Origin of the sequence: Vibrio sp. YYF0003 (genome assembly GCF_036350715.1) — a bacterium.
Classification (GTDB): Bacteria; Pseudomonadota; Gammaproteobacteria; order Enterobacterales; family Vibrionaceae; genus Vibrio; species Vibrio natriegens.
The window spans coordinates 57,205-172,547 of record NZ_JAZDWA010000002.1 but is presented as its reverse complement, the minus strand read 5'-3'; the positions used below and the strand labels follow the sequence as shown (position 1 = coordinate 172,547).

The following is a 115,343-nucleotide window of genomic DNA, read 5'->3' as shown; positions in this document are numbered from 1 at the left end:
GAGAACCCAACCTTTGGGTCCAATGCCTACCCCAGCGGAGCTAGGTAGTGAATATCCTATTACGGATGACGTTGCAGACCGTATTGCTCAATCTCGACGTCAGATTGAAAAAATCTTAACGGGTGAAGATAAGCGTCTTCTTGCGATCGTTGGCCCTTGCTCTGTCCATGACACAGAAGCCGCGATCGACTACGCTACGCGCCTGAGCGCAATCCAGGATAAGTACAAAGACGAGCTATTTATTGTCATGCGTACTTACTTTGAAAAACCGCGTACAGTTGTGGGTTGGAAAGGCTTAATTACCGATCCAAACCTTGACGGTTCTTATGCGTTAGAAGCTGGCCTTCATAAAGCGCGTAAACTGCTACTGGATATCAACAAGCTTGGTCTTGCCACCGCTACTGAGTTTCTTGATATGATTACCGGTCAATACATTGCGGATCTGATCACTTGGGGCGCTATCGGTGCACGTACCACTGAGTCTCAAATTCACCGAGAAATGGCATCTGCACTCTCATGCCCGGTAGGCTTTAAAAATGGTACCAACGGTAATGTAAAAATCGCGATTGATGCGATTCGTGCTTCTAAAGCGTCACACTACTTCTACTCTCCAGATAAACACGGTCGTATGACGGTTTATCGCACAAGTGGTAACCCATTCGGTCATATTATTTTACGTGGCGGCGAAAAAGGTCCAAACTTTGACGAAGCTTCAGTTAAACAAGCTTGTGACGCACTGGCCGAGTTTGACTTACCGCAACGCCTAATCGTCGATTTCAGCCATGCTAACTGCCAAAAGCAACACAGAAAGCAGCTTGATGTCGCGAAAGATATCTGCCAACAGATTAAGTCTGGCAGCACACGCGTTGCAGGTATTATGGCAGAGAGCTTCATCATTGAAGGCAATCAGCCAATGACAGACATCAATAACCTGACATACGGTCAATCAATTACCGACCCTTGTCTGAGTTGGGAAGATACAGTGACAATGCTAGATATGCTGGCTGACGCTGTAAAATCCACTAAGTAATTAATAACAAGATAATCAAGGAATCTTCATGCCATCGTTTGATATTATTTCAGAAATCGATACGGTTGAACTACGTAACGCCGTTGATAACGCTAACCGTGAACTATCTACTCGTTTCGATTTCCGCAATGTTAATGCGAGCTTTGAGCTAGTAGAAGAAAATGTAAAAATGTCTGCTGAAGGCGAATTTCAGCTGAAACAAATGCGCGACATTTTACGTGGTCACCTAGCAAAACGTAATGTCGATGCAAATGCTATGGACTCTCAAACACCAGAAGTGACTGGCAAAAACTGGCATCAGAACATCGTATTCCGCCAGGGTATTGATACGCCGACGGCTAAAAAGGTGGTTAAGCTAATTAAAGATGCGAAGCTGAAAGTACAAGCTTCAATCCAAGGTGATAAAGTGCGCGTCACGGGTAAAAAGCGTGATGACCTACAAGCGACCATGGCAGCTATTCGTGAAGCAGAACTAGGACTACCTTTCCAGTTCAATAACTTCCGCGATTAATCATTAGCGCAATAAACGAAAAACGCCGACGAATCATCGTCGGCGTTTTTGTATATTCTAGGTCGAGTTCTAGATCACGAGATCTTGTCCCTGCAGCAACATGAATTCACTGGTTCCTTCAGGAATAAATACACAGACGCGTAAGTTGTCTTGTTTTGCCTTCGCAAGCATGTCAGATAACTGTGCGGCGTTTGAAAACGATTCTCTCTCGGCGTCTCTTCTCACCAGCTCCATCGCGTCTGATTTACACTTCGTCGAGTATAACGCCAGTTCAGCTTGCTGCATGTAACGAACTGCTTTAATTGGCAACATTTCAACGTCTTTACCCACATGAATCCAAGTGCAGTTGCCCTTTTCATCAAGAGGCGATGCCATAGTCGCTTTGTAAATGGTTTCTAAATCTCTATTGTCACGCGCATTTTCAACGTCAGGATTCGAAAAGAATTGCTCCCAAAATTTACGACGTAAATCGACACTTGGTAACGCCTCTTTAATCGAGTTGCGCTTTGAGTTTGCAAAGTCAGCCATCAGCCCCATGTTCTGTGGAAGAATCATTTCTAACTTTTCACGAATATTACGAATCAAAACGGGTGACGCCCCACCACTCGAAATGGCTATCTGAATACGCCCACGATTGATCATCGAAGGGGTAATGAAGTCGCAGTATGGTTTGTCATCGACCACATTCACTAAGATACCCAATGCTTTAGCATCTTTGTAAACCTGATGATTCAAATCTGGATTGTCCGTTGTCGCCCAAACCTGAATAAAGCCTTTTGTGACAAGGTCACTTGAATAGAAACGCTGAATCCAATGTAGTTGATTCTCCTTCGCCAACTTAGCGAGATAGTCAACTAAGGTAGGCGAAACTACTGTGATATCCGCCCCTGCCTTTATTAAGGCCTCAACTTTTCGGCTCGCGACTTCACCGCCGCCAACAACGAGAACTGGTTTACTGATTAAGTCTAAGAACAGAGGAAAATATCGCATCTCAACCTTTGATTACACTAATTAACTATTAAAAACCATGCTACCAAAAATGGGGCATGGTCATCACCTTGTTTCGTTGACACAAATAATTTTTGTTCGAATTTTAACTGAACATAGCTGAGGTCAGCTAATGACAGTTTTAATAACGACGTTTTATTCTCTATTTGCGCCCGCTTGTTCGTTGAATGTTCTGATGCACCATCTTGAATACCAGTTGCACTATTTACAAACAATTAACATTTCGTCATTCTAAAACCTGAGGAATTTTGTAGGTTCTCTTAAAATTCCATTTAAATTATATATTTGAGAATTCACAGATCCTTTTCTACGCTTATATTTGATTGGTTGCTCGAATACCGTTTCTTCGAAAATCAATCACGTAGGACATAACACAACACAAAATTGGACACGCTAATTTTAAGTCACATTGATTTAACATGGATCATACAGGAAGGACACAAATGGCAAATAAACTAACAATTCTTGCTTCCGTCGTAGCGGCTTCTACTGCAATGATGGCAACATCAGCACAAGCTGCAGACTCTACTTTGGACAAAGTAACAAAACAAGGTTTTCTTACTTGTGGTGTAAGTACTGGTCTTCCGGGCTTCTCAAACCCTAACTCAAAAGGTGAATGGGAAGGTATCGACGTAGAATATTGCCAAGCACTGGCTGCTGCCGTTCTTGGGGACAAAACGAAAGTGAAGTACGTTCCTCTAACTGCAAAAGAGCGTTTCACTGCACTCCAATCTGGTGAAATCGATGTTCTTTCGCGTAACACCACCTGGACACTACACCGTGATACAGCTCTTGGCCTGAACTTCGTTGGCGTAAACTACTACGATGGTCAAGGTTTCATGGTGAAGAAAGATCTTGGCCTATCAAGTGCTAAGGAGCTTGATGGCGCATCTGTTTGTGTTCAATCAGGTACTACTACCGAGCTAAACCTTGCGGATTACTTCCGTAATAACGGCATGAGCTACAAGCCTGTGGTATTTGATACAGCAGCTCAAACGTCGAAAGGTTTCGATTCTGGTCGATGTGACGTGTTAACAACGGACCAATCTGGTCTGTACGCGCTGCGTTTAAACCTTCAAGACCCTTCATCAGCAGCAGTTCTTCCTGAAATCATTTCAAAAGAGCCTCTAGGTCCTGTTGTACGTCAGGGTGATGACCAGTGGTTTAATATTGCCAAGTGGACCCTATCTGCGATGATTAACGCGGAAGAGTACGGCATCACTTCTAAGAATGCGGATGAGATGTTGAAATCTGAAGATCCAAACGTCAAGCGTATCCTTGGTGTAGACGGTCCTCAGGGTAAAGGTCTGGGTATCCGTGACGACTGGGGCTACCAAATCGTTAAGCAAGTAGGTAACTATGGTGAGAGCTTCGAGCGCACTGTTGGTAAAGGTTCACCTCTTGATATTTCTCGTGGTGTGAACGCACTATGGAACGACGGTGGCTTCATGTACGCATCACCTATCCGATAGAAACGATTATTTAGGGCGGTTAATCCGCCCTTTTTCGTTGTCTATTAATCTGGATGAGTAAGGAATCTCACCTCTGGTGATAGCTGAGCCCAGTAATAAATAGGATTGATAGCGTTCAACCAACGCTTATGGTCTGTCATTGCCGGTGCACCAGATTTAACGGCCAGTAACAAGCCCTTACTCCTGCAGAGTGATATCTATAACTAAGGTTTGAGGTTAACGCTGTATGGAACCGACTAAAGATGCATCGCTAAGTACGATGTCCAAACCAAGTGGAAATAAAAGCCTATTTTATAATCCCGCTTTTCGTTCCGCTCTTTTTCAGATCATTGCTGTAGCTGCATTGGTATTTTTCTTTTATACCATCATAAACAACGCGCTAAATAACTTAGATGCTCGAGGCATTGCTACGGGTTTTGATTTTCTTAATCAGGAAGCAGGCTTCGGTATTGGGCTTACGCTGATTGAATATAACGAAACCTATTCTTATGGCAGAACTTTTGTCATTGGTTTACTAAACACCGCGCTGGTTTCAGTGTTGGGTATTATCCTGGCAACTGTGATTGGTTTTACCATGGGTATTGCTCGTCTTTCTTCTAACTGGTTAGTTAGCCGCTTAGCAGCGGTATATATTGAGACATTTCGAAATATCCCTCTTCTTCTACAAATCTTCTTTTGGTATTTCGCCGTTTTGCAGGCATTGCCTTCAGCAAGACAAAGTATCAGCCTTGGCGAAGCTATCTTCTTAAACGTTCGAGGACTCTACCTCCCTGCTCCAATATTGGAAAACGGCAGTAGTGTTGTTATCGCCGCGTTTATTATCGGACTCGTTGCGACTATCTCCATCTCTATTTGGGCGAAGAACAAACAGCGCCTGACTGGCCAGCAAACCCCAATGGGACGAATTGCTTTAGGATTGGTAGTTGGTTTACCTTTGGTCGTTTATTTCCTCGTTGGTATGCCTATCTCTCTGGAATACCCGGCCCTAAAAGGCTTTAACTTCCAAGGCGGCATCAGCATTATTCCTGAGCTTGCGGCTCTGTTGGTCGCGCTGAGTGTTTATACCGCAACATTTATCGCAGAAATCGTGCGTTCTGGTATTAACGCTGTGAGCCATGGTCAAACTGAAGCGGCTATGTCTCTTGGTCTACCACGAACCAAAACGCTAAAACTTGTGGTCATTCCTCAAGCTCTGCGAATCATTATTCCTCCATTAACCAGTCAATATTTGAACTTAACCAAAAACTCGTCATTGGCAATGGCTATCGGCTATCCGGATCTTGTGTCTGTGTTTGCGGGCACGACCCTAAACCAGACAGGCCAAGCCATTGAGATCATCGCGATGACAATGGGCGTTTACTTAGCGTTAAGTTTGATTACTTCCGCGTTAATGAACCTGTACAACCGTAAAGTAGCACTGGTGGAGAGATAATATGAGTACACATCAATTTCAGCCTGATCTCCCACCGCCATCAAACACGGTCGGTGCGGTAGGTTGGATGCGTAAAAACCTGTTTAATGGACCAGTAAACTCTATTGTTACCATTATTCTCGCCTACTTAGCATTTACTGCTTTGTGGAACATCGTCGATTGGGCGTTCATCAATGCGGATTGGGTAGGAACAACACGTGATGCATGTAGCCGAGAAGGCGCGTGCTGGGTATTCATCAGCGTACGCTGGGATCAGTTCATGTACGGCTTCTACCCTGAGGCTGAACTATGGCGCCCTCGCCTGTTTTATATCTCGCTAGCTATCCTGACTGCGCTTGTTGCTTATGAAAAAACACCAAAGCGCATGTGGATTTGGCTATTTTTAGTCAATGTTTATCCATTCCTGGTTGCCGGTCTACTGTACGGCGGTGTGTTTGGACTTGAGGTGGTCGACACTCATAAATGGGGTGGATTACTTGTTACCTTAATCATCGCGCTTGTGGGTATCGTTGTCTCGTTACCGATTGGTATTGTCTTAGCTCTGGGCCGTCGCTCTGATATGCCAATTATTCGCAGCATGTGTACTGTCTACATCGAAGTATGGCGTGGTGTACCGCTAATCACCGTCTTATTCATGGCGTCGGTAATGTTGCCACTGTTTATGTCGGAAGGTTCAGAGACAGATAAACTCATCCGTGCACTTATCGGTGTGGTGATGTTTGCCGCAGCCTATATGGCAGAGGTGATTCGAGGTGGTTTACAAGCGATTCCAAAAGGGCAATACGAAGCAGCAGATGCTCTTGGTTTAAGCTACTGGAAGAAAACAGGGTTAATTATTTTACCTCAGGCTCTGAAGATCACGATTCCTTCTATTGTGAATACCTTCATCGGCCTGTTTAAAGATACCAGTCTGGTACTGATCATCGGTATGTTTGACGTACTGGGCATTGGGCAAGCAGCAAACACCGACCCTGAGTGGCTCGGATTTGCGACGGAAAGTTATGTATTTGTCGCGTTAGTGTTTTGGGTATTTTGTTTCGGCATGTCTCGCTATTCGATATGGCTCGAAAACAAACTTCATACCGGTCACAAACGATAACTCATTAAGATCAAGGACGTATTATGACGCAACAACAAAACTATATGATCCAGTTGAAGGACATGAACAAGTGGTACGGTGAGTTTCACGTACTGAAAAACATCAACTTAAACGTGAAAAAAGGTGAAAAGATCGTTATTTGTGGGCCTTCTGGTTCAGGAAAATCGACCATGATTCGCTGTATTAACCGATTGGAAGAGCATCAGGCAGGTGAAATCTTTGTTTCGGGAACCGAACTGACGGAAGACTTGAAAAACATCGAAGCGGTTCGTCGTGAAGTTGGCATGTGTTTTCAGCACTTCAACCTCTTCCCTCACCTGACCGTGTTGGAAAACTGCACGCTTGCGCCTATTTGGGTTAAAAAAATGCCGAAAGACGAAGCAGAAGCCATTGCGATGAAGTATCTTCAGCGCGTTAAGATCCCTGACCAAGCGGATAAATACCCGGGTCAGCTCTCTGGTGGCCAGCAACAACGTGTGGCAATCGCTCGTTCTTTGTGCATGAATCCAAAAGTGATGTTGTTTGACGAACCAACATCCGCACTCGACCCAGAAATGGTGCGTGAGGTGCTGGATGTTATGGTTGAGCTGGCAGAAGAAGGCATGACCATGTTGTGTGTAACGCACGAGATGGGTTTTGCGAAAGAAGTGGCTGACCGAGTGATCTTTATGGATGCCGGTGAAATCATCGAAGAAAATAATCCGAAAGATTTCTTCGAGAACCCGCAATCGGATCGTACTCAAAACTTCCTATCGCAAATTTTACACCATTAATATTTTGCGCTAGAGACACTCTAAAAAGGCACTGATTTCAATAGGAACAGTGCCTTTTTCAATACGTCGTCAGTTATGGTAACGTTATCTACGTTCGCTATATCTGGCAGTAATATTGTGTTACAAGTTATCACATACATAACGTCTTATTTCTATTATTATTTTGTCATAGCGATACATGGTTAGGGCTTGATTTTTTGAACTTTCAACCCCATAAATGTACTTATAAGAAAGTCTCTTATCGAGGAAGAATATGAACAGTCCAATGTTTACCCGCACTTCAACACAAGAAAGTGCTCTACAAACGAACAAAGTATTGCGTAATACATACGCCCTACTGTCGATGACGCTTCTATGGTCAGCTGTGGTTGCTGGCGTATCAATGGCGTTTAACCTACCACGTCCGGGCATCATCCTTATGTTGGTTGGTTTCTATGGTCTGCTTTTCCTAACAGAAAAGAACCGTAACAACAGCCTTGGATTGGTTTTCACCTTCCTGTTCACAGGTTTCTTGGGTTACACAATTGGTCCAATCCTAAACATGTACATCGGTGCAGGTATGGGTGACGTTGTACTAACCGCTCTAGGTGGTACGGCTATATCGTTTATGGCAGCCTCAGCATACGCGCTAACAACTAAGCGTGACCTATCTATGATGGGCGGCCTGATGTTGTCTCTGTTTGTGGTACTTGTGGTTGGTATGATTGCAAGCATCTTCATTCAGTCAACGATTCTACACTTGGCAATGAGCAGCTTGTTCATCGTGTTCTCAACCATGGCGATTCTGATGACGACTCAAGGCATCATCCGTGGCGGTGAGACGAACTACATCTCTGCGACAGTGACGCTATACGTATCAATCTACAACATCTTCATCAGCCTACTAAGCATTCTAGGCATCATGAACGACGACTAATCAGTCAGATTGAATAGAATTAAAAAAGCCCGAGGGTACACACCTCGGGCTTTTTGTTTGTTCATATATTGCTTTTACACTTGCTCGAGCTCGAGATCGACGACTTCATCCGCTTGAGGGTTCTGCCTAAAGCGCCTTACTTGAATAGTCTGCTCACCCATCATGATCTTTTTAGCGATTCGGTGCATACCATCAAACACTCTATAATCGCTGGTCAATATGACTGGATACGACAAATCCGCTTCGTTTATGCGCTTACAATGCAAGGCAATTTCACGACACGTCGGTAATGGCCCGTTAACATTGAACCATGTCACTTCATCTGGCCCATTGATTTGGTCGATTGGAATCTCTTCTATTGGCAATGATTCTGCTAGCTGCCAAATTCTTTCTATAAACCAAGTTGATTTCACGCTGTCATTAATTTCAACGTACCTTTGTTTCGACATGACTGACTCCCTGTCACCATTATTCAATTAAGCTCATCAAAGATAATACTCAATCAGAGTCAGTACAACGCTATAACTCACTCAATTTCAAAAGAAATCGCTAGTATCCTCGTCTTCACAAATGTAAGAGTAGCTGTAAAAACGATCAATTGGCGCATGTTTATGCAAAGTCAGCTGTATTTAACCCGAAGATTTTCTAACACAGTGAATGAATACCTAAATTTTTGAATAAACAAATAAAAAGCAACCTACGCCATAATTTGGTTGCTTTTACTGCGCTTGAACGCATGGTGTGATTATTTAGTTGAGAAGTTCCACGCCTGTACGCTAATCTATAAACATCAAAGATTACTTAACGGATAGAACGTTATGTTCGTTTACAACGGCAAAGAAATTGAAACCGATGCTCAGGGTTACTTGTTGGACCATACTCAATGGGAAGAAGGTATGATTGAGTTATTGGCAGAAGAAGAAGGCATTGAGCTAACCGAAGCGCACTTAGAAGTCGTCCACTTTGTTCGCGACTTTTATGAAGAGTTCAACACCTCCCCAGCAGTAAGAATGTTGGTTAAGGCGATGGAAAAAGCGCACGGACCAGAAAAAGGCAACAGCAAATACCTGTTTAAGCTATTCAAAAAAGGCCCTGCAAAGCAGGCGACCAAACTGGCTGGACTCCCGAAACCAGCGAAATGCCTTTAATCATAAAATTTTGAAGCCGCGGTATGGTTTATATGAAGCGTTTTCATGCGATACGCTTTCGACAGTTGCCGTCCGTGGCCCCTCTTTCAACCACTCAGTAAACTCATCAATTTGCGTTTCAGTGCCGCAGGCAACCACTTCCACATCGCCATTGTTTAGGTTTTTAGCGTAGCCAGTCAAACCTAGCTTCAATCCCTGATGTGAGGTTTGATACCGAAACCCAACCCCTTGAACAAGACCTTTTACTACATACTTTTCACACTTCAGATTCATCGTTATTTCGCTTCTTATAATGGTTATTGCAGACCCATCGAGCCCTTCAATAAGCGTAGCGGGTTCTAAATCAATTATGGAAGAAAATCCGACAGGCGGGATTGATAAGTCTCTCATTCACCTAAATTTCAAATAAAGTGGGCTTGATTTTAAGCAACAACTCCAAAAGTGACACCGTAACTCGCAATAAAACCAACTGATTCCCAATGGTTATTGCTTTTACCAGCAACATCCCGGACAATACGCCCCTTTCAAAATTCAACAAGAGCTAAAGAAATGACAGCTGCTATCTATTTGGTTAAAGGTCGTGAGAAATCGGTTAAGCGTAAGCACCCATGGATCTTCTCTCGAGGCATCAATAAAGTTGAGGGCGAACCTGCGCTTGGCGAAACGGTTGATGTATTCACTCACGACGGTAAATGGTTAGCAAAAGCGGCATATTCACCGGAATCTCAAATCCGTGCTCGTATTTGGAGCTTTGAAAAAGAGGACATTAACAAAGCGTTTTTCGTCAAACGTTTTAAAGATGCACAGCTTCTACGTGAAGACGTTATCGAACGTGATGGACTAAGCGGCTACCGCTTAGTTGCGGCAGAGTCTGACGGCTTACCAGGCGTGACTATCGACCGTTACCAGAACTTCTTCGTCTGTCAGTTATTAAGTGCTGGCGCAGAGTACAACAAACAGGCAATCGTAGACGCGCTTGTTGAGTGCTTCCCAGACTGTAACGTTTACGAACGTTCTGATGTGGCGGTACGTAAAAAAGAAGGCTTGAAAGAAACCACAGGCGTTTTACATGGTGAAGAGCCACCAAAATCTGTGGTAATCGAAGAGAACGGCGTCAAAATCAGTGTCGATATCGTTGGTGGCCATAAAACCGGTTTCTACCTGGACCAACGTGACAGTCGTCAACAAGCGATGAAATACATGAAGGATAAAGAAGTCCTAAACTGCTTCTCTTATACCGGCGGCTTTGGTCTTTATGCACTTAAAGGCGGAGCAAAGCGTGTTATCAACGCGGACGTTTCTCAACCAGCTCTGGACACGGCAAAATTTAACGCCGAACTGAACGAGTTCGACATTTCTAAGAAGCGTGCTGTTTTCCTAAACGCAGACGTGTTTAAGTTGCTACGCGAGTACCGCGATCAAGGTACTCAATTTGATGTGGTGATTATGGACCCACCAAAGTTTGCCGAGAGCAAAGCGCAGCTGAATGGCGCATGTCGCGGTTATAAAGACATCAACATGCTGGCGATGCAAATCCTAAAGCCTGGTGGCACTCTGCTTACTTACTCTTGCTCTGGCTTAATGGACCAAGTCCTGTTCCAAAAAATCATCGCGGATGCAGCAGTAGATGCGAATCGCCAAGTTAAGTTTGTTGAGCGTTTTGAACAAGCGGCAGACCACCCAACTGACACGGCCTACCCAGAAGGTTTTTATCTGAAAGGCTTTGCTTGTAAAGTGCTTTAGACCTCATTCAAGTATCAAATAAAAAACGGAGCTTTCGCTCCGTTTTTGTACTTAAAGGCATCTATTCTCGTAAATGTTCCAGATTACTAATCAAGCTATTCGCAATATCTGCCGCAGAAGCACCGTCAAAATTAACCTCTAAATCCATACCACCTTTATGAATCATCAAGGTTGAATTAGGGCCTCTTTCCGTCACGGTGATACTAATATCGTCAACTTGTCCGCTGTAATCGCCAGAACCCAAGTCATCAAGCAATAGCGAGATGTCACTCTGACTCACATCTTCAAACAAATCAGCAAAATCAAGCTGATCACCAGTTTCGAAGTCAGTAACGGTGTCTGTAGCAGACTTCATTTCTGTCCATTTGAAGACGTCGTCACCTTCACCGCCCGTCAAGATATCATCGCCTAAACCACCGATTAAAATATCATTACCGCTGGTGCCGATTAACTCATTGTCTTGCTCGTCACCCATAATGACGTTGGACTCGGCATCTGCCGCCGCGGTCAATGTGAGCGATTGAGTATTGTAGTCAGCCGTTGCGACAGACTCAGCAGTGACGTTATTGAAGTCAACAGATACGGTTGCTTCGTTACTTAGCGCACCATCAGTATCGATTGCCTGATAAGTAAAGTCATCGTTCACATCAGTAAAGCTGGTAATTTCAGTCCCAACTAAGGTGAAGCCCGCTTTATCACTTGAACTGTTGGTTTCTGGAGTAAGTCGAATTTCATCAAAGCTACCATTCGCCATATCAACTGTGATAAAACCTTCATGGTTACTTGTATAAGTAATATCAGTTGAGTAAAACTGCTGCACATCAACAAGAGCACCATTTAGGAAGATGTACGCCGTTAACCATGCAGCACCACTATTGAAACGGTCATTCAGACTGGCTAAATTCAGTTTCGCTTCATTTGCTGATAAATCCTCATCCAACTCTAGCGTAATATACTCACCAGTACTGATTTCATCACCCTGACCCGTTTCACTAGGAGAAATAACAACTAACCCGACCTGTTGATTTGCAAAATCGACTGAGATCTGAGCGTCGGAATCAAAGATGATGCTGTTACCAATGGTGATTATCTGACCTCCAGTGAACGTTAAGTTCGAGTTAGGTGGTGTATAAGAACCAACCAAGATATCTTTCCCTTGATCTTCAAGAAGATCAGCCGAATCAAAGCTCTGCTCATCAAAGAAGTCATCAGTCAGACGGTACTTAATATCTGTATTTTCATACAACTTGTTATTCGGATCATTTAAAAAGTCCTGATCAATGATGACTTCTACACCATTGTCCAGATAATAAAGCTCTCCATGTTCAGGTAATGAAGTTATAACAATTTCAAGATCGGCATCATTTGCACCATTGGCATCATCTTCGAGGTCTTCAACTCGCTGTTCATTGGCGCTTGTTAGACCATCAAAATCTACATCCTGAACAGGGAACATACCTTCTTCAACATTGAGAGAGATGATGAAATCACGGGCTGTTGGAGGTGAGTTGTCCACGATAGTCGCTAGACCTGTGTCACTGCCTTGTACTGGGCCTAAGCCAGTTACGGTTACGCTGAAATCTTCCGGACCTTCGTATACACCGTCATCGATAGACTCGATACGTAGGTCAAATTCAGTCATGCCCGCTGGCACCGTCACGACACCACCGACAGGCACGGCAACCCAACCTGAACCGGTATTGTATTCTAGCGTGCCAAGGTCACCTGCTACTGTTTCATCCGGGTTTAGTGTCAACTGAACCTGCACCGCCGCTTCTGAAGCATTACTCAATGACACGGTAAATGTAGCGAAATTACCTTCATCAATGGTACCTGCATCCGAGATAGACACAGTTGGACGATCGTCGTCCGTTTTAGTGCCATCATCCACGATGGTCGCCAGACCAGTATCGGTGCCCTGCACTGCGCCCAAACCATTCACGGTAACACTGAAGCCTTCTGGTCCTTCGTATACTTCATCATCGATGGTCGCAATACGCACATCAAATTCCGTCATCCCCGCCGGTACGGTCACGATGCCATCCCCAGGTACTTCCTCCCAGCTCGAACCGGTGTAGTATTCAAGCGTGCCAAGGTCACCCACTTCTGTTTCGTCTAGGTTTAATACCAACTGCACTTGAACTGCACCTTCCGAAGGATTGCTCAATGACACAGTAAAGGTCGCTGTGGCCCCCTCATCTACGGTACCAGCATCTGAGATAGAGACGCTTGGACGATCATCGTCAGGGTTAGGACCAGGGCCGTTACCACCGTCGTAAATAATACCCAGTGCAGTGTCGGTACCAAGTACTCCTGTAGCACCTTGGACTGCAACCGTGAAGGTTTCATCACCTTCATACACATCGTCGTCCGTGGTTGGTACAAACAATTTGAGATCGGTTTGACCCGCTGGAATGGTGTACGTACCATCACTGTTGGCGGTCACTACTGTTCCATCCAACAATGTAACCTTAACAGCGCCGATGTCGCCAGGTTCAGCAGTATTAGCTCCTCCTGTTGACGTGTTCAATCTTACCGTCACGTCGATGTCTGCCGCTGCCGATAACCTGACCGTATAAACAGCGTCAGTGCCTTCATTTACACCCACGCTATTTTCTACGATATAAACACTTGGACGGTCGTCATCCGGGTTAGGACCAGGACCGTTACCACCGTCGTAAATAATGCCCAGCGCACTGTCACTGCCGACAACGCCCGTGTCGCCTTGTACCGCCACGGTGAAGGTTTCATCCCCTTCGTAAACATCATCGTCTGTGGTTGGTACCGTCACTTTCAGTTCGGTTTCACCGGCTGGAATGGTGTATGTGCCGTCAGGATTCGCGGCGGCGACCGTCACGCCATCAGCCAGAGTCACCACAAAGCTACCAATGTCGTCCGCTTCCGCCGTGTTGCTGCCGTCGGTTGAGGTGTTCAACCTGACGGTCACATCGATATCGGCCGCCGCGGATAACTTAACGGTATACACCGCGTCGGTACCTTCATTCACACCCACGCTATCTTCAACGATAGAGACACTTGGACGGTCATCATCCGGATCGGGATCCGGGCCGTTACCACCATCGTAAATAATGCCCAACGCGCTGTCACTGCCGACAACGCCCGTGTCACCTTGTACCGCCACGGTGAAGGTTTCATCCCCTTCGTAAACATCATCGTCTGTGGTTGGCACCGTCACTTTCAGCTCGGTTTGACCCGCTGGAATGGTGTAGGTACCGTCACTGTTGGCATTCACTACGGTCACGCCATCGGCCAGGGTCACCACAAAGCTACCAATGTCGTCCGCTTCCGCCGTATTGCTGCCGTCGGTTGAGGTGTTCAACCTGACGGTCACATCGATATCGGCCGCTGCGGATAACTTCACGGTATACACCGCGTCGGTACCTTCGTTCACACCCACGCTGTCTTCAACGATAGAGACACTTGGACGGTCGTCATCCGGTTCGGGATCCGGGCCGTTACCACCGTCGTAAATAATGCCCAACGCACTGTCACTGCCGAGCACACCCGTGTCACCTTGTACCGCCACGGTGAAGGTTTCATCCCCTTCATAAACGTCATCGTCTGTGGTTGGCACCGTTACTTTCAGCTCGGTTTGACCTGCAGGAATGGTGTAGGTACCGTCACTGTTGGCATTCACTACGGTCACGCCATCGGCTAAGGTCACTACAAAGCTACCAATGTCGTCCGCTTCCGCTGTGTTGCTACCGTCGGTTGAGGTGTTCAACCTGACGGTCACATCGATATCGGCCGCCGCAGATAACTTAACGGTATACACCGCGTCGGTACCTTCATTCACACCCACGCTGTCTTCAACGATAGAGACACTTGGACGGTCATCATCCGGATCGGGATCCGGGCCGTTACCACCGTCGTAAATAATGCCCAACGCGCTGTCACTGCCAAGAACGCCCGTGTCGCCTTGTACCGCCACGGTGAAGGTTTCATCCCCTTCGTAAACATCATCGTCTGTGGTTGGTACGGTCACTTTCAGCTCGGTTTGACCCGCTGGAATGGTGTACGTACCGTCACTGTTGGCACTCACCACGGTCACGCCATCGGCTAAGGTCACTACAAAGCCACCAATGTCGTCCGCTTCCGCTGTGTTGCTACCGTCGGTTGAGGTGTTCAACCTGACGGTCACATCGATATCGGCCACCGCGGATAACTTCACGGTATACACCGCATCGGTGCCTTCGTTCACACCCACGCTGTCTTCAACGATAGAGACACTTGGACGGTCATCATCGATTAAGGTGCCATCGTCTACAATGGTCGCGGTTCCTGTGTCTTGCCCCTGAACGACTCCTATGCCAGTCACAGTCACACTGAAGTCTTCAGGTCCCTCATACACATCATCTGACGTAGTGCCAATGCGCACATCAAATTCCGTCATGCCCGCCGGTACGGTGACTAGTCCACCTACTGGCACTTCTACCCATCCTGAACCAGTGTTGTATTCCAGGATACCCAAATCGCCGACTTCGGTCTCATCTGGGTTTAATGCCAACTGAACCTGGACCGCATCTTCAGACGCATTGCTTAACGTCACGGTAAAGGTCGCAGTGCTACCTTCGTCAATCGTACCTGCATCGGAGATCGATACGCTTGGACGGTCATCGTCTGGATCCGGCTCAGGGCCACTGCCATCATCGACGATGGTTGCCAGGCCAGTGTCGCTGCCCTGAACAGCATCAACGCCAGTCACGGTCACGCTGAAATCTTCCGCGCCCTCGTAAACCTCATCCTGAACGGAGGCAACACGCACATCAAACTCGGTCATGCCGGCTGGTACGATCACCATGCCATCGACAGGCACACTCACCCAGCCAGAGCCGGTATTGTATTCGAAGGTACCCAAATCGCCCGCTTCGGTTTCCCCTGGATTTAGAGTGAGTTGAACCTGTACTGCGGCTTCCGAAGCATTACTCAAGGACACTGTAAAGGAAGCGATATCGCCTTCATCGACAATACCCGCATCTGAAATCGATACGCTTGGACGATCATCATCTGGATCCGGCTCAGGACCACTGCCATCATCGACGATGGTTGCCAGGCCAGTGTCGCTGCCCTGAACGGCACCAATGCCGGTTACGGTAACGCTGAAGTCTTCCGCGCCCTCGTAAACCTCATCCTGAACGGAGGCAACACGCACATCGAACTCGGTCATGCCGGCTGGTACGGTCACCATGCCATCGACAGGCACACTCACCCAGCCAGAGCCGGTATTGTATTCTAAGGTACCCAAATCGCCCGCTTCGGTTTCCCCTGGATTTAGAGTGAGTTGAACCTGTGCCGCGGCTTCCGACGCATTACTCAAGGACACCGTAAAGGAAGCGATATCGCCTTCATCGACAATACCCGCATCTGAAATCGACACGCTTGGACGGTCATCGTCTGGATCCGGCTCAGGGCCACTACCATCATCGACAATGGTCGCAAGACCGGTATCGCTGCCCTGAACGACATCAATGCCAGTCACGGTCACGCTGAAATCTTCCGCGCCTTCGTAAACCTCATCTTGAGTTGACGCAACACGCACATCAAACTCGGTCATGCCTGCTGGTACGGTCACCAAGCCATCGACGGGCACAGTCACCCAGCCAGAGCCGGTATTGTATTCTAAGGTACCCAAATCGCCCGCTTCGGTTTCCCCTGGATTTAGAGTGAGTTGAACCTGTACTGCGGCTTCCGAAGCATTACTCAAGGACACCGTAAAGGAAGCGATATCGCCTTCATCGACAATACCCGCATCTGAAATCGATACGCTTGGACGGTCATCGTCTGGATCCGGCTCAGGGCCACTGCCATCATCGACGATGGTTGCCAGGCCAGTGTCGCTGCCCTGAACGGCACCAATGCCGGTTACGGTCACACTGAAGTCTTCCGCGCCCTCGTAAACCTCATCTTGAGTTGACGCAACACGCACATCAAACTCGGTCATGCCTGCTGGTACAGTGACCATGCCATCGACGGGCACAGTCACCCAGCCAGAGCCGGTATTGTATTCTAAGGTACCCAAATCGCCCGCTTCGGTTTCCCCTGGATTTAGAGTGAGTTGAACCTGTACCGCGTCTTCCGAGGCATTACTCAAGGACACTGTGAAGGAAGCGATATCGCCTTCATCGACAATACCCGCATCTGAAATCGACACGCTTGGACGGTCATCATCCGGATCAGTTCCCGGACCGGTTCCGTCATCTAAAACAGTTGCAGTACCAGAAACAGGCGTCGTTTGGTCTACGGTTGTGCCAGTCAAGGTAAAGGTTTCTGGACCTTCATAAATATCGTCATCAACCGTATCTAAACTGACCGTGAAAGACTGCTCTCCAATTGGGAGAGAAACTGTGAACGTCCCGTCTTCATTCACTTGGATTTCTTGAGTCGTACCATCTGATAATGTGACGATAACGGTGGTATTTACGTAGTCAGTTCCCTCTTCGCCAGCAGAGCCGCCGACTGCTGAGCCATCACCCAAAGTCATTTCAATATCCGTTATGACTTCGGTTGCCTGATCTAAAGTGACGTCAAAAACGACTTGGTCACCTTCATTGACTGTTGGGCTGGATATTTCTTGAACGACGACCTCTGCAGGCAGTGGTGTGACTTGAGGAGCAGGAGCTTGCGGTTGGAAAATATCCAACAGTGTCTGAACTTGAGTACTAGAAAATCCTGTTCCATTTATGCCAACTGTCTCAAAATTAGTACTAGCTAGTACTTCAGTACCAGTTCGGTTAATCGCCCCTGTAGTTTGAGGGCTCGAACCGTTTACTCCACCAGCAGCTGTCTCAAAGTCTTCACCAAGCTGTGTAGGGTCCTGTCCCTGACCGATAGCTTCAATCAGGGCGGTAATGTCATCCGTCACATTGATCGAGCTGCCTTGCGGTGTAACTTGCTCAACAACTAGCTCCGAAGTATCTGAAACCTCTTCGATTATTAATTCACCAGGCTTTGGAGACTCTCCTTTTGCAAGGGTTCTTATATTCCCATCAAGCCCGATCACGACTATGTTGCCCATTAAAGAGCTCAAAGTTACTCGATCCATACCTACCTCGCCCCAATTCAAACTAATCCAAAAGTTTGTCACCTTTTAATTTACGACTATAGTTTAGACAAAATCATCATATTTTTCGTTGTATGTTTGGTGCTTACGAAGCTTTTCAACTCAAGGGGCGGGGTTTTCTAAAAGCGGGTAAATGCACAGTCTGCGGACCGTTATGATGTTCAAAATTCAAGCTTTTTTCCTGTTTTGGCCTATTGGTTGGTTAAGCAACTATTGACCTATGCGCCACGGTTTATACAGGTAAATCCGTGGGTTTTCTAATCAAAAGCCTTGGTTTAACAGTAGGTTGATCTATTCCTAACTCAAACACTGTTAATTGTGGTGTTCTGTCTCACCAATGAGATAAAACAACAAAAAGAATCACGATTTTTAGGAGAATTACCGTGAAATGGAACCGACTCAAATACGCCTGTTGTTGCAGCTTAATGGTGTCTATACCCGTTTTCGGTCAAACGTTAGAGCAAGCAGTGACATTGACGTTACAAAACAACCCAGATATTAAAAGTGCATTCAACGAATTTACGAGTAAGCGGTACGTAAATGATGCTTCTACAGGTGCTTACCTACCATCTATTGATTTGGATGCGGGGATTGGTTACGAAGGTCTGGACCCGTCTGACGAGGTAGCTCGCGGCGACACAGACTACACCAGAAAAGAAGCGTCGATCACGTTGACCCAATTGATTTGGGACGGCAGTGCGACGCTGAATGACATTGACCGAACAGCTGCCGATGCAGAATCGGTAAGGTTCCAACTCTTAGCTGATGCGTCAGACAAGGCACTTGAGGTCGCAAAAGTTTACTTAGATGCCGTAAAAGCCTATGAAGTATTGAAACTATCAGAAGACAACCTTGCGGTTCACAAAGATATCTATTCAGACATTTCAAAGCGCGTCACGTCTGGCATTGGGTCAACCGCTGATTTAACCCAAGTGGAAGCTCGTATCGCTAAAGCACACGGTAACCTTGCCGCAGCACAAAATAACCTGTACGACACCCATACGATGTTTACACGCTTAGTCGGACAATCACCTCAAGGGTTAATCTTTCCTAGAGCTGATGAAAACTTCCTCCCTTACACGGTGGATGAGGCGGTAAGTACGGCATACGAACTCCATCCTGTGATTCAAGTAGCTCTTGCAGATGTCGACTCAGCGAAGTTCCAGTACAAACAATCAAAAGGTGTGTACTACCCAACAATTTCGATAGAGGCATCGCAAACATGGCGAGATGATGCGGATGGTCTTAAAGGCCGAAGTGATGAAACCTTAGCTATGCTTCGACTTCGTTATAACTTGTTTAACGGCGGCAGTGATGTCGCTAACGCAGACAGTTTCGCTTACCAACTTAACAAAGCGAAAGATTTACGAGAAAGCGCGTACCGAAATGTGGAGGAAGGGTTAAAACTTTCTTGGACAGCGCTGGATTTAACACTCCAACAAAAAGAATTTTTGTCGGATCACGTAGACTCTGCTTCTGAAACGGTGATTGCCTACGAAAAGCAATACAAGATAGGTCAACGAACCCTTCTTGATGTTTTGAACACACAAAATGAACTGTTTGAAGCGCGTAAAGACTACCTTGACGCAAAATATGCAGAGCAGTTTGCAAAATATCGAGTAATGAACGCAACAGGTCAGCTTCTCAGTGCATTGAGAGTCGAAGTTCCACAAGAATGGCTAGATAAGGTGGAGTACTAATTATGAAATACATAACTATTATTGCACTATCATTCGCAGTGGCTGCGTGTAGTTCTTCACCAGATGAAAACGGTGACGAATATGAATACATGGATACACCTGTCGCTGAGCAGAGTGCCGATCACCTTGATGATGATAGTGACGGTGTGATCAACGAAAGGGATTTGTGCCCGGGTACACCAGAAGGTTCTGACATAGACAACGATGGTTGTGGTGAATATGAAAACTCATCAGAGAAAATGCAGCTCCGAGTTCTGTTTGCCAATGATTCAGATGTCATCAACCCTGTGTTTTCGCAGCAGATATACGAGTTGTCTAATTTTTTGAAAGAGTATCCTGAAACCTCTATTGAAATTCAGGGTTACGCGAGCCGTACAGGTACGCCAGAACACAACCTGGACCTTTCTAAACGACGCGCGAATAACGTTAGAAATAAGCTGCTGAGTAACGGAATAAGCCCGGAAAGAGTGACTATCGTCGGGTACGGAGATACTGTTCTGGCAACATCAGGAACCGATGAAGTAAGTCATGCTCAAAACCGACGAGTGACGGCAACCGTGATCGGGTATAAAGGCGAAGTAAAAAAAGAGTGGACAGTCTTTACGACGCTACCAAAGAATTAACCTGAATATTGCCACCATTAAATTAAACAAAGGAGCTTCGGCTCCTTTCCTTTTAGCAACGATGCAAACCGTATTATGCTTTAGGAATCCGCCCTTTAATGTTAACCTAGCTACGTCATAACAATGAGAGTTTTGAAATGAGCAAACTTACATCAGATATCCAAGAAAACCTTGACCTTTTCGTGTCCGAAACTAAAGAAAACCAGTTAGTTTGGGGTCTGCGTAACGAAGAAGGTTGGCTATCCTGCGATTCGACTGAATTCGAAAATAGTGAAGTTATGCCTTTCTGGTCATCGAAAGAAGATGCAGAAGCACATAACGTTGAAGAGTGGGCTGATTTCGATGTCCTGGAAATTCCTTTGGATATTTTTGTAGAAGATTGGCTTCTTACTCTTGCTGAAGATGGTGTTCTTGTTGGCACTAACTGGAACGCGCAGTTAGAAGGCAAAGAAATGGAACCACAAGATCTAGCAAAACTTTATGTAGACTAATTGATGAGACCTCAGCCCACAAAGCTGGGGTCTTTTAATTTAGTATTTTTATAACTTTCACTCCAAATATCGACAAAGCGCATAGTTTTTGTCACTCTTTTCGCCTTTACATACTTCACTGATTCATACAACTCAGTAGATAATGAGTAATCTATCCATACAAAAGTAATATCGATAACATCATAATATGCGCACGCTGTATCTCCTGCTCTGCCTCTTGCTTTTTTGTCGTCCGGCCTATAGTCACCCTCACTACAGCCAACAAAATCAGAACGTTACTCAATGGCATTCAGTTTATCAGGCTACATTAAAAACCAATGCCAAGTCAGCGCTCAGCCTGCTTCAAAGCCGCTATCACACCGCAAAATATGAAAGTGAGAAGCTGTATGTAAGTGGTTTGATTTATGAATACATGTCTAACATGAAACAGCCCTATTATGGCAATAGCCAAGGGCGAAACAATGCGTTTGCCACGCTCGAAGCCGAATACATTCTCGCTTTAAATGAGCGAAGACAAGGCAGCTATGATGCGTCGGTAAAGAGCTTTATCTCGCTAAGAAATAAGATGAAACAAAGTGCTAGCATCGAGGGTGAAGCCCTGATGAATTACCAACTTTGTTACACCTTGAATCAACAAGGGCGTTACCACAAAGCGCATTTTTTCTGCTCATCGTTAGAAAGCCATTTTGATAATAAGCATCAGGAGAACTTCCCGAAAGATCTCTCGCTTCGCGTCATCGCCAATAACTACAATTTTCGTGGCGACTATGAAAAATCGATAAGCGTATACCGTCGACTTCTTGCAAATATGCCCTATCAGAGCGACCCGTCTGGAGTCTATAACGATGTTGGTAATTTATTGGCAGAGCTCGGGCAGTTTGAGCAATCTGAACAATATCTAATACAGGCCCTGCTTGCTCGTCAACAAGATGGAACACCAGTCGAAGTAGCACAGGTCGAGCACAGCCTTGCTGCCATGTATGCCAAAGCCAAAGACTTTGATAAAGCCATTACACACTATAAAAACTCACTCACTATTCTAGAGCAGTTTGAGTATCCATACGGTCAGGGTTTAGTCTATCTTGGCCTTTCATCAGCTGAAGCCGAATCTGGCAATGTGGAAGAGGCGCTCAAGTATGTGAATCAAGCCTTGGGACTTGGTGAACGGTACGAAAATAACCATCTTCAAACCGAAGCGCACTTAGCCGCAGGTTTTGCATACCTGAAAAGCTTGGATGCCAAGACTGCGATTGAGCACGCTAATTCTGCGCTAAGATTATCGACGGACAATTCACGGCCATTACTACAAGCCAAGGCTCAACTGCTGCTTTCTAAGGCTTATCAGGCCCTGAATAACTTTCAAGCCGCTTTGTTACATTACGAAGCGTATTCAACATTAGAGTTGGCAAATCGTGATTCAAAAAACATGAAAGCGATGGAAGCTCTGGACCTCACAAAAAATGAGTATGAGTACGATCTTAATCTTGCTCGCTTAAACATTGAGCGCAATCTAAAACAAACTGAATTTGAGAAACTTACAGAACAAAAAACCATCTATAACTTTATTGTTTTCTGTTTGGTGGTTTTACTCATACTGACAGTTGTCGTGCAGCGACAGGCTAGGAAAAAGGCGCGTTTAGATAGTTTGACCAGCGCTTTGAATCGTTCCACCAGTATTGAAACGATAAAGAGACAGGCAACAAAAACAGACGGAGAATTACGCTATGTCCTCGCGTTGGTCGATTTAGATAACTTTAAGTCAATTAATGATGCTTACGGACATCCGGCAGGAGACTTGGTACTCAAGCAGGTTTGTCAGAAAATCAGCACGAAGTTGAACAAAGATGACTTTATTGGGCGCTTAAGTGGTGAAGAGTTTGTTCTACTACTTAAGAATGTTGATGAAATCGATGTCCCATTCCGACTTCAGAGCCTACACAAAACGATTTCAGAACTAAGCATCAAAACAGAAAAGAATGAAGAAGTCGTTGTAACAGCAAGCTTGGCCTACCTCGCGACATCAAATCCATTAACTCATTTTGATGAACTTTATTCGATTTTAGACCAAGCGCTATCTCAGGCAAAAAGCAGCGGCAGTAATGTGTTTGTCGATGCTTACGACCAGCCTGTTAACCTGAGTAAGGGATAATACCAGTCTCACTGGAGTTATCCCTTATGTATCAAGCTTCGGAATTTTGTTTTTCAACCAATGACTGCATAACCGCGTCTTTGTTATTCAGGTAGTCCTCTAAACCTGCTTTACGCAGATCACAGGATGGACAATCACCACAACCATCGCCGATGATGCCGTTGTAACAAGTAAGCGTATTTTCGCGAACCAGTTGCAGCGCATCATACTGGTCAGCTAGCGCCCAGGTTTCCGCTTTGTTCAGCCACATCAATGGAGTTTTAATCGTCAACTCACGATCCATACCTTTTACCAAAGCGGCATTCATTGCTTTCACGAAGTCATCACGACAGTCAGGGTAGCCACTAAAGTCGGTTTCACAAACGCCAGTGATAACTGTCTCTGCACCAATCTGATAGGCATAAATGCCCGCTAGTGTTAAAAATAGAATGTTGCGCCCAGGAACGAACGAGTTCGGCAGGCCATTTTCTTGCAGTTCATGCGAGACAGGAATGTCATCACGAGTAAGAGAGCTGATAGCCAGTTCGTTTAACAAGCCCACATCCATCACTTTATGCGCTGCAACACCCAAATCTTTCGCTACCTGTTGAGCTACCTCGATCTCGAGTTTGTGACGCTGACCATAGTCAAAAGTGATCGCGTGTACTTCATCAAATTCTTTCAGTGCCTGAACAAGACAGGTAGTTGAATCCTGCCCTCCACTAAAAACAACGACGGCTTTTTTCATGTTACTCTCCGAGCTTAAGCAATACTTAGGTATTTATGAGTTTGAATCGACAAGCGCCAATTGCGAGCAACACAGGTATCAATACACAATTGAGTTGCGCGAGGCTTCTGGCTTATCGGCTGCAGAGCAATGATCGTCTGCGGTGTAATTTCAGCAGACGCTAATAGCTCATCAAGATGGTCGATATCTTTCTGAGTCCCTACCGGATGCTTGATTTCATTCGCTCTTTCCAATGCGCTTTTCAGCACGGGTAATTTGCCTTTCATTGCCACTTTTGGTGACACTGTCACCCAGGTTTTCTCTGTCGTCACGACTTCTGACGTACCACTGGTCTCAATCTGGCACTGGCAACCCATGTCTTCAAACGCTTGTGCCAACGGGCGTAAATCATAAATACACGGCTCACCGCCAGTAATAACGATATGCTTTGCGTTGAAACCTTGCTTCTTATATTGCTCTACGATGTCTTCTGCCGTTGCAACACACCACGTCGGTGAATCTTCCGTCTTAATCAGAATATCACCAATCGAACGTTGGTCCTCTTCTGCCGCTTCCCACGTCTGTTTCGTGTCACACCATGAACACCCAACCGGGCATTCTTGAAGACGAACAAAAACAGCAGGAACGCCAGTAAAGACCCCTTCTCCTTGGATGGTTTCAAACATCTCATTTAGCTTATACAACGTAGAACTCACTCACTCATAATACTTCGAGGCGAAGACCTTAATGGAGAGCTGTGTCTAGGTCAATTCAAACCAAAAATTAATTGTTAAAATAGACCATTTTGTAGTTTCATAGGCAGGACGCATTTTTAGTGGTTGTTAATAAAAGGTTGTTAATAAAATCACGCCGCAATTTTGAATTTTAAGGTAAGTAACATGTATAAACTGATCGCCCTAGACATGGACGGCACGTTGTTAAACAGCGAAAAAGTAATTTCAGATGAGAACAAACAAGCGATCGCCAAAGCTCGAGAGGCTGGCGTAACCGTTGTTTTGGCCTCTGGTCGTCCAATCGATGGCATGCAAGATAAGTTAGATGAGCTGGACATTCGTTCAGACAAAGATTTCGTTCTCTACTACAACGGCTCAATGGTGAAAAACATTGGCACAAATGAAATCATCCACCAGCAAATCATCGACGGTAAAGCAGCAAAATTGGTCGCTCAAAAAGCAAAAGAACTCGGCGCTTATGTACATGCGTTTAGTCAGGTTCACGGATTGATCACTAACGAAAACAACCCTTACACCGATATTGAAGCAAAAATTAACGGCCTTAATGTCACCGAAATGTGCTTTGAATCTCTGGAAGATGACCACCCAATTATCAAAGCGATGATGGTTGCAGAGCCAAGCAAGCTAACCGAAGTCATTGCTGCATTGCCTTCGGAAATGCGTGACAAATTTACCGTCGTTCAGAGCGCGGCATACTTCCTGGAATTTCTTAACCCATTAAGCAATAAAGGCATTGGTATTGCTGCGATTGCTGAGCACTTATCTATTAAACCGGAAGAAGTGATTTGTATGGGTGATGCAGAAAACGATCATCATATGTTGGAATTTGCGGGCTTAGGCATCGCGATGGAAAACGCCATGGAAGAAACCAAAAAGATCGCCGACTACATCACGGCAAGTAACGATGACCATGGTGTGGCAAGAGCTATCGAAAAGTTTGTTCTGAACGCTTAATAAACTCAGCTTTAACATTTCAGTCCAAATAACAAACGGCACTCAATCTAAGGGTGCCGTTTTTGAATCTTGTTATACCGAGCGTCGGATAACTGTACGTGATAATTTATCGAGCGGCTTTACTCTGGTGGCTGTGGCCATTGAATATATGGTGGATTCGGTTCCTCTTCAGGAGGCACAAACGATGGAACCGTATTTTCTACACTGCCTAAACTCTTAACGTATTGGTAGACAGCGCGTAAGTCATCTTCTGTCATGGTGTTTAAAATCCACCAAGGCATCGGAGGCCTGGTTTTGAGCTCTTTTGCTGTGGCTACCCATTCTGATTCACTCAAATTACCAATGTACTCTCGCAAGTTTATAGGGTAAGTGGTTCCCCATGGCCCTCGAAAACCGAGCTGTTCGCCAAGTAGCCATTGAGACTCAGGTATGGCTCCACCACTCGGTGCATAACCAGCGGTATGACAATCGTTACAACCACCTATTGTTACCAAGTACTTTCCTTTCGCCTTGTTGTCATCTCCCATATCACTTGACGTAGCCACAGGAGAGATAAAGATAGTCATCAATAGAATTACGGAATGTATCCTTCGAATTGCCATAATAGCCATACCTATACTGTTTTATATTGGCTAATTATAGTTCTATTGATAAGAAGCGCGATTATTAACTGTTGAACACGCTAATTATTCTCTTTCTGAAATAAACTTACTCGCCTCTTCTTGATTATTACCCCTTTTAAATGAGCGAAATGCTACATATTTACAGCCATTTAGTTCATGTCTGAGTTCTAAAGCCTTCTCTATACTGTCTTAAATAATTTATCAGGAGGCTATGTGAATGACGGACTACGAAAAAATGGTGGCTGGGGAGCCGTACTTAATTAACGACCCTGAACTAGTAGAAATACGCTATCAAACCAGAGATAAAACGGATCACTTCAACCAGCTAAGTTCTCGTCAGACGGAAGAAAAAACACAGGTTATCAAAAGTATTTTTAAGCACGTGGGAGAAAACGTGCATATAGAGAAAGGCGTAAGAATTGACTACGGCATCAACACAACGCTTGGGAATAACGTTTTTATTAACTATAACTTTGTGCTGTTAGATTGTTGTCCAACGACGATTGGTGACAACGTTTTTATTGCACCCAATGTGCAAATTTATACGGCCATTCACCCACTAGACCCTCGCGAACGTAAAAAACATATTGGACAAGCAAAACCCATTACCATAGAAGATGACGTCTGGATTGGTGGAGGCTGCATTATTCTGCCTGGAGTAACGATAGGAAAAGGCAGCACAATTGGTGCTGGAAGCGTTGTAAATAAGTCTATCCCAGCAAACAGTGTGGCCGTAGGTAATCCGTGTAAAGTGGTTCGCTCGCTCGAATTTGTATAATCAAGGCTAACTGGTTTAAACAATTATTTAGGAAGCCTCGGATTACCATACGAGGCTTTGCTTCACCTATGCGCTCATCAGCCTTGCGACTCATTTAAATTCCTTCAGTCGCTTTCAGGTCTGCTCAAAGGCTGACTTAAATGGTGAGTTGAAACTGGCCATTTTGATTATTGAAACCCAGCTTCTTAAACAACGCCTGAGAACGAAAGTTACCATCATCTATATCTGCATATAACTTTGTAATTCCCAGCGATTTGGCATGTAAAAACAATACACTGAGTGCTTCAGACATATAGCCTTGCCGCCAGTAATCCGAATTAAGTAAACAACCTACCTCACATGCTTGACCACAATCACTAAAAGTGTGTAAGCCGCAAGTACCAATCACTTTATTGGTGCTTTTATCGGCAATTGCCCATTCTAATGATTCACCTGACTTCTCTAAACGGGCGACGCTCTCCAACATTTGCTGAATCATGTCTTGCGATGTAAAAACAGCATCGGAAGCAAACTCCATTGTTTGAGAATCACCATATATTTCAAACAGATCGTCTGCATCGTGCGCTGTGATCGCCCTTAACGTCACCCTACTTCCCAATAACTCAGGATTCATGCTTAGCCCTGATTGTTATGGTCTGAGCCATTTGTACATAACTAAACTGTCCACATACCCCAAACGACCATGTCTGTAGGCTTTAGGTATCGTACCAATTATACTGAAGCCAAGTTTTTGCCACAGGTTAACCGCGACTTCATTCGTCGAGACAACGCTATTGAATTGCATCGCTTCAAAACCAAGTTCTTCGGCTAGCTGTTGCGAATGCTCACACATCTTGCGAGCGATACCTTTCCCTCTCGCTTCGCTTGCAACCATATAGCCGCAATTACAAATATGATTGCTTGGGCCCATAGCATTAGGCTTCAGGTAGTAGGAACCTAAAATCACGTCATTTTCTACATAAACGTACGACTTCAACGGAACTTCACACCAGATGCGGTAAGCCTCTTCCAACGTCATTTCTGGGTCAAACGCGTAGGTTTCCTGAGCGCGAATAACGGCTGAAAAGGTTGGCCAAAATAACTCAAAATCAGCCTTCGTTGTTTCCCTGAACATTCAAATTCCTCTCGAACACAATACTTTGCGAAGACGTGAGCAACGCAAACTCTAACCTTTGTATACCTTTTGGTAGAGTGAGTAACCAGCTAGCAATAAACATGGAGTATACCAAGACATTGAGGTTACACTATATTTATTCGCCAACCTGTAAATCATATTGATCACCAAAGTCACCTCACAGGTTATATAGGCAATAAAAAAGGTTTTTATCCATTCAGCACATTTGTAAGTGCCTGATTGCAGCCAGGTCATTTCGTCAAGAATAAACGTGCATGAAACGAGAAATGAAACCCACAAGCACGAGGTTCTCGCACTTTCCAGCTCAAACCAATCTATAGACAAATTCAATAAAAAACTACTAACGAGAATAATGTTGAGAACGGACATCTCGGATACCATGCAGATAAATTCTGCAACAATAACAGACCATTATTTCTAGAAGCATACTTTTGGTACTACTGTTTGCGAGCAAGCTAACACCATTTAAAATTGAAGATACCAAGCGTTAGAAATCATCTTAAACGCCTGACATAGTGCGTTACTCGTAGTTTCGCTTACACCAGTTTTCCCAGTTATTTTCACCCAAACTCTTTCTAGCCTTGATAATTCTAAATATGGTGATAAATCCCATTAAAATACCAAACAAGGCGAAGCCAATAAGATAGAACCTCCAATGTTCAGGCTCTTTATGCCAAGAGAATGCCCACATGAACGCTCCCCATAATGGCCCCAAAAGTAAGCTATCCATTAAAAACACTTTTACTAGCGACTGGAATACTAGTGGCTTTTTCGAGAGGTCTTTGTATTTTGGCCAAACAAATATTGTTGGTTTAGTTAAGTCCACGGGAACACCTTTTTCAATCAAGTGCAACCGGATGAATTCTGCCTTTTCCATAAAAACCCCACTAAATATATGTCATTGGAATTTTAAGGCCATCAAGTCATTCGCCTGAAAGGATAAGCTAGATGTTGCGACAGATTTCAAAACTTAATTATTTAGTCGCTGGACCTAACGCGAGCAACGCAGGGATAAAAATGTGGGCTTTCCTGAACCACGGAGCCAATAACAGCAATTCTCTTCATGGTGCTCATCTCGTCTTCATCCTGACCTATCAACTCGTGTAGGGTGAACTCGTCCACGAAAGGAAAGATTCGCTAGCTTGCTTTTGGGGGTCTTGGCAATACGAGAGCATTTCTTGATACGATACGGGCTTGCTGTAAAGATAGCCTTGGTAAAAATCAATGTCGTTTTGTGCTATAGAATTTAGCTGCTCTTGTGATTCAATACCCTCTGCGATCACCTTAGTACCGATCGTATGAGCCATCTTAGTCACCGCAGAGACTATGCTTTGTTCTTTTTCATGCAGACAAATGTTATCAATGTATGATTTGTCGATTTTTATATAATCTATTTTTAAATTTCTAAGCACGGAAATAGAAGAGAAACCCGTTCCAAAGTCATCGACTGAAATCATCACACCGATCTCTTTTGCACTCAAAATACTTTGAGTTAGCTTCTCAATATTCGTAATCATTGCAGTTTCTGTGATTTCCAAATGAACATTGTTTGGGTTTACCGAATACTGAGAAATGAACAGTTTTAAACTATCCAAGAAGGTTTCATCTTCGAACTGAATAACCGAAACATTGATTGATATGGAAATGTACGGATGCATCTTGTTAACAGCAGCTAACGCTTCAATAGCCATTTTTAACACTAACCGCCCAAGATCTATTATCAATCCATACTCTTCAGCCACCTTTATAAATTCGTCAGGCGAGACTCGTTGCCCTTTTAAATCCCACCTAACTAATGCTTCAAAAGAGTGTATCTTATCGTCTCTGACGCTTGCTATTGGCTGATATTGCATATAAAAACTATTATCGTTAATCGCTTTTTTTATAGCTTCACATAGATACTCTTTTCGTTCATAACTCTCTTGTATATTCTTGCCAAAACAACTAACACGTAAGTTATTTCTTTTGCCATGACTAACAGCCAAATACGCATTTCTGATTGCAGTATTGATTGGGACGCTATCATCACAAATATAATAGCCAATATGATAGTCCGGCTTAACACGAATACTTCCTGACTGAAAATACACGGTTATCTGTTTCTTTAAATTACTAATAAATTGTTCTAGTTCTACTTTTGAAAAAACGTAAGTGTGTATAATAAATTCATCACTCCCATACCGGGCAGAAATTGAACCGTGAAGTTTATCATTATTTAATAATATCTCACCAACTTCCGAAATAATAAAGTCACCATACTCATGACCATAGTTATCGTTAATAAGATGCAGATTTTCTATATCAACATGTATAAAGCTATTGAGTAGTGCAGGATTGTTTTTATTAATGCGTTTTATAGCAATCGCTGGGGCGAAATTATTTCGGTTATATAACCCGGAAAGCATATCACGACGTTCTAATGTAAGTATTCTACTGGTCCTAGAGTCAACCTCATTTTCAAGGCTTGATACTAAGCTTTCAATTTTAGTTTGATTATCGATTGATGCGTAAACAAAATTGGCACTTCTTATGGCTGTCAAACATAGTGCAATTCCATAAACGATCCCCATTACCCCAAAGTTTCTTAGCGTAACATCGTTTCCAGTAAGTAATATAAAGCTGTATGGAAAGATGGTAATTGCTACGTACACCAGAGCGGAACGCCGATCAACAGAGAGTAATGTGACGCTACCACCCGACATCCCACAAAAAATGACTAGCGTGAACATGACTTCTTCTAACGTCATTGTTTGATGAAATATATAAGGGTATGCAGCCCATGCAATTGCTGAGATAGTGACACCAATAAAATGAAAGTCTAATTTATATTGGTTGTCGTTAGAAATACCATAATGAACCCAATAACGTACACCGGTAATTGCATAGATCAACAGCAACCAATAAATTTTCTCATTAGTAGCATGAGGCCCATATACATTAGTCATTACTAAAATTGACGCAATGCAAACATTGATCGCCAGTAAGGTGACAATATTAGAGGAAAAGACTAATAAATGGCTGCGTTTGTTCATATAAAACACTAAGCAATTGGTTGCACTATTCTATTTAAACTAGCTTGTCTAACCAAATAAGTCTATATATTTACTCGATTTAATTGCACAAATAATATTTGATAAGAAAATTACTATATTGAGAATGATACCTTACTAAGTTTACAGTAATCTTAACACTCTCAGGTAAAAGTTCGCCGACTCAAACGACGGACAGAAGCGTGTCTGAGTTTCCTAACACGCTTAATTACCAATAGTCACACGAGATGCATGGACAAAGTCACTTCGTTTGATCATCAACACGTTCGAGAGCAGTATCTAGAACCCATTAATCCTTTCTATCAGGCTGAAGAAAATCGCTCGTCCGACAGGGGTCAGCTCATCAGGAAAATCATAATCAGGGTTATGCAACTGCGGACTCTCCCGACCTGAACCTAATACAAACATGGCGCCCTGTTTCGCGACTTGGGTAAACTGACCGAAATCTTCTGACCAACGCATTGGTTCATCAAGCAAAGTATACGCCGTCCCAGTATCGCGGCAAGCCTGCACGACGAGCTCACAACCCTGCTTCGAGTTCACGCTGGACTGAAATACATCCTGCCATTCCAGTGACCAATTTAATCCATAGCTGTCTGCATTTTGCTCGGCCAATGCGCTTGCTGCTTCGACTAAGGCTTGCATCGTCTGATTACTTTCACTACGCAGTGTGGCCATCACGACCGCTTCCCCAGGAGCCGTGCCAAACGCGACTTCCCCTAATTTTGCGTGAATCACTGTTACCCAGCAGCGCTCGCTAAGAGATTCGGGCAGAGTATTCAGTTGCGAGATAATATTACACATCGCCATAGCCGGACTTACACCATTTTCCGGGTGTGCCGCGTGTGAAGTTTTGCCCTGCAAACGAATGATCATTCCCCGCGAGGCGCAGTTAAACGGGCCGGATTTTACGGCGACGTGTCCGAGAGGCAGACCGGGGTAGTTGTGCAGAGCAAACGCATAGTCGGGCATCATATCGGTAAACTTCGGGTCATTCACCATGTTGATCGCCCCTTCTCCCGTTTCTTCCGCAGGTTGAAAAGCAAGAATCACTCTTCCACTGGCAGGACGGTTTTGACTGAGCATCTCCCCCAACGAGGATACAATCGCCATATGCCCATCGTGCCCACATTTATGAGAAACACCGTGGTGAACAGAGCGATGATCGAAGGTATTCGTTTCATCAATCGGTAGCGCATCCAGTTCGCAACGAATCAGTGTCGTCGGTCCCGGTTTATAGCCTTGGTAAATAAACGCCAAACCACTTCCGCCAAGGCCGGTGACGACTTTATCCGGTGCAAAATGGCGGAATTGTTCCATAATGCGCTGCGCGGTTTCGGTTTCCTGATTGGATAACTCTGGAAATTGATGAAGCGTGTGGCGAAACTGGGTCCAACAAATATCAGCCATAAAACAATGTCCTCCGTGACCATGGCATAAGATTGAGTAAAACCAGAGAGTAGCGTAACTCAACCTACTATATCATTCCGCACATTTCACCTGTCGTTACGTGTAACGTTGAGTATTCCTATGCCACAGGTCGGAATAACGATAATGTTCAGTTCACTATTCTCGTCGTCTCACAGCTTTTAAGCTTTGTATTTATGCTGCGAAAACACAATTTATAGCAATCAAATGCGTTTGTGTTTACCATGAAGACAAATGTACCAACCGCGTTTTCACTCTATGGGCACGACAGCAATCACACGACTCCAACAAGACTTATTATTCAAAGTTATCGCAAAACTAAAGGCAGACAATGCGCTGGCTGGTTGTAGTTTGAATGAATCGTCTTTAGCGTTGCAGTTCGACGTATCAAGAACACCAATCCGCGCCGTGCTTAAATATATGGCCGATCAAGGCATCACTAAAGCGGTTCCTAACAAAGGTTTTGTGCTACTCATCGACGCTGAAAATATTGCGGAAATGGGACAAAACACCAATCAGCAATCCCGTGAAGAGAAACTTTATCTTCGAGTACTTATGGATCTGTTTTTTGGTGAGCTGGAGTGCCCTATATCAGAGAAAGAGCTTCAAGTGCGTTATGACGCCAACCGAGGTGAGATACAAAATGTTCTGCGACTGCTGGAAAGTGACGCGATCCTCCACCGAAGTCCAGGCTACAAGTGGCAACTTGAAGGTGTGCTGAATACACTCGACAGGCATACAGAAAGCTATCGATGCCGCCTTATATTCGAACCCGCAGGTCTGCTCGAACCAAGCTGGAAGCTGGATCGTGCCACACTTGAAACTCTACTAGACCGTCACCTACAAGCCATTGCCGAACCACAAACCATAACGGCAAGCCAGCTATTTAATTTAAGCGCTGAATTTCACGAAGTACTCGCGTTTTGCTCGGGTAATCGTTTTTTGTTGGGCATCATGCAGCAACACAACCGTCTGCGAAAAGCCACCGATCTGGTATCCATGCATATTCAATCCTCTGTGACGACCTCTTGCCAACGACGCGTCGAGATCATTGAACTGTTGTTAAAGGGAAATAACACTCAAGCCGCAACAAAGCTCGCTCAATTGCTGGAAAATGACATTCGCGTTATGAAACGAACCTATCAAGATGTGATGAATGTACCTCGTGCGCAGCGAGAGAGCCTATTAAACAACATTGCCCACAAACTCATTTAGCTGGACTTCGAGTTCTACACCTGGGTCCTACTCGCTCCAACCTTCCATTTTTCCACTAGCTCAACATTCCGAGAGCCTGACTAACTGTGTACAGGCTCTTTTACTCATCCCATAGCTTTGCTTGTTCATTCCTATTTTTTTCAACGCTTCGCACTGAAAACACTCAACCAACGCTGGCGTAAACAAAAGTTGCACTTGCATATTGTATTTTTGCATCAAAAATACAATAATAATGATTCTTATTTAGAATAAAGGGTTGTCGCAGTGAAATTCCGCGGTTTGACGACGTTCAATGAACCGCTAACACCACATCGAATCTGCCCGACTTGTAGCAATCTAAGTTGTTTTGTCTTTCATTTACCAGTGACAGACGAAGGCTTATTTAATTAAAACAAAATCAAAGGTCAGCGACCCTATCAGAGGATTTAAGAGTCCTTTTGTTGATAAACATAGAGAAGAAAATGAACAATAAAAAAGGAAGTTTAAAGATTTCCACTGTTGCACTTGCCGTAACCGCTGCAAGTACAGTGTTGGCAGCCCAAGCAGAAGAATACGTCACTGATGAAAAAGTGGTTATTGTTTCAAGCCGCACCCCTAAAGCGATCAGTGATATTCCGGGCACAGTTTGGTATATCGACTCCGAACAGATCGAACAAGAATATCGTGGAGGGAAATCGCTTGGTGAGATCCTGGCGTCAACCATTCCATCGTTAGATGTAAGCAGCGGTGCAAGAACCAATTACGGCCAAAACCTGCGTGGACGTAAGATGCTCGTCATGATTGACGGTGTCTCTTTGCAATCATCCCGACAAATCAGTCGATATTTAGATTCCATTGATCCATTTAATATTGATCGCATTGAAGTTCTTTCGGGGGCAACCTCTTTGTATGGTGCTGGCGCTTCAGGTGGCGTGATTAACATCATAACGAAAAAAGCCCAGAGCGAAGATATTGAGTTTGAATCCTTTATTGGTGGGTCTTCAGGCTTTAACTCCGGCGAAGATTTTGATTATAAAGTAGGTCAAGCCATCTCTGGTGGCAGTGAAAAGATTCAAGCCCGCGCTTCTGTTATGTACAGTGAAACACAAGGCTACTTTGATGCTAATGGCGACATTGTGACTCCGGACATTTCGCAGGGCTCGTTACAGTTTAATAAAACCGTTGATTTTCTAACAACCGCTGGCGTTAATATTTCTGAGACAAAGAAACTGAATCTTTTGGCACAATACTATGACAGCCAACAAGATTCGCCTTATGGTCTGTACATTGTCGGTGGCGATTTTGTTGATGTGCGAAAAGGCTTTGATTCAGACCGCGAACATGGAACCGAGCGTATGATGCTCAGTGCTTCTTACGTCGACGAGCAGTTTCTCGGACATCATCTGATTGCAGAAGCTTCGTACCGTAAAGAAGACCAAACTTACACACCTTATTATCAGTCTTCTGGTCAACAAATTACCGATGTTGTTTCGTTAAAAGCGGCGCTGGCGAAAAGCTTTGACCGACTAAACATCGTTTATGGCATCGACGCTTATCAGGATAAACTCGACAGCAATCAAGCGCTCTACGATCCAACCATCGCTAACAATTCGGGCAATCTGATCAACAAAACTTACGCGAAAGTTGGCCGATATCCTGGTATCGAAGTCAGTTCCATTGCCGGATTTGTGCAAACTGATTATGCAATCACTGATGACTGGACCGTTGAAGGCGGTATTCGTTACCAATACATATCAAACGAGATTGACGATTTTATTGGCTACAGCCAACAGAAGAAAATAGCAGCAGGCAATGGTACTTCCGCTGATGCCGTTCCGGGCGGTGAAACCGACTACAGTGTTAGCCTATTTAACTTGGGTACGGTTTATCATTTAGATAGCGATTCGCAAATTTGGGCGAACTTCTCTCAAGGCTTCGACCTAGCAGACCCGGCTAAGTACTATGGACAAGGAGACTACACCCTTGTTGGCGATCACTGGCAGCTTAACGATAGCATCAACGTAAATAAATCTAAGATGTCGGGCATTAAAACCAACAGCTTTGAACTTGGTTACCGCCTGGATACTGGCGATCTGAATGTACAAACCGCCGCTTATTATTCACAGTCTGATAAGTCAGTGACATATAACAAGACAACCATGCTCATCGATGAAATTGATGACAAGAAGCGTGTCTACGGCCTGGAAGCGATGGCGTCTTACTGGATGAATGACAATATTCAGCTCGGAGCATCGGGTCATTACGTCATCTCAGAAGTCAAAGGCGACGGCGGCTGGCAAGACTTTACCGCGGGTGAAGCGAGTACCTCAAAAGCGAACGCGTGGGCGGGTTGGGTTGACTCGGAGCTATCAGTAAAAGTCCAAAGCCAAACCATGTTTGACTACAAAGATGACGATAAAAATGAACTCAATGGCTACACCGTGTTTGATCTCGTCGGTAACTATCAACTTCCCGTTGGTAGCCTAGGCTTTGGTATTCAAAACCTGTTCGATAAAGATTACACCACCATCTGGGGTCAGCGCGCTCAAATTGTGTATTCGTCTCATTACGAATCAGCAGCCTACGATTACAAAGGCCGCGGAAGAACGTTTGTTCTGAACTATCAAGTCAAGTACTAATCCGTACAACTTGAAAAACCATTCAAATAGAACAACGAAAAAGCCTCACAAAGATGTGAGGCTTAATTGTATCTGGTTACAAGTGAGTCCTATTCGACGTCCAGTACTCTGCTTTTCAAACGCTTGCCTTGAGTCAATTTTCTTACCAGAAGCGTGAATAACAGCATCAACATTGGGTATTGCAGCGTGATAAATACCAGAGACCAAAAGCCGCTGTACGATACGCTCGTTGCTGAATACAGGTACAACTGCTGTGCTAATATCAAAGCCAAAATAACAAAAACAGCCTGTCTGACACTTAACTGCACTTGGGATTTATCAAACGTCAAAACGATCACAGAGGCCGCCATCAGAATAGCGAGCCAGTTGCCAAATACTGGTAACGGCCAAACAACACAAATCACCGCCGTAAATACCGTCATAGCCAACCACACTCCTTTCGAAGTGAGTAACTGATCAACGTGTATCTCCGGGTTTACTTCCAAACGCAGAATATGCCAAGCGACCAAAATACCCAACAACGCCCCCAGCAACATATCCAAGATAAAAGCCGTACCAAGGAAGAATTTAGCCAGCACAACCAGCAACGTCATACCAATAATCAGCCCCGTTGAGCCATTTACGCCAAAGTTACCGATTTTGTGGAATAGAAAAGTGAGCACACAGCACCACACTGCGATAGGCAAGCTTGGAAAACTGAAACCGAAGCTGTGTGTAAGCTCGACCACTGGCATATAAACATGCGGTCTTGGCAATGAAAATCCCTGCTGCGCGACAAGTATCATCACTGACGTTACTGAAATTGCGAAAAATAGTCGAAAAACAAACCGGCTACCAAATCGCATCATCACGAACGGGAACAAAAACAGTAAAATGGTTGGTGCCGTGAGCTCTAAAATCATTTCGGCAGCCTGAGAAGCCGTCTGAAAACTGGTTGCTGACAATGAGCCGACCCAGTTTTGTAACTCCATCATCCAATCCAGTTCGATTTGACGAAACGATGGTGCAGACTCAATCAAATGATTAATGTAATGCACTGGTTGATGCGTCGCATCGTTGAAATAATCAACGACCGTTTGCCACTGTGCGGGATAACGATAAGTAGAAACGGGAAGCTGTTCTGGTGTTAGCAACATTGCTGACGCGATTTCGACACCATAATGTGGCGCAAACCAAATTGGTAGCTCATTTCCCCCCATCGAATTGATCATTGAGTAAGAAATGATCTCCGAATCTGACACACAGTCAAAGAACACGGCCGTCTCAGTGCGGCCTAACTCTTTGCCCACCGTAACGACTAATCCGGTTTCTTCCCAAGTTTCCCTTTGAGCAGCGGCTCTTGGTTGTTCGCCTTCAATTATTGTGCCTCCGGGCAAAGAAATTCGATTGGTTAGGATCTCGTGAATCAATACCAATTTATCATCTGCTCGCACAACACAAAGTGCGCCTTTTACTGACTCTGAAGACGACGACGCAGCAATAGCGGGGGAACTACCCAGTAATACGCAGTAAAGAGTGAGGAAAAATAACTGTCTCAACACAAAATGTAACCTTTAATAATAACCGACGTGTGAAGGCAGCAATACTGATAGATTTTGGAAAAACTTAGTGATGCCTTATGCGTATGATACATAAGACCGGGGAAGTTAGAGATAAAAAATTAATCTAACGCTGACATTACCCGGACATAATGCGTAATTGCGATGGCAATTCTGACAGTTATATGGGTTCATGTCAGGAAAATTTCTGCTCCATGTTTAAATTCTCAGTTCTGCAACTGAGATTAGGCGCATTTGTTTAAAATGAATAATTTCTAGCAATGTTTTGGGAATGCTCCATCCTCCATGAAAATGCAACTAAATGCATTTATATATTATTCTCCGAAATAAGGCTGTTCGGATTTAATCAGAATCACCAGGCATGATCAGCGGTGTTCTTAAGCAATGGGTTTTCTTAAGCAATGAATGTGGTGACCAAATCCCTGCTTTTCATAGAGCGCTAACGCTTGTTGATTAAAGTTCCATACTTCGACAAACATCTGCTTCGCGCCATAATTAATAAAAGTGGATTCAATTCTATCAAGCAGTGCTTTTGCGACCCCTTGCTTTCTGAACTCAGGCAACACGTACAGTTCATCAACACTGCCCATCATCACTGGCTTACTGACGACAGAAATTAGCTCACAGAAGTGACCAGAAACAAACCCTATAATTTCATCGTCCTTTGCAGCGACATAAACCAGACATTCTGGGTTATCTATATAGCGTCCGATGCTTTTCTCTTCTTCAATTTCTTCTGCCGTTTTAAACAGTTCCGGTGATTGAACATGATGCTCATCATGCAAGTCGAACATAAGGTCATTGAGAATAGAGATGTCGTCAAAACACGCCGATTTAATTACAAATGCACTCATAAAAAAGCTTACTAAAATTTGAACCTTTGTAGTTTGTGACCAAAGTACAGGGATAGCAAGTCACTAGGATCAATAAAGTCGTTATTTGGTTATTCTTACTGCGACCATATTGAAATTACCACTCGCCGGAAAGAAAAAAGCCCCTGCAGGGATTGCAGGGGCAAAACATTAAACGTGGAATAGATTAAATGCTATCGACGAAGAACACGTTCGATTTCACTCAGACTGGTTGGATCGTCAATGGTTGATGGAACCGTGTATTTCTCACCATCAGCAATTTGGCGAATGGTTCGACGTAAGATTTTCCCTGAACGCGTTTTCGGTAAGCGATCAACGACCAGCGCATGCTTAAAGCAGGCAACCGCACCGATCTCACTACGTACTTTTCCGACCAACTCGCCTTCCAGATCCAACTCGTCAACTTTAACGCCGTCTTTCAGTACCACAAAGCCAAGTGGAAGCTGCCCTTTCAGATCATCGTGAATGCCAACTACAGCACATTCTGCGATGGCCGGGTGACCACCAACGATTTCCTCCATCTCACCAGTAGAGAGGCGGTGACCAGCGACGTTAATCACATCATCAATACGTCCCATGATGAATAGGTAGCCGTCTTCGTCGAGATAACCACCGTCACCCGACACATAGTAGCCTGGGAACTGGCTCAGATAACCTGTCTCAAAACGATCATGGTTACGCCATACGGTTGGTAAACAGCTTGGCGGTAACGGACGTTTTAGCGCAACGAAACCTTGCTGATTGGCTTTCACTGGCTCACCAAGTTCATCAAGAATTTCAACTTGATAACCCGGAATTGGCTTTGTCGAAGATCCGGCTTTAACTGGCATCATTTCAATACCTGTTGGGTTACCCGCGATAGCCCAACCCGTTTCGGTTTGCCACCAGTGATCGATAACCGGTTTGTCGGCTTTGCTTTGCACCCATTCAAGAGTTGGAGGGTCCAAACGCTCACCAGCCATAAAGATGGTTTTTAAGTTAGACAAATCGTAATGTTTTAAAAACTCACCTTCTGGGTCTTCTTTCTTAATCGCGCGGAATGCGGTAGGTGCAGAGAACAACGCATCCACCTTGTACTCATCACATACCCGCCAGAAAGCTCCCGGATTAGGCGTTCTAACCGGTTTGCCTTCAAACAGTATCGTTGTACAGCCATGAATCAATGGTGCGTAAACAATGTAAGAGTGCCCTACTACCCAGCCAACATCAGATGCAGCCCAGAACACGCCACCCTGTGGAATATTGTAAATGGCACTCATTGAGTACTTCAGCGCTACCGCATGGCCACCGTTGTCACGAACCACGCCTTTCGGTTTACCCGTCGTACCTGATGTGTAAAGGATGTAGAGCGGATCTGTCGCCAGTACTGGTACACAAGCGTGTGGAAGTGCTTGGCTGTACTCTTGCTGCCAATCCAGATCTCTTTCTTGGTTTAGCTCGGCTTCACATTCCGGACGCTGGAAAACAAACACTTTCTCTGGCTTCCAACGGCTATCCATGATGGCTTTGTCCACCATTGGCTTGTATGGAATGATTTTGCTGATTTCGATACCACACGATGCCGTCATGATGACTTTAGGCTCGGCATCTTCAATACGCACTGCCAGCTCATTTGGTGCAAAGCCACCAAACACGACTGAGTGAATCGCGCCTAAACGTGCACACGCAAGCATCGCCATTGCCGCTTCTGGGATCATCGGCATGTAAATAACGACTCGGTCGCCTTTTTCTACACCTTGAGCAGACAACATACCGGCAACTTTCGCGACTTGATCGCGCAGCTCAGTGTAGGTATAGGTCTTTTTATTCCCTGTCACTGGTGAATCATAAATCAGAGCGGCGGTATCACCTCGACCTTGTTCACAATGGTAATCCAGTGCTAACCAAGACGTGTTCATCACGCCATCTGGGAACCAACGCTCAATACCGTTTTCATCAGTATTCAAGATGGTCTTTGGAGATTCGAACCAGTCGATATTCTCCGCTTGAGCGCGCCAAAAACTCTCCGGTTCGTTTTTCGCCCATAAATATTCTTTTTCGTATGAAGACATATTGCTTCCTCCAGTATGTCCTGACATTGCTTCTCTATTCAAAGACATTGGAGGGTACACGCACAAATCCCTCCATCAGTATTCTCGCACTTCGGCTCATGATGGCTTTTTGCACCACCCAGCCCTGTTCAGTTTGCTTCGCTTGTGCCCCAACTTTTAACGTTCCTGATGGGTGGCCAAAAGTCACCGACTCTTTTTCACCGCCACCAGCTGCCAGGTTAACCAGCGTTCCCGGCACACATGCTGCAGACGCGATTGCAACGGCTGCTGTTCCCATCATTGCATGGTGAAGTTTGCCCATCGACAACGCGCGGACAAGCACATCGATATCGGTATCATTTACCGCTTTGCCACTTGAAGAAAGGTAGCTTTTCGGTTTGGATACAAAAGCGATTTTTGGTGTGTGCTGGCGTGTCTGAGCTTCTCCTAGTTCAGAAATCAGACCCATTTTTAACGCGCCATGAGCTCGGATCGATTCAAACATTGCCAATGCAGCGTCATCGTTATTGATATCATCTTGTAGCTCAGTACCCTGATAGCCAATCGACTCAGCATCAATGAAAATGGTCGGAATACCCGCGTTGATAAACGTGGCATTGAAAGTGCCCACATCAGGCACCACCAAATCATCGACTAAGTTACCCGTTGGGAACATACTGCCTTCACCGTCCGCCGGGTCAACAAAGTCCACTTGAATCTCTGCCGCTGGGAATGTCACGCCATCGAGTTCAAACTCGCCGATTTCTTGCACGAAACCATTGACGATTGGCACGTGGATCAAGATGGTTTTACTGATGTTCACCTGCCAAACGCGCACCGTCACAATCCCATTTTCAGGAATGCGATCTTGTGGAATCAAGCCAGCATGAATGGCGAAGGGACCGACTGCCGCAGACAAATTGCCGCAGTTACCACTCCAGTCTACGAATGGCTTATCAATCGACACTTGGCCAAATAAGTAGTCAACGTCATGATCGTCTTGGCTGCTGCGTGAAACAATCACTATTTTACTAGTACTGGAGGTTGCGCCACCCATACCGTCGATTTGCTTCGCATAAGGATCCGGGCTGCCGATTACGCGTAACAATAGCTTGTCACGCGCGGCTCCAGCCACTTGCGCTTCTTCAGGCAAATCTTCGAGGTTGAAAAAGACCCCTTTACTCGTGCCGCCACGCATATACGTCGCCGGCACTTTGATTTGGCTCATTTGATTCGGAGTATTGTTTTCCATAACCACTCCTTATTGCGCCAAGAAATCTTGCGCGAAACGCTGCAGTACGCCACCCGCGTTATACACGTGAACTTCATCAGCGGTGTCTAGGCGACAGGTAACAGGAACGTCGACTTTTTCGCCATTGCTGCGTGTAATGACCAAGGCTAAATCAGCGCCCGGCTTAATCTCGCCAACTACGTCGTAAAGTTCCGTACCATCCAGTTCTAGCGTATTGCGGTTAACACCTGGTTTGAATTGCAGTGGCAGTACGCCCATACCAACCAAGTTAGTGCGGTGGATACGCTCAAAGCCTTCAGCAACGATTGCTTCTACCCCTGCCAATCGAACGCCTTTTGCGGCCCAGTCACGGGATGAACCCTGACCGTAATCCGCGCCAGCTACCACGATCAGTGGTTGTTTACGGTTCATGTAAGTTTCAATTGCTTCCCACATGCGAACAACCTGACCTTCTGGCTCAATTCGAGCTAGAGAACCCTGTACCACTTCGCCGTTTTCTTTCACCATCTCGTTGAACAGTTTCGGGTTAGCAAAGGTCGCACGTTGCGCCGTTAAGTGGTCGCCACGGTGGGTTGCGTAAGAGTTAAAATCCTCTTCTGGCACACCCATTTTCGCTAGGTATTCACCTGCCGCACTGCTCGCCATGATCGCATTCGATGGCGATAGGTGGTCGGTCGTGATGTTGTCACCAAGAACTGCTAAAGGACGCATGCCAGACAGCGTTCTTTCACCCGCTAGTGCACCTTCCCAGTATGGAGGACGACGAATGTAAGTACTCATCGGACGCCAGTCGTAAAGCGGATTCGAGTTTTGCGCCGCGTCATCCAGCTTGAACATCTGGATGTAAACCTGGTTAAACTGCTCTGGTTTAACGTGTTTACCAACCACCGCATCGATCTCTTCGTCGCTTGGCCACAAATCATTTAGGTAAATTGGTTTGCCGTTTTGGTCAGTACCCAGTGCATCACGCTCGATATCAAAACGAATCGTACCCGCTAGCGCATAAGCGACAACCAATGGTGGTGAAGCCAAGAAAGCTTGCTTCGCGTAAGGGTGGATTCGACCATCAAAGTTACGGTTACCAGACAGTACCGCTGTCGCGTACAAATCGCGATCGATGATCTCTTGCTGAATTTTTGGATCCAACGCACCGCTCATACCGTTACAGGTGGTACATGCGTAGCCGACGATACCAAAGCCAAGCTTCTCTAGTTCTGGCAGTAAGCCTGCTTCTTCCAGGTAAAGACGCGCAACTTTAGAACCCGGAGCAAATGATGACTTCACCCAAGGTTTACGTACAAGGCCAAGCTCGTTGGCTTTTTTCGCTACAAGACCCGCAGCGACGACGTTTCGTGGGTTACTGGTGTTAGTACACGATGTGATCGCAGCGATGATCACCGCGCCATCTGGCAACTCGCCCTCTTTCTCTTCCCAAGCACCAGAAATGCCACGTTGTGCCAGCTCAGAAGTAGGCAAACGGCGGTGAGGGTTCGAAGGGCCAGCCATGTTACGGCTTACTGATGACAAATCGAACTCAAGTACACGCTCGTAAACTGCATTATCAAGATCATCTGCCCAAAGGCCGGTTTGTTTCGCGTATTTCTCAACTAAGTCGACTTGCTGTTCATCACGACCAGTCAGTTTCAGGTAGTTGATGGTCTGTTCGTCAATGTAGAACATACCCGCTGTTGCGCCGTATTCTGGCGTCATGTTGGAGATGGTTGCGCGGTCACCGATAGTCAGGTCTCGTGCACCTTCGCCAAAGAATTCAAGGTAAGAAGAAACAACGCGCTCATTACGCAGGAACTCGGTAATCGCCAAAACGATATCCGTTGCGGTAATGCCCGGTTGACGTTTACCCGTCAGTTTTACACCAACGATATCTGGCAGACGCATCATCGATGGTCGGCCAAGCATTACAGTTTCTGCTTCCAGACCACCAACACCAATCGCGATAACACCAAGCGCATCAACGTGAGGCGTGTGACTGTCAGTACCTACACAGGTATCCGGGTAAGCAATGCCCTGCTTCGCCTGCACCACTGGAGACATTTTTTCCAGGTTGATTTGGTGCATGATGCCGTTACCAGCTGGGATTACGCTGACGTTTTCAAATGCGGTTTTACACCACTCGATAAAGTGGAATCGGTCTTCATTTCGGCGCTCTTCAATCGCACGGTTTTTCTCAAATGCGTCTGGCTCAAACCCTGCGTGTTCTACCGCAAGTGAGTGGTCAACAATAAGCTGTGTTTCAACCACTGGGTTTACTTTTGCAGGGTCACCGCCCTGATCGGCAATCGCATCGCGAAGACCAGCCAAGTCAACCAGAGCCGTCTGGCCTAAGATGTCGTGACATACGACACGTGCAGGATACCAGGGAAAATCGAGATCACGCTTACGCTCAATAAGCTGTTTTAGGCTGTCGGTTAATACGTTTGGATCGCAGCGTCGTACAAGCTGCTCGGCAAGAACGCGTGAGGTATAAGGGAGCGTTTCATAGGCTCCAGGAGAAATAGTATTTACGGCTTCGCGGGCATCAAAGTAATCAAGTTGAGTCCCCGGAAGCGACTTACGATATTGGGTATTAATATTTGTGCTCATGGTTTGCTTCCATTCAATCTGTACATCTTGGCCTTCTCCCCATCACTCTAGAAACGTTACTCTAGAAAAGTTGTTTGGAGACTTGATTGGAGAACTGTTTTTGAGATGTAGTAGTCGTTCTAGTCACCTTTGTGATGAGAAATACTCCTTCCCCCATGTGGAGAGAATCGCATAGAGGAAGGAGTAACGCGCTAGCGTTTTTCGATAGGCACCCATTCCTGATGGTCTGGACCTGTGTAATCTGCGCTTGGGCGAATAATGCGGTTGTTCGCGCGTTGCTCATACACGTGTGCAGCCCAACCCGTTAAACGGCTCATCACGAATATCGGAGTGAACAGTTTGGTCGGAATGTCCATAAAGTGGTAAGCCGATGCATGGAAGAAGTCCGCATTACAGAACAGACCTTTCTCACGCTTCATCACTGATTCAACACGCTCAGATACCGCATATAGGTGTGTGTCACCCACTTGCTTCGACAGCTCTTCTGACCAGCGCTTGATCAACGCGTTGCGCGGGTCACTTTCGCGATAAATCGCATGACCAAAGCCCATGATCTTGTCTTTGTTAGCAAGCATTTGCATGATGTTCGCTTCTGCTTCATCTGGCGTCTGCCAATCTTCAATCATTTCCATCGCCGCTTCGTTTGCGCCGCCGTGAAGTGGACCACGAAGCGTACCGATTGCCGCAGTAATACAAGAGTGGATGTCTGACAGTGTTGATGCACAAACGCGTGCAGCAAATGTTGACGCATTAAACTCATGCTCTGCGTAAAGGATCAATGAACAGTGCATCACTTGTTTGTGCAGTTCCGTTGGCTCTTTACCAGTCAACAGTTTCAGGAAGTAACCACCGATGCTGTCTTGAGTCTGATCTTCAGTGTCGATACGTACACCGTCATGACTAAAGCGGTACCAGTAACAGATCATTGCAGGGAATAGCGCGAGCATACGCTCCGTTGATTGCAGTTGCTCTTCAAAGCTCATTTCCTGCTCTAAGTTACCCAACATTGAACAACCTGTACGCATTACGTCCATTGGGTGCGCAGTCGCAGGAATCAGTTCAAGAGCTTGTTTAAGCTCAGTTGGCAAACCACGAAGACTTAACAGGTGCGTCTTGTAAGCATCGAGTTCTTGTTGATTTGGTAAGTGACCACGTAACAGCAGGTGCGCCACTTCTTCAAATTGAGCATTATTGGCAAGGTCAGTAATATCGTAGCCGCGATAAGTAAGACCTGTTCCCGTTTTACCGACAGTACATAAAGCTGTGCTTCCAGCGCTTTGACCACGTAGGCCTGCGCCACCTAACTCTGCTTTCTTTGCTTCAGTTTGAGGCATTGTTTGAACTCCTTTTCTATCTGGCTGTGCTCTCTTTGGAGCGTTTTTATTCACCAGACAATTTTCACGTTATTGGATTTGATAAATTCCGATTATCTTTTCTTGGGCTTCCGTTTATTCTCTACTTCCCCGCTATTTTCCTTCTGAGAATAGCTGGTCAAGTTTGTCTTCGTATTCGTGGTAATTTAGGTGCTGGTATAGCTCTTTACGTGTCTGCATCGAATCAACCAGCGCTTCCTGATTGCCTACTTGTAGCAGGTGCTTGTAAACCGTTTCTGCAGCTTTGTTCATTGCACGGAACGCACTGAGTGGGTAAAGCACCATGTCCACTTTCGCTTTTGCCAACTCATCACATCCGTAAAGTGGCGTTGCACCGAACTCGGTAATGTTCGCCAGAATCGGAACATGTTTGCCCGTTGCTTGTTCAAGCGCATTTGAGAACTGTAGGTATTGATCCAGTTTGTTCATCGCTTCTGGGAAAATCATGTCCGCGCCCGCTTCCACGCAAGCAATCGCTCGTTCAATCGCGCTGTCCATACCTTCAACCGCAAGGGCATCGGTACGAGCCATAATCACGAAACTTTCGTCGTTACGCGCATCAACCGCCGCTTTAACACGGTCTACCATTTCTTGCTGGCTAACAATCGCTTTGTTTGGGCGGTGACCACAACGTTTCTGCGCTACCTGATCTTCCATGTGTACTGCAGCCGCGCCTGCTTTTTCCATTTGTTTGATCGTGCGAGCGATATTGAATGCACCACCAAAACCCGTGTCGATATCCACCAATAATGGCAAATCACAGGCGTTTGTAATGCGGTTAACGTCCACCAACACGTCATTGAGTGTGGTGATGCCTAGGTCTGGCAAACCGTATGAAGCATTTGCAATACCGCCACCAGACAAGTAAATCGCCTGATGCCCCAGGTTTTTCGCCATCATGGCGCAGTATGGGTTAACGGTACCGACAATTTGTAGCGGATTGTTTTGTTCAATGGCGAGTCTGAACTTCGCCCCCGGTGTTAAGCTCATGACGAATTCCTTCTAGTCTTTATCTAAACTTTCAGTTTCTGTATGAATAATCTGCGATTGGATGAGTTTTCGACTCCCAGAGATGTGTCGTCTCATTAACATTTCTGCAAGTTCTTCATCGCGATTACGAATGGCTTCCAAAATATATTTGTGTTCGTTGAGTGCTTCGTTTGGACGAGATTGCGAACGTGGTGACTGATAACGATACATGCGCAGTAAGTGGTACAACTCATCACACAACAAAGTAATCAACTTGCTATTTCGGCTTGCCTGAATAATGCGATAGTGGAAATCAAAGTCACCATGCTGGTGGAAGTAAGAAGAGCCTTCTACCTGGTCGATATGCTTTGAATGTGTCGACAATAGCATTTCTAAGCTCAATAGCTCTTCTTGGGTAATATGGCGAGCCGCAAGCCTTGCTGCCATCCCTTCTAGCGCTTCTCGTACCGAGTAAAGCTCAATCAGCTTTTCTGGAGAAAAGGTCGTGACTCTCGCTCCAACATGCGGGATACGTTCAATCAGACCCAAACCTTCCAAACGCATCAGCGCTTCACGTAAAGGCCCACGGCTGACTTGATATTTCCTGGCAAGCTCTGGCTCTGAGATTTTACTCCCCGGCGCAACATCACCGTTTACGATAACTTCTATCAAAGACTCCGTCAGTGTTTCAGACTTAGTGTGTTCTTTCTCAGAAGCTATCACTTTATAACGAGCTTTTAACTCAGAGTTCATATTCAGGCACTCACATCAATGACACCGAAATGTCTACAATTCCTTAACCTAAATATAAAATAAACGATCAAAGTGTCGACAATCAAGTAAATTGTCGACAATTTAGACTAAGGTCTTATTAAAAAATCGGATATAAACGAAATATAAGCGGGATGGTAGGTAAAATTGTCATACGAAAATCTTAATTGTCGACAATTACTCTACTCTTATCTATTTGATTATTAATAATAATCATGCGGGTAGATAAACAGATATTGAGTTACAGCGTCATTCTTTGGGCTCAAATTGCTCAAAGACTTGTTGTCCGGTCATCGTTTTTGAATCCGGATGGAGTTCGTAATACCCCGGTTTTTCGTCGGTAAAGATTTCCAAGGTCAGCTTAAAATTGGGGTTGTCGAACAATCCCGCAGATAAGATGTACTCATTGCTGGACAGCAAATGGTAGAACAGGTTCGAGCCACACTCGCCACAGAAACCTCTTACTGCCCACTCAGAAGACTGATAACGCTTAGGTTCCGAGCCTTTAAATGTGACGTCTGAGCCACAGTGCACCGCATGAAATGCACCGCTCGTCCATTTTCGGCACATGGAACAATGACATAAGCTGACTTCATTATTTGGTTCTGCAATAACTTCAATTGCACCACATAAACATGTCCCTCTCATCATTTCACTCCTTTGCTATTTTGGTGCGTTTATTATGGTTGGTTTCTGTTCACTTCGCGTGTTCTGGCGTGAACTTTATGAACAAAATCCCCACTATGCCCAATATTCTCTTTATCTACCTTTTGCAGACATATCGTTAACACTTATTTAACCTTTCAACAAAGTTCAGATTCAATGCTGAAACAACAATAAGACTCATCAACAGAATAGAGTCACTCACATAAGGAACGTGAACATGTTAAAGGTAATCAAACCAACGCTCGCCGCATCTATCATCGCAGCTTCATTTTCATTTAACGCTTTTGCTGCCGATATAGAAAAAGTGCATTTCCTCATTCCTGGTGGTGCCGGTGGCGGCTGGGATATGACAGCACGCGGTACGGGTGATGTTTTAATCAAATCAGACATCGTTGAAACCGTATCATTCCAAAACCTATCTGGTGGTGGCGGCGGTAAAGCCATCGCTCACTTGATTGAAACGGCGGATCGCCAAGAAGACACGCTAATGGTGAACTCAACACCAATCGTAGTACGATCTCTTAGCGGTATTTTCCCACAATCCTTCCGTGACCTAACCCCTGTTGCTGCAACTGTTGCAGACTACGGTGCTATTGTTGCGTCTGCAGACTCGCCGTATAACTCATGGGAAGATGCAGTAAAAGCGTTTGAAGAAAACCCACGTAAAGTGAAGATCGCTGGCGGCTCAGCTCGTGGTTCAATGGACCACCTGGTTATTGCGGCCGCATTTAAAGGCGAAGGTTTTGACGCACGTAAAGTCCGTTACATCGGCTACGATGCGGGCGGCAAAGCGATGGCTGCGCTACTTTCTGGCGAAACTCAACTCCTTTCAACTGGCTTAGGCGAAGTACTTGAAATGTCTAAATCTGGACAAGTTAAAGTGCTGGCTATTACTGCTCCTAAGCGATTAGATGCAGCGCCAAACATTCCAACTCTGACTGAATACGGCAATGAAACTGTCTTTGCTAACTGGCGTGGTTTCTTCGCTGCACCAGGAACCAGCCAAGAGAAAATCGACGAATGGAATTCTGCATTCACCAAGATGTACAAAACGGATGAATGGCAAGTCGTTCGTGACCGTAATGGCTGGATCGACAACTATAAAGCGGATAAAGATTTCTTCGCGTTCCTTGAAGATCAAGAGAAGCAAATGGGTGATCTAATGCGCGAATTAGGTTTCCTTCAGTAGCAGTAAACGGGGCTATTTCTCCAATACCAAGCCAGTAATGAAACCTGATTTGGTATTAGCCCCACCTGTATTTGCACTCTAAGTTTCACCGTATATGGGCATTGTCGACAATTATTTCGGCATACACACTCCTTTGTTTATAGATTGATAAGCGGATCGGCTAGCAGCGAAATGCTTAATTGTTAATGAATCACCTTGCTCATTAACGCCCATATACGGTCTTTTCTACCTTCGTTAGGAGTTGAAGATGTCTCGTTCAACCAATTTTTTTACCAAAGAAAACTTGCTCTGCCGCGATCGCGTCGGTGCGATGATCTTTTTACTTTTCTGTCTGGGCTACGGTTTCCAAACTTCTCAAATCGCATTGTTTCCTGGAGATGAATATGAACCGTTCACCGCTCGCACATTGCCGACAATTCTGACGTACATCGGTATCGGTTTAGCACTTTTACTGTTAGTCACCGGCCAGCCGAATAAGAAAAGTGGTGCTGTGTTGACGTTCAACTGGAAGTTGCTGATCTCATTTTTAGTGTTAATGGCACTATATGGCGTTGGCCTAACTTATCTGGGATTTGTGTTGGCGACCGGTTTCTTCCTTCTAGCAGGCTTTTACTTACTAGGTGAAAGACGTAAGCCGATTTTGTTTGGCGCTTCTTTCCCGTTTGTTATCGCCTTTTATTTATTGCTGACTCAAGGTCTAGATATCTACCTTGAGCCTGGTTTGATTTTTACCATCTGGTAACCAAAGAAAGGAAAGAGTTATGTTAGATGGAATTTTACAAGGTTTATCCACTGCGGTAATGCCAATGAACATCATGATGGTGATTGTTGGCTGTTTCGTTGGTACGTTTATCGGGATGCTACCGGGTCTTGGGCCTATTTCAGCTATCGCGTTGATGATCCCAATCACTTACGGTCTCGAACCTTCTTCTGGTTTGATTTTGATGGCTGGCGTTTACTACGGTGCGGTATTTGGCGGCTCTACGTCTTCAATTCTGATTAACGCACCGGGCTGTTCTTCAACGGTGGTAACGGCATTTGACGGTTACCCAATGGCGCAAAAAGGTCAGGCGGGTAAAGCATTAGCACTTGCTGCTTACTCTTCTTTCACTGGCGGTACACTATCGGCGATCATGTTGTTGGTTGCGGCTCCTGCACTAGCAAGTGTGTCGCTAAGTTTCCAATCCTCAGACTACTTCGCCTTGATGCTTCTTGGCTTGTCTGCGGTAGCCGCATTCGCTGGTAAAGGTCAGGTAATTAAAGCCTGGATGATGACCATTCTTGGCTTGATGTTGTCTACAGTCGGTATCGATAAAGGCGTAGGCGTAGAACGCTTTACGTTCGGACTGACTGACTTGATGGATGGCTTTAGCTTCTTGTTACTTGCCATGGCGACCTTTGCGCTGGGCGAAACGTTGATGGGAATTCTAAAACCTTCTGCAGATACGAGTAACGAAGAGCAAGACAAACTAAGCAACATCGGATCGATGAAAGTTACCAAAGAAGAAATTAAAGAAGTGGCACCTGTTTCTATTCGCTCTTCGATTCTAGGTTTCTTTACTGGCGTACTTCCGGGCGCAGGCGCAACGATTGCCGCATTCCTAAGCTACGGTTTGGAACGTAATCTGGCACCAAAAGACAAGAAGGAAGAGTTTGGTAAAGGCAGCATCCGTGGTCTGGTAGCACCAGAATCGGCGAACAACGCAGCATCAAGCGGCTCATTTGTACCACTGTTGACGTTGGGTATTCCAGGTTCAGGTACCACCGCAATCATGCTAGGCGCTTTGATCGCCTATGGTATTCAACCTGGTCCTCGCCTGTTTGTTGAACACCCGGATGTATTCTGGTCAGTGATTATCTCTATGTACTTTGGCAACATCGTACTGGTTATTCTGAACTTGCCACTGATTCCGTATATCTCGAAACTACTGGCGGTACCTAGAACAGTACTACTTCCGATGATTTTGTTTTTCTCAATCACGGGCGTGTATTTGGTCTCATTCAATACCATGGATGTGTTTGTGATGTTGCTTGTGGCGATGGCTGCTATCGCACTCCGATTAGCGAACTTCCCTCTCGCTCCGTTACTGCTTGGTTTCATCCTTGGCGGTTTAATGGAAGAGAACTTACGTCGAGCATTGATGATATCGGATGGTGAGTTGAGTTTCTTGTGGGAACGTCCTATTACTCTAACCTTTACGGTATTGGCAGTACTGGTACTAGGCAGCCCACTGTTAGTAAAACTGTTCCAGAAACTACGAGCTCAACCAGTAAAAGTTGAACAATAAATAAGTCACTCGTCCCCCATGATTGACTTCTACAAAGCCACCAGCTCGGTGGCTTTTTTCTTTGACCTTTCGCTACTATCTTTCTTGCATCAAGTTCAGTAGGGTTAACGCCTTAAAAATAAAACATAAAAACAAAAATCAAGGAAGACTTATGCTGCTGGAACTGACGTTGTTATTCGCTGCCGGAGTGATTGGAGGGATCATGAATTCTATTGCCGGAGGTGGCAGTTTTGTCACTTTTCCTGCGCTAATGGCAGTGGGTGTTCCTCCCGTCATCGCAAATGCCACCAACACCTATGCCTCTTGTGCTGGCTACATTAGTGGTGCAATAGGCTTTAGAGAAGAGATCCTCAAGAATAAGCAAGAGTTGCTGTTTACCATCAGCTTAAGCCTTATCGGTGGTGGCATTGGTGCCTACCTGTTACTGAATATTCCTGAGTCCGTGTTTTTGGAAGCGATTCCCTGGCTATTATTGTTTGCCACCTTACTGTTTATCTTTGGCTCACGTTTAACTAGGGCAATAAAAGCCTTAACCAAAGACCATAAACACGCCGGTATTTTAGGTGCAATCGCATTAGGCATTCTTTTAGTTGGGGTCGCTGCGTACGGTGGTTTTTTTAATGCGGGATTAGGTGTGATTGTACTGAGTTACCTGGTGATCGCAGGTCATCAGGACATCAATTTAATGAACGGATTGAAGCTGCTTGTATCGACCTCTGTTTCACTGGTCGCTATCGTTGTTTTTGTCGCGAATGGCTCTATCGACTGGAGCAAAGGAAGTGTCGTCATGGCAGGTACGTTAGTGGGCGGCTATCTCGCAGCCCGCGTGTCACGTCAACTGAATCCAAATCACGTTCGCAATTTTGTGGCACTTTTTTCAACGGCCATCACCGTCTACTTTTTCATTGATATCTACGCATAATCTAACCCCCTCAAACAAAAAAGCGCCATCAAATCGATGGCGCTCTGTGTATTGTAAGTTTGGACTTTATTTAATCAATCCAACTTCTTTGTAGTACTTCAATGCACCTGGATGAAGTGGTGCTGAAAGACCATCCTTCACCATTTCTTCTTTCTTCAGGTTAGCGAATGCAGGATGAAGACGGCGGAAGTCATCAAAGTTTTCAAACACCGCTTTCACAACGTTGTAGACCACATCTTCTGGTACTGCTGTTGAAGAGACAAACGTAGCACCCACACCAAATGTGTGAGCATCTTTTTCAGTTCCACGGTACATACCACCTGGAACCGTTGCGACACGATAGAAACTATTATCGGCAATCAGCTTAGCAACGTGTTCGCCTTCAATCTCTACGATATTGCTATCACATGAAGTGGTCGCCTCTTTTATCGCACCACTTGGGTGACCAACGGTATAAACCATCGCATCAATCTTGTTATCACAAAGTGCTTTAGACTGCTCAGAGGCTTTCAGCTCAGAAACCAGTTTGAAGTCATCATTTGTCCAGCCGTACTCTTTCATCAGAACTTCCATCGTACCGCGCTGTCCTGAACCAGGGTTACCAATATTCACACGTTTGCCTTTCAAATCATCAAACGAATTAATATTGGCATCTTTACGTGCAACGACAGTGAATGGTTCTGGGTGAACAGAGAATACCGCGCGTAGTTCTTTGAAAGGGCCTGCATCCGCAAATTGGCTGGTACCGTTGTAAGCATGATATTGCCAGTCTGACTGAGCGATACCCAAATCTAATTCACCGGAACGGATCGTATTAATGTTGTAAATAGAACCACCGGTACTTTCAACAGAACAACGAATTCCATGGTCAGCACGTGACTTGTTCACAAGACGACAGATTGCACCACCCGTTGGATAGTAAACCCCGGTCACCCCACCCGTACCAATCGTTACGAAGGTGTCTTCAGCAGCGACAGAGAAGCTCGCACTCAGTGCCGCAAGAGATGCGGTTATTGCAACTTGCTTAAACTTTAACATTGAACATCCTTTTTCCTTTTGTTTGTGACGGTTCAAGTATAGCAAGCGTTAATCGATTGATTATGCATGAGTTCACAGCATATAAAATTCGTTTACATGTTTGTATACAACAAATTTATTAATTGATAACAAAAAGCCCCGAATGTACGGGGCTTGAGTTAATACTGCTTTTTCTTAGTTACTGGAGCATTTTCTGATTAGAAGAGCCGAATTAAAAGAATCCTAGTGGATCAACGCTGTAACTGATTAGAAGGTTCTTGGTGTTTTGGTAATGACCCAACATCATCTTGTGCGTTTCACGTCCAATACCCGACTTCTTGTAACCACCGAACGCTGCGTGAGCTGGGTACGCATGGTAACAGTTGATCCAAACGCGGCCCGCTTCAATGTTACGACCCATACGGTAAGCCAGGTTTTGATCACGCGTCCAAACACCTGCACCTAAGCCGTACTCAGTATCGTTAGCGATCGCAAGTGCTTCAGCTTCGTCTTTGAAAGTCGTAATCGCGATAACAGGTCCAAAAATCTCTTCCTGGAAAACGCGCATCTTGTTGTGACCTTCCAATAGCGTTGGTTGAATGTAGTAGCCTTGCTCCAGGTCACCTTCTTGTTTCGCAGCGTCACCGCCAAAGACAACTCGCGCGCCCTCTTGACGGCCAATTTCTAAGTAGCTCAGAATCTTATCGAACTGTTCTTGTGAAGCTTGTGCGCCAACCTGAGTCTCTGTATCTAACGGGTTGCCTTGCTTGATTAACTTCGCTCGTTCGGCCACTTTAGCGACAAACTTGTCATAGATCGACTCATGAACCAACACACGTGATGGACAGGTACATACTTCACCTTGGTTAAAGAAGCCCAACAGCGTCCCTTCGATACATTTGTCGACAAACTCATCTTCATGATCAAACACATCTGGGAAGTAGATGTTTGGCGATTTACCACCCAACTCAACGGTAGAAGGAATCAGGTTGTCAGCTGCACATTTTAGAATGTGGTTACCGACTTGCGTTGAACCTGTAAATGCCAGTTTAGCGATGCGATTACTGGTTGCCAGTGCCTGACCCGCCTCTGAGCCATAACCATTTACCACGTTCACTACGCCTGGTGGAAGTAAATCAGCGATTTTTTCCATCAGAACCAAAATCGACGTTGGCGTTTGCTCTGCAGGTTTGAGTACCACACAGCAGCCTGCTGCTAACGCTGGCGCAAGTTTCCATGCCGCCATCAAGATTGGGAAATTCCAAGGAATGATCTGACCGACCACACCGATCGGTTCTGGAAAGTGGTACGCTGCCGTTGTCTCATCAATTTCAGCGGCGCTGCCTTCCTGAGCTCGAATACAACCTGCAAAATAACGGAAATGGTCGACAACAAGTGGGATGTCTGCTGCCAGTGTTTCACGGATCGGTTTACCATTTTCCCATGTCTCGACCAACGCTAGCTCTTCAATGTGCTGTTCAAGACGATCTGCAATTTTTAAAAGAAGATTAGAACGCTCTGCAGCGCTGGTTTTCGCCCACTTTTCTCTGATGTTGTGTGCCGCATCCAATGCTAAATTGATATCAGCTTCACCAGAACGAGCCACTTTACAATACGGCTTTCCGTTAATTGGAGAAATATTGTCGAAGTACTCTCCTCCGGTCGGTTTCACCCACTCTCCACCGATGAAGTTGTCGTAATGTGATTTGAAGTTCACGATGGCATTTTCACTACCTGGTTGTGCGTAAATCATAACTCTTCCTTTTGTTTCTCGTTCAGTTAGTGTTTGAAACACTTTGTTTTTCTGACAGTGTCATAGTCACTGTTAACGAAGAGTAATACGCAAGTCACAGGCCAAGTAAGAGATACTTGTTGTTAATTAAATGTAACACTATGATTACCAAGCGATAACAAATTAAGTGAGTGTTGTTTGAATAGATGTATGGTGTGAACACCAGTGTTCAAGTGTTCCAAAATGGCACATGCTCACTGTGACAAAATGGTACAGTCATGGAAATTCAACCTATTACGGATAACAATTGGCTTTCGACTTCTTGGCTTAGAAGTGAACAAGCGGGTCTAAAACAGCGCCGACTCCCTGAAGATGTCCGTGTCAACTCGGCGACACTTAAGGACAGACGTCACCAATTGAATTTTCTGCTAGATGCAGTTAAGCAATTTGCGCTGCCTCTGTTTAACCAAATTTTCGCACACAGTAATAGTCGACTGATTCTTACGGATGCAGATGGCGTGATCATTGGTAGCTGGGGAAAACCAAGATTTAGAGAGAAACTGACCGAAATTGCCCTTAGCTCAGGTGCCTGTTGGCAGGAAAAGCTGAAAGGTACAAACGCCATCGGCACTGCTTTAGTCGAGGCTAAACCAGTCTCGGTAATTGGCGATCAACACTTTATCCAACACCATCGTTTCATCAGTTGCTCTGCAAATCCTATTTTCGACCATCTAGGCAGGCTACTCGGGGTCTTAGACATCACCAGCGAACAGGAAAAGCATGATCTGTCCACTCAAGTGTTAGTGCAGAATATGGTTCAGTTGGTCGAAAACCAGATGCTAAATCAGATTCCAAGTGGTCATATTCGGGTCGATTTAGCCTGCGACAAGAATCTATTAAACAGCGGCTGGCAAGGCATAATTATCGCCGACGAAGCAGGTGAAATTTTGGCACACAACCAAGTTGCCTCTCAGTTACTCGACCGAAGCACAGTGGTGGGTCAATCATTAGAAGAGATTTTAGCGCATCAGAACTCAGACCAACCTATCGTATTCAAAACGGCACCACTCTCAAAAACAAAAATTCAGTCCCGCTCCTTAAGTGCCTCCAATGATCTTCATTTTGGCGACTCGAAAGTTGAACACTGTTGGCAACAAGCAAACCGCGTTATCGATAAAGACATCAGTTTATTGATACTGGGTGAAACTGGCGTGGGTAAAAACGAGTTTGTGAAAGCGCTGCATAAAAATAGCCAGCGAAAAAGTGGCCCTCTGGTGGCAGTCAACTGTGGCGCACTGCCTAAAGATCTGATTGAATCCGAGTTGTTTGGCTATGTTGCGGGAGCCTTTACCGGGGCAAACAGCAAAGGCTATCAGGGTAAGATCCGTCAAGCCCACAAAGGCACACTATTTCTCGATGAAATTGCTGACTTACCAATCGCTGCACAAAGCCGCCTATTACATGTACTTCAGGACAAAACGGTACTTCCTGTTGGGTCCAATCAAAGCGTTCAAGTGGATACTCAGATTATTGCGGCAACACACAAAGATCTTGAAGCCTTGGTTGAACAAGGCGAATTCCGACAAGATTTATATTATCGCTTGAATGGGTTGATCATCGAGTTGCCTAGATTGGAAGAGCGACAAGACAAGCAGAAGCTGATTGAAAGTCTTCACCGCCGACATGCGGAACCAAATCAACACTTATGCCCTCACCTATTATCTCTGCTGCTCTCATATTCGTGGCCGGGTAACTTGCGAGAGCTCGATAGCCTGATTAAAGTTTCTGCACTAATGGCACAAGGTGAGGCGGTGTTAGAGCTTGCTCATGTCCCAACTCACTTATCTAAGAAACTTAGCCAGATACAACAACAGGCAAGCGCAGAACCGACTACGGATATACGTACTACAGTCGAAGACAAACTGGTAAAAACCTACCAGGCCAATCAAGGGAACATCAGTAAGACATCTCGTATGCTCGGTGTGAGCCGGAATACGATTTATCGGAAACTGAAGAGCATGGGAATGATTAAGTAGTCAATCATCGTTAATGATGGCTATGAAGGCGATTTGAAGAGCACCCTCAATAGGTGCTCTTTCTTTTTATTGTTGGCGTTAGAGTCCGCCAGCTTGTTGTGCCTGTTTAACCAATGCCTGACGTTGAGTTTCCTTTTCAGATACCACTTTATTGTTCTTTTGAGTGTCCTGCTCCAATTTGGCAGGGTTAAAAACAAAGTACTTGTTAAGAGTCATCTTGAGAACCTCAATGAGTTGTGATTGTTACCTTTAAGCCTTTAAAAAGAGAATCAGTGAAAACGGATTTCTCTGGTGGCTTGTGGCTGATGTTGAAGATAGTGTGTATTTAAAAGTGACACATCCTCCATTTACGAAGATATTCCGGGCGTAGTTCAAGGGCTTACCTAATACGACTGTCAGAGTAATAACACTAATAACAGAACGCGTGATAACGGTTCTTATTACTTGCTTGGCAGCAACTTATTGTCTCAAAAAGAAAAAAAGCATGCCTCAACGACCAGGCGTAAAGGATGAGTTTTGCTCTGGATTGAAAGTACACTTGCCCTGCATATCTCTTCATTTCAATGAAAATTTTGTCTACAGGTTCAACATTCAACCTTTTTTGAGAAATATTTAGCTGTTTTTTTAGGCGCTAAAGCAAAGAAATGGAGACAATCACAATGAAGTGAGAGCTCTCTTGACTCTACCCACTAACATTTGGGAGGCGTTATGAAAAGTAACAAGCTAGGTCATGTGATGTCATTTAGCAGAATGTTTTCTTTTATTGCGTTTTTGACCGCCACACTCGCTTGGATTCTGAGCATGTATGCGTTATTTACGGTCTCCGCTGCAGCTCTGGTTATCAGCGTAATCCTGTACTTAAAAGATAAATTTCTCCACTCTAAACGTCACACTAAAGGAAAGAGTGCCTGAAGACTCTCGCCTTGGTTTTTCCAACACAAAATGGATGCCACTTGGGCATCCATTTAGATTGTGTCAGTGTACTTAAAACGTATTAAACGTCGTAAGTTGTAGACGCTGTGTCACCGCCTGTACCAGTCCAGTTAGTGTGGAAGAATTCGCCACGTTCACGGTCGATACGCTCGTAAGTGTGAGCACCGAAGTAGTCACGTTGAGCTTGAAGCAGGTTAGCAGGTAGACGAGCTGTTGTGTAACCGTCTAGGAAAGTAAGCGCAGAAGTCGTACATGGCATTGGGATGCCTGCTTCTAGAGACTTAGCTGCAACTTTACGCCACGCTACCAGGCTGTTTTGTAGGATGCCTTTGAAGTAATCATCAGAGCCTAGGAACGCTAGATCTGGGTTCGCTTCGTATGCATCACGGATGTTGCCTAGGAACGCAGAACGGATGATACAACCACCACGCCACATAAGAGCAACGTTACCGTAGTTTAGGTCCCAGCCGTTTTCGTTAGACGCTTCGCGCATTAGCATAAAGCCTTGAGCGTAAGAGATGATCTTAGACGCTAGAAGCGCTTGACGTAGTGCGTCAACCCACTCTTGCTTGTCGCCTTCAACTGGAGTGATTGTCTTGCCGAATAGTTTTTCAGCTTCAACACGTTGGTCTTTCAGTGCAGACAGGCAACGAGAGAATACAGACTCTGAGATAAGCGTTAGAGGAATACCTAGGTCTAGTGCGTTGATACCCGTCCATTTACCGGTACCTTTTTGGCCAGCCGTGTCCAGGATCTTCTCAACTAGCGCTTCGCCGTCTTCATCTTTGTAGCCAAGGATGTCAGCTGTGATTTCTACCAGGTAGCTGTCTAGCTCAGTTTTGTTCCAGTCAGCAAATACAGCTTGCATCTCGTCTGCAGACATACCAAGACCGTCTTTCATGAACTGGTAAGCTTCAGTGATCAGCTGCATGTCGCCGTATTCGATACCGTTGTGAACCATCTTAACGAAGTGACCTGCACCATCGTTACCAACCCAGTCACAGCAAGGCTCGCCAGCGTCAGTTTTCGCAGAGATACCTTGGAAGATAGGCTTAACTGCTTCCCAAGCTTCTGGTGCGCCACCTGGCATGATAGATGGACCAAAACGTGCGCCTTCTTCGCCACCAGATACACCAGTACCGATGAAGTGGATGCCTTTTTCACGTAGTGCTGCAACGCGACGGTTTGTATCTGGGTAGTTAGTGTTACCACCGTCGATGATGATGTCGCCTTTGTCTAGCAGAGGAACTAGCGCGTCGATGAACTTATCTACAACGTCACCTGCACGAACCATCAGCATTACTTTACGTGGTGCTTCTAGCTTTTCTACTAGCTCTTCAAGAGAGTATGCGCCAACGATGTTAGTGCCTTTTGCTGGGCCTTCCAGAAACTCGTCTACTTTAGCTGCAGTACGGTTGTGAGCCACAACTTTAAAGCCGTGGTCGTTCATGTTTAGGATAAGGTTCTGACCCATTACCGCAAGGCCAATTACACCGATATCACCTTTCATTGTTTCTCTCCAATTGTGTTCTATTGACGAGCAGCTTATTTAGCAATTTTTGCTGCTGCGTCTAAATCTAAATACCACTCAGTCAGGCCAGCTTTTGACTGGACCTTCGCTGCCGGATATGGCAATTCTTCTGCAGGTGAGTTGTTAATCTCTTCAACGATATCCGCTTTACCTGCGCCAAGTACCAAGTAACTGATGCGTTTTGCTGCTTCCAGAACGCGCGCTGTTTTCGACACGCGAAGCTGACCAGATTCAGGATGCGATGCAATGACAGACAAGTTTGTGTCGTCATAGTTGGTTTGACCAGGGAACAGAGATGCCGTGTGACCGTCCGCACCAACGCCTAGCAAGATCCAATCGAATACTGGAGCACCGTGTAGAGACGGGATCGCATCCAGCATTTCTTTTGCAAATCGCTCAGCTTCAGCTTGTGGATCATCTTCACCACGGATGCGGTGGATGTTCTCAGCAGGCAAGTTTACCTGGCTAAAAAGAAGTGCGTTCGCTTCGCCATAGTTACTTTCTGCATCATCAGGAGCAACACAACGCTCATCACCCCACCAGAAGTGCAGGTTTTGCCATTGAACTGACGTCGCGTAAGCATCCGATGCTAGAAGTTTAAACAGCATTTTTGGCGTGCTGCCACCTGAAAGCGAGATGTGAACAGGTCGGCCCATTTCGCTAAACGCTTTCATGTCGTTTGCTAGGCTTTCTACTACCTGTTCTGCTGTTTGATAGATCTTATGGTTGATCATAGTTCACAGTAGTCCGTATCTGTTAAGTTTTTACATGGGAAACGCCAAGCACGGTCATCGCGCTGTAGCAAGTCATCCGACTCTTTAGGGCCCCACGTACCACATGCGTATCCAAAGAGTGATTGCGGGTCTTGTTTGAAGTCCAGAATTGGCTGCACATACTGCCAGCATGCTTCAACTGCGTCACTACGCGCAAACAATGTCGCGTCACCGTTTAGTGAGTCAAGCAGCAAGCGCTCGTAAGCCGTCAGCATTTGCGTTTCTTCTAGAGAAGTGTAGTGGAAGTTCATCTTCACTTCTTTGGCCTTAAAGCCTGCACCTGGCTCTTTCAAACCGAAACTCATCTGGATGCCTTCGTCTGGCTGAATACGGATGATCAGTTTGTTTTCTGGTGCATTTTGGCCAAACACTGGGTGTGGCGTCGCTTTAAAGTGGATAACCACTTCTGTTACGCGCGTTGGCAGTCGTTTACCTGTGCGCACGTAGAAAGGAACACCATTCCAACGCCAGTTGTTGATGTGTGCTTTCAGACCGATGTAAGTCTCGGTACGAGAGTCATCAGCAACGCCGTTTTCTTCACGGTAGCCCAGTAGGTGCTGACCACGAACATCAGATGCCGTGTACTGACCTAGAACAAGGTCATTACGAAGCGCTTCTTCATCCAGAGGTTTCAAACACTGAAGTACTTTTACTACTTCATCACGCATCGAATCAGCATTGATTTGTGCTGGCGGCTCCATACCAACCATCGCTAATACTTGTAGCAAGTGGTTTTGGAACATATCACGCACTGCGCCAGAGTTATCGTAGTAGCCACCACGCTCTTCTACACCCAGGAATTCCGCACCTGTGATTTCGACGTAATCAATGAAGTTACGGTTCCACAGAGGCTCAAACATCGCATTTGAGAAACGGAAAACAAGCAGGTTTTGAACCGTTTCTTTACCTAAGTAATGGTCGATTCGGTAGATTTGATGCTCTTGGAAATGCTCGTGGATTTCTTTGTCCAGAATACGGGCTGATTCTAGATCGTAACCGAAAGGCTTTTCGATGATCAGACGTTTCCAGCCATCTTCTTCGCTGTTTAAACCATGCGCTGCAAGACTTGCCGGGATCACGCTGTATAAGCTTGGAGGGGTCGCTAGATAGAAAAGCGTATTACGCTGCTCTAGCTTGTAGTCGATGGCTAGTTGATCTAATCGAGTCACCAACTTGCCGTAATCTTGGGTGTCAGAGGTATTGATAGCTTGGTAGTGCAGATGGTTAATAAATGCATTAAGCGTTTCTGGCTCTGTTTTTTCCATCTCCTGAAGCGATTTCTTCAGCTTCTCGCGGTAAGATTCATCACTGTATTCAGTTCGACTTACGCCCAGAATCGCAAAGTTATCTGGAAGCTGCTTATTCGCATAAAGGTGGTATAAAGCAGGAATTAACTTACGGTATGTAAGGTCGCCTGAAGCACCAAAAATAACGATGCTGCTGTTTTCTGGTATTACCATCATCTTTCCCTTAAAAACGAGGTACTTATTGTGTGCCAGGATATGGCTCAAGGATTTGCCTACCCTATCAATGGCACTTCAAAATAGAAAATTGCTCTTACCTATTACGTTGATAGGTAAGTCAAATTAGGCCCAAAGAACCTCAATAAGTGATGCTCGTTTACCACTTCAAAGCACGACTTGCTGAGGTCATTTAGGTCAAGGAGCCCTCCGTCACTTAGGTTAAGGAGAGTCCGACACGGTGCAGTATTGTCTACGACAATTTGATTTACATCAACACTTGCCAGTGCAAACGTTTAAATAAGTTGCAGAAAAACGGTTAACTCATTGTATTTTATATATAAAAAATCTATAACCAGAACCACTCTCAATTTGAGTAAAAACTCAAAAGTGGGCAAAAATTATTCTTTTAATAATCAAAGCAGTAGTTACTTTGATCATGACACTTATCATTTACCATTAATCATTGTTGATAATCATTCTCAATAATAGATAATATGACGCATGTCTACCTACAACGATAACGCAATGAATGCTGGCGTAACCCGCACACACCCCATAAACCGTATTCAGAATGTGCTTGATTACATCCATAACAATTTGGAAATGCCTCTGAATGTTGATCACCTTTCGCAGCAAAGTTGTTGGTCCCGATGGCAATTACAACGAGTTTTTCAGCAACACACTGGAATGTCAGTGGCTCATTACGTTAGAGAACTAAAATTAAGCTACGCCGCCGAGCGTCTGGTCAATAGTTCTGAACGCTCACTGGATATCGCGATGGATCTCGGCTTTACTTCAGAAAATGCCTTTAGCCGCGCTTTCAAACAAATGTTCTCTGTAAGCCCCAGAGAGTATCGCCAAAAACAGCAGTTGTCTGGCCTTAGGCAGCCTCTGAGTTTGGTGTTTGCCCCCGAAGCTTCAAGACTAGATGCTCACTTTGCCGATGTAAGAATCGAAACAAAACCGGCGTTTTACCTAAGAGGTGTTCACCAGTCCATCAATGGCCTGTTCTCCTCCGAGCCAGATTTTCAATGGATCGTGCCCAAACTATGGGACCGTCTTTTTTCAGTCAAAAAGCATCTCTATCAAGATGCTTGTCTTGGCGTCATTGACGTGACGAATGCTCATGCAAGTTGTTCTCAGCTGGAATATTGGGCGGGTTACCCGTTCGAAAGTGATCAAGTATCCAACAGCAGTGATGAGACTTTTTCTCCGTTGGATTCTTTGTTTGTCCCGCAACAAAGCTACGCCGTTATCACTCACAATGGCAAAGCTTCCAAGTTAGCGCAGACCCTGGAATGGTTCATCCTTCACTGGCTGCCGAACTCAAACTACCGTGGTATCGACGGGTACGAACTGGAAATTTATCCCAGAGACTACCAACCTGAAAGTGAAGACGCTCAAATGCAATACTGGCTCCCGGTAAAACCCTCAGATTCAAAGTAAAGATTTGCTGCAGCACGCAGTGACAACGCTATCTTTGCACCAAATTGTTAACTTTTCTCTTTCCCCTGCCTATAGAATACAAATAACAATCATTATCAAATAAAAAGTAGTGGAATAGATATGAAATGCCCAGCCCGATTTCAACGCTCAGCCCTCGCTGCCGTTGTTTCTGCACTTGTCTCTGGCTCTGTCATCGCCAATGAAGGTCAATCACAATACGAGACCATCACTGTACTTGGCGAAACTTACCGCAATACCGCAACAAAAACGGCACTAGCACCAGAAGAAACGCCTCAGGCGATCACCATCCTTACCAAAGAAGAAATGGATGTACGTGGTGTCAGTACCATCAGTGAGGCGTTGCGTTACGCGTCCGGTGTCAATACTGAACTGCGCGGAGGGGCCGTTTCTCGCCTCGATCTGTTTAATATTCGTGGTTTCATTAACTACACCAATTTTTACGATGGTCTTCCCCTACTCTTCAATGGCTGGAACCTTCAGCCACAAATTGATGCCGTGGCATTGGAGCAGATTGAGGTTTTCAAAGGACCAACGTCGGTTCTGTACGGAAACATCCCGCCAGGTGGCATGGTGAATATCATTGCTAAAACGCCACAGTCTGAACCTGAAAATAGTCTCGCCATAAGAACTGGTTCTAATCATCTAAAAGAGGTGAGTTTCGACACAACTGGACAATTAGGCTACTCTGACGTGGATTATCGCTTAGTCGGCTTGGCAAAACAGCAGGACGGACAGGCCGAGACTTCAGAGGAGGAGCGCTACGTTCTCGCTCCTTCCTTCAACTGGCAAGCGACCGAAAACACGCTGGTGAATGTAAATGTCTACTATCAGAACGATCCTTCTGCGGGAATATATACCACAGTGCCAGCTGCGGGTTCGGCTTCAAATAACCCACTCGGTTCAATGTCTCCGAACACTTATTTAGGCGATGAAAACTGGAACACATACGAACGTGAAGTTCTTATGGTGGGATATAAAATTCAGCATGACTTCAACCATAGCTGGCAGTTTTTGCAAAATGCTCGCTACATGACAGCGGACGCGTATCAGGAAAACACCTATAACAGTGCCCTCGCGGCTGATAACCGCACCGTTGGACGTAACGCCTACCTCACCGATGAAGAATCCATGTCATTTGTTGTCGACAACCAGTTGTCAGGCTTTATCAAAACAGGCAACTGGGAACATAACCTGCTTTTTGGTTTGGACTATCAATACTTAGACTCGGATGTGAAGTACAAAGATACGCTCGACTACTCGTTGACACAGGACATTTTTAATCCTGACCACAATCAAATTGATAGGAATGCTCTGAATTTCCAATATCAACAAAATCTTGATATTCAGACCAAGCAGATTGGTGTCTATTTCCAGAACCAAGCGCGTTACGACAAACTAGTAATGATTGCTGGTCTACGTTGGGATAAGTACGAGTCAGATACGGATACCACCAGTGATTACCTTGGTTCTATCTCCAACAGCAAAGAAAAGCTGGATGACACCAATGTTTCGTTCCGTGTTGGCGGTCTATACGAACTTGATTTCGGAATGTCGCCTTACCTGACCTACTCCGAAAGTTTCGAACCGATTGCCGGAGCAGATGCGAATGGCAATGCATTTGAGCCTTCAACAGGGCATCAATGGGAGCTGGGTTTTAAATATGCACCATGGGGAAGTGATATTTCGGGCAACTTAGCGCTCTTTCATATCACCAAGAAAAATACCATCTTGAACGACCCGAACAACCCTTATGCGCCAAATTATCAAGCGGGTGAAGTCGTCTCTCAAGGTGCCGAGTTAGAGGCAAAATGGCAGGCAACGCCAAAAGCAGACTTAACGCTTAACTACACCTTCATTGACATGGAAATCACCGAAGACAGTTATTACGGTCAAGAAGGTAAAACTCCAGTCTGGGTGCCAGAGCAAATGGCATCGCTGTGGGCGAATTACTACTTTGAAGGCGCGTTGTCCGGACTACAAACCAGCGCAGGCGTTCGCTATGTTGGAGAGTCGCAAATGGACGCTCAGAACAGTGAGCAAGTTGCGGATTATACGCTGGTAGATGTATCGGCAAGCTACGACTTCTCTTCTGTGTCTAAATCACTTGAAGGTGCCGCGGTTACGCTGTCTGCATCCAACCTGTTTGATAAAGAGTACTACTCTTGCTACGACAAAAGTAACTGCTGGTTTGGCGCAGAGCGCTCTGTTGAAGCCAAGTTAGAGTACAAGTTTTAGTTCGCTGGCAAGGTTTCAACTTTGAAATAAAAAACGGTGGCTTCAATGCCACCGTTTTGGAAGATCTAACTGGCCAGAATAGGTTACCTTGTCACTTTCTTATAACAGCGCTCAGGACGCCCCACCGTGCCGTAATTTAAATCAGCCTCTAATTCACCAGAGCTAATTAAGTATTCCAGATATCGTCTTGCCGTGGTTCGACTAGCTCCGATTTTTTCTCCGGCCTCATCCGCAGTGAGCATTTCTTCACCCGGGAACAAGTCTCGGATTTTATCTAGCGTCACACTATCAATGCCTTTTGGCAGACGTTTTGCGCCTGTGTCAGCAATATTGTTCGACTGAAACATCTTATCAACCTGACTCTGATCCAGACTGCCTGCGACATCAAATCGCTCACGCTGTGCAAGATACTTTTTCAGTGCTACCTCTAACCTCGGAAACATAATTGGCTTAAGCAGGTAGTCGACAACTCCACCACGCATGGCTGTTTGCAGCGTATCAACATCCCTCGCAGCGGTAATAAGAATGACGTCGCAAGTTTGATTTTTAGCACGTAACGTATTGAGGATCTCCAGCCCTGTCCCATCGGGTAGATACACATCCATCAGCAGTAAATCGGGGTTGAGTATCTCCAATTGCATTTCTGCTTCCATTCGCGTTGTAGCTATGCCCACCACCTCTAAGCCGGACAGTTGGCTGAGGTATTTATGGTGGAGTTCTGCAATAGCGAGATCATCTTCGATGATCATGACACGCGTTGCCGTCTTCATATTTGTTCTTCCTTAGGCAAATACACGGTTATTCTCGTTCCATATTGCGTATTCGGCAGCATCTCAACATGACCGTGATAGCGTGTGGCGAGTTGATTGACCAAGTGCAACCCCACACCGCGATTATGGAGTGCTTTTGTTGAAATGCCCTTTTTGAAAAGTGTTTGTGGTTCAATGTTTTCTGGCAGCCCACAGCCCTGATCGCTGACTTCCATGATCACTTCGTTACCGTAGTCACTCAGCGATACCTCGATGTCACGTCGTTCAATCGCCACCGTCGACTCTTCACGAATCGTCGATAACGTCGCATCAAAAGCGTTGTCAATTAAGTTACCCAAAATGGTCACCAAATCCTCTGCGTTCAACCATTCAGGTAGCGGCTCTAAGCGGCTCCCTTCTTCCACAACCAGGTTTAAACCAAGCTCGCGAGCACGTTCTGTTTTTCCCAACAGCATACCCGCAATCAGAGGATCTTTTATCGTGTCGCGCAGAAACTCGATCATCGCTTGATAATGTGCGGTTTCTTGGCCTATTAGTTTTTGCACCGCATCAAGCTCCCCCATTTGGACAAGCCCACTAATGGTGTTGAGCTTGTTTCTGTGCTCATGCGTCTGCGAACGTAACAGTTCCGCGTATTCCTTTGTCTGAGATAACTGTTCTGTTAGCTCACTGATCTCGTCACGTAAGCGAAAACTGGATACCGCACCCACGACTTTTCCATCAACGTATATTGGGGAACGATTGGCAATTAAGCGTTTGTGGTTGAGGTAAATTTCAATGTCGTGATCTTCTTGACCCGTTTCAAGCACGGTATATAAATCGCTATCACGTAATGTGTCTGTTAACGGTTTATTGAGTGCCGTTTCTCTGTCGATTCCTAATATCTGACACGCGCTGCGGTTTATTGAACGAAGGACACCTTGAGAATCAATGCTTAATATCCCTTCTTTAATGGTCCCCATCGTGACTTCGAGCTCACCATACAAGCGGCCAATTTCTTCAGGTTCAAAGCCCAGGATGGCACGTTGAAACTTTCTTGAGGCATAGTTAGAAACCACCGCATTTGCGATAACCACGATAATTACCATCAGAATTAAGAAGGTTAAGAAAGGCTCGATGCGATCTTGTAACCGCTCGAGCAAATAACCTACCGACACGACCCCAATGACTTGGCCTTTATCGTCAAAAATTGCGGCTTTGCCTCGAATGGAGTAACCCAATGAGCCCTTCGCTGTCGATATATATGACTTGCCTTCATCGAGCGCTCGTTGGTTATCACCGCCTTTCATTGGCTTTCCTATCCGCTCATCGATAGGGTGAATGACACGTACCCCATTTCGGTCGCCAATGACAATAAATGCCGCACCGATCGCTTGAGTCAGCTCGCGAAAACGTTCTTGATAACGTTGTGGATCATCACTCTCAATGATTTCACGCACGATCTCGGAGTTTGCTAAAAACTGAGCAATACCGAGCGCTTTCTCACCCATTTCCTGCTCTTGATTGACTTTCAGGTACGTAACCCCTGCAGCGACAAGGAGCAGTAACTCAATGAGACCAGAAAGTGTCATAATAATGAGCATTCGCTTACGAAAGCTAATGGTGCTCCAACTCATTATTTACTCCTCATCAACACCTTCCAAGCCACATAAGTTAACATTGAGTTAACAGTCAGGCTGTTATCAGATAGCAAATCTGTGAACAACACAAACAAACAGCAAAGTTTGTGCTCAAATAATAGACGGCATGAAAGCGTTAAAGACAATCATTCACCAAAAAATGGGGAATCACCTTATATTCAACAGCATACATAGCACTTACTCGGAAACATGAATTCGATCACGCCAATTTAGGCGATTTTTAAAGCGCCCTTAGGTTTTCAAGCGTATAATTTTTAGTCAGGGAGGCCAAACAGAGCCTCTCACTTATAAAGCAGTGAAACCGGAAGTCTATAAAGAGCTCAACATCATTGTCAGTAAATTCGAATAAAAATCTCATAAAAAGAAATACTGCGATATGACAAATAGTTAGACACCCTCTGAGTACTAAAAAACCATAAACAGAGGTGTATTTATAGTTAGAAGGAACACTTAAAAATGGAACGTGATAATTTTGGAATTTGTCTTAATAAGGCCATGTTGTCAGAAAATATGTATTCAACTTTCACGCATGTCCGTGCTTATGAGAAAAATGGAGGTAGCGCGTCAGAACTTAAAGTGCTGCTGTCATTCCCTCAGATGAGTGGAAAGGATCTATTGAATACAATGTGTGGCTCTCGCCAGTTAGAGTGGAGAGCAGAGTTCCACTGCCCGTACCAAAAATAAAGTTATACTAAGTTGGCGTCTGGTAAGCATTAACCGGACGCCGTTGTAGCCCGCTTTTCTCGCTTTAACCACTTAACATCGCACGATTATTCCTCTATATTAGAGCTAATACTCTATAACAAAGCAGCCACTATGAAACAAACTGGAAAGTTTTGGGTACTTACTCTCATCAGTAGCTCGATTTCTTTCGCCTGTCATTCCACTCCTATTACCCTAGATAGTGCATGGCAATTGCTATTAGAAAACAACTATTTACTCAAAGCACAACGCTCAAATGTTGAAAGTTATCAATATCAGGAGAAAGCAACTGGCAACCTTAATTTGCCGCAAGTTTCTCTTGGCGCAAACTATACTCGCTTAGATACCGACATCACCCTTTCTGGCAAGCAGATTTTCGACAGCACAGGTGCTGAGATTGCGGTTCCGCCTGCCTTTCAAAACATTCTGGGTACGCTAGCGAACACCACGTCGACCATTACTGAGCGTGATATTTTCTCTTCTTCTATTCGCGCGATCTGGCCTATTTTTACTGGCGGTCGTATTTCTGCCGCGCAGACTGCCGCCGAAGGGAAAACCGACGAAGCAAAAAGCCAACTCGCGATGGAACAACAAGCGCGTTTTGAAGATCTGTCGAAGTACTATTTTTCAGTTGTGCTGGCAAAAGAAGTGCTGGCGACTCGTCAAGCCGTAGAAAAAGGGCTGAGAAAACACCGCGACTTCGCGATTAAGCTGGAAGAGCAAGGACAAATTGCCCGAGTAGAACGCTTGCAAGCTGAAGCGTCATTAGATAAAGCCTCGGTTGAAACTCGTAAAGCCTTGAGTGATCTCACCATTGCTGAAGCCGCGTTGGGAAAAATTCTCGCCCAAGAGCAATCTGTTGAGCCAGCAGAAACGTTATTTATCAACACGAGCCTTCCGCCCCTCAATGCCTTTATTGATCAGACATTACTCACCTACCCTGGTTTGGATCTTCTCGATGCTAAAGACAAACAAGCTCGAAGTTTAATCAAAGCGGAAAAAGGTAAGTACTATCCCGAAGTCTTTTTATACGGTGACTACACCTTATATGAAGACGACTCTCTCGCAAGCCAAATGAAACCCGATTGGTTGGTCGGCGTTGGCGTGAGTGTCCCATTGATTGAATCAACTGGCCGAAGTGAAAAGACCAAAGCGGCGCAAAGTATGGTTTCGCAAGTCGACGCATTGAAATCTCAGGCGAAACAAGACTTATCACTATTAGTTCAGAAAACCTATCTGGAAGCTCAACAAGCGATTGATGAAGTGCAAGGGCTAGAATCCAGTATCGCACTTGCAAACGAAAATCTGCTTCTGCGTGAAAAAGCGTTTACCCAAGGCCTGTCTTCTTCGCTCGATGTTGTTGATGCGCAGCTCTATGTCGCCAATATAGAAACGCAACGTTCGGCAGCGAGATTCCGCTATCTGATCTCTTTAACCAAGTTATTGGCATTAAGTAGCGAAATCGATAGTTTCCAACAATATAAAAACACCGCCTATACCCCAGCTTTACCGTCTAAAGAGGTGAGATAAACCATGGCAGCAAAATCATTAAAACCTATTTTATTATCACTTTGCGCTGTAGGTGTTACCGCTTGGGTTGGCTTTCAGTTTTATCTGGCTTATCAGCCAGATCCGGTTCGTCTGCAAGGCATGATCGAGGCACAGCAATACAGCATTTCCTCAAAGGTACCGGGGCGTATTGATCAAGTCATGGTCCGTAAAGGAGATGATGTTGAAAAAGGCCAGCTAATTTTCACGCTTCACAGTCCAGAAATAGCGGCAAAATTAGAACAAGCCAAAGCGGGTGAGAAAGCTGCAGATGCCTTGGCCCAAGAGGCAGAAAAAGGGGCTCGTGAACAGCAGATCCAAGCCGCTAAAGATCAATGGTTAAAAGCGCAAGCCGCTGCTAATCTCATGGAAAAAACCTATAACCGAGTTAATAACCTGTACCGAGATGGTGTCGTTGCTGAACAGAAACGCGACGAGGCATTAACTCAATGGCAGGCAGCAAAATACACAGAAAGCGCGGCTTTCCAAATGTATGAGATGGCGAAAGAAGGCGCTCGCAGTGAAACCAAAGTCGCAGCGGCAGAAAAAGCACGCATGGCGTCTGGCGCGGTTGCTGAAGTAGAAGCTTACGCCAAAGACACCCAAATACACAGCTGGTTTAATGGCGAAGTGTCTCAGGTTCTACTGCAAAGTGGAGAACTTGCACCACAAGGTTTTCCTGTCGTTACGGTTATCGATACACAAGACGCGTGGGCAACGCTGAATGTGCGTGAAGATCTTCTGAAGTATTTCAATGAAGGGACAACCTTTCAGGCTTACTTACCCGCTTTGGATAAGAACGTAGAATTTAAAGTCACGCATGTTGCGGTAATGGGCGACTTCGCGACTTGGCGTGCAACGGATGCGGCTCAAGGGTTTGATTTACGTACTTTTGAAGTCGAAGCAAGGCCAGTCCAGCAAGAGTCCGACTTGCGTATGGGCATGAGTGTTGTAGTTGAACTCTGAACACGGCCTTAGGTTAACGTTATGACGATTCAGATTTCACAACGCCATATAGTACGACGCGATAAATGGTTGGCATCCTGCCTTACTTGGGTGCCCATTCTGCTTGCTCTGACGATTTGGGGAGTATTCTCTGCTGGTATCGCGCGAGATTTGCCCATCGGTATCGTGGACATGCAGCACTCGCAGCTTTCGCGTAAGCTGATCCAATCCTTAGATGCTTCTTCGACTTTGTCGGTGGATTACCATTACACCAGTACCACCGAGGCGAAAAATGCCATGATCGAAGGTGACATTTACGCTTACGCCGTGATCCCTCCAAAGTTTGATCAGGACATACTTCAGCACCGTCAGCCTCAGCTGTCTGTTTTTTTTAACAGCCAATATATTCTGGTAGCGAAGTTAATAAACTCGGCTGTTACTCAAGCTCAAGGCTATTTTGATGCTCAGTTGCAAACCATGGGTAATCTCGCCAAAGGCAATACCACTTCGCTTGCTGCTATCGGGCAGGCCGTGCCTGTTTCGACACAAATTACTGCGCTTTTTAATCGCAATACCAACTATGCACAGTTTCTGGTTACGGCTATCGTGCCCGCTATCTGGCAGATTTGCATCGTAGTAAGTACGATTTTAATTCTTGCTGCTCATTTTCGTATTTATGGTGGTAAAAATAGGTTCGAGTTTCTCGGTGATAAACCTTGCTTACGACTGGCGTCGATTCTAAGCCATTACATTCCAGTATTTATGATCCAAGGTGCTCTATACCTCTACTGGTTTTATGGTCTCCTTAACTGGCCAATGGAAGGCAGCGTAGTAGTTATATTACTGGCACAGCTGGTGACGATTATCGCCTGTATTATTATGGGTGCCCTGTTTTTCTTTCTGTCTATGGATCCCGCTCGCGCGATGAGTTTCGCTGGTGCGTTTACTGCGCCAAGTTTTGCCTTTATGGGCATTACTTTTCCAGTCACAGACATGAGCACGCTTGCTACGGCTTGGCGCTCGTTGTTACCCATTAGCCATTACATCGAAGTTCAGGTTGGCCAAGCAAGTTATGGGGCACCAGCGGCTCAATCACTGAGCTCTTTATGGACCATGATTGGCTACGTTGTGCCTTTGCTACTCACTGCTGCGTTAGTTCACAAACACCGAAATGCCACAAGCCTTAATCAAAATCAGGAGATCGCATGACGCTCTGGCAACTGATTAAAGCGGAAATTCGCTCAATTTTTACCAACCCGGTCGTCACGCTAACCGTCTTTGGTGGTGTGATATTTTATTCATTCCTATACCCACTGCCCTATACCCAGCAAACCCCACGGGAGCAGCCGATTGCAGTTGTTAATTTGGATGACAGCCAGACCAGTCTGAAATTAGAGCGTATGGTGGATGCGACACCTCAGGTAAAAATTGTATCCAGGCTACATACCATCGAAGACGCCAAACAAGCCTTTTTGAACCGCGATATCACCGGTTTTTTAGTCATTCCTGAGCACTTCTATAAAGACTTGATGCTAGGTAAAAGCCCAACTCTTGCCTATGCCGCGGACGCTTCTTACTTTTTGGTGTATGGCACAGTCGTAGAAGGTTTAGCACAAGCTGGCGGGACGCTAGGTGCGCAGGTAAAAGTCAGTAAGCTGGTGATTGAAGGTGTGCCTTTGAGTATGGCCAGCCACAACTACTCGGCGATAAAACTAAATATGAAACCGACCTTTAACCCCACCATGGGTTATATCGAATATGTGGTACCTGCGGTGTTCATTCTGATTCTACAACAAACGTTGATCATGGCGGTTGGGTTGCAAACAGGATCACAGCGACATGGTCGAGGTTACTGGTCACAAGTAACAACGCCTTCATTACTGCTGGTAAGGACGCTTATCTTTGTCGCGATTTATTTCCTGCTTAGTACGTATTATTTTGGTGCCAGCTTTGAAAGGTTAAGCGTTAATCACATCGCTCAGGCAACTGAACTGCTTTCCTTGCTGGTTCCGTTTCTGTTGAGCTGCTGTGGTTTGGGTTTTTGGCTCGGTTACCTTTTACCACGCAGAGAACTGGTCACCTTAGTCGTTTTGGTCAGCTCAATGCCACTTATCTTCCTTGCCGGATTCATTTGGCCAGTAGAATCCATTCCGGCTCCCCTGCTTTGGATTGCTGATTTAAGCCCGAGCACTTGGGCGATTAAGGGCTTTCTCGCCTTAAATCAAATGGGCGCAACATGGCAACAAGTGGCTAAACACTGGACTGCCCTTTGGCTGCTAACCGTGTTCTGGGGCGGTATCGCGTATTGGATAGCCAGACGCCACTCAAATCCTGTCGTGACAGAAAGTGTAAGCTAAAGAACGGATAAGCATACGAACACAGCCCGTGTGTTATCGTCCAAATAAGCCGCTTTTCATTGCCGAAATAAACACAGTAAAGCCACAAACAACAAAGGAGCCTAAAAAGGCTCCCTTTGTATCACGTCTTGTTGTGTAATTGACTTACGCAACATCTTCTATTGATTCAGCGTTTTCTACTGGCTCGAAAAACTCATCGTGCAGTGCACAAATTGCTCGCTGATACTCTTTATCACCCACAACAAATTGTACGTTAACATTTCGTAATGATGAGTGAAGAGCCACTGGCGTCACACCACTATTCATCAGTGCCAATACACCTTTCGCCAAGGTTTTGTTGGTGTCAATCTGAGAACCAATCGCTGAGATCAACGCTACCATACGGCCTTTAATTGATGCTTTCGGGTAACATTTTTCCGCTTTATACAGAACTTTGTTTAAGCTGTCTGCATTACCACCCAGGTAGTAAGTAATCGAGTTGGCGTTCATTTCTTTACCAACCAATGTCACGTGTGCATCTGAGATGATTTCCATCAGCTCGTAACTCACGTTATCAACTTTACCAACCATCGCTTGGTCAAACAGATGCAACGCAAACACTTTCTGCTTACCCGCGATGATCTCCACTTTGTCTTCCTCTGGACGGTAACCAGAAGAAATCAAAGTACCTTCATGTTCAGGTTCAAATGTGTTTTTAATTTGCAGTTCGATACCACTTTCGCGCAAACCCGCTGCTGCGTTAGGGTGGATAGCTTCCATTCCCAGGTTAGCTAGCTGGTCAGCCACGTCGTAGTTCGTGCTGCCAATTGGCAATACTTTCTCAGGACCAACAACACGTGGGTCAGCAGAACTTAAGTGATACTCCTTGTGGATTATCGCTAAATTCGCTTTCGTGATCGAAGCAACTCGGCTGAAAGTCATCTCACTGTAGCCTCGGTCATACGTATGCATAAGACCTTCTTTACAATATGCATAACCCGTCACGATAGGTAGTTCTTTTGATACATCGATATCAGCAAAAGCTTCACTGATTGATTCATCAAGACTCTTCGGCTCGGTTGTATCCCAACCTGACAAGTCGACAAACTTAGCGTTAATGCCCATGTTTTTCAGTTTCAACGCGGTGTTATAAGCACTGTGCGCTTCACCAATTGAAGAAAGAAACTCACGGATTTGAGGCAAGTAGTGACGCAGTGAAAACTGGCCGTACTGGCACGTTTCTAAAATATTAGCGATACAGTTTTTCGCTTCTGAAATGCGTGAACGAATAAACTTATCCGCTCGCATTCGATTCATTGGATCGGCGAAAATATTCTCGTTTGTCAGCAACATACGATTTTCTACGTATGCCAACGCTTCTTCCCACGAGTCATCACGCTTAGCAACCAGTTGGTATACGCCCGCTTTACTGGTTTTTTTACATTCTAATAGCGCGTCAGTCATACCACCGTAAGCCGATACAACAAATACTCGGTTGTATGGTGTCTTGGGACGAAGAATAATATTGTCTAGAACAGCATCAAATGCTGTCATTGAAGTACCGCCGATTTTTTCTACGGTAAAAGTCATGTTAAGCCTTTTTTGATTGGTAACTTAAAAAATAAAGAAGAGAGAATTGAAATGTGAGGTGGAAACCCACCTCACAGTGACTATTTAGTTTTAGTCAACAAGAGGGTACACGCCGTTCTCATCGTGTACTTCCGCACCTGTGATAGGTGGGTTGAATACGCACGCCATTACCATTTCTTTGTTTTTATATGCTCTTAGGTAGTGCTCGTCGTTCTTGTCCAGAATATACAGTGTACCTGGTTTGATTGGATAGGTTTCACCACCTACCACTTCAATCTCGCCTTCACCACTCATACAGAAAACTGACTCTAAGTGGTTTTTGTAGTGGATGTGCGTTTCCGTATCTTCGTAGATAGTTGTGATATGGAAAGAGAAGCCCATCTTGTCGTCTTTCAACAACATACGGACACTTTCCCAAGTATCTGAAACTACACGTCGCTCACTGTTGCGACACTCTTCGAGTGTTCTAACGATCATTATTAATTTTCCTTATTAAGATGCTTGTTTGAAGTGTTTTGCAGCGATAGTTTCTACTGCATTTTCAAAAATGCTTAGTCCTTGATCGAGCTCTGATTCACTGATGGTTAAAGGACAGAAGAATTTAACCACTTCGTCGTCTGGACCAGCAGTCTCGATGACCATGCCGCTGTCAAAACACGATTTAGCAATTTCTGATGCCAGGTCACCACTGTTACACTCGATACCAACCATCATGCCGCGACCTTTTTGCTTCACGAACATTTGTGGGAATCGACGTACACAACGCTCAATAACGCTACTTACACGCTCTGAACACTGCTTGATGTGCGTTTCAAAGTCTTCATTAGCCCAGTAGATTTCCAGCGCTTTAGCGGCAGTGATAAATGCGTGGTTGTTGCCACGGAATGTACCGTTGTGCTCACCTGGTTTCCATTGGTCAAGCTCTGGTTTCAGAAGCACAACCGCCATTGGTAAACCGTAACCACCAATAGATTTCGACAAGGTTACGATGTCTGGCTGAATGCCTGATGGCTCAAAACTAAAGAACGTACCCGTACGTCCACAACCAGCCTGTATATCATCGACAATCATAAGAATGTCGTTTGCTTTACAAATTTTGCTTAGACGTTGTAACCACTCGTTTGAAGCGACATTCAAGCCACCCTCACCCTGTACTGTTTCAAGAAGTACAGCGGCAGGCTTGTCCATGCCCGCTGAGTTGTCGTTAAGCATGGTTTCGAATAGAGCCAAACCATCCACGCCTGCGTAACCTTCGAAAGGAATACGAGACACGTTGTGAAGGCTAGAACCATTGCCTTGTCTATGATGCTGGTTACCAGTTGCCGCCAATGCGCCTGCTGTACAGCCGTGGAAACCATTGGTGAAAGCGACGATGCTGCTGCGGCCCGTTACTTTTTTAGCCAGCTTAAGTGCTGCCTCAACGGCGTTAGTACCAGTAGGCCCAGTGAACTGAACTTTGTAGTCCAGTTTTCTTGGCTTAAGAATGTAGTTGTCTAGCGCTTCAAGAAACGTTGCTTTCGCTTCTGAGTGCATGTCTAGACCATGTGTAATACCGTCCATTTCAATGTACTCAAGTAATGCTTGCTTAAGTACAGGGTTGTTATGGCCGTAATTTAGAGATCCCGCTCCAGCAAGGAAGTCTAAATAGCGTTCGCCCTGTTCTGTTTCCAGCCAGCAGCCTTTCGCTTTACGAAATACGACTGGAAAGTTGTTTGAATATGAGCGTACGTTGGATTCCTGCTTTTTGAAAATATCCATGATGAGACCGTTTTTTAATTCCTATTGTTAGGGGATTATTTTAGGGGAATTCGATACAAGTACTCTGTATCGTGTTTGCCTTTAAAGTGAGCTTTTTCATCCAAAAATGTGCTTACTTGGCCTGAATTGCCGTTCATCGCATCTAACTTTTTGAATAAAGCCCAAGAAGCTTTGTTGTCTTCCGTGATAGTCGTTTCTACCATCTTCACGTTACTTAAACCTTCTCTGGTCAGAAGCTCTTTTAACATGCGAAACGCTAAACCGTGTCCTCTGTAACGAGGTGACACTGCAACCTGCCAGACAAATAACACTTCTTGTTCGTCTGGTTTCTGATAACCCGATATGAAACCAGCGATATCGTTATTGCACTCAACCAGAATACTGGTCTTGCTGAAATGTGTTGACTGAAGGAAATTGCAATAAGAAGAATTCATATCCAACGGCGGACAATCTGCAATTAAGCTGTAAATGTCGTCACCGTCAGAAATCTTAGGTTCACGAAAAATCCATTTGGTTCTTGTTTCCTCTTTAATTTCTGGATAGAGGACCCAAGGTGCTGATGTGATCATGTGAAAATTCATATCCTTTGAGGTCTAATTAAATTCGCTATTATTATGGGCATCCCTCGCCACCAAAAATCAAATATTCGCGGATTATAACCTTATTAATGTGACACAAATCACACTTTATAATCATTTAACCATATATTAAAATATTTGAGTTCTAATCTTATTCAGAAGCTGTTAATAGCGCGGGGGATCGTAAATTAGAAAATAATATATCGCGTATACTCTATTTTTTGGGATAACCTAAAGCCAATCAACGAATAGAGACGCACTGTTTTGCCGCTACCATGCATGAAAGCGCTCAAATGCCTTACTGTCTAATCAACCAATCTAAGTTCCAAACAATTTTCTCTACCATTTTCCTAACCAATCCGTCCCAAATCAAAACAACAAGCCAGCCATTTGTTATCTAAACATTTGACCTCTAATTTCTATTGGTTAAGCAAATCGGTTTCGGATTGATTGAAATACACACAATACCTGTACACAAATATGTCTAATAAAGTTCAAGATTAATTTAGCGCCGTCTCTTAAGCTCAAAAAATTCAGCCAACATTAAACATAAACAACTGTTATTAAACAATTAATTGGTTATTAAAAATATCAAAGAAAGCACCCAAAACCAGCTGGAACCAAGATCACACACAACCCTAGTTCGTTGATATTTTTTCAAAAATTAATTAGAGTACAAAACGTTGAACACAAAAAAGGACGATTACATGGACCCCATACTGGAAGTTAAGGGACTTTATAAAGTGTTTGGTGAGAACCCAGAGCGTGCTTTCTCACTTATCGACAAAGGTGTCGATAAAGACAACATCTTTGAGCAAACTGGGGTAACTGTCGGTGTAAACGATGTTTCTCTATCTATCAATGAAGGGGAAATCTTCGTCATTATGGGCCTATCAGGCTCAGGTAAATCCACTCTTGTCCGCCTCCTAAACAGATTGATTGAACCAACCAAAGGGAGTGTTTTCCTTAAAGGTAAAGACATTGCCCACATCTCTGAAGACGAACTAAGAGAAGTCCGTCGTAATAACATCTCAATGGTTTTCCAAAGCTTCGCACTGATGCCACATATGACGGTGATTGAAAACGCCGCCTTTGGTCTTGAGCTGTCCGGAGTTAATGTAGAGAAAAGACGAGCCAGCGCTCTGTCTGCGCTAGAGCGCGTAGGGTTAGATACTTACGCTGAGTCATTTCCGGATGAACTGTCAGGCGGTATGAAGCAACGTGTAGGCTTAGCAAGAGCACTTGCCTGTGACCCTGACATTCTTCTGATGGACGAAGCATTCTCAGCCCTCGACCCGCTTATTCGAACTGAAATGCAAGACGAGCTTATCCGTTTACAGAATGATGATAAGCGAACAATCGTGTTCATTTCTCACGATCTTGACGAAGCGATGCGAATCGGTGACCGAATTGCGATCATGCAAAATGGTGCAGTTGTTCAAGTTGGTACACCGGATGAAATCCTTCACAACCCGGCTAACGACTATGTAGAAGCCTTCTTCCGCGGCGTAAACATAGCCAGTGTTTTGACGGTTAAAGATATCGCTCGTAAAAAGCCAGCAGCCGTGTTTAAAAAATCGGATAACGATGGTCCGGGATCTGCAATGCAAATACTCATGGACCATGATCGTGAATACGGTATTGTCATCGACAAATCCAGCCGCTACTCCGGCATTGTTTCGCTCGAGTCATTACGCTCAGCGCACAAAGAAAATCGCTCCTTAGCCAGCGCACAGTTAGAGAACGATGTCACGCTCCAACCACACCAGTCGATTAACGATATTTTAGGCGTGGTTGCTGACGTTCCTTATGCTGTACCCGTTGTCGATGAACAAGGGACTTACTTTGGCGTTGTGACGAAATCACGTCTTCTGCAAACACTAGACAAGGAGTAAGGCAATGTCATCAGAAGAAACAAATAACGATCCGTGGGCTCAGCCTGCTCCTGCGCAAGATGATCCCTGGGGTCAAACTTCGGACGCAGCCACCAGCAATGACTGGCTCAGCTCAGAAACAGTTGAACATGCACCGTTCGATATCATGCACCCATTTGAGGAAGCTGTACTTCCCCTCGATGACTGGGTAGAGACAGGATTAAACTGGTTAGTCGATCACGGTCGTCCGGTTTTTCAGGCGATTCGAGTTCCAATCGACTTTATTCTGACCTCATTTGAAACGACACTTGTGTCAACGCCAGCACCAATTATGGTACTGGTTCTGTTTCTACTCGCGTGGCAATTCTCAAACTTTAAACTGGGCGTCTCGACCGCTCTATCCCTCATATTCATTGGATTGATTGGCGCATGGTCTCAAGCGATGACCACACTGTCACTGGTCTTAACAGCCGTATTTTTCTGTCTGTTGATCGGGCTACCTTTAGGGATATGGCTTGCAAGAAGTGACACCGCAGCAAAATTTGTCAGGCCGATCTTAGATGCCATGCAAACCACACCTGCGTTCGTTTATCTGGTACCTATCGTTATGCTGTTTGGTATCGGTAATGTTCCTGGTGTTGTGGTTACGATTATTTTCGCACTTCCGCCCGTTGTTCGTTTGACCATTCTGGGCATTCAACAAGTACCGGAAGAACTGATCGAAGCTGGTCATTCGTTCGGCGCAAGCAAAAAACAAATGCTTTATCGCATCCAATTACCTTTGGCACTCCCAACCATTATGGCAGGTGTAAACCAAACTCTGATGCTTTCGCTCTCTATGGTGGTTATCGCCTCCATGATCGCTGTCGGAGGCTTGGGCCAAATGGTACTACGTGGTATCGGGCGACTCGATATGGGCCTCGCAGCCGTTGGTGGTATCGGGATCGTAATCCTTGCGATTCTGTTAGATCGAATCACTCAGGTTTTAGGCGTAAATGCAGGTAATACCAAACTGCGCTGGTATCACACAGGTCCTGTTTCATACCTGTTAAAACTGAAAACGAACCAAGACGATAAAAAACTTAGGAGTAAAACGAATGAATAGTTCATGGAAGACAACCCTTTCTATTGGGGCACTAAGTACCATTGCTTTTTCGACAAGTGGTATTGCAGCCGATCTACCAGGTGAAGGTGTGACTGTTCAACCAGTGCAGTCAACCGTAGCAGAAGAGACGTTTCAAACGTTAATCGTAAATCGTGCGTTGGAAGAACTTGGCTACGACGTTCAGCCAACCAAAGAAGTAGACTACAACGTTGGCTACACTTCCATTGCTAAAGGCGACGCGACGTTTCTAGCCGTTGGCTGGTTCCCTCTTCACGCCGACAAGTACACCATGTCTGGTGGTGACGATAAGTTCTATCGCAAAGGCCAGTACGTTAGCGGCGCGGCCCAAGGCTACTTGATCGACAAGAAAACCGCAGAAAAATATGGCATTACCAATATTGGCCAATTGAAAGATCCAAAACTGGCGAAACTGTTTGATGCCAATGGTGACGGTAAAGCCGATTTAACTGGCTGTAACCCAGGTTGGGGGTGTGAAATGGTGGTTGAACACCAGATGGATGCTTTCAAACTTCGCGACACTGTCACGCACAACCAAGGTAACTATGCCGCGATCATCGCAGACACCATTTCTCGCTACAAGAAAGGCGACCCAATCCTTTACTACACGTGGACGCCATACTGGGTAAGTGGTGTTTTGGTTCCGGGTAAAGACGTCGTTTGGTTAGAAGTACCATTCTCTTCACTACCTGGTGAGCGTAACGATATCGACACTACCCTGCCAAACGGTAAGAACTACGGTTTCGAAATGAACTCTATGCGCATCGTTGCGAATAAAGAGTTTACTGAGAAAAACCCAGCGGCAGCTAAGCTGTTTGAAATCATGAAGCTCAATATTAATGACGTAAGTGCACAAAACATGATGATGAGCCAAGGTAAAAACAGTACCGCGGATATCGAGTCTCATGTTAACGGCTGGATTAAAGCGCACCAAAAAATGTTCGATGGTTGGGTAGCCGAAGCTAAGAAAGCGGCGATGTAAACCATCAGATAACGACTTTTAGAGTGCTATGTAACAGCACAAATCACGATAATAAGAGCCATTGGTTGATCCAACTGGCTCTTATTTTTTGACCTTTCCAGCCTAAACATGCCACTCCCTACGTCTTCTAAGCTACTGAAACTACATTTCTAAGATAAAATTCAGTTAAATTTCATTCCTTAAGAGTTTCTTAAGTTTCGCGTTTTATTTTGTTGGTGACTAAACAACAAATGGAAGCGCTAATGAAAAAACATGAACAGACTTCTATTCAGGGTTTTACTTTAGACATCGTAAGCCCTACTCATCCTCTTTGGCATGATGTGATCGAGCATGTTTCTCTGCGTTATCAAGAAGCATTTTTTGCCGAACTTAAAGTTTTCATGCCTGCGTATTTAACGCTCATTGATAACGTCAAAATTATTTCAGTTTGTGGGTTTCGTATTGCAGAGCAAGAGCCTCTGTTTCTCGAACAATATTTAGAGGACGAAGCGCAAAACCTTGTCTCTACCGTTTTTCAGTGTGATGTAAAACGATCCAATCTGGTTGAATTTGGACACCTTGCCTCATTTGCGAAAGGCATGTCTGCCCTGCACTTTTACCTGATCGCTCAAATGCTGGTCGATCTTGGCTTTGAGTGGTGCATTTTCACCGCAACAGATCCTCTTCACGCCATGATGGCTCGTCTTGGATTAGAACCACAAACCCTTGCTCAAGCCGATCCAAACAAGGTTCCGGATTCACTGTCGACTTGGGGGTCTTACTACGATCATCAACCGCGTGTGCTCGCTGGAAACCTGGTCAAAGGGTTAGAGCGTCTTCGTTTAGTTCACGAACGCAAAAGCAAACAAGCGTAGGTAAAATATGAATATTCTTTTCGATACTCTTAACCAGTGGGCTAATACAAAACCCAATCAAATTGCACTTGTTGGTACCGATGAACAGGGACAAAGCGTTCAATTTACGTATGCTGAACTGCTGGAGGAAATAGAACAGACTGCTGAAGCGTTGAAGGCTCTAAATATAGAAGCACTAGCGCTACGTGCTGAAAACAGCGTGAACTGGGCAATTATCGATTTGGCGGCAATGGCAGCGAATGTCGTCGTTGTCCCTATTCCTACTTTTTTTTCTAACGCACAAGTGGTGCACACTTTAAAAGAGTCTCGCGTAGACGCACTTATTGGGAACTGGCAAGACGTTTCACTTCCAGCATCTATCGAACCTCTAGCGAACCAGAATACAAGTACCAAAGTCGCTGGCTTGAATGTCTTACGCATAGCCGTTCAAGGCTCCACTTCTTATCTGGCTGGAACCGGTAAAATCACCTTCACCTCGGGTTCAACAGGTCAGCCAAAAGGTGTCTGTTTAAGTAATGGTCATCTCTGTGCAGTGGCACAATCGCTAGCAAAAAGTGTTGACGGTTTAGCCAAATCACATTTGGTTTTACTTCCTTTATCGACATTGCTGGAAAACATCACAGGGATTTATGTACCACTTTTATTGGGCGCGACTTCCCATATTCTGCCCGGCGAAAAAACCGGTTTGTTGGGCTCCAGTCAGTTCGACGCGGGGTTATTTGCCAAAGTGTTAGCGGAGATTAAGCCAGACAGCTTAGTACTCACTCCTGCGCTGTTGCTCGCACTTATCCATATTGTCAGACAGCAGCCAGATCTTGCTGCTTCGCTGAAATTTGTCGCTGTTGGAGGCGCAAGAGTGTCGTCATCTCTGATTAACGCGGCTCACGCGCTGAACATTCCCGCATTTGAAGGCTACGGTTTATCGGAATGTGGCTCGGTCGTTTGTTTAAACACGCCTTTGTCTTTCAAAGCTGGGACGTGTGGAAAACCACTGCCGCATACACAAATTCGTATCGCAGAAGATGGTGAACTGCATGTAAAGGGCAACATCGCACTGGGCTATTTGAATGAGCCTTTTAGTCAAGAATGGCTAGCAACGGGCGACTTAGCTCAGCTCGATGAACAAGGGTTTGTCACCTTATCGGGTCGCAAGAAAAACCTTATCGTCACCGCTTATGGACGAAATGTGTCACCTGAGTGGATTGAGTCCGAAGCATTGGCATTTCTGCCTAATGTTCCGCTCATTGTCACAGGTGACGGACGGCTTGCGTTGTGCGCCATTGTCGCCACCAGCGAGAACCTGGTAGAGAAAATTTCCGCGTTAAATAGCACACTGCCTGATTACGCGCGAATCCAGACTTTGCTGGTCATCAAAAATCCTAGAGCCATCGCAAGTTGGTACACCGAAAACGGCAAACTTAAACGCAGTGAAATCGAACACAGTATTAATCAACTAATCACGAATACAAATCCAGAATTCATGCTGCAAGGTCAAAAGGTTCAAAAACTTGACCTGCCTTTACCGCAGCCCATCGCTTCTTAAGGAGAAGGTTATGACCCGTTTTTTCGAACAACTAAAACAACAAACTTCAGCAGCTCAACAAGTTATGCTTAGCGCACCAGTAATTGGTGACGTGCAACAAGGTCAAATTTCTAAGCAGATGTATATCGCCTTTCTTACACAGGCTTATCATCACGTTAAACACACCGTGCCACTGCTGATGGCTTGTGGAGGCCGACTTTCTTCTGAATATGAATGGGTTCGTGAAGCCATTGCTGAATATATTGAGGAAGAGAAAGGCCATCAAGAATGGATTCTCAATGATATCCAAGCCTGTGGCGGTAACGCTGACGCTGTGCGTAACAATCAGGACGAAGGCCGAGTCGGACAAGCAATCGAGTTGATGGTGTCTTACCTCTACCACAACATCGATCGAAATAACCCATTAGCCCTCTTTGGCATGGTTTGGGTTCTTGAGGGTACAAGTGTTGGCATCGGCGGGCAAATGGCAGAAAAAATCCAGTCTGTGCTGGGCCTTCCTCCTTCTGCAATGACCTATCTCGTTTCCCATAGCGTGTTGGATCAGGATCACCTGCAGTTTTTCGAGTCACTGATGAACAAAATCACCAAAGAGGAAGATCAGCAAGTCATCATAGACTCAGCAAACATGGTGTTTTCTCTTTATGGCCAGATGCTTCGAGCATTGCCATCTTACTCGAATCAGCAAGCCGCGTGAGGTAAATAATGAACATCAAAGACAGTAAAATTCTACTCACTGGCGCTACAGGCGGGATTGGTCAGTCTATTGCGACCGAGTTAGCCAATCGCGGTGCGACATTGATTTTAGTTGCAAGAAATGAAGAAAAACTGATCGCGCTTAAAGCTTCGCTAGTCAATCCAGAATCCCACGACGTGTTAGTCGCTGACATTACCACTACCGATGGACTGAATGCCGTACGTGAACTAGCCCGACAAAAACAAAAGGTGGACGCGTTAATCAATAACGCCGGATGTAACGACTTCTCTTTATTAAGTCAAAAACGTCCGACACAGATTGAAGCGGATATTCAACTCAACTTGGTCGCACCCATGCTGCTTTGTCAGTCTGCACTATCCTGGCTGAAGCAACCAGGCGTTATCCTAAACATTGGTTCCACATTCGGCTCCATTGGTTATCCAGGTTATACCTCCTATTGCGCGGCAAAAGCGGGCCTGCACCGTTTCACTGAGGCACTGGATCGTGAATTGTTTGCGACTGGAATACGGGCTTTGTACCTAGCGCCTAGAGCCACCGAGACATCATTAAACAGCGACACCGTTAATGAACTGAACCAGAAATTAGGAAACAAAACCGATTCACCACAGGTGGTCGCCGAGCATGTCGTCACCATGCTGGAAAAAGAGATTTCAGCTAAATGGATCGGCTGGCCAGAAAAGCTTTTTGCACGCATTAATCAACTGCTGCCAAACATCGTGTCATCCGCGATTAGAAAACAGCAAGACACCATCCATCAATATGTAAACCGCGCCAGCCATTAAGAAGGACAGAAACGATGAATACTAAAAAACTACTATGCACTTTAACTGTATGTTCAGCGTTAGCTTCAACTGCGGCGTTGGCAGGAAACACCCCACTCCAAGATGTGCAAAAGAAATGGGCAGAATGTCAGTACAGCACACCTAGCGGTGATGAAAAGGAAAATTGTTTTAATCGCGCAATTGCAAAAACCAGCATTTACTTAGACAGAGAACCGGGCAACCCAGAGCTGACGGTTTGGCTGGCTATCAATAAAGCGTCTCTTGCGGGAGCTAAAGGTGGATTGGGTGCACTGTCTTTAGCGAAAGAAGCGAAGTCTTTGCTTGAACAAGTCATTAAAACTTCACCACAAACTCTTGATGGATCAGCTTACACCAGCCTGGGTTCGCTGTATTATAAAGTTCCGGGGTGGCCAATTGGGTTTGGTGATGACGATAAAGCTGAACAAATGTTGAAAAAAGCTTTAGAGATCAACCCAAACGGCATCGATCCTAACTATTTTTATGGTGATTTCCTTGCTGAGGAAGGAAGAGATCAAGAAGCGAAAGTGTATCTGACTCACGCGATGCAAGCCTCGCCTCGCCCTGACCGTCCTTTAGCTGATAAAGGCAGAAGACAAGAAATCGAAGCAACGCTAGGGAGACTAAAATAATTTATGCGCTTATTGCTGGTAGAAGATGACAAACTACTCGGCCAATCCATGGTGACTTCACTTAGTCGCCATGGATACACCGTGGACTGGTTAGAAAAAGGGGCGGGTGTGACTAGCGCACTTAAAACTGAAGCGTTTACTGTCGTGATTTTAGACCTCACTTTACCCGATATTGATGGATTAGAGGTGCTACGTAACATTCGAAAAGGCGGATTTAAACTACCAGTCATGATACTCACGGCACGAGATGATATCCGCGATCGTGTTCAGGGTCTGGATAGTGGCGCGGATGATTACCTGGGCAAACCATTTGCACTGGAAGAATTACTTGCGCGGTTGCGCGTGGTCATTCGACGTCAATCAGGCAGCGCCGACGAGCTTATTCAAGTTGGATTGTTATCCCTATCGTTATCTGAGCAGAACATTCGTTATGACGGCGTGCCTCTCAAACTGACCCGCAATGAGTTTAAAATTCTAACGAGTTTGATCACCAACGCTGGTCGGGTACAAAGTAAAGAGCAGCTGCAACAATCTCTGCATGGCTGGGATGAAGGCGCGAGTGACAACGCGATAGAAGTACACATACACAACTTACGTAAAAAAGCGCCAAACGTAGCGATTAAAAACATTCGTGGTGTGGGGTACATTCTTGAAAAATAACAAGCCCTACTCTTTAAAACGTAAGCTTACCGTCTCTGTTGGCTTGCTGGTCTCGACCTTACTCCTGATATCACTTTATTTCAGTTTTGAATCCGCCAAGCATGAAGTGGAAGAGGTTTATGACGCAAGGCTTGGACAATCCGCGAAACTGATGTTTCTCACCCTTTCTGTATCGAAAGAAGAGAGCACACTTGCCAATCATAAAGAGTTGTTCCAGCAATGGATGCAAAATATCAAGCAGTTAGCAAAAGCCGATGGTGATGAAGCAACCAAGTTCGGCCACCCCTACGAACAAAACCTCGTGTTTCAGTTTTTCAGGGACGATGAACTCATTTGGAGTTCGTCCCCCAGCCTGCCTCCGCTTTCGTCTTCATCAAATAACAACGGCTACTTTGATATTAAAGTAAACAGCACAGCGTGGAGAACCTTCCAACTCTCCTTCCCTCATACTACCCATAACAATGAATATGTCGTGGTAGCTGAGAAACAAAAAATAAGACAAGAGATCATTCGTGAAATTGCTCTGTCGACATTGATTGAACAGATCTTGCTGATCCCAACGTTATTGCTTTTGTTGATTTGGTTGATTCAACGCTACTTTCGCCCCATCAATGAGCTTCGTAGTGCCATCACACAAAGAAATGTACATCGATTAGATCGAATTCACGTAACGGACCACACGGTAGAACTAGACCCTTTGGTAAATGCGCTAAACTCCCTGCTGTCTGAGCTGGAACAGGCATGGCAACGTGAAAAACGCTTTACTCGCGCCGCCGCTCACGAGCTGAAAACGCCGCTCACTATACTCCGCTTAAACGCTGAAAATGCACTTCAGAGTAATGATCCGGAACAGCTGCGTGGTGATCTGGAAAATATCCTCAAAGGCATAGAACGAACCGACCGGCTTATTCATCAGCTTCTCACTTTAGCCAAAGTAGACAGTCTCTCGGAACGTGTATTTAACACTATTGAGCTTACTCCTCTGCTACAAACGGTGGTCGCCGATCTGGCTCCGCTGGCATTGAGACAAGAGCAAGACATCAGCCTCTCCTCTCTGGATGTTCAGGTGTCCGGAGATCCGATGTTGCTCGGTGTCCTGTTCCGCAACCTGATAGATAACGCCATTCGATATTCCGGTGCGAATAGCGAAATTCAGGTGCAAGTGACCCAGAATCAGAATGCCGTCAAAGTGTCTGTGTCGGATACAGGGCCAGAAATTCCACAAGAAACTCGTGAGAGAATTTTTGAGCAATTTTATCGTGGTCACTCAGAAACCGGCGATGGTGCTGGTCTCGGTATGTCAATTTGCAAAGACATTGCATTACTGCACAATGCCACGATTGAGATTGCGCCTCGGGAAAACGGGATGAATACGTTTGTGATCGCATTCCCCAATACCTAACAAACGAACCAACCGCGCCAAGTTGCGCATAGCTTGCGCGGTTATTGACCCAACTATCAGTGAGGCTCGTCGCATTCCCGAATAAAAACTCAGATACTTCTCCTTTCATATATAGATTACGGTTATGTTTCACGTTTATTTCACGCCACCCGTGATAAAAACTGCGTCGCACAACTTTTAAATTTATCAAATAAGTAAATATGAGAAGTACTTTTAATAGACCCGTTTTTGGGCCACTACAGCCAATTGCTGTTTTTTCCTTGTTTTCACTCGCTTTCTTATCACTTTCACGAATTCTGTTACTCTTTTGGCAATCAGACCGAATCGAATCATTTCAAGATCTCATTTATATTCTTGGCCAAGGTGTTCGCGTAGATTTCGCTACATTGTGTTGGTTATTTATTCTCCCTGCTCTGCTGTCTGCACTGCTGCCTTTGAAGGGCAAAATAGGCAATGGCTGGAAGTGGATACTGCGCCTGTGGATGGTCGCTGGCCTATGGATTTTGGTCTACATGGAATTGGCAACCGCTCCGTTTATTCAGGAGTATGACCTGCGCCCTAACCGCCTGTTCATCGAGTACTTAATTTATCCTAAAGAAGTCATGAGCATGCTCTGGACAGGTTATAAGCTAGAACTGTTCATTGGTGCCGCTGGTACGGCTATTACTCTTATTTTAGGTTGGAAATGGAGTAAAAAACTGACTGATTCTGCACAGCAGATCCACTGGAAGTGGCGTCCTTTGTTGGCGATTTTGGTTGTACTGATTGGTGTCGCAGGCGCGCGCTCTTCTTTGGGTCACCGTCCTCTTAACCCAGCGATGGTAGCCTTCTCTAGCGACCCTCTATTGAACGACCTGACCCTCAACTCTTCATACTCTCTGTTGTTTGCCGTCAATAACATGAAATCGGAAAAGAGTGCTGAGCAGTTTTACGGCAAGATGGATAGCCAAAAAATGTTGGAGATCGTTCGCGAATCGTCTAAGAAATCGGATTTTAACCCTGAACTCTTGCCAACAATGAATCACAATTCTGCAACTTACAAAGGAAAACCTAAAAATTTAGTTATCCTGTTGCAAGAAAGTTTGGGTACGCAGTTTGTGGGCTCTTTAGGTGGCCTGCCATTGACACCAAATCTGGACAAATTAACAGAGGAAGGCTGGTTATTTACCCAAATGTACGCCACGGGGACACGATCAGTACGAGGCATTGAAGCGGTAACGACTGGTTTTCCACCATCCCCTTCACGTTCGGTTGTGAAACTGAGCAAAAGCCAAACCGGCTTCTTTACCATTGCTGATTTGTTGAAAAATCAAGGTTATCACACACAGTTTATCTATGGCGGTGAGGCAAACTTCGACAACATGAAGACCTTCTTCTTTGGGAATGGTTTTGAACAAATTGTTGAAGAAAAAGATTACCGAAACCCCGGCTTCGTTGGATCATGGGGCGTAAGTGACGAAGACCTTTATAACAAAGCGGATGAAGAGTTCGAGCGGCTGTCTAAGGATGACAAACCATTTTTCAGCTTAGTGTTCACATCAAGTAACCATAGCCCGTACGAATACCCTCAAGGTAAAATTGAGCAGTATGATGAGAAATACATGACACGTAACAATGCCGTGAAGTATTCAGATTACGCGCTTGGCACCTTCTTTGAAAAAGCAAAGAAATCTGGCTACTGGGATGACACCATATTTATCGTGATTGCCGACCATGATGCTCGTGTATCAGGCGCTAACTTAGTGCCGGTCAAACACTTCCACATCCCTGCATTGATCATCGGTAAAGGGATTGAGCCTCGCAAAGACGATCGGATTTCTAACAACATCGACATGCCACCAACACTGCTTTCGCTGATTGGCGTGGATGCCAAAAGCCCGATGATTGGACGCGATCTGACCAAGCCGTTAGCACGAGAAGACGAACGCGCTATGATGCAGTACGACAAAAACTTTGGTTACTTAACGCGTGATAACTTGGTCGTGTTCTCTCCTGGAGAAAAAGTGACTACTTTGTCATACGACTTTGAAAACAAAACGATGCAACCTTTGGACGTTGAAGAAGCCATCGTTGAAAGAGCGAAAGCCAATGCGCTATTTGCTTCAAAAGCATATAAACATGATTGGTACTCATCTCAATAAGAAGAAGATTTGGGGTTAACACTGATTAAAAGAGGAGCCATTTGAGCTCCTCTTTCTACTTGTAAAAGACCCTTAGCTTTTCGACATCGAATGTAAAGTTCGTAGCGGAAAAACCACATTTTTAGTCCTCAACTCCAAAATGAATTATTATTCACCAAAAAAGACTAAAAATATCATTTTAATTTCCATTCAACCATTCCCATTGGGACTTCAATAAATTAGACTCAAGTGAAAACCAACAGCTGTGTAGAAGACAAAAAAGGAATGGCAATGAGCTCAAGTATGATCCTTAGCGAGTCCCTAATCGAAAGCGGACGAGATATCCCACTAACCGAACTCCTGTACGCAAAACGCGTGCTTGATAACTACATGGCAGTGGCAAAGGATAGTAGTCCTCTTGAACTACTGACAGAAATGAAAGCAGCAGCACAACAAGTTGAATATTTCAAAACCGTTGATAACCCGTGTGAAGCTCGTAACGTCATCAGCGGTATGATCGATGAAATTTCCAAGGCGACAACGTTCGCTGAATTCAAGACATTCGCGGGTAAACCTTCCCTAGCGTTAAACGAATTAATCGAAGATCGTGCGCAATTGATTAAACGCGAAAGAGAGCTACTGCTGGCGTCTGGCTACGACGCGTCACGTATTTAGCTTTTAAAACAAACAAGTGTACGAAAAAAGGAGCACTTATTGGTGCTCCTTTTTGTTTATGCTTATGTGAAGTGATAGTCAGACTAATTAGAGCCCCATGTCTTCACTCATTTCTTTGATCTGCTTTAAATCCATTTTGTGGACTTCAATCAGCTGATCAACCTGACTTAAGCGTGATGTAGCTTCGTCATGTTTGTTACACACATCAGATTTCACGTCCCAAGACTTGCCTTCTAAGTAAACATCGCACTCTTTCTTCAGCTTACTAATTTTCGGCAGTAAACTTTCACGCTCTTTTTCTAAAGATTCTAATTCTTGGGATACTTTTAGCTCTTTTTGGAAAACTTCGCGCGAACGTTCCAGCATTGTCGCTTGTATACCACTCTGGCGAGTCAGTTTTTCGTTCTCTGATTTAGTGGTACTAATCTTGTCGTTCTGTTGCTTAACCTGAGATTCAAGAGACAAGTTTACCTTCTCGACTTCGGTAAGTTGTGACTGTAGCGCTTTCAGCTCTTTTTGATGCTCCGCTTCTTTTGCCGCAAGAAGAGCCGCTACTTTGTCCTCGACTTCTTTTTCTAAGCCCGCTTCGCGAACTTGCACTTGCGATACCAGCTGAGTTTTATCCTGAGCAAGTACCTCATATTTCTCTTCTAAACTTTGATACGCCGATTCCCATTTGTTCGCAGTTAAAATGGAGCCGACTAAGCCACCCAAGGCAATGCCCAAGACCGCTGCAATTGCGATATAAATTTGAGTGCGCTTGTCACGCTGCTCTATCACAACCACGTCTTCATGTTCTTCAATGTTATTCTGAGAACTCACCGTATATTACTCCAAGGAATCTTGTTATTTTGCTAGCGAATCAGTTCCGCGACCATTATTGATGCGGTGTAAATCAGGAATGCGCCTATCAAAATAATGATGGTCGCTTTTTGGACTTTTTCATTGGTTCGATAACGAAATAGCACGAATGCAAACACGATCAAAACCACTATGGCTAACAATCTGGTCATACAGCCTCCTTGTCCGATTGTGACTTCGTCTAAATCCATAGACAGTTTCACAAAAGTTTATTGTAACCTATTTCTATATTCCTCAACGTCAACATAGCGTAGATTTTAAGGTGAGTGCGGGTGTTTTGATCAATTTTGTGCTCTTAATTGAACTACTTACCTAGAGTCACAGAATAACCATTACCTGACGCTATGGAACATCTGGTCGACATTACGCTGCAAAATAGTGAAGTTTATTCGATGTATAACGCAAAACGATTAGCTAGCCATGATTACGCACGCTCTTTGCAAATAATTATTTGAAAAATAAATCCGCATTGGGTGCTCAAAGTCAGTCAAGATGCATGAAAAGGTTTTCGGAACATTTAACTAGCGTGAGTTCTATTGGTCGATCCACTTTTGAGTCACGACCCTTTTTCTTGGGCTCATTAATAAAAACGCCCGCTATTTCGCGGGCGTATAAACGGCGTAAAGGAAATTACCTTGTCAATGTAATTGGATGTGATTCCCAAGTTTCGATGTCTGGTGACATGTCGTTTTCACCAAGTAACTTATGGAATTCCAGCTTGATGATGTATTCTCCCGCTGGAGCATCGGTGCCATCAGCAAGTTTACCATCCCAAAAACCGAATTCTAATCCAGTACCTGCACCACTAGTACGCACCATGTACTGAACATCTTCCATCGTCACGCCTTCAGGCATATTACGCCAACCCAGAGGAGCAATAACCTTACCTTTGTTGTTTAGCACTTGTGCTTTAAATTTTCGCAACATAGGGAAGGCTTGTGATATCCCCATGAACACCGTATCGTCTTTTGCACTGTCGTTAGTAAAGTCTAAAGTTACAGGTACACCCGGACCATATGAAGGACCACAAGAACCTGCAATTTCGGTTTGGTTACAACATGGCGATTGCGTCCAAACAGGGCCACTACAGTTCGGTATTGCTTCTGGACGTGTAAAGAATGAGCTCATACTTGGGTTAATTTCGGTCAATGTCTCATTTTCTATAGGTAAGGCGTGATAGTCGCCTTTTAAACCTAAATAAGGAACACGAATGATTTGGCCCGTCTCAACTGCATCAAATACGATCCAACCTGAAATCACTGCCCCCTCTGGCACGTCGGTAGGCTCTGTAATACTAAAATAGACTGTACCGTTACCACTTGCAGATACTTCAATTTGATCAACGTTAAACGTTACTTCAGCCGCTTCTTTCCTTGCAATCCATCGCTGAGTCATAGGTGGCGCTGCAGTCAATGCTGCTTCATGACGAACATGGAACGTTAATGTTTGATCAGAGTCGTTATTTAGCTCAATTGACCCATCAAAGCTATGACCGTTCAAATCACCGATAGCAAATTTAGCAGGTAACGCAGTAACTTCGGTGGTTAATGCTTGAATAGCGTTTACCATACCAGCGCCTTGCAATGCTGTTGATGCTGGTCCAACTTCGCCAGTCCAACCAATGACTTGTGGCTGTGCAGTATTCATAAGGATGTTGCGAATATCGCCAGGCTTAAGTTTAGAGTTTGCTGACTTCATTAACGCTGTAATACCAGCTACATGGGGTGAAGCCATTGATGTCCCAGTTAAAAAGCCGTAATGCGCATACTGGCTTGGCATCGCAGAATAAATTCTTTCTCCCGGAGCCATTACTTCCGGCTTGAAGTCTAACTCGTGTGTTGGGCCCCAAGTAGATGTAATTGAAGGAGTATTTGCATACGGGTTATCTATAGATACATAGTCACCCCAAATCACTGTTGTTTCTCCAGCTTCAATTTTGGCCTCTAATGCCGGAACATCAATTGGTCTGATCTTCGCTACAGGAATCGATAGGTTTTGTTTATATGGAATCATATTGCTGGCCCAACGATACAACCAAAAGTCTGTATCATACAGCGGTTCATCCCACCAAATAATTGCTCCTGCGCCTTCTCTTTCCAACAAAGCAGCCTGTTTAGAGGTACATGAATAAGGGATGGATCCTTTCGGCTTTTTAACTAATACTGTTTTGCCTTCAAAAGGGCCAACCGGTTCAACATCACAGTCAAATGCGCCATAGTTAATCACTTCACTGCTGCCACCTAGAGGGACAGAAGAATTATTCGCAATAACAAATGGTACTTTTAAATCATCAATTTTAAACGCTAACGCCGCATCATAGTAACTACCAATAGCAGAGGCTACCGCTGTTGACTTTTTAGCAATTGCGGGCGCTGCAGGAAGGAAAGGACCTGCAGACGCATTACCAATAGATACGACCGGCGCTATATCTTTTACCGCTAATTTATCAACCGCTTTCGGTAAAATAGACTTTTGAATCACCCCACCACGGATTGAGCCTAAACTCATGTTAACAACATCACAATCATCCGCAACGGCTTGCTCTAGCGCGTTCAAAATTGTTGATGTATAGCCACTGTTTTCACCACCAAATACTTTATAAATGCGTAATTTAGCATCAGGTGCTACACCCACCATATTTGGGCCATTACCAGCAAGAATACCTGCGACATGGGTACCATGGTAGCCAGAGTCTGAGTAATCAGAATCACCCTCGGCAAAGTCATAACCACCTAAAATTTTACCTGCAAATGCCGGATGTTCGGTATCAATACCAGAATCAACCACACAGGCAGTAATACCTTTACCGGTAAAACCTGCAGCATGCGCCTCTGGAACACCTGTAAGGTTAGTTACTGTTATGGTTTCACGAGTAGCATCAGGTACTGCTTCTTCGATTTCTTCGCCTGAGAAGTAAACGTATTCAGGGTGAATAGCCTTTACCATTGAAAACTTTTCAAAAGCTTTAATCGTTTCAGAATTGGCTTCGATTGAAACACCATTCACCAATCGGTTAAATTTTGAAAGTTCTTTAAAATTAAGTTTCTTTTTCTTTGCTTCGCTACGAAAAGCGTTTTGTTCTGCTTGTATATCTTCTAGGTGAGCTTTTTTTTCATTTGCATCGGTAACATCAGCGAGTGACTTGCCTTTGAACTCAATGATATATCGGTCTTTTACACGACCATCATCGGCGATTTGATTCGCTAAAGCTGTTGTTGAGCAACAAGATAGCGCGACTATACAACTAGTTAACCTAGCTTTAAAACTAAGACTTTCCATTTACTTTCCTAATCCATTAGTTGTCGTAATTTTGAGACCTAGGCATAATTTTGATACCGAGGTCTATTTTTATGCTAAGGCGATATGCTAATCCATTCAATGCATTGGAAATGAATACGTAGTGTTATGATGTAACAAAATGAAGCGTTATCACAGAACTCGATAGTGGTTGCAAAATGTTACCTTAATGTAATGAATCCACATCCCTATTACTTTTTCGCAACAAACCAAAACCAAGTGAAAGGATGCAGAGAATGCAACATCGCCTGTCATGAGGAACTTGCTCCAGGGGCTATATCGTGACTTCATCAGATTGAATGAAGAGATAAATGGAATAACTCAGAGTCATATTGTGCAAATGATAAGGAAGGCATCGGCAGCGCTGAACATATTAGGTTTAAGCGGTAACATAACAAGACGCTACGGCAAGTTTGAGTCCAGTATCGAACTGGCTTCGGAAAGTGGCTAGCGCCACAAAATACGAGCTATGATCTGGTTCTAATGAACTGTTATTTTCTAGCTTTCACTCCCCCTTATTTGATAGGAAAATCATGGTCAACTCCAACCAAATTCTGCTGTTTGTCGATGTTGTACAGCAAGGCTCGTTTTCCAAAGCAGCAGCGCTCAATGAAATGGATAATTCCTCACTATCTAAACAGATCAAGCGCCTTGAGAGCGATCTGGGCGTGCAGCTACTGAATCGCTCTACGCGCTCATTTTCAATGACCTCAGCCGGTGAGGAGATCTTCCGTTACGGACAAACTCTGCGCAATACCTTGCAAGAGATCCAACTCTCCGCAGATGCCTATCAGGAAAAACCCAAAGGGGTCTTGCGTATCACGTCGCCCAGTTATTTTGGTCATCAATATTTACGGCCAGTGATCACCGAGTTTATGCGCGCCCACCCCGATGTGCAGATCCACCATTCGTTGGACGACAGAAAATCTGACATTATCTCTGATCATTACGATCTCGCCTTTCGCTTGAGTAAGTTGTCCGACTCAAGCCTGATCGCCAAGACTATCGCCAAATCCCACTTTATCTTAGTGGCTGCAAACCGCTTTGTTAAAGAGTATGGTTTGCCAACCTCGCCGAAGGAACTTAACGCTTTGCCTGCGGTGATCTACAGCAATAATGATGTCACTTTGGATACTTTTACTATCAGTGAAACTGCCAATGGCGAGGATTATCAAGAGTATAAGATGCAAGGACGCTATCGGGTTAATGATGTGCGCACCCTGATTGAAGCGGTCAGAGATGGCGTCGGTTATGCGCGTCTTGATGCCTCAAACCTGTCGCAACCACTCTCTGAGCTTGGATTGGTACAACTGCTTCCCAAGCACAACATTGTCACGCAGGATAAGGCTATTTACGCCCTCTATCCGCACCGTAAACAAACTCGGCTGGTTCAAGCGTTTATAAGCGCAGTAGAGGCATACATAGGCAACCCACCACGCTGGCTTGAGTATATCGAGGCCAAAACTCCGCTAAATGAAGATAAAAAAACCACCCAAGCTGAATGACTCGGGTGGCTTAGTGATTCTATCTTGTTTTATTAATTACAGGGTAACCAGAACATCTTCTGCTGCAAGGCGAGATTTAGGTAAACCGTAGTTGTAGTCTTCGCCTTCAAGATGGTAACCCATCGCCAGTGCAAACTCACATACGTAGCCATCAAGCTCTTTCTCGAAGATTTTGCCGATCATTTCAGGATCGACGCCCTCCATTGGTGTTGAAGCAATGCCAAGGCGTGCCAACACATGCAGAGTATTACCTAGGGCAATGTAGGTTTGCGCTTTAGTCCAGTGACCATTAAAGCCAAGTTCATTGGTTTGTGACTCTGCAAATCCGAATGCTCCATTGAGCATGTTGTCATACATCTCTGCTGGTAAGTGACCTGAAGAAACTTCCACATCGACGACTTTGCGATAATCATCTTTGGTAAACTTCGGGTTGTGTGCAAACAAAATGATGTGTGACGCTTCTTTCGCGTGCGGTTGATTAAACTGGTGCATGTTCGCGAAAGTATCGTGAAAACGTTGCTTCGCTTCATCGCTCTCAATCACGATGAACTTCCATGGCTGTGAGTTGATCGAAGATGCTGACAAACGGATCGCTTCTTTGATTACATCCATATCTTGTTGTGAAATACGCTTACTTGCGTCATATTTTTTCGCTGTGTAGCGACGATTCAAATCTTGGATGATTGGATGTGACATTTATAATTCCTTATTGCGTTACCGATGCGGTGCATATTACCTATCACGAGGTAACAGAAACAGAGCCATTTTGGCCAATCATTATGGATAAAATTGTCCATAATTTCTTTTGAGCGATCTATGTAATAGCCGGGTGGGATTCTTCAGTTGGCAGTTTTTCTGCCTCTCTAGGGTTAATTATCAATTAATTAACGAAACCCAGTACTATTTGTTGCTTATTAAGGTGACTACTCAAGACTTGCTGAACCGCGCTCAAACCAAGTTTAAATTGGCATACAAACTGGGGTACAAATTGTGCTTTTCACTCAAAAACAACTTGAAACCTACATCACACTTTTGATAGATTACCTGCGTTAGCGAAAGCTAACTATCTGATTATCTGAAACTTTTTAACATTTTAGTAACATTCGCTAAGTTTGTGAATCATTTCAGGTAATTGTTCCGATGAAGACTGCAGGAGAGTGGTTATTAATCAAAATTTAATTTTTGATTAGCATAACCTGCCGAAGAATTAACTATTTCAGGTGCTACTTAGGTAGCGGGGACTGTAGTTGGAGGAACCTCTGGAGAGAACCGTTTAATCGGTCGCCGAAGGAGCAAGTCCTGTGTCATGCACAGGGTGAAACTCTCAGGCAAAAGGACAGAGGAGTGGAAAGTTGTAACCTAACTATTTGGCGTTCCCGTCTTTTAAATAGCTTTGTTCTATTAGAGATCTTGTATCTCGCCCTTTCCCTCTTCTCCTTATTAGTTGTTTTATTAAGGGGAAATCATGAACGACCTACAATCTTTACTTCAAACCATCGATAACTTTGTCTGGGGTCCACCACTACTGCTTTTGCTTGTGGGTACCGGTGTTTACTTCACTTTTAGCCTCGGCTTAATCCAGTTTAAACATCTACCGACCGCGTTAGTGATGGTATTTAGTAAAGATAAGTCATCTGATAAACAGGGTGACGTTTCTAGCTTTGCAGCATTATGTACTGCACTTTCAGCCACTATCGGTACTGGTAATATTGTTGGTGTTGCTACCGCAATTAAACTTGGTGGTCCGGGTGCTTTGTTCTGGATGTGGCTTGCTGCCCTATTCGGAATGGCAACCAAATACGCTGAGTGTCTACTTGCAGTAAAATACCGCCAAGTTGATGATAAAGGCCAAATGATCGGTGGCCCGATGTACTACCTACAATATGGTGTAGGATCTAAAGCACTGGCGATCATGTTCGCTGTATTTGCTTTAGGTGTGGCTTGTTTTGGTATCGGTACTTTTCCTCAAGTGAACGCGATTTTGGATGCGACAGAGATTTCTTTCGGTGCTAACCGTGAGCTATCTGCTTTCATCCTGACTCTATTAGTCGCTTTTGTCACTTTAGGTGGTATCAAATCTATTGCTAAGGTCGCTGGTAAAGTTGTACCAACCATGGCTGTATTCTATGTATTGGCGTGTCTAAGCGTGATTATCATGAATGCAGACCAACTACTGAACGCTATTGAATTAGTGTTGGTATCAGCCTTCACTTCTACTGCAGCAACAGGTGGTTTCCTGGGCGCAAGCATCATGCTGGCTATCCAATCGGGTATCGCTCGAGGTGTATTCTCAAACGAATCTGGCTTGGGTAGTGCACCAATGGCGGCGGCAGCAGCGAAAACAGATTCTTGTGTCAAACAAGGTCTGATTTCCATGACAGGTACCTTCTTCGATACCATCATCATTTGTACTATGACCGGTCTTGCTCTTATCCTGACTGGCGCATGGCAAAGTGACTTCTCTGGCGCAGCAATGACGACCCACGCTTTTGCGGTTGGTTTAAATGCTGACACCTTTGGTCCAATGCTGGTATCAATTGGTCTGATGTTTTTCGCCTTTACAACCATTCTTGGTTGGAACTACTACGGTGAGCGTTGTGTCGTGTTCTTGTTCGGCACTAAGGCGGTACTGCCATACAAACTGATTTTTGTTGGTTTAGTCGCTTCAGGCGCGTTCCTGCATCTGGACATGATTTGGATTCTGGCTGACATCGTAAATGGACTGATGGCCATTCCGAACTTGATCGGTTTGATTGCACTCCGCCAAGTCGTTGTAGAAGAAACCAAAAGATACTTTGCGCACGTTACATCGGCTATGGGCGATAAAGTGACGGCATAGTTCTTTACCAATTTAGAAACGTTAGTAACATGATGCGAAGCCTACCAGCTTCGCATTTTTTATTCCTAGTTACTCAGACTGAAACAAATACTTCACCAAACCAACATTCAACCCGTTCTACACTTATGCCAGTCTGGACAAATAGATGATTTCGATTTCGTCAAGGAAATCGATTAGTGCAGCGGATCGTTATTCGAACAGCAATTGCAATTAGGCAGTGTGCTACGTTGTCAACTGACGATTATGATCAAGTCTTTATTTTGAATGGTATCACTTCAAACCCTATCTGAGCATCGAGATGACTGGACACATTCCTCGTGAAATACAGCACATAGAGCAACTCGCGGAGCAATACCCTCAGAATATACGCCTACACCTTCTTGACGACGTCGATTATAAAGATAAATCGCTACCGATTTATGCGCTTGAATTAGGCTCAACCAACAACGATGCACCTTGTCTGTTTTTTACTGGTGCGATTCATGGTGTTGAACGTATCGGTAGCCAGATAATTCTCGCCTTTCTGAAGAGTTTGCTAAGACGGCTGGAATGGGATCGACAACTGAAACAATCTCTCGATAACTTGCGTATCATCGCGGTGCCCGTTGTGAATCCTTGGGGTGTGGCACTTAAAAAGCGGGCAAATCACAATGGCGTGGATTTAATGCGCAATTCACCGATCAATAGTGACAACTCTGTTTACCAACTTTATGCCGGACAAAGTTTTAGCTCATGCTTGCCTTGGTATCGAGGAAATCCAAACGAAATGGAACAAGAGCTCCAGGTGTTGTCACGTTACGTTTTAAACGTCACAAAGCAGTCTCGCACCACCATTCTTTTGGATCTTCATAGCGGATTTGGTACTCGCGATCGGCTGTGGTTTCCTTATGCCCATCACACAAATCCTCCGAGTAACCTAGCTCAGTATTATCTACTGTACAGGCTATTTCGCAAAAGCTATCCGCACTATGAACTCTATCAGTTTGAACCTCAGTGGCATCAATACACCACTCATGGTGATTTCTGGGACTGGATGCTGATCCAACATCAAGCGCAATCCGAGCATCATTTTTTGCCGCTGACCCTAGAGTTAGGATCATGGCTGTGGGTGAAGAAAAACCCAATTCAAATGCTGCGATTTAGTCAGCTTTTTCATCCGACTAAATCCCACCGTATTAAACGAGTTCAGCGCCGTCACAGCACTTTTTTAAGCTATTTAATTCAGGTACTTAATAATGATTTGATAGCAAACATGGATGCGAATGTAGAAAAGAAATATACGGAAAAGGCAACAAAGCTATGGTACCGATAGTATTAGTGAGAGGCTTGCTAAGAGAGAGTGGTCATTGGCAAAGTATGCTCAATGCACTGACAAAAATCTCACCAGAGTTGATTATCATCACACCTAACGTACCTGGGAATGGTGAAAAATATCGTGAACTCAGCCCGCTGAAGATTGAACAGATGCTCCCATCCATGATCGAGCAACTCCCTGGCCAGTGTGAACGTTATCATCTGGTCGCCATTTCAATGGGGTCCATGCTGGCCAGCCACTGGGCATATACCCTACCCGATCAAGTTGCCAGCTTAACCCTGATCAATCCGAGCTTTTCTCGTTACAGTCCTTTTTGGCGCAGAATCAACATCTATGCGCTGTTCAGCATCGCAGTTTCTAGGTTAAAAGGAAGCGAAGCTTTCCAACAATCGATTCTAAAATGGACCAGCCCAGTCAGTGTCAATCAGCCAGACGTTCTCACACACCATATCAAGCTCGCTCGACAACACCCCGTCAGTTTCAGCAACACCATTCGCCAGCTGTATGCGGCTGCGCAATTTAAAGGCCAAAGTTCGCCACCTGCTTGTCCGAGTCAAGTTATCGTCAGCACAGCAGATAAACTGGTTGATAGCCGATGTGGGGAAGCCATTGCTAAAGCCTGGCAAATCGAAATAGTACATTTTGATTGTGATGCGCACGACTTACCATTAGCACAGCCCCAAGCACTTAGCGATTACCTACTCCATTGGCTAGAGCGTGTTGAACTGGCGAAACATGATTCCTAGTTGGATTGTATTGATTACATTGCGAATTTCTTCTAAGCATATCCCTTAGTGATAACCTGATTGCGTTTCATTGACGAATTAGGGGTTTATTTCGTACTACAAAGGCTCCACTTTATATGAACGAAGAAAAAAAGCTGAGGTCATATGCCATTCCCACGAATCTCCATCTTAGATCTAGCGCCCGTTGCAGAAGGCTCCAACTATACGGAAACCTATAAAAAGTCGGTATCCCTAGCCCAACATGCAGAAAAACTGGGCTACCACCGTTTTTGGCTGGCAGAGCATCACAACATGCCAGACATAGCCAGTGCAGCGACTTCAGTGCTGATGAGTCATATTGGCGCTCAAACTCAAAGCATTCGTCTTGGTTCTGGTGGCGTCATGCTCCCAAATCACGCGCCTTTAGTCATTGCAGAGCAGTTTGGCACATTAGAAGCTCTGTATCCGGGGCGTATTGACCTCGGACTAGGACGAGCGCCAGGAACCGACTACCCGACCATGCATGCCCTACGCCGAGACCCAGAAAGAATGGACCCGGACTTCGCTGAATTGCTCGAAGAGTTACAGTTCTTTATGGGGCCAGTTTCTAAATCACAGCCAGTAAAAGCCTGCCCGGGCGCAGATTCTTCGGTTCCAATTTGGTTACTGGGCTCAAGTACGTATAGTGCGCACCTTGCCGCCGTTAAAGGACTTCCCTTTGCCTTTGCAGCACACTTCGCACCAGATGCAATGCTACGCGCGTTGGACATTTATCGAACGAATTTCCAACCATCAGAGCAACTTGATAAACCTTACGTGATGATTGGCGTTAATGTAGTCGTTGCCGAGACCACTGAAGAGGCCAATTATTTAGCGACGACGGAATATCAGAAATTCTTGCAGTTGATCCGCGGTGGCCAAGGTAAAATTCCTGCCCCTGTTACCGACATGGATCAGCTCTGGCAACCGCATGAAAAGCATCAAGTCGCTCATCAGCTCAGAGAGTCGATTCACGGTGACAAAGCCCTCGTATTGGACAAACTCAACTCGCTGTTAGAACGTACTCAAGCGGACGAAATCATTGCCCACTCGATTATCTTTGATCACGAGAAAAAACTGCGTTCTTATGAACTGCTCGCTGAGCTAAAAAGTGAACAAATGCAGTAACCAGAATAAAAAAGAGCGACTAACCAGTCGCTCTTTCACTTATTTGTATGAAGACTACTTGTCTTCTAACATCAACTTAATGCCAAGCCCCACCAGCACTACACCAGTCGTGCCTTCCATCCAGTTCATGAAACGTGCACTTTTAAGTAAGTTTTTCGCCGATGTTAATGCCCCAGCCAAACCACATTGCCAAACCATGGCGATAACAAAATGGATTGCCGCCATAAAGGTCGACTGTAAAAATGCCGAGCCTTCTGGGTTGATGAACTGTGGTAAAAATGCGAGATAGAAAACCGCAGTTTTTGGGTTTAAAACATTAGACAAAAAACCCTCTCTCAATGAACGAGAGAAACTGAATTCGTGACGGGTAATTCCCCTAGAAGCATCTTGCGGTGCTGCCGTGTTGTTCCATAACCCTTTCAGCGTCGTAAAGCCTAAGTAGATAAGATAAGCCGCACCGACCATTTTAACCATATGGAACAATTCTGCAGACTGGGCAAGGATCGCAGAAATACCGATCGCGGAAAATGTCGCGTGAACAAATAACCCAAGGCAAATACCAAGGCTAGTGACCGCTCCATCAGTAAATCCACCACGTGACGAATTACGAATGACTAACGCGGTATCCAATCCCGGAGTGAGCGTCAGTATGGTTATAGCGATTAAAAACGCTTCAAAATTTTGTATCAAGCTTACATCCACCAAGCAAAGAGAGAAACTTCTCCTTTATTGTCATATTTACGCTGTTATTTCAATGAATTTTGATTGCTTACCCGTAAAATCCTTTCGCAGATGTTGATAAAACAAATTGGAATAAATCCAACTTTCTGCGTGAATCACTTGGTAAGCCTTTGTAGGGTTGGTAAACTTTTGTTTTCTATAGTCATGGAAGGCGGCACATGAGCGCATTCGAAAAACTCAAAAAACACTCATTAAAACTCTCAAACTTTCAACACCTCGCGGCAATCTGCGGCTGGGATCAAGCGGCAGTTATGCCAAACGGAGGCAGTCAGGCTCGCTCAGAAGCCATGGCAGAGTTGTATGTTCATATGCATAATTTGCAGACGCAGCCACAACTCGCAGACTGGTTTGCTCAGGCAGAGCAAGAGACGTTAAACGCTCAAGATAGCGCGACGCTTCGCGAGCTTAAACGTAACTGGCAGCAAGCGAATGTGCTGCCAGAAGACCTGGTGCAAGCAAAATCGCTAGCCGGTTCAAAGTGTGAACATGCCTGGCGTACTCAACGTGGTGAAAATGATTGGCAAGGTTTTGAAAAGAACTGGGCAGAAGTCGTCAAACTGTCTCAGGAAGAAGCCCAAATCCGCGCTGAAGTAACTGGTCTTTCCGCTTATGATGCAATGCTTGATATTTATGAACCGGGCACAACCACTGCATCATTAGACGCTTTATTCAGCGACGTAAAAACTTGGCTTCCAGAAATGATTAACCAAGCGATCGAAAAGCAATCTGCTGAGAATTTCATTGAGCCTAAAGGTACCTTCTCGAGTGATACACAAAAGGCCCTGGGCTTGGATGTGATGAAGCTTCTGCAATTCGATTTCGAACATGGCCGACTCGACGAAAGTGTCCACCCATTTTGTGGTGGCGTTCCCACTGATGTTCGTATCACCACGCGCTATGATGAAAGCGAGTTTGTGCAATCTCTGATGGGTATTGTCCACGAGACAGGTCATGCTCGCTATGAGCAAGGCTTGCCGAAATCTCTGGCTGGCTTACCGTCTGGTCAGGCTCGTTCTATGGGAATTCACGAATCTCAATCTTTGTTCTTTGAGATGCAGATTGGTCGTAGTAATGCGTTTATTGAGCACTTAGCACGTCTTGCTGGCGCTCACTTCACAGACCACGATCCTAAGTTATTCTCGCAAGACAATTTCCAAAAGCTGTACACGCGAGTGAAGAAAGACTTCATCCGTGTCGATGCCGATGAGATGACCTACCCTGCTCACGTTATCTTGCGTTACGAGATCGAACGTGACTTGATGAATGGTGTGATCAAGCATACCGACGTCCCTGAGTTGTGGGATCAAAAGATGCAGGCCTACTTGGGCTTATCAACCAAAGACAACTACAAAAACGGCTGCATGCAGGATATCCACTGGACCGATGGCGCATTCGGGTACTTCCCAAGTTACACATTAGGTGCGATGTATGCGGCTCAGTTCATGGCGGCGATGAAGAAAACGGTGGACGTTGACGGTGCTATCCAAAGTGGTGATTTAAGCCCTATCTTCACTTGGCTGTCAGATAATATCTGGAGCAAAGGCAGTCTCTTCACCACTGAAGAATTAGTGCAACAAGCGACAGGTGAAACTCTGAATCCAACCCACTTCAAACATCACCTGGTCAATCGATATTTATAAGAGCCAGTAGTTAGGTGTCCGACTGGGCACCTAACTCAGAAATCGCATTAGGCTTGAGCCAAATACTGACTCTCCACCCCAATAAAATGGCGTACGCAGAGCTTTCTGGCGGTCGATGCTCTGGATGAAAATCGATTCAGAAAAAATACTGAAATTACAAATACAACAGCGTTAGTAAAAAGGAAATACCATGAAATTTGCGATGTTAGGTGCAGGAGGCATCGGTTGTTATTTTGCAGCCCGACTCATTGATGCTGGCCATGAATGTGTATTAGTTGCAAGGGGTGAGCACTTAGAAGCATTACAAACTAATGGACTGCATCTGGAGCACCCTGACTTTCAGTATCATTCTTCGGTTGAAAGCACCGACGTGGCCGGATTATGTCAGGACTACGCTTGTAACCATTTTGATTTGTTAATCCTTGGCGCAAAAAGTGGCGCAACAAGTTCAATACTTGATGAAATGAAGCCTTGGTTAGCACAAGGAAACACGCCTGTGTTGTCCATTCAAAACGGAGTAACCAATGAGGAACACATTGAGCTGCAAGTGGGACGAGAACGAACAATTGGTGGGTTAGGAAATTATATCAGTGGCCATATTGAAAGTCCGGGACATGTAAAAGTACAAGGGGCGGGACAAATCGAGTTTGGCGCGTGGCCGAATACAGAAAGTAATCCAGCAATGGCTGAGCTTTGTCATACATTAGAGGCTGTTTTTAAGGGTGCTGGCATACAGACTCGTCTTTATGAAGATGTCCGTTATGCGCTTTGGCGAAAACTCGTTTTGAATAACGGAGTCAATCCTCTGACCGCATTGACGGCTCAAAAAACAGGTTTTGTAACTACAGACCCTATTTTAAGTCGTACCGTTCGCAATATGATGGAAGAGACGGCCCGCGCTGCAAATGTGGCTGGCGTAAAAATATCCGCTGCTGATGTAGAAGAAATGTTTGATTTAATCAGCAATTTTGGCGACATCAAAACTTCCATGCAAGTTGATATGGAACGTGGTCGTAGTTTGGAAGTAAACGAAATCTGCGGGCCGGTGATCGAGTGTTGTCGAAAAATCAGCCAACCTGCAGAAACGACTGAACTGATTTACAGGTTATTGGTAAACGCCGACGAGTTAAACATAAAACCCATACAATTCTGACGTAAACCTATCGGACTAGTTGACGGCAACAAAGCCAGCAACATCATCTGCGCCGATATCGCGTTCACAAAATCAGGCCGGTAGTAATTTGAGGGTAAAGTCCTCCCAACTAACAAAAGACATCCAATGATGTCCTTTGCCCTACACATCTCTATTTAGGCTTTTTCCGCCGCGATGGCTTGTGCGCTCCGTTCAAGAGTCAGTTGAATGCGTTCACACATACCAGTGAGTATGTCTTTCTGCTCCTGCAAAAAACCAAATTCATCCAGTTTCGACAACAGTGACTCATTGGCAAGCTGAAACCTTGGGTCTTCTTTACCATGAAAAGCGCTAAGGTACGCATTCGCCAGCGCCTCCTGCCAGAATCTCAAAGATGAATCCAATTGATTATCTGCGACTCTTCGAATAATACGATGCAATCGCATGGAAACATGACCAAAATTTAATCCGGTTAACGCCAGGTCTGTAACGTTTCTCTCTGAACTGAGTGCTTTATCATAAGTCGAAATTCTTAATAACCGATCCCCCATTCGCGCATTGAACCACTGCTCTGGCGCGGCGTGCTTATCCATATCAATAAGATCACGTTGAGTCGCTTTCATCAGGCGAGACTGCATGAGTGGCAAACTTGGGCCTGTGACTAATTTAAAAATCCAGTAAAGCACCGTTACACCAACAAAAATGGCCATTCCATTACTGATCGTCGTGTTAATGGTTAGTGCCCGGGTCATATCTGTACTCGGCATAACGAAGGTAGTAAACGGGATACAAATACCAAGACCGTACGGTAAGGTTGCTCGATTCGCTAACGCCAGCAGACCTAAAAAGTATGGACCAGCCAGTATGAGCACTAGTAGCTCAAAATCTTTACTGCTTGCCGCGACTAACGGTAGTGCATAAAAAACGGCCAATGGTAAGGCGATAGCAATACCGACCAATAACCGCTTCAATACTGTGGTAAGAATAGCCATCGGCAAGCGAGCCATCATAATAGAAAATACCACAGGCAGTATCATAATCATCATGACCGAGGATGAACCCGTCCCCACCCAGAGCCCGGCGCCAACCAGAAATAGCAACACACTGCGAAGCCCGGTAGTAATTCCGACCAACGGATCACGATGGCTTTGGAAACTCGGTGCATTCAAATTGGTCGTCTCTTTGCTGGATAACTTGGCATAACCTTTCAGCAAAACAATCAACTCAGCACTCAACTCAAGAGCAATCTTAAGTAACCGTTTTTGCAGCGGAGTTTTCTCACTAACCTGATTGGCATATTCCATCTGCTTGCGGCGCAGTGACTGGACAATAGCGTAGCACTCATCATAATCTCTTGAGGTTGTCATTTGCGTAAAGCTCGTGCGCATTGAGTCCAGTACTGGCTCAAGAACCTCGCCGACAAGCTCCGGATGGCGACGCTGTAAGCGCCCGAATATCTGCACCAGAGCCAATAGCGACAACACGCTATTACCAATCGCATTGGCAGCTCTGCTTTGACCTAAACCTTCCGGACCTTCAAAGCTCACCGCACTGGAGTCATCACTCAGAGCCGTCACCGATTCGAGTATGCTATCAATTGTGTGGTGACGTTCCTGGTGAGTACCATTTTTATCCAGCTCAATGACTAAATAGCCTAACGTCTGGTTAATCACGTTCCTCGCGTTGACTACCAGACCATCTTTCACTTTCACTGGCCAAATAAGTTTACTGACCAGAGTCGCACAGATAACACCAATGACTATCTCACTAATTCGGGCCTGAGCAATGTCGAAAACGCGCTGGCTGCTCGCAATCTCTGGCTGAATCATAACAAGCAAACAGACTAAACACGCTGTCATGCCAGCCATCGCAAAGGCGTAGACTAAATTCTGACGGCGCACCATTGCTGATAGCCCAGAGTTGATACCCAACCAGAGCGCTAATAAGCCGAGTGCTATTTCAGGGTAAGGTGCGAACCATTGAAGAATCGTGATACCGACAAACCCGCCAACCAGTGTGCCGATAATCTGGTACATGCCCTTTTCAACAACCAAACCACCCTCAGGACGAATTTGTAGAAATACCGCACCAATTAACGCCCAATACGGTCGATCTAGATTCAGGAACATGGCGATGTACAGAGACAGCGCCATCGCAATCACGCCTTTGATAGCAAACTTTATCGCCTGTTTGTCAGGGAAAATTAGACTATTAAACAGTGCCTGCATGGTTACTGCATGTTCTCATCTAAATGAATAGAAACGGTCATCCCGGCACTAAGATTTAAATCATCAGGGTAATCATCCAATTGGATATCCACCGGGATTCGTTGCGCTAAGCGGACCCAGTTAAAGGTCTGCTGAACCTGAGGTAACAATTGGCTGTTCGCAGTCGTGTTACTGTCAGCAATCGCGTCACCAATACTCGTAACCGTTCCGGTTAATGCTTTACCGCCACTCATTAGGGTGATCTTTGCCTTCTGGCCAAGTTTGATCAGTGGAATTTTTGTTTCTTCAAAATACCCCGTCACATAAAAAGAGTTCGCTTTCACTAATGAAAGTACCGATTTACCCTGACTGACATAATTACCAACGCGAAGAGTCAAATTGATGATGCTGCCATCCGCTGGCGCTTTGATAACGGTACGATCTAAGTTGATTTGGGCGCTGGCAAGTTGGGCCTGCGCCAGTTTGTAATTGGACTTGGCAAGTTCTGTAGTGATACGGGCGCTCTCCGCCGTTTCTTCACTAATCAATTGCTTATTGGTTAATGTCTCACGACGTGAGTACTGATGTTTTGCTAATTCCCATGCATATTTTTTATTTTCAACCTGCGCTTCCAGCTCGGCTATCGCCGCTTTATAGCGAGCATCGTCAACGGTGAAAATAACATCGCCTTTTTTGACATCCTGATTGTCGCTGACCTCAACATCATTAACCCAACCAGAAACATCCGGAGCAATCGTTATCACGTGAGCCCTTATTCGTCCATCACGGGTCCAAGGCGAATACAGATAATGTTGCCAAATCCAATGGCCAAGAATAACGGCAATAACCAAAGTCGTAAGTGTGAGGGAGATGCGAACGAATTTTCCCATAGATGATTAGCTCCCAAATAGATAAATGACTAACGCGAGATAACAGACATACAAGCTGACTTCAAACCAAGGTGCCTTCCACAGTTTTGCGTATAACCCTGATTTATGCAGCACAAAACGCGTACTCCATGACAGTAAAAAAGCAAGAGGCATAAAAACCACCAACGGACTAAACAGAAGCCCGGCAAAAGCTAACTCGTCAAACATAGGGCATAGTTCTCGATTCTTGGTGTTGGCTTGATATAAACGGATTGTTAGAAAAGCTTAGTACATTCACTATACAACCCAATGAATGTAAAAAAAATAGCAGATTAAACAGGTTAGAAATGACAGGCCTCAGTGATCTAGCCTATCGAAAAAAAAGGCTCAATCCCCGTATCGTTTCACTTATCCAAATAAAAAGCCCCCAATAATCGTGAACGATTGGGGGCTTCAAAATGTTAAACCACTACTTAGCATTAACAGCTAAAAACGATTCACTAACTCATCGCGGGGATTAACTGAGGATTGTACAAACAATCTTCACCTTGCGGTCTGGTTTTAAATCGACGGTGTAACCACATGTATTGACTAGGGCTGGCCATAATCGACTCTTCAACAATTTTATTGATAAAAATCGCCGCGTTTCGGGTATCACCTTTAGGAAATCCATCAACTGGCTCCCTGATCGTTAATGTGTAATGGCCATCATCCCCTCTTACCATGGTAAACGGCACAATGGCACAATCTGTTGCATCGACAAGTAAACTGGTGCCTGTTGTGGTACAGGCGTTTTTGACAGCAAACAAAGGCGCAAAGGTCGATCTTCTGGTTCCATAATCATGGTCAGGCGCATACCAAACACGCTTGCCTGAATTCAAAGCGTCCAGCATTCCTCTAACATTTTTACGATCAATCAAAGTACGATTAGAACGCGAACGACCCTTGTACTGAAAATAGTCAAAACAAGGGTTGTTATTCGGTCGATAAACACCCATTCCAGATTTTTGAATGCCAAATGCACGTGCACCCAGCTCTAAGTTCATGGAATGAACGGCAAGCATCAGCACCCCTTTACCGTCCTTTTCTAACGCTTCTAGGTGTTCCATCCCTTTTATCGTTACGTGTTTATTAACCCTGCGATCCGACCAGAACCAAGCCATCGCTGTCTCAAACAGTGCAATGCCAGAATTATCGATGTTGGCCTTCAGTATCGCTTCTCGTTTGCTCTCGTCCATCTTTGGGAAGCAGAGCTCTAAATTGCGACGAATGGTGACCTGACGCTTTTTCATTAATCGCATAGCCAAACGGCCAATATTGCGTCCCAGGAATAACTGAAATTTGAAAGGAAGAAGGCTAAGTAAATACATCACCCCGATGATGAGTAGAGTTCCCCAGTACCGAGGCATTAGGAACCGAGCCTCGAAAACAGGCTCTTTTTGTTTGTTCATGAAAGAATCGCCAGATGTGCCCATCTATAAGTAATTAAAGTTAATGATAATTGCATAAACGTTTATCATTGTTTGCACTTCAAAAAAAGTTAAAGCGCGGGTATTTTATGGATCTTCGACACACTACACAGGGAACCCAAACTGACTTCGAATTAAATTGTAAAGGCGACAAAAGATTAGAGCACGTTAACATTGGTTAGAGTAAATTACCTACATACTTTCATGAACTTTTGAATAAATAGAATTTTCCTACCCGAAAATGCAGCGCATACGCTTTCGAAAGGACGATAAAGAGAGGTGTTAGAGAAATGTGTTGGAAAAACAAGCTAGAAAACTGTGCCACGCTATTGAAAACAGTCGCGACACAGTGAAAGCATTAATGTAGCGTATTAGCCACTTTGTGATGCTCCTGAGAGATAACAAAATAGATATGCATATCAATAGGCTCAGGAGTATTAAGTAGCATCTTTCCAACCTCACGCTGAAAGTGTCTGTAGTCTCCAAGCTCATCGATTAAACCCAGCTGTCGATAACTCGATTCACTACTGAACATGCCATAAGCATATTGGTGATGGTGGATATCTTTCTGCTTATCGTAACCAAGTTGCAGCAAGGCAATATCAATTTCATCGGGAGCATAAGTGCTTTTATCGCCAAACATGCTGAGCAGTAAACTGGGAACTTCTTGAGCGATGCTCTGGATTTTCGTTTTTCTCTTAAAAATACCGAACATAGTGTCCTCCAATGACGATTCATCTCAAACTGCAAACCACAGTATTATTTTGAGATGGATAAGTTTTACATGACTCGAATTTTGCTTACTCAGTCAACAAAGCCATATTAGCGTGATCACATAATGACCTTCAAATACAGTTCACTGTGTTTCAATGATGTCTCATCAAAACTTCTGATTTAGTCACAATTAGCCAGCCATGAAGGTATACCAGACACGAAAAGCGCAGATGTATTTATTGTTCAGATCAATGCGCAGGCATTAAACTTGTTTTAAGTCACATTTCGTATCGACATCTATAACGATTTGAGTTAGCTTTAGATGTATAGACGTCTAGATGACTAGAATTAGGGAGAGAAAGTCGTGCCAATTAGAATTCCAGATCAATTACCAGCAACTGACATACTAAGGACAGAGAACATCTTCGTGATGAGTGAGACTCGAGCGGCTAGTCAGGAAATACGTCCGTTGCGAGTACTGATTCTGAATTTGATGCCTAAAAAAATTGAGACTGAAACGCAGTTTTTGCGTTTGCTTTCAAACAGTCCTTTGCAAGTCAATGTCGAATTATTGCGGATTGATGATCGCCCAAGTAAAAATACGCCTACCGAACATCTGGACAATTTTTATCGTCAATTTGAGATGGTTAAAAATAAAAACTTTGATGGCTTAATTATCACAGGCGCGCCACTCGGCCTAGTACAGTTTGAAGATGTACTTTATTGGGACCATTTAAAAACAATCATGGAATGGGCTAAAGATCATGTAACCTCTACCCTTTACGTATGTTGGGCAGCTCAAGCCGGGTTAAAGTTACTGTATGACCTGCCTAAAAAGACGCGTAAAGAGAAGCTTTCAGGTGTTTACCACCATCAAATTCATAACCAGTATCATCCAATATTACGCGGCTTTGATGACACGTTTTTGGCTCCGCATTCTCGCTATGCAGACTTTTCACCTCACTTCCTTGAGGAACATACGGACCTGGATATCTTAGCGACTTCTGATGTGGCTGGCGTTTACCTAGCGACAACCAAAGATAAACGAAACGTATTTGTGACGGGTCACCCTGAATATGACTCTCATACTCTCCACAATGAGTACATTCGTGATTTGGGCGAAGGAATGGAGCCAGCAATTCCGGTGAATTACTACCCGAACAATAATCCAGACAATGTTCCGAGTGCAAGCTGGAGAAGCCATGGTCACTTGCTGTTCGCAAACTGGCTAAACTACTGTGTTTACCAACAAACACCTTACGATCTTGACCATTTCAGTGAGTCTGCTTTCACTAAAGATGACTAATCCAATGCGTTAACTTTGTGAACCGAGCCGCCATATGGCGGCTTTTTCATATCAGTTTGCAAACCCGCTCGCATAGTAATTTTTCGTCAATAGGTTTTTATCTCGCAATTCTTATCATGCTGTGAGATTTAGGGATACAGGGACGAGAAATGAAAACGATTAAGCTGGGCACACTTTTGCTGATGACTCAATTTTCACTGCTGGGATGCGTTACCGTAAAAGAAGACGGCTCTCCGATCGTTAAGCCCGACCCAATCGCTATGGCAGAATCCCGTATCGCCCTCGGCTTAGGTTATCTGGAAGGTGGCAGCACTATCCGTGCTCATGACAATTTGCGACAAGCGCTTACTCACGCACCTAACTACTACCGTGCACAACTTTCTATGGCGCACTATTACGAGTCTGTCGGCGAAGAGTCAAAAGCCGAGGAAATGTATAAACGTTCACTCAACCAACATGCCAAAAACGGTAACGTGCTCAACAACTACGGCACGTTTTTGTGTAAACGTGGAGAATATAAAAAAGCAGATCTGATGTTTACACGAGCCATTGAGCAACCCTACTACTATTTGATCCCCGCGAGTTATGAAAACGCCGCGTTCTGCTCTCTTAAATCCAAAGACAACGATAAAGCAAGATATTACTTTACTCGCGCTATTGAGCACGATCCTCACAGACCAAAATCAATACTGCAACTCGCGAAGCTGGAAATTGAGTCGGGTGACTTTACCGATGCCAGAATTCGCTTAATGCGATTCAATCAAATGTATGGGGTAAAAAAGCCCTCATTACAACTTATGGTTGAGCTAGAACGTGTGGCTGGAAATGAGGCTCTGGAAAAAAGGTACAGAACACAACTCGACCAAATGTAACAAATCAGATGAATCAGTCTGAAAGTCCCTGTTTTTAATAGGGAGTCTATTTGAAGTCTTGTCACACTTCTATTCTCTATTTCGTCAGAGTTCTGTTTACCAGACTAACTATTTAGTTAGATAAACTACACTTTTCATATCAACTTTATGAATATGGAAGTGTACTGTGAGCGGAATTTTTTCCTGGGATAACTTGTCTGTAAAGCAAAAACTATTTGGCTTAGTTCTTTTGCCAATTATGCTACTGCTTATACTGGCAGGCCAGCACGTACACCGCCTTTCAACCCAAGCCCAAGAATTACACAGAGCGCAACGATTTACTGACTATATCGATATCGTCTCCTACCTTTACGACTTACCTAATAATCCGGAAGTTAGCGATAAATCCGAGGAAGCGCAGAGGCTCACGCTTGAGCTTAAAAAATGGACTCCTGCTATTTTCGGATCAAATGCCGAGATTTCTAGTCTGTTAACGAGCTTTGAAGAAGCAAATGCCTCATTACTGTCTGCCAAAGAAAATGATGATCGACTGGACGCTATAGAATGGCGAACGGATCTTTATGAACAGATCCTTCTGAGCTTAGATCAAATCTACTTTGATAATATCAGCCATGAAACCAGTAACGATCTGTCTTCGATTCTCCAGCTGGAATGGCTTATGTTTTGGTCGACCAAAGAGCATCAACTCAGTCATTTTCTCATCCAGTCAGTTGAACAAGATCAGCACTACAACTCGGATATTCGTGACGAAATTAAGTCACTGGTTCAGAACCAGCAGCTATTGATAGAGCGCTTCGTGACACTGAACGCCAACCAAAAGCAGGTCAACTTGCTCATTGATACTTTTACCGACGATGTGTTTCGAATAAGCCAAGAGTTTCGAACCAGTTTACTTCAAGAACAAGAACTCCAGATGCTCAGCCCTCAACAAATTTCTGACGGGTTGGAAGCGCTAAACAAACGTCTCTCTCTCATCCACGATATCGACAACAAAATTGAGCAGCAGCTGCAAGCGAGTATCAGTCAGTCGATTACCAGAACAACTCAGCATCGTTTAGTCTTTATCGCTGCCATCTCGCTCGTCACTATCTTGGTGATTAGCCTGACGATACGACTAATTCGTAAAGTGACCGGAAATTTAAATGTCGTCCTCGAATTCCTTGCTCGCGAGAGTTATAACTCAGATTCACCGCTATCCGAATTGATAAAAGGCAAAGATGAGCTCAGCAGGTTTGCCCGTGAAGTCGATAAGCTCAGCTTTGAACGCGAGCAAACCAAACTGAAATTAACTCAAGCGAAAGAAGACGCAGAAAAAGCAAA

Annotated in this window: 96 protein-coding genes and 1 riboswitch (2 of these 97 only partly in view); of the genes, 52 read left to right on the top strand and 44 right to left on the bottom strand. The window is 44.9% G+C overall.

Going from position 1 to position 115,343, the window contains the following annotated elements; genetic code table 11:
• Together V1U08_RS07280 and V1U08_RS07275 are read left to right on the top strand one after the other, a co-directional pair.
• On the top strand, positions 1–1,030 hold the 3' portion of the coding sequence (locus V1U08_RS07280) for a 3-deoxy-7-phosphoheptulonate synthase (RefSeq protein WP_020333311.1). Its footprint begins 23 nt before the window's first position; only the last 1,030 of its 1,053 coding nucleotides appear in the window; its start codon lies off the left edge, out of view; its stop codon occupies positions 1,028–1,030.
• Positions 1,031–1,058: 28 nt separating this feature from the next.
• Positions 1,059–1,541: a YajQ family cyclic di-GMP-binding protein gene (locus tag V1U08_RS07275; RefSeq protein WP_014231903.1), complete on the top strand. Its 483-nt coding sequence runs from the start codon at positions 1,059–1,061 to the stop codon at positions 1,539–1,541.
• 69 nt (positions 1,542–1,610) lie between these two features.
• On the opposite strand, the gene V1U08_RS07270 is transcribed toward V1U08_RS07275, so the two are convergent.
• The gene (locus V1U08_RS07270) at positions 1,611–2,531 is read right to left on the bottom strand and encodes a precorrin-2 dehydrogenase/sirohydrochlorin ferrochelatase family protein (protein WP_330470312.1); all 921 of its coding nucleotides are present in this window, start codon (positions 2,529–2,531) and stop codon (positions 1,611–1,613) included.
• Between the two features lie 461 nt (positions 2,532–2,992).
• Between V1U08_RS07270 and V1U08_RS07265 the strand changes: the two genes are divergently transcribed.
• Complete coding sequence (locus V1U08_RS07265) at positions 2,993–4,021, top strand: amino acid ABC transporter substrate-binding protein (protein ID WP_014231906.1); 1,029 nt, start codon at positions 2,993–2,995, stop codon at positions 4,019–4,021.
• 44 nt (positions 4,022–4,065) lie between these two features.
• Here the strand turns inward: V1U08_RS07265 and V1U08_RS07260 are convergent, their stop codons facing one another.
• Entirely contained in the window at positions 4,066–4,194 is a 129-nt protein-coding gene (locus V1U08_RS07260; protein WP_330470311.1) for a hypothetical protein, read from the bottom strand.
• 53 nt (positions 4,195–4,247) lie between these two features.
• Between V1U08_RS07260 and V1U08_RS07255 the strand changes: the two genes are divergently transcribed.
• From V1U08_RS07255 to V1U08_RS07240, 4 genes are all read left to right on the top strand, one after another.
• Positions 4,248–5,453 (top strand): amino acid ABC transporter permease, encoded by a 1,206-nt coding sequence (locus V1U08_RS07255; protein WP_014231907.1) that lies wholly within the window; start codon positions 4,248–4,250, stop codon positions 5,451–5,453.
• A 1-nt stretch (position 5,454) separates the two neighbouring features.
• Positions 5,455–6,552, top strand: a complete 1,098-nt coding sequence (locus V1U08_RS07250; RefSeq protein ID WP_020333315.1) for an amino acid ABC transporter permease — start codon at positions 5,455–5,457, stop codon at positions 6,550–6,552.
• Positions 6,553–6,575: 23 nt separating this feature from the next.
• Positions 6,576–7,325: an amino acid ABC transporter ATP-binding protein gene (locus V1U08_RS07245; RefSeq protein ID WP_020333316.1), complete on the top strand. Its 750-nt coding sequence runs from the start codon at positions 6,576–6,578 to the stop codon at positions 7,323–7,325.
• A gap of 253 nt (positions 7,326–7,578) precedes the next feature.
• Positions 7,579–8,241, top strand: a complete 663-nt coding sequence (locus V1U08_RS07240) for a Bax inhibitor-1/YccA family protein (protein ID WP_014231910.1) — start codon at positions 7,579–7,581, stop codon at positions 8,239–8,241.
• Between the two features lie 74 nt (positions 8,242–8,315).
• Here the strand turns inward: V1U08_RS07240 and V1U08_RS07235 are convergent, their stop codons facing one another.
• Positions 8,316–8,690, bottom strand: coding sequence for a chromosome partitioning protein ParB (locus V1U08_RS07235; RefSeq protein ID WP_330470310.1), 375 nt, complete (start codon positions 8,688–8,690; stop codon positions 8,316–8,318).
• Positions 8,691–9,059: 369 nt separating this feature from the next.
• On the opposite strand from V1U08_RS07235, the gene V1U08_RS07230 reads away from it, so the two are divergent.
• A complete protein-coding gene (locus V1U08_RS07230; protein WP_014231912.1) occupies positions 9,060–9,389 on the top strand; it encodes a TusE/DsrC/DsvC family sulfur relay protein in 330 nt (109 codons plus the stop codon).
• On the opposite strand, the gene yccX is transcribed toward V1U08_RS07230, so the two are convergent.
• Positions 9,390–9,662 (bottom strand): acylphosphatase, encoded by a 273-nt coding sequence (gene yccX, locus V1U08_RS07225; protein ID WP_014231913.1) that lies wholly within the window; start codon positions 9,660–9,662, stop codon positions 9,390–9,392.
• A gap of 276 nt (positions 9,663–9,938) precedes the next feature.
• On the opposite strand from yccX, the gene V1U08_RS07220 reads away from it, so the two are divergent.
• Positions 9,939–11,132 (top strand): class I SAM-dependent methyltransferase, encoded by a 1,194-nt coding sequence (locus V1U08_RS07220; RefSeq protein ID WP_330470309.1) that lies wholly within the window; start codon positions 9,939–9,941, stop codon positions 11,130–11,132.
• A gap of 61 nt (positions 11,133–11,193) precedes the next feature.
• On the opposite strand, the gene V1U08_RS07215 is transcribed toward V1U08_RS07220, so the two are convergent.
• A complete protein-coding gene (locus V1U08_RS07215) occupies positions 11,194–18,195 on the bottom strand; it encodes a Calx-beta domain-containing protein (protein ID WP_330470308.1) in 7,002 nt (2,333 codons plus the stop codon).
• Positions 18,196–18,596: 401 nt separating this feature from the next.
• Here V1U08_RS07215 and V1U08_RS07210 point away from each other — a divergent pair, with 401 nt between their 5' ends.
• The 4 genes from V1U08_RS07210 (at position 18,597) to V1U08_RS07195 (ending at position 23,176) form a co-directional block, all read left to right on the top strand.
• Positions 18,597–19,913: a TolC family outer membrane protein gene (locus V1U08_RS07210; RefSeq protein WP_330470307.1), complete on the top strand. Its 1,317-nt coding sequence runs from the start codon at positions 18,597–18,599 to the stop codon at positions 19,911–19,913.
• Positions 19,914–19,915: 2 nt separating this feature from the next.
• Positions 19,916–20,536 carry an OmpA family protein gene (locus V1U08_RS07205; protein WP_330470306.1) on the top strand — a complete coding sequence of 207 codons (621 nt, stop codon included), beginning with the start codon at positions 19,916–19,918 and terminating at the stop codon, positions 20,534–20,536.
• Between the two features lie 137 nt (positions 20,537–20,673).
• Complete coding sequence (locus V1U08_RS07200) at positions 20,674–21,027, top strand: DUF2750 domain-containing protein (RefSeq protein WP_014231917.1); 354 nt, start codon at positions 20,674–20,676, stop codon at positions 21,025–21,027.
• A 187-nt stretch (positions 21,028–21,214) separates the two neighbouring features.
• Positions 21,215–23,176, top strand: coding sequence for a tetratricopeptide repeat-containing diguanylate cyclase (locus V1U08_RS07195; protein ID WP_330470305.1), 1,962 nt, complete (start codon positions 21,215–21,217; stop codon positions 23,174–23,176).
• A gap of 31 nt (positions 23,177–23,207) precedes the next feature.
• Here the strand turns inward: V1U08_RS07195 and queC are convergent, their stop codons facing one another.
• Positions 23,208–23,903, bottom strand: a complete 696-nt coding sequence (gene queC, locus V1U08_RS07190; protein ID WP_014231919.1) for a 7-cyano-7-deazaguanine synthase QueC — start codon at positions 23,901–23,903, stop codon at positions 23,208–23,210.
• A gap of 14 nt (positions 23,904–23,917) precedes the next feature.
• Positions 23,918–24,568 (bottom strand): 7-carboxy-7-deazaguanine synthase QueE, encoded by a 651-nt coding sequence (gene queE / locus V1U08_RS07185; RefSeq protein WP_237316934.1) that lies wholly within the window; start codon positions 24,566–24,568, stop codon positions 23,918–23,920.
• Between the two features lie 213 nt (positions 24,569–24,781).
• Between queE and V1U08_RS07180 the strand changes: the two genes are divergently transcribed.
• Entirely contained in the window at positions 24,782–25,591 is an 810-nt protein-coding gene (locus V1U08_RS07180) for a Cof-type HAD-IIB family hydrolase (RefSeq protein ID WP_014231921.1), read from the top strand.
• Between the two features lie 119 nt (positions 25,592–25,710).
• Here the strand turns inward: V1U08_RS07180 and V1U08_RS07175 are convergent, their stop codons facing one another.
• Positions 25,711–26,193 carry a c-type cytochrome gene (locus tag V1U08_RS07175; protein WP_239950004.1) on the bottom strand — a complete coding sequence of 161 codons (483 nt, stop codon included), beginning with the start codon at positions 26,191–26,193 and terminating at the stop codon, positions 25,711–25,713.
• Positions 26,194–26,431: 238 nt separating this feature from the next.
• Between V1U08_RS07175 and V1U08_RS07170 the strand changes: the two genes are divergently transcribed.
• A complete protein-coding gene (locus V1U08_RS07170) occupies positions 26,432–26,992 on the top strand; it encodes a sugar O-acetyltransferase (protein WP_118118608.1) in 561 nt (186 codons plus the stop codon).
• A gap of 136 nt (positions 26,993–27,128) precedes the next feature.
• On the opposite strand, the gene V1U08_RS07165 is transcribed toward V1U08_RS07170, so the two are convergent.
• From V1U08_RS07165 to V1U08_RS07145, 5 genes are all read right to left on the bottom strand, one after another.
• Positions 27,129–27,605: a GNAT family N-acetyltransferase gene (locus V1U08_RS07165; RefSeq protein WP_330470304.1), complete on the bottom strand. Its 477-nt coding sequence runs from the start codon at positions 27,603–27,605 to the stop codon at positions 27,129–27,131.
• A gap of 15 nt (positions 27,606–27,620) precedes the next feature.
• Positions 27,621–28,106: a GNAT family N-acetyltransferase gene (locus V1U08_RS07160; RefSeq protein ID WP_330470303.1), complete on the bottom strand. Its 486-nt coding sequence runs from the start codon at positions 28,104–28,106 to the stop codon at positions 27,621–27,623.
• A 541-nt stretch (positions 28,107–28,647) separates the two neighbouring features.
• Positions 28,648–29,004 (bottom strand): DUF6404 family protein, encoded by a 357-nt coding sequence (locus tag V1U08_RS07155; RefSeq protein ID WP_330470302.1) that lies wholly within the window; start codon positions 29,002–29,004, stop codon positions 28,648–28,650.
• A gap of 217 nt (positions 29,005–29,221) precedes the next feature.
• Positions 29,222–31,159, bottom strand: coding sequence for a putative bifunctional diguanylate cyclase/phosphodiesterase (locus V1U08_RS07150; RefSeq protein ID WP_330470301.1), 1,938 nt, complete (start codon positions 31,157–31,159; stop codon positions 29,222–29,224).
• Between the two features lie 297 nt (positions 31,160–31,456).
• Positions 31,457–32,587 carry an amidohydrolase gene (locus V1U08_RS07145; protein ID WP_330470300.1) on the bottom strand — a complete coding sequence of 377 codons (1,131 nt, stop codon included), beginning with the start codon at positions 32,585–32,587 and terminating at the stop codon, positions 31,457–31,459.
• Between the two features lie 276 nt (positions 32,588–32,863).
• Here V1U08_RS07145 and V1U08_RS07140 point away from each other — a divergent pair, with 276 nt between their 5' ends.
• Together V1U08_RS07140 and V1U08_RS07135 are read left to right on the top strand one after the other, a co-directional pair.
• Positions 32,864–33,820: an FCD domain-containing protein gene (locus V1U08_RS07140; protein ID WP_330470550.1), complete on the top strand. Its 957-nt coding sequence runs from the start codon at positions 32,864–32,866 to the stop codon at positions 33,818–33,820.
• A gap of 461 nt (positions 33,821–34,281) precedes the next feature.
• Entirely contained in the window at positions 34,282–36,438 is a 2,157-nt protein-coding gene (locus V1U08_RS07135; protein ID WP_330470299.1) for a TonB-dependent receptor, read from the top strand.
• A gap of 89 nt (positions 36,439–36,527) precedes the next feature.
• Here V1U08_RS07135 and V1U08_RS07130 read toward each other — a convergent pair whose 3' ends face one another.
• The 9 genes from V1U08_RS07130 to V1U08_RS07090 all read right to left on the bottom strand — a co-directional run bounded on the left by V1U08_RS07130 (position 36,528) and on the right by V1U08_RS07090 (position 48,513).
• Entirely contained in the window at positions 36,528–37,979 is a 1,452-nt protein-coding gene (locus V1U08_RS07130; RefSeq protein ID WP_330470298.1) for a bifunctional NUDIX hydrolase/phosphatase PAP2 family protein, read from the bottom strand.
• A 395-nt stretch (positions 37,980–38,374) separates the two neighbouring features.
• On the bottom strand, positions 38,375–38,851 hold the full coding sequence (locus tag V1U08_RS07125; protein ID WP_020336336.1) for a GNAT family N-acetyltransferase: 477 nt from the start codon (positions 38,849–38,851) through the stop codon (positions 38,375–38,377).
• Positions 38,852–39,042: 191 nt separating this feature from the next.
• Complete coding sequence (locus tag V1U08_RS07120; RefSeq protein ID WP_020336337.1) at positions 39,043–40,920, bottom strand: propionyl-CoA synthetase; 1,878 nt, start codon at positions 40,918–40,920, stop codon at positions 39,043–39,045.
• Positions 40,921–40,954: 34 nt separating this feature from the next.
• Positions 40,955–42,151 carry a 2-methylaconitate cis-trans isomerase PrpF gene (gene prpF / locus V1U08_RS07115; RefSeq protein ID WP_330470297.1) on the bottom strand — a complete coding sequence of 399 codons (1,197 nt, stop codon included), beginning with the start codon at positions 42,149–42,151 and terminating at the stop codon, positions 40,955–40,957.
• Positions 42,152–42,160: 9 nt separating this feature from the next.
• Positions 42,161–44,752 (bottom strand): Fe/S-dependent 2-methylisocitrate dehydratase AcnD, encoded by a 2,592-nt coding sequence (gene acnD, locus V1U08_RS07110; RefSeq protein ID WP_268669300.1) that lies wholly within the window; start codon positions 44,750–44,752, stop codon positions 42,161–42,163.
• Positions 44,753–44,943: 191 nt separating this feature from the next.
• Complete coding sequence (prpC, locus tag V1U08_RS07105; protein ID WP_020336340.1) at positions 44,944–46,086, bottom strand: bifunctional 2-methylcitrate synthase/citrate synthase; 1,143 nt, start codon at positions 46,084–46,086, stop codon at positions 44,944–44,946.
• Positions 46,087–46,218: 132 nt separating this feature from the next.
• Positions 46,219–47,115: a methylisocitrate lyase gene (prpB, locus tag V1U08_RS07100; protein ID WP_243974032.1), complete on the bottom strand. Its 897-nt coding sequence runs from the start codon at positions 47,113–47,115 to the stop codon at positions 46,219–46,221.
• A 12-nt stretch (positions 47,116–47,127) separates the two neighbouring features.
• A complete protein-coding gene (locus tag V1U08_RS07095) occupies positions 47,128–47,847 on the bottom strand; it encodes a GntR family transcriptional regulator (protein WP_014231938.1) in 720 nt (239 codons plus the stop codon).
• A 267-nt stretch (positions 47,848–48,114) separates the two neighbouring features.
• Positions 48,115–48,513: a GFA family protein gene (locus V1U08_RS07090; protein ID WP_020336342.1), complete on the bottom strand. Its 399-nt coding sequence runs from the start codon at positions 48,511–48,513 to the stop codon at positions 48,115–48,117.
• A gap of 235 nt (positions 48,514–48,748) precedes the next feature.
• Between V1U08_RS07090 and V1U08_RS07085 the strand changes: the two genes are divergently transcribed.
• The 4 genes from V1U08_RS07085 (at position 48,749) to V1U08_RS07070 (ending at position 52,930) form a co-directional block, all read left to right on the top strand.
• The gene (locus V1U08_RS07085) at positions 48,749–49,720 is read left to right on the top strand and encodes a tripartite tricarboxylate transporter substrate binding protein (RefSeq protein ID WP_014231940.1); all 972 of its coding nucleotides are present in this window, start codon (positions 48,749–48,751) and stop codon (positions 49,718–49,720) included.
• Between the two features lie 247 nt (positions 49,721–49,967).
• Positions 49,968–50,462, top strand: coding sequence for a tripartite tricarboxylate transporter TctB family protein (locus V1U08_RS07080; protein WP_330470296.1), 495 nt, complete (start codon positions 49,968–49,970; stop codon positions 50,460–50,462).
• 19 nt (positions 50,463–50,481) lie between these two features.
• Positions 50,482–52,008 (top strand): tripartite tricarboxylate transporter permease, encoded by a 1,527-nt coding sequence (locus V1U08_RS07075; RefSeq protein ID WP_330470295.1) that lies wholly within the window; start codon positions 50,482–50,484, stop codon positions 52,006–52,008.
• Between the two features lie 151 nt (positions 52,009–52,159).
• Entirely contained in the window at positions 52,160–52,930 is a 771-nt protein-coding gene (locus V1U08_RS07070; protein ID WP_330470294.1) for a sulfite exporter TauE/SafE family protein, read from the top strand.
• Between the two features lie 66 nt (positions 52,931–52,996).
• On the opposite strand, the gene V1U08_RS07065 is transcribed toward V1U08_RS07070, so the two are convergent.
• Positions 52,997–53,968 carry a TAXI family TRAP transporter solute-binding subunit gene (locus V1U08_RS07065; protein WP_014231944.1) on the bottom strand — a complete coding sequence of 324 codons (972 nt, stop codon included), beginning with the start codon at positions 53,966–53,968 and terminating at the stop codon, positions 52,997–52,999.
• Between the two features lie 211 nt (positions 53,969–54,179).
• Positions 54,180–55,700, bottom strand: a complete 1,521-nt coding sequence (exaC, locus tag V1U08_RS07060) for an acetaldehyde dehydrogenase ExaC (RefSeq protein ID WP_014231945.1) — start codon at positions 55,698–55,700, stop codon at positions 54,180–54,182.
• Positions 55,701–55,957: 257 nt separating this feature from the next.
• Between exaC and V1U08_RS07055 the strand changes: the two genes are divergently transcribed.
• The gene (locus V1U08_RS07055; RefSeq protein WP_330470293.1) at positions 55,958–57,715 is read left to right on the top strand and encodes a sigma-54-dependent Fis family transcriptional regulator; all 1,758 of its coding nucleotides are present in this window, start codon (positions 55,958–55,960) and stop codon (positions 57,713–57,715) included.
• Positions 57,716–57,793: 78 nt separating this feature from the next.
• Here V1U08_RS07055 and V1U08_RS07050 read toward each other — a convergent pair whose 3' ends face one another.
• Positions 57,794–57,931 (bottom strand): hypothetical protein, encoded by a 138-nt coding sequence (locus V1U08_RS07050; RefSeq protein ID WP_014231947.1) that lies wholly within the window; start codon positions 57,929–57,931, stop codon positions 57,794–57,796.
• A gap of 492 nt (positions 57,932–58,423) precedes the next feature.
• Between V1U08_RS07050 and V1U08_RS07045 the strand changes: the two genes are divergently transcribed.
• Entirely contained in the window at positions 58,424–58,627 is a 204-nt protein-coding gene (locus tag V1U08_RS07045; RefSeq protein WP_065296886.1) for a hypothetical protein, read from the top strand.
• Between the two features lie 82 nt (positions 58,628–58,709).
• On the opposite strand, the gene gnd is transcribed toward V1U08_RS07045, so the two are convergent.
• From gnd to zwf, 3 genes are read right to left on the bottom strand one after another with little or no spacing between them, the layout of a single operon-like run.
• Entirely contained in the window at positions 58,710–60,158 is a 1,449-nt protein-coding gene (gene gnd, locus V1U08_RS07040; RefSeq protein WP_014231949.1) for a decarboxylating NADP(+)-dependent phosphogluconate dehydrogenase, read from the bottom strand.
• A 35-nt stretch (positions 60,159–60,193) separates the two neighbouring features.
• Complete coding sequence (gene pgl, locus V1U08_RS07035; protein ID WP_014231950.1) at positions 60,194–60,913, bottom strand: 6-phosphogluconolactonase; 720 nt, start codon at positions 60,911–60,913, stop codon at positions 60,194–60,196.
• On the bottom strand, positions 60,910–62,412 hold the full coding sequence (gene zwf / locus V1U08_RS07030; protein ID WP_065296887.1) for a glucose-6-phosphate dehydrogenase: 1,503 nt from the start codon (positions 62,410–62,412) through the stop codon (positions 60,910–60,912). The genes pgl and zwf overlap by 4 nt, the downstream gene beginning before the upstream one ends.
• A 528-nt stretch (positions 62,413–62,940) precedes the next feature.
• Here zwf and V1U08_RS07025 point away from each other — a divergent pair.
• Complete coding sequence (locus tag V1U08_RS07025; RefSeq protein ID WP_443089733.1) at positions 62,941–63,861, top strand: helix-turn-helix domain-containing protein; 921 nt, start codon at positions 62,941–62,943, stop codon at positions 63,859–63,861.
• 120 nt (positions 63,862–63,981) lie between these two features.
• The gene (locus V1U08_RS07020; RefSeq protein ID WP_330470291.1) at positions 63,982–66,117 is read left to right on the top strand and encodes a TonB-dependent siderophore receptor; all 2,136 of its coding nucleotides are present in this window, start codon (positions 63,982–63,984) and stop codon (positions 66,115–66,117) included.
• 83 nt (positions 66,118–66,200) lie between these two features.
• On the opposite strand, the gene V1U08_RS07015 is transcribed toward V1U08_RS07020, so the two are convergent.
• Both V1U08_RS07015 and V1U08_RS07010 read right to left on the bottom strand, forming a co-directional pair.
• Positions 66,201–66,887, bottom strand: coding sequence for a response regulator (locus tag V1U08_RS07015; RefSeq protein ID WP_330470290.1), 687 nt, complete (start codon positions 66,885–66,887; stop codon positions 66,201–66,203).
• Positions 66,884–68,503, bottom strand: coding sequence for an ATP-binding protein (locus V1U08_RS07010; protein ID WP_014231955.1), 1,620 nt, complete (start codon positions 68,501–68,503; stop codon positions 66,884–66,886). Before V1U08_RS07010 ends, V1U08_RS07015 begins: the two co-directional genes overlap by 4 nt.
• A gap of 480 nt (positions 68,504–68,983) precedes the next feature.
• Between V1U08_RS07010 and V1U08_RS07005 the strand changes: the two genes are divergently transcribed.
• The 5 genes from V1U08_RS07005 to V1U08_RS06985 all read left to right on the top strand — a co-directional run bounded on the left by V1U08_RS07005 (position 68,984) and on the right by V1U08_RS06985 (position 74,079).
• Positions 68,984–69,211, top strand: coding sequence for a hypothetical protein (locus V1U08_RS07005; protein WP_014231956.1), 228 nt, complete (start codon positions 68,984–68,986; stop codon positions 69,209–69,211).
• 132 nt (positions 69,212–69,343) lie between these two features.
• Positions 69,344–70,759 (top strand): TolC family protein, encoded by a 1,416-nt coding sequence (locus V1U08_RS07000; RefSeq protein WP_330470289.1) that lies wholly within the window; start codon positions 69,344–69,346, stop codon positions 70,757–70,759.
• Positions 70,760–70,762: 3 nt separating this feature from the next.
• Positions 70,763–71,743, top strand: a complete 981-nt coding sequence (locus tag V1U08_RS06995) for an HlyD family secretion protein (protein WP_330470288.1) — start codon at positions 70,763–70,765, stop codon at positions 71,741–71,743.
• Between the two features lie 21 nt (positions 71,744–71,764).
• Positions 71,765–72,931 (top strand): ABC transporter permease, encoded by a 1,167-nt coding sequence (locus tag V1U08_RS06990; RefSeq protein ID WP_330470287.1) that lies wholly within the window; start codon positions 71,765–71,767, stop codon positions 72,929–72,931.
• Positions 72,928–74,079, top strand: coding sequence for an ABC transporter permease (locus V1U08_RS06985; protein ID WP_330470286.1), 1,152 nt, complete (start codon positions 72,928–72,930; stop codon positions 74,077–74,079). The genes V1U08_RS06990 and V1U08_RS06985 overlap by 4 nt, the downstream gene beginning before the upstream one ends.
• Positions 74,080–74,223: 144 nt before the next feature.
• On the opposite strand, the gene V1U08_RS06980 is transcribed toward V1U08_RS06985, so the two are convergent.
• From V1U08_RS06980 to ectA, 4 genes are all read right to left on the bottom strand, one after another.
• On the bottom strand, positions 74,224–75,648 hold the full coding sequence (locus tag V1U08_RS06980; RefSeq protein ID WP_014231961.1) for an aspartate kinase: 1,425 nt from the start codon (positions 75,646–75,648) through the stop codon (positions 74,224–74,226).
• A 90-nt stretch (positions 75,649–75,738) separates the two neighbouring features.
• On the bottom strand, positions 75,739–76,125 hold the full coding sequence (locus tag V1U08_RS06975) for an ectoine synthase (protein WP_014231962.1): 387 nt from the start codon (positions 76,123–76,125) through the stop codon (positions 75,739–75,741).
• Between the two features lie 15 nt (positions 76,126–76,140).
• On the bottom strand, positions 76,141–77,406 hold the full coding sequence (ectB, locus tag V1U08_RS06970) for a diaminobutyrate--2-oxoglutarate transaminase (protein WP_065296895.1): 1,266 nt from the start codon (positions 77,404–77,406) through the stop codon (positions 76,141–76,143).
• A gap of 35 nt (positions 77,407–77,441) precedes the next feature.
• Positions 77,442–77,975, bottom strand: a complete 534-nt coding sequence (ectA, locus tag V1U08_RS06965) for a diaminobutyrate acetyltransferase (protein ID WP_020336357.1) — start codon at positions 77,973–77,975, stop codon at positions 77,442–77,444.
• A 716-nt stretch (positions 77,976–78,691) separates the two neighbouring features.
• On the opposite strand from ectA, the gene proV reads away from it, so the two are divergent.
• The 12 genes from proV (at position 78,692) to V1U08_RS06905 (ending at position 91,364) form a co-directional block, all read left to right on the top strand.
• Positions 78,692–79,879: a glycine betaine/L-proline ABC transporter ATP-binding protein ProV gene (gene proV, locus V1U08_RS06960; RefSeq protein WP_330470285.1), complete on the top strand. Its 1,188-nt coding sequence runs from the start codon at positions 78,692–78,694 to the stop codon at positions 79,877–79,879.
• 4 nt (positions 79,880–79,883) lie between these two features.
• Positions 79,884–80,963: a glycine betaine/L-proline ABC transporter permease ProW gene (gene proW, locus V1U08_RS06955; protein ID WP_065302445.1), complete on the top strand. Its 1,080-nt coding sequence runs from the start codon at positions 79,884–79,886 to the stop codon at positions 80,961–80,963.
• Positions 80,956–81,963, top strand: coding sequence for a glycine betaine/L-proline ABC transporter substrate-binding protein ProX (proX, locus tag V1U08_RS06950; RefSeq protein ID WP_014231967.1), 1,008 nt, complete (start codon positions 80,956–80,958; stop codon positions 81,961–81,963). Before proW ends, proX begins: the two co-directional genes overlap by 8 nt.
• 242 nt (positions 81,964–82,205) lie before the next feature.
• Positions 82,206–82,817 (top strand): thermostable hemolysin, encoded by a 612-nt coding sequence (locus V1U08_RS06945; RefSeq protein ID WP_330470284.1) that lies wholly within the window; start codon positions 82,206–82,208, stop codon positions 82,815–82,817.
• A 7-nt stretch (positions 82,818–82,824) separates the two neighbouring features.
• Positions 82,825–84,360, top strand: coding sequence for an AMP-binding protein (locus V1U08_RS06940; protein WP_330470283.1), 1,536 nt, complete (start codon positions 82,825–82,827; stop codon positions 84,358–84,360).
• Positions 84,361–84,370: 10 nt separating this feature from the next.
• Positions 84,371–85,054 carry a TenA family transcriptional regulator gene (locus V1U08_RS06935; protein ID WP_330470282.1) on the top strand — a complete coding sequence of 228 codons (684 nt, stop codon included), beginning with the start codon at positions 84,371–84,373 and terminating at the stop codon, positions 85,052–85,054.
• Positions 85,055–85,062: 8 nt separating this feature from the next.
• Positions 85,063–85,857, top strand: coding sequence for an SDR family oxidoreductase (locus V1U08_RS06930; protein WP_330470281.1), 795 nt, complete (start codon positions 85,063–85,065; stop codon positions 85,855–85,857).
• Positions 85,858–85,871: 14 nt separating this feature from the next.
• A complete protein-coding gene (locus V1U08_RS06925; protein ID WP_014231972.1) occupies positions 85,872–86,507 on the top strand; it encodes a tetratricopeptide repeat protein in 636 nt (211 codons plus the stop codon).
• Between the two features lie 3 nt (positions 86,508–86,510).
• The gene (locus V1U08_RS06920; RefSeq protein WP_330470280.1) at positions 86,511–87,167 is read left to right on the top strand and encodes a response regulator; all 657 of its coding nucleotides are present in this window, start codon (positions 86,511–86,513) and stop codon (positions 87,165–87,167) included.
• A complete protein-coding gene (locus V1U08_RS06915; RefSeq protein WP_330470279.1) occupies positions 87,157–88,569 on the top strand; it encodes a sensor histidine kinase in 1,413 nt (470 codons plus the stop codon). Before V1U08_RS06920 ends, V1U08_RS06915 begins: the two co-directional genes overlap by 11 nt.
• Positions 88,570–88,769: 200 nt before the next feature.
• On the top strand, positions 88,770–90,710 hold the full coding sequence (locus tag V1U08_RS06910; protein ID WP_330470278.1) for an LTA synthase family protein: 1,941 nt from the start codon (positions 88,770–88,772) through the stop codon (positions 90,708–90,710).
• 270 nt (positions 90,711–90,980) lie between these two features.
• Entirely contained in the window at positions 90,981–91,364 is a 384-nt protein-coding gene (locus V1U08_RS06905) for a hypothetical protein (RefSeq protein ID WP_065296904.1), read from the top strand.
• A gap of 87 nt (positions 91,365–91,451) precedes the next feature.
• Here V1U08_RS06905 and V1U08_RS06900 read toward each other — a convergent pair whose 3' ends face one another.
• From V1U08_RS06900 to V1U08_RS06890, 3 genes are all read right to left on the bottom strand, one after another.
• Positions 91,452–92,186 (bottom strand): chromosome partitioning protein ParA, encoded by a 735-nt coding sequence (locus tag V1U08_RS06900; RefSeq protein ID WP_065302439.1) that lies wholly within the window; start codon positions 92,184–92,186, stop codon positions 91,452–91,454.
• Between the two features lie 32 nt (positions 92,187–92,218).
• On the bottom strand, positions 92,219–92,377 hold the full coding sequence (locus V1U08_RS06895) for a hypothetical protein (protein WP_014231978.1): 159 nt from the start codon (positions 92,375–92,377) through the stop codon (positions 92,219–92,221).
• 478 nt (positions 92,378–92,855) lie between these two features.
• Entirely contained in the window at positions 92,856–95,504 is a 2,649-nt protein-coding gene (locus V1U08_RS06890; protein WP_330470277.1) for a S8 family serine peptidase, read from the bottom strand.
• Between the two features lie 551 nt (positions 95,505–96,055).
• Between V1U08_RS06890 and V1U08_RS06885 the strand changes: the two genes are divergently transcribed.
• Positions 96,056–97,027, top strand: coding sequence for a LysR family transcriptional regulator (locus V1U08_RS06885; protein WP_330470276.1), 972 nt, complete (start codon positions 96,056–96,058; stop codon positions 97,025–97,027).
• Positions 97,028–97,063: 36 nt separating this feature from the next.
• Here the strand turns inward: V1U08_RS06885 and V1U08_RS06880 are convergent, their stop codons facing one another.
• On the bottom strand, positions 97,064–97,723 hold the full coding sequence (locus tag V1U08_RS06880; protein ID WP_020336371.1) for a nitroreductase family protein: 660 nt from the start codon (positions 97,721–97,723) through the stop codon (positions 97,064–97,066).
• Between the two features lie 553 nt (positions 97,724–98,276).
• Positions 98,277–98,377, top strand: a riboswitch (glycine riboswitch).
• A gap of 115 nt (positions 98,378–98,492) precedes the next feature.
• Between V1U08_RS06880 and V1U08_RS06875 the strand changes: the two genes are divergently transcribed.
• The 4 genes from V1U08_RS06875 to V1U08_RS06860 all read left to right on the top strand — a co-directional run bounded on the left by V1U08_RS06875 (position 98,493) and on the right by V1U08_RS06860 (position 103,073).
• Positions 98,493–99,866: an alanine/glycine:cation symporter family protein gene (locus tag V1U08_RS06875; RefSeq protein WP_020336373.1), complete on the top strand. Its 1,374-nt coding sequence runs from the start codon at positions 98,493–98,495 to the stop codon at positions 99,864–99,866.
• A gap of 298 nt (positions 99,867–100,164) precedes the next feature.
• Positions 100,165–101,178 (top strand): DUF2817 domain-containing protein, encoded by a 1,014-nt coding sequence (locus tag V1U08_RS06870; RefSeq protein WP_330470275.1) that lies wholly within the window; start codon positions 100,165–100,167, stop codon positions 101,176–101,178.
• On the top strand, positions 101,166–101,927 hold the full coding sequence (locus tag V1U08_RS06865; RefSeq protein ID WP_330470274.1) for an alpha/beta fold hydrolase: 762 nt from the start codon (positions 101,166–101,168) through the stop codon (positions 101,925–101,927). Before V1U08_RS06870 ends, V1U08_RS06865 begins: the two co-directional genes overlap by 13 nt.
• Before the next feature lie 144 nt (positions 101,928–102,071).
• Positions 102,072–103,073 carry an LLM class flavin-dependent oxidoreductase gene (locus V1U08_RS06860; RefSeq protein ID WP_330470273.1) on the top strand — a complete coding sequence of 334 codons (1,002 nt, stop codon included), beginning with the start codon at positions 102,072–102,074 and terminating at the stop codon, positions 103,071–103,073.
• Between the two features lie 54 nt (positions 103,074–103,127).
• Here V1U08_RS06860 and V1U08_RS06855 read toward each other — a convergent pair whose 3' ends face one another.
• Positions 103,128–103,763 (bottom strand): LysE family translocator, encoded by a 636-nt coding sequence (locus tag V1U08_RS06855; protein WP_024373076.1) that lies wholly within the window; start codon positions 103,761–103,763, stop codon positions 103,128–103,130.
• Positions 103,764–103,972: 209 nt separating this feature from the next.
• Between V1U08_RS06855 and V1U08_RS06850 the strand changes: the two genes are divergently transcribed.
• Together V1U08_RS06850 and V1U08_RS06845 are read left to right on the top strand one after the other, a co-directional pair.
• On the top strand, positions 103,973–105,454 hold the full coding sequence (locus tag V1U08_RS06850; RefSeq protein ID WP_330470272.1) for a carboxypeptidase M32: 1,482 nt from the start codon (positions 103,973–103,975) through the stop codon (positions 105,452–105,454).
• Between the two features lie 190 nt (positions 105,455–105,644).
• Complete coding sequence (locus tag V1U08_RS06845) at positions 105,645–106,607, top strand: ketopantoate reductase family protein (RefSeq protein WP_330470271.1); 963 nt, start codon at positions 105,645–105,647, stop codon at positions 106,605–106,607.
• 155 nt (positions 106,608–106,762) lie between these two features.
• On the opposite strand, the gene V1U08_RS06840 is transcribed toward V1U08_RS06845, so the two are convergent.
• The 5 genes from V1U08_RS06840 to V1U08_RS06820 all read right to left on the bottom strand — a co-directional run bounded on the left by V1U08_RS06840 (position 106,763) and on the right by V1U08_RS06820 (position 111,846).
• Complete coding sequence (locus V1U08_RS06840) at positions 106,763–108,814, bottom strand: FUSC family protein (protein WP_330470270.1); 2,052 nt, start codon at positions 108,812–108,814, stop codon at positions 106,763–106,765.
• A 2-nt stretch (positions 108,815–108,816) separates the two neighbouring features.
• Positions 108,817–109,683, bottom strand: coding sequence for an efflux RND transporter periplasmic adaptor subunit (locus V1U08_RS06835; RefSeq protein ID WP_014232004.1), 867 nt, complete (start codon positions 109,681–109,683; stop codon positions 108,817–108,819).
• A 6-nt stretch (positions 109,684–109,689) separates the two neighbouring features.
• On the bottom strand, positions 109,690–109,890 hold the full coding sequence (locus V1U08_RS06830) for a DUF1656 domain-containing protein (RefSeq protein ID WP_014232005.1): 201 nt from the start codon (positions 109,888–109,890) through the stop codon (positions 109,690–109,692).
• Positions 109,891–110,162: 272 nt separating this feature from the next.
• Entirely contained in the window at positions 110,163–111,113 is a 951-nt protein-coding gene (locus V1U08_RS06825) for an LpxL/LpxP family Kdo(2)-lipid IV(A) lauroyl/palmitoleoyl acyltransferase (protein WP_330470269.1), read from the bottom strand.
• Between the two features lie 376 nt (positions 111,114–111,489).
• Positions 111,490–111,846 (bottom strand): hypothetical protein, encoded by a 357-nt coding sequence (locus tag V1U08_RS06820; protein ID WP_330470268.1) that lies wholly within the window; start codon positions 111,844–111,846, stop codon positions 111,490–111,492.
• A gap of 363 nt (positions 111,847–112,209) precedes the next feature.
• Here V1U08_RS06820 and metA point away from each other — a divergent pair, with 363 nt between their 5' ends.
• The 3 genes from metA to V1U08_RS06805 all read left to right on the top strand — a co-directional run.
• Positions 112,210–113,151, top strand: coding sequence for a homoserine O-acetyltransferase MetA (gene metA, locus V1U08_RS06815; protein WP_014232008.1), 942 nt, complete (start codon positions 112,210–112,212; stop codon positions 113,149–113,151).
• Between the two features lie 149 nt (positions 113,152–113,300).
• A complete protein-coding gene (gene pilW / locus V1U08_RS06810) occupies positions 113,301–114,023 on the top strand; it encodes a type IV pilus biogenesis/stability protein PilW (RefSeq protein ID WP_020336385.1) in 723 nt (240 codons plus the stop codon).
• Positions 114,024–114,189: 166 nt separating this feature from the next.
• Positions 114,190–115,343, top strand: the start of a protein-coding gene (locus V1U08_RS06805; protein WP_330470267.1) for a response regulator. Its footprint extends 2,011 nt past the window's final position; 1,154 of the gene's 3,165 nt are visible here — the first part of the coding sequence; its start codon is at positions 114,190–114,192; its stop codon lies off the right edge, out of view.

Bases quoted from the DNA above. Each gene is read 5' to 3' on its own strand.
- V1U08_RS06920 (WP_330470280.1), top strand. From the start codon at position 86,511: ATGCGCTTATTGCTGGTAGAAGATGACAAACTACTCGGCCAATCCATG.
- exaC (WP_014231945.1), bottom strand. From the start codon at position 55,700: ATGATTTACGCACAACCAGGTAGTGAAAATGCCATCGTGAACTTCAAA.
- V1U08_RS06870 (WP_330470275.1), top strand. From the start codon at position 100,165: ATGACTGGACACATTCCTCGTGAAATACAGCACATAGAGCAACTCGCG.
- V1U08_RS07205 (WP_330470306.1), top strand. From the start codon at position 19,916: ATGAAATACATAACTATTATTGCACTATCATTCGCAGTGGCTGCGTGT.
- pgl (WP_014231950.1), bottom strand. From the start codon at position 60,913: ATGATCAACCATAAGATCTATCAAACAGCAGAACAGGTAGTAGAAAGC.
- V1U08_RS06990 (WP_330470287.1), top strand. From the start codon at position 71,765: ATGACGATTCAGATTTCACAACGCCATATAGTACGACGCGATAAATGG.
- V1U08_RS06890 (WP_330470277.1), bottom strand. From the start codon at position 95,504: ATGGAAAGTCTTAGTTTTAAAGCTAGGTTAACTAGTTGTATAGTCGCG.
- V1U08_RS07240 (WP_014231910.1), top strand. From the start codon at position 7,579: ATGAACAGTCCAATGTTTACCCGCACTTCAACACAAGAAAGTGCTCTA.
- V1U08_RS06850 (WP_330470272.1), top strand. From the start codon at position 103,973: ATGAGCGCATTCGAAAAACTCAAAAAACACTCATTAAAACTCTCAAAC.
- V1U08_RS07085 (WP_014231940.1), top strand. From the start codon at position 48,749: ATGTTAAAGGTAATCAAACCAACGCTCGCCGCATCTATCATCGCAGCT.
- V1U08_RS07135 (WP_330470299.1), top strand. From the start codon at position 34,282: ATGAACAATAAAAAAGGAAGTTTAAAGATTTCCACTGTTGCACTTGCC.
- acnD (WP_268669300.1), bottom strand. From the start codon at position 44,752: ATGAGCACAAATATTAATACCCAATATCGTAAGTCGCTTCCGGGGACT.
- V1U08_RS07175 (WP_239950004.1), bottom strand. From the start codon at position 26,193: ATGGCAATTCGAAGGATACATTCCGTAATTCTATTGATGACTATCTTT.
- V1U08_RS07020 (WP_330470291.1), top strand. From the start codon at position 63,982: ATGAAATGCCCAGCCCGATTTCAACGCTCAGCCCTCGCTGCCGTTGTT.
- V1U08_RS07025 (WP_443089733.1), top strand. From the start codon at position 62,941: ATGAATGCTGGCGTAACCCGCACACACCCCATAAACCGTATTCAGAAT.
- V1U08_RS07220 (WP_330470309.1), top strand. From the start codon at position 9,939: ATGACAGCTGCTATCTATTTGGTTAAAGGTCGTGAGAAATCGGTTAAG.
- V1U08_RS07065 (WP_014231944.1), bottom strand. From the start codon at position 53,968: ATGTTAAAGTTTAAGCAAGTTGCAATAACCGCATCTCTTGCGGCACTG.
- V1U08_RS07250 (WP_020333315.1), top strand. From the start codon at position 5,455: ATGAGTACACATCAATTTCAGCCTGATCTCCCACCGCCATCAAACACG.
- V1U08_RS06930 (WP_330470281.1), top strand. From the start codon at position 85,063: ATGAACATCAAAGACAGTAAAATTCTACTCACTGGCGCTACAGGCGGG.
- V1U08_RS06865 (WP_330470274.1), top strand. From the start codon at position 101,166: ATGGTACCGATAGTATTAGTGAGAGGCTTGCTAAGAGAGAGTGGTCAT.
- V1U08_RS06835 (WP_014232004.1), bottom strand. From the start codon at position 109,683: ATGGGAAAATTCGTTCGCATCTCCCTCACACTTACGACTTTGGTTATT.
- V1U08_RS07005 (WP_014231956.1), top strand. From the start codon at position 68,984: ATGGAACGTGATAATTTTGGAATTTGTCTTAATAAGGCCATGTTGTCA.
- yccX (WP_014231913.1), bottom strand. From the start codon at position 9,662: ATGAATCTGAAGTGTGAAAAGTATGTAGTAAAAGGTCTTGTTCAAGGG.
- V1U08_RS06845 (WP_330470271.1), top strand. From the start codon at position 105,645: ATGAAATTTGCGATGTTAGGTGCAGGAGGCATCGGTTGTTATTTTGCA.
- V1U08_RS06925 (WP_014231972.1), top strand. From the start codon at position 85,872: ATGAATACTAAAAAACTACTATGCACTTTAACTGTATGTTCAGCGTTA.
- V1U08_RS07120 (WP_020336337.1), bottom strand. From the start codon at position 40,920: ATGTCTTCATACGAAAAAGAATATTTATGGGCGAAAAACGAACCGGAG.
- V1U08_RS07015 (WP_330470290.1), bottom strand. From the start codon at position 66,887: ATGAAGACGGCAACGCGTGTCATGATCATCGAAGATGATCTCGCTATT.
- V1U08_RS06885 (WP_330470276.1), top strand. From the start codon at position 96,056: ATGGTCAACTCCAACCAAATTCTGCTGTTTGTCGATGTTGTACAGCAA.
- V1U08_RS07010 (WP_014231955.1), bottom strand. From the start codon at position 68,503: ATGAGTTGGAGCACCATTAGCTTTCGTAAGCGAATGCTCATTATTATG.
- pilW (WP_020336385.1), top strand. From the start codon at position 113,301: ATGAAAACGATTAAGCTGGGCACACTTTTGCTGATGACTCAATTTTCA.
- V1U08_RS07155 (WP_330470302.1), bottom strand. From the start codon at position 29,004: ATGGAAAAGGCAGAATTCATCCGGTTGCACTTGATTGAAAAAGGTGTT.
- V1U08_RS06860 (WP_330470273.1), top strand. From the start codon at position 102,072: ATGCCATTCCCACGAATCTCCATCTTAGATCTAGCGCCCGTTGCAGAA.
- V1U08_RS06975 (WP_014231962.1), bottom strand. From the start codon at position 76,125: ATGATCGTTAGAACACTCGAAGAGTGTCGCAACAGTGAGCGACGTGTA.
- V1U08_RS06995 (WP_330470288.1), top strand. From the start codon at position 70,763: ATGGCAGCAAAATCATTAAAACCTATTTTATTATCACTTTGCGCTGTA.
- V1U08_RS07045 (WP_065296886.1), top strand. From the start codon at position 58,424: ATGAAAAGTAACAAGCTAGGTCATGTGATGTCATTTAGCAGAATGTTT.
- V1U08_RS06880 (WP_020336371.1), bottom strand. From the start codon at position 97,723: ATGTCACATCCAATCATCCAAGATTTGAATCGTCGCTACACAGCGAAA.
- V1U08_RS06980 (WP_014231961.1), bottom strand. From the start codon at position 75,648: ATGACTTTTACCGTAGAAAAAATCGGCGGTACTTCAATGACAGCATTT.
- gnd (WP_014231949.1), bottom strand. From the start codon at position 60,158: ATGAAAGGTGATATCGGTGTAATTGGCCTTGCGGTAATGGGTCAGAAC.
- V1U08_RS07235 (WP_330470310.1), bottom strand. From the start codon at position 8,690: ATGTCGAAACAAAGGTACGTTGAAATTAATGACAGCGTGAAATCAACT.
- V1U08_RS06940 (WP_330470283.1), top strand. From the start codon at position 82,825: ATGAATATTCTTTTCGATACTCTTAACCAGTGGGCTAATACAAAACCC.
- proW (WP_065302445.1), top strand. From the start codon at position 79,884: ATGTCATCAGAAGAAACAAATAACGATCCGTGGGCTCAGCCTGCTCCT.
- V1U08_RS07275 (WP_014231903.1), top strand. From the start codon at position 1,059: ATGCCATCGTTTGATATTATTTCAGAAATCGATACGGTTGAACTACGT.
- V1U08_RS07125 (WP_020336336.1), bottom strand. From the start codon at position 38,851: ATGAGTGCATTTGTAATTAAATCGGCGTGTTTTGACGACATCTCTATT.
- V1U08_RS07170 (WP_118118608.1), top strand. From the start codon at position 26,432: ATGACGGACTACGAAAAAATGGTGGCTGGGGAGCCGTACTTAATTAAC.
- V1U08_RS07245 (WP_020333316.1), top strand. From the start codon at position 6,576: ATGACGCAACAACAAAACTATATGATCCAGTTGAAGGACATGAACAAG.
- prpB (WP_243974032.1), bottom strand. From the start codon at position 47,115: ATGAGCTTAACACCGGGGGCGAAGTTCAGACTCGCCATTGAACAAAAC.
- V1U08_RS07070 (WP_330470294.1), top strand. From the start codon at position 52,160: ATGCTGCTGGAACTGACGTTGTTATTCGCTGCCGGAGTGATTGGAGGG.
- queE (WP_237316934.1), bottom strand. From the start codon at position 24,568: ATGTTTGAAACCATCCAAGGAGAAGGGGTCTTTACTGGCGTTCCTGCT.
- V1U08_RS06985 (WP_330470286.1), top strand. From the start codon at position 72,928: ATGACGCTCTGGCAACTGATTAAAGCGGAAATTCGCTCAATTTTTACC.
- prpF (WP_330470297.1), bottom strand. From the start codon at position 42,151: ATGGAAAACAATACTCCGAATCAAATGAGCCAAATCAAAGTGCCGGCG.
- V1U08_RS06875 (WP_020336373.1), top strand. From the start codon at position 98,493: ATGAACGACCTACAATCTTTACTTCAAACCATCGATAACTTTGTCTGG.
- proX (WP_014231967.1), top strand. From the start codon at position 80,956: ATGAATAGTTCATGGAAGACAACCCTTTCTATTGGGGCACTAAGTACC.
- V1U08_RS06905 (WP_065296904.1), top strand. From the start codon at position 90,981: ATGAGCTCAAGTATGATCCTTAGCGAGTCCCTAATCGAAAGCGGACGA.
- ectA (WP_020336357.1), bottom strand. From the start codon at position 77,975: ATGATCACATCAGCACCTTGGGTCCTCTATCCAGAAATTAAAGAGGAA.
- V1U08_RS07140 (WP_330470550.1), top strand. From the start codon at position 32,864: ATGGGCACGACAGCAATCACACGACTCCAACAAGACTTATTATTCAAA.
- proV (WP_330470285.1), top strand. From the start codon at position 78,692: ATGGACCCCATACTGGAAGTTAAGGGACTTTATAAAGTGTTTGGTGAG.
- V1U08_RS07145 (WP_330470300.1), bottom strand. From the start codon at position 32,587: ATGGCTGATATTTGTTGGACCCAGTTTCGCCACACGCTTCATCAATTT.
- V1U08_RS06825 (WP_330470269.1), bottom strand. From the start codon at position 111,113: ATGAACAAACAAAAAGAGCCTGTTTTCGAGGCTCGGTTCCTAATGCCT.
- prpC (WP_020336340.1), bottom strand. From the start codon at position 46,086: ATGCCTCAAACTGAAGCAAAGAAAGCAGAGTTAGGTGGCGCAGGCCTA.
- V1U08_RS07180 (WP_014231921.1), top strand. From the start codon at position 24,782: ATGTATAAACTGATCGCCCTAGACATGGACGGCACGTTGTTAAACAGC.
- V1U08_RS07150 (WP_330470301.1), bottom strand. From the start codon at position 31,159: ATGAACAAACGCAGCCATTTATTAGTCTTTTCCTCTAATATTGTCACC.
- V1U08_RS07080 (WP_330470296.1), top strand. From the start codon at position 49,968: ATGTCTCGTTCAACCAATTTTTTTACCAAAGAAAACTTGCTCTGCCGC.
- V1U08_RS07265 (WP_014231906.1), top strand. From the start codon at position 2,993: ATGGCAAATAAACTAACAATTCTTGCTTCCGTCGTAGCGGCTTCTACT.
- V1U08_RS07055 (WP_330470293.1), top strand. From the start codon at position 55,958: ATGGAAATTCAACCTATTACGGATAACAATTGGCTTTCGACTTCTTGG.
- V1U08_RS07075 (WP_330470295.1), top strand. From the start codon at position 50,482: ATGTTAGATGGAATTTTACAAGGTTTATCCACTGCGGTAATGCCAATG.
- V1U08_RS07270 (WP_330470312.1), bottom strand. From the start codon at position 2,531: ATGCGATATTTTCCTCTGTTCTTAGACTTAATCAGTAAACCAGTTCTC.
- zwf (WP_065296887.1), bottom strand. From the start codon at position 62,412: ATGGTAATACCAGAAAACAGCAGCATCGTTATTTTTGGTGCTTCAGGC.
- V1U08_RS07160 (WP_330470303.1), bottom strand. From the start codon at position 28,106: ATGTTCAGGGAAACAACGAAGGCTGATTTTGAGTTATTTTGGCCAACC.
- V1U08_RS07165 (WP_330470304.1), bottom strand. From the start codon at position 27,605: ATGAATCCTGAGTTATTGGGAAGTAGGGTGACGTTAAGGGCGATCACA.
- V1U08_RS06820 (WP_330470268.1), bottom strand. From the start codon at position 111,846: ATGTTCGGTATTTTTAAGAGAAAAACGAAAATCCAGAGCATCGCTCAA.
- V1U08_RS06840 (WP_330470270.1), bottom strand. From the start codon at position 108,814: ATGCAGGCACTGTTTAATAGTCTAATTTTCCCTGACAAACAGGCGATA.
- V1U08_RS07255 (WP_014231907.1), top strand. From the start codon at position 4,248: ATGGAACCGACTAAAGATGCATCGCTAAGTACGATGTCCAAACCAAGT.
- V1U08_RS06935 (WP_330470282.1), top strand. From the start codon at position 84,371: ATGACCCGTTTTTTCGAACAACTAAAACAACAAACTTCAGCAGCTCAA.
- V1U08_RS06910 (WP_330470278.1), top strand. From the start codon at position 88,770: ATGAGAAGTACTTTTAATAGACCCGTTTTTGGGCCACTACAGCCAATT.
- ectB (WP_065296895.1), bottom strand. From the start codon at position 77,406: ATGGATATTTTCAAAAAGCAGGAATCCAACGTACGCTCATATTCAAAC.
- V1U08_RS07215 (WP_330470308.1), bottom strand. From the start codon at position 18,195: ATGGATCGAGTAACTTTGAGCTCTTTAATGGGCAACATAGTCGTGATC.
- V1U08_RS07000 (WP_330470289.1), top strand. From the start codon at position 69,344: ATGAAACAAACTGGAAAGTTTTGGGTACTTACTCTCATCAGTAGCTCG.
- V1U08_RS07195 (WP_330470305.1), top strand. From the start codon at position 21,215: ATGCGCACGCTGTATCTCCTGCTCTGCCTCTTGCTTTTTTGTCGTCCG.
- V1U08_RS07230 (WP_014231912.1), top strand. From the start codon at position 9,060: ATGTTCGTTTACAACGGCAAAGAAATTGAAACCGATGCTCAGGGTTAC.
- V1U08_RS06945 (WP_330470284.1), top strand. From the start codon at position 82,206: ATGAAAAAACATGAACAGACTTCTATTCAGGGTTTTACTTTAGACATC.
- V1U08_RS06895 (WP_014231978.1), bottom strand. From the start codon at position 92,377: ATGACCAGATTGTTAGCCATAGTGGTTTTGATCGTGTTTGCATTCGTG.
- V1U08_RS07200 (WP_014231917.1), top strand. From the start codon at position 20,674: ATGAGCAAACTTACATCAGATATCCAAGAAAACCTTGACCTTTTCGTG.
- V1U08_RS07090 (WP_020336342.1), bottom strand. From the start codon at position 48,513: ATGAGAGGGACATGTTTATGTGGTGCAATTGAAGTTATTGCAGAACCA.
- V1U08_RS06830 (WP_014232005.1), bottom strand. From the start codon at position 109,890: ATGTTTGACGAGTTAGCTTTTGCCGGGCTTCTGTTTAGTCCGTTGGTG.
- V1U08_RS07095 (WP_014231938.1), bottom strand. From the start codon at position 47,847: ATGAACTCTGAGTTAAAAGCTCGTTATAAAGTGATAGCTTCTGAGAAA.
- queC (WP_014231919.1), bottom strand. From the start codon at position 23,903: ATGAAAAAAGCCGTCGTTGTTTTTAGTGGAGGGCAGGATTCAACTACC.
- V1U08_RS07050 (WP_014231947.1), bottom strand. From the start codon at position 57,931: ATGACTCTTAACAAGTACTTTGTTTTTAACCCTGCCAAATTGGAGCAG.